Origin of the sequence: Streptomyces sp. NPDC126510 (assembly GCF_040302345.1) — a bacterium.
Lineage (GTDB): Bacteria > Actinomycetota > Actinomycetes > Streptomycetales > Streptomycetaceae > Streptomyces.
Window position 1 is genome coordinate 1 of the sequence record NZ_JBEORR010000031.1, and the last position, 102,833, is coordinate 102,833.

At 70.7% G+C, this 102,833-nt stretch carries 91 protein-coding genes and 1 pseudogene; 48 read left to right on the forward strand and 44 right to left on the reverse strand.

Annotation, left to right across the window (positions count from 1 at the left end; genetic code table 11):
- The first annotated feature begins 335 nt into the window (after positions 1–335).
- Positions 336–794 (forward strand): SRPBCC family protein, encoded by a 459-nt coding sequence (locus ABTX60_RS33420; RefSeq protein WP_352100766.1) that lies wholly within the window; start codon positions 336–338, stop codon positions 792–794.
- Between the two features lie 76 nt (positions 795–870).
- On the opposite strand, the gene ABTX60_RS33425 is transcribed toward ABTX60_RS33420, so the two are convergent.
- Positions 871–1,422 (reverse strand): helix-turn-helix domain-containing protein, encoded by a 552-nt coding sequence (locus ABTX60_RS33425; protein ID WP_352100767.1) that lies wholly within the window; start codon positions 1,420–1,422, stop codon positions 871–873.
- On the opposite strand from ABTX60_RS33425, the gene ABTX60_RS33430 reads away from it, so the two are divergent.
- The 4 genes from ABTX60_RS33430 to ABTX60_RS33445 all read left to right on the forward strand — a co-directional run bounded on the left by ABTX60_RS33430 (position 1,421) and on the right by ABTX60_RS33445 (position 6,174).
- A complete protein-coding gene (locus ABTX60_RS33430) occupies positions 1,421–2,182 on the forward strand; it encodes a class I SAM-dependent methyltransferase (RefSeq protein ID WP_352100768.1) in 762 nt (253 codons plus the stop codon). The genes ABTX60_RS33425 and ABTX60_RS33430 overlap by 2 nt on opposite strands.
- A 452-nt stretch (positions 2,183–2,634) precedes the next feature.
- Positions 2,635–4,392 (forward strand): histidinol-phosphate aminotransferase family protein, encoded by a 1,758-nt coding sequence (locus ABTX60_RS33435; RefSeq protein WP_352100769.1) that lies wholly within the window; start codon positions 2,635–2,637, stop codon positions 4,390–4,392.
- Positions 4,389–5,192: a phosphatidate cytidylyltransferase gene (locus ABTX60_RS33440; protein ID WP_352100770.1), complete on the forward strand. Its 804-nt coding sequence runs from the start codon at positions 4,389–4,391 to the stop codon at positions 5,190–5,192. The genes ABTX60_RS33435 and ABTX60_RS33440 overlap by 4 nt, the downstream gene beginning before the upstream one ends.
- A gap of 208 nt (positions 5,193–5,400) precedes the next feature.
- On the forward strand, positions 5,401–6,174 hold the full coding sequence (locus ABTX60_RS33445) for a polysaccharide deacetylase family protein (protein ID WP_352100771.1): 774 nt from the start codon (positions 5,401–5,403) through the stop codon (positions 6,172–6,174).
- Here ABTX60_RS33445 and ABTX60_RS33450 read toward each other — a convergent pair.
- On the reverse strand, positions 6,134–7,120 hold the full coding sequence (locus ABTX60_RS33450) for a helix-turn-helix domain-containing protein (RefSeq protein WP_502992445.1): 987 nt from the start codon (positions 7,118–7,120) through the stop codon (positions 6,134–6,136). The genes ABTX60_RS33445 and ABTX60_RS33450 overlap by 41 nt on opposite strands.
- A 120-nt stretch (positions 7,121–7,240) precedes the next feature.
- On the opposite strand from ABTX60_RS33450, the gene ABTX60_RS33455 reads away from it, so the two are divergent.
- From ABTX60_RS33455 to ABTX60_RS33465, 3 genes are all read left to right on the forward strand, one after another.
- Positions 7,241–8,764 (forward strand): alpha/beta hydrolase, encoded by a 1,524-nt coding sequence (locus ABTX60_RS33455; protein ID WP_352100773.1) that lies wholly within the window; start codon positions 7,241–7,243, stop codon positions 8,762–8,764.
- A gap of 155 nt (positions 8,765–8,919) precedes the next feature.
- Positions 8,920–9,984, forward strand: a complete 1,065-nt coding sequence (locus tag ABTX60_RS33460; RefSeq protein WP_352100774.1) for a fatty acid desaturase family protein — start codon at positions 8,920–8,922, stop codon at positions 9,982–9,984.
- 458 nt (positions 9,985–10,442) lie between these two features.
- Positions 10,443–11,330 (forward strand): universal stress protein, encoded by an 888-nt coding sequence (locus tag ABTX60_RS33465; RefSeq protein ID WP_352100775.1) that lies wholly within the window; start codon positions 10,443–10,445, stop codon positions 11,328–11,330.
- Positions 11,331–11,334: 4 nt separating this feature from the next.
- Here the strand turns inward: ABTX60_RS33465 and ABTX60_RS33470 are convergent, their stop codons facing one another.
- Positions 11,335–12,360, reverse strand: a complete 1,026-nt coding sequence (locus ABTX60_RS33470; protein WP_352100776.1) for a 6-phosphofructokinase — start codon at positions 12,358–12,360, stop codon at positions 11,335–11,337.
- 262 nt (positions 12,361–12,622) lie between these two features.
- Here ABTX60_RS33470 and ABTX60_RS33475 point away from each other — a divergent pair, with 262 nt between their 5' ends.
- Together ABTX60_RS33475 and ABTX60_RS33480 are read left to right on the forward strand one after the other, a co-directional pair.
- Positions 12,623–13,459 (forward strand): DUF2182 domain-containing protein, encoded by an 837-nt coding sequence (locus tag ABTX60_RS33475; protein WP_352100777.1) that lies wholly within the window; start codon positions 12,623–12,625, stop codon positions 13,457–13,459.
- Between the two features lie 112 nt (positions 13,460–13,571).
- Positions 13,572–14,228 carry a DUF1326 domain-containing protein gene (locus tag ABTX60_RS33480; RefSeq protein ID WP_352100778.1) on the forward strand — a complete coding sequence of 219 codons (657 nt, stop codon included), beginning with the start codon at positions 13,572–13,574 and terminating at the stop codon, positions 14,226–14,228.
- Between the two features lie 40 nt (positions 14,229–14,268).
- Here the strand turns inward: ABTX60_RS33480 and ABTX60_RS33485 are convergent, their stop codons facing one another.
- The 5 genes from ABTX60_RS33485 to ABTX60_RS33505 all read right to left on the reverse strand — a co-directional run bounded on the left by ABTX60_RS33485 (position 14,269) and on the right by ABTX60_RS33505 (position 17,529).
- The gene (locus ABTX60_RS33485) at positions 14,269–14,685 is read right to left on the reverse strand and encodes a hypothetical protein (RefSeq protein WP_352100779.1); all 417 of its coding nucleotides are present in this window, start codon (positions 14,683–14,685) and stop codon (positions 14,269–14,271) included.
- A gap of 17 nt (positions 14,686–14,702) precedes the next feature.
- Positions 14,703–14,996, reverse strand: coding sequence for a DUF2283 domain-containing protein (locus ABTX60_RS33490; RefSeq protein WP_352100780.1), 294 nt, complete (start codon positions 14,994–14,996; stop codon positions 14,703–14,705).
- Positions 14,997–15,085: 89 nt separating this feature from the next.
- A complete protein-coding gene (locus tag ABTX60_RS33495) occupies positions 15,086–15,637 on the reverse strand; it encodes a hypothetical protein (RefSeq protein ID WP_352100781.1) in 552 nt (183 codons plus the stop codon).
- A gap of 105 nt (positions 15,638–15,742) precedes the next feature.
- Entirely contained in the window at positions 15,743–16,405 is a 663-nt protein-coding gene (locus ABTX60_RS33500; protein WP_352100782.1) for a response regulator, read from the reverse strand.
- Positions 16,402–17,529: a sensor histidine kinase gene (locus ABTX60_RS33505; protein WP_352100783.1), complete on the reverse strand. Its 1,128-nt coding sequence runs from the start codon at positions 17,527–17,529 to the stop codon at positions 16,402–16,404. Before ABTX60_RS33505 ends, ABTX60_RS33500 begins: the two co-directional genes overlap by 4 nt.
- A 218-nt stretch (positions 17,530–17,747) precedes the next feature.
- Here ABTX60_RS33505 and ABTX60_RS33510 point away from each other — a divergent pair, with 218 nt between their 5' ends.
- Positions 17,748–18,125, forward strand: coding sequence for a DUF6223 family protein (locus tag ABTX60_RS33510; protein ID WP_352100784.1), 378 nt, complete (start codon positions 17,748–17,750; stop codon positions 18,123–18,125).
- A gap of 182 nt (positions 18,126–18,307) precedes the next feature.
- Positions 18,308–19,483, forward strand: a complete 1,176-nt coding sequence (locus tag ABTX60_RS33515; RefSeq protein WP_352100785.1) for a spore photoproduct lyase family protein — start codon at positions 18,308–18,310, stop codon at positions 19,481–19,483.
- A gap of 67 nt (positions 19,484–19,550) precedes the next feature.
- Here the strand turns inward: ABTX60_RS33515 and ABTX60_RS33520 are convergent, their stop codons facing one another.
- Complete coding sequence (locus tag ABTX60_RS33520) at positions 19,551–19,943, reverse strand: ArsR/SmtB family transcription factor (protein ID WP_352100786.1); 393 nt, start codon at positions 19,941–19,943, stop codon at positions 19,551–19,553.
- A gap of 18 nt (positions 19,944–19,961) precedes the next feature.
- On the opposite strand from ABTX60_RS33520, the gene ABTX60_RS33525 reads away from it, so the two are divergent.
- Positions 19,962–20,297: a putative quinol monooxygenase gene (locus ABTX60_RS33525; RefSeq protein ID WP_352100787.1), complete on the forward strand. Its 336-nt coding sequence runs from the start codon at positions 19,962–19,964 to the stop codon at positions 20,295–20,297.
- A gap of 10 nt (positions 20,298–20,307) precedes the next feature.
- Here the strand turns inward: ABTX60_RS33525 and ABTX60_RS33530 are convergent, their stop codons facing one another.
- The 4 genes from ABTX60_RS33530 to ABTX60_RS33545 form a co-directional block, all read right to left on the reverse strand.
- Entirely contained in the window at positions 20,308–20,703 is a 396-nt protein-coding gene (locus ABTX60_RS33530) for a DUF6281 family protein (protein ID WP_352100788.1), read from the reverse strand.
- 168 nt (positions 20,704–20,871) lie between these two features.
- Positions 20,872–21,747 carry a geranyl diphosphate 2-C-methyltransferase gene (locus tag ABTX60_RS33535; protein ID WP_352100789.1) on the reverse strand — a complete coding sequence of 292 codons (876 nt, stop codon included), beginning with the start codon at positions 21,745–21,747 and terminating at the stop codon, positions 20,872–20,874.
- Between the two features lie 15 nt (positions 21,748–21,762).
- Positions 21,763–23,133: a 2-methylisoborneol synthase gene (gene tcp, locus ABTX60_RS33540; protein ID WP_352100790.1), complete on the reverse strand. Its 1,371-nt coding sequence runs from the start codon at positions 23,131–23,133 to the stop codon at positions 21,763–21,765.
- An 80-nt stretch (positions 23,134–23,213) separates the two neighbouring features.
- A complete protein-coding gene (locus ABTX60_RS33545; protein ID WP_352100791.1) occupies positions 23,214–24,629 on the reverse strand; it encodes a family 2B encapsulin nanocompartment shell protein in 1,416 nt (471 codons plus the stop codon).
- Between the two features lie 427 nt (positions 24,630–25,056).
- On the opposite strand from ABTX60_RS33545, the gene ABTX60_RS33550 reads away from it, so the two are divergent.
- The gene (locus tag ABTX60_RS33550; RefSeq protein ID WP_352100792.1) at positions 25,057–25,590 is read left to right on the forward strand and encodes an AAA family ATPase; all 534 of its coding nucleotides are present in this window, start codon (positions 25,057–25,059) and stop codon (positions 25,588–25,590) included.
- 35 nt (positions 25,591–25,625) lie between these two features.
- Positions 25,626–26,063: a glutaredoxin domain-containing protein gene (locus ABTX60_RS33555; RefSeq protein ID WP_352100793.1), complete on the forward strand. Its 438-nt coding sequence runs from the start codon at positions 25,626–25,628 to the stop codon at positions 26,061–26,063.
- 192 nt (positions 26,064–26,255) lie between these two features.
- On the opposite strand, the gene ABTX60_RS33560 is transcribed toward ABTX60_RS33555, so the two are convergent.
- Both ABTX60_RS33560 and ABTX60_RS33565 read right to left on the reverse strand, forming a co-directional pair.
- Positions 26,256–27,104 carry a patatin-like phospholipase family protein gene (locus tag ABTX60_RS33560; RefSeq protein WP_352100794.1) on the reverse strand — a complete coding sequence of 283 codons (849 nt, stop codon included), beginning with the start codon at positions 27,102–27,104 and terminating at the stop codon, positions 26,256–26,258.
- 255 nt (positions 27,105–27,359) lie between these two features.
- Positions 27,360–27,869: pseudogene (locus ABTX60_RS33565) on the reverse strand (ATP-binding protein); the annotation flags it as partial.
- A 115-nt stretch (positions 27,870–27,984) separates the two neighbouring features.
- On the opposite strand from ABTX60_RS33565, the gene ABTX60_RS33570 reads away from it, so the two are divergent.
- Positions 27,985–28,350 carry an STAS domain-containing protein gene (locus tag ABTX60_RS33570; RefSeq protein WP_352100795.1) on the forward strand — a complete coding sequence of 122 codons (366 nt, stop codon included), beginning with the start codon at positions 27,985–27,987 and terminating at the stop codon, positions 28,348–28,350.
- An 81-nt stretch (positions 28,351–28,431) separates the two neighbouring features.
- On the opposite strand, the gene ABTX60_RS33575 is transcribed toward ABTX60_RS33570, so the two are convergent.
- Positions 28,432–29,211, reverse strand: coding sequence for a TSUP family transporter (locus ABTX60_RS33575; protein WP_352100796.1), 780 nt, complete (start codon positions 29,209–29,211; stop codon positions 28,432–28,434).
- A 255-nt stretch (positions 29,212–29,466) separates the two neighbouring features.
- On the opposite strand from ABTX60_RS33575, the gene ABTX60_RS33580 reads away from it, so the two are divergent.
- Complete coding sequence (locus ABTX60_RS33580; protein ID WP_352100797.1) at positions 29,467–30,618, forward strand: S1 family peptidase; 1,152 nt, start codon at positions 29,467–29,469, stop codon at positions 30,616–30,618.
- A gap of 89 nt (positions 30,619–30,707) precedes the next feature.
- On the opposite strand, the gene ABTX60_RS33585 is transcribed toward ABTX60_RS33580, so the two are convergent.
- The 3 genes from ABTX60_RS33585 to ABTX60_RS33595 are packed head-to-tail and all read right to left on the reverse strand — an operon-like array spanning position 30,708 to position 33,334.
- Positions 30,708–31,865: an acetyl-CoA C-acetyltransferase gene (locus ABTX60_RS33585; RefSeq protein ID WP_352100798.1), complete on the reverse strand. Its 1,158-nt coding sequence runs from the start codon at positions 31,863–31,865 to the stop codon at positions 30,708–30,710.
- Positions 31,866–31,903: 38 nt separating this feature from the next.
- Positions 31,904–32,530: a TetR/AcrR family transcriptional regulator gene (locus ABTX60_RS33590; protein WP_502992443.1), complete on the reverse strand. Its 627-nt coding sequence runs from the start codon at positions 32,528–32,530 to the stop codon at positions 31,904–31,906.
- 15 nt (positions 32,531–32,545) lie between these two features.
- A complete protein-coding gene (locus ABTX60_RS33595) occupies positions 32,546–33,334 on the reverse strand; it encodes an SDR family oxidoreductase (protein ID WP_352100799.1) in 789 nt (262 codons plus the stop codon).
- Positions 33,335–33,467: 133 nt separating this feature from the next.
- On the opposite strand from ABTX60_RS33595, the gene ABTX60_RS33600 reads away from it, so the two are divergent.
- Genes ABTX60_RS33600 through ABTX60_RS33610 form a run of 3 tightly spaced genes read left to right on the forward strand, consistent with a single transcriptional unit; the run spans position 33,468 to position 36,525 of the window.
- Positions 33,468–34,325, forward strand: coding sequence for an enoyl-CoA hydratase (locus tag ABTX60_RS33600; protein WP_352100800.1), 858 nt, complete (start codon positions 33,468–33,470; stop codon positions 34,323–34,325).
- Positions 34,325–35,524: an acyl-CoA dehydrogenase family protein gene (locus ABTX60_RS33605; RefSeq protein ID WP_352100801.1), complete on the forward strand. Its 1,200-nt coding sequence runs from the start codon at positions 34,325–34,327 to the stop codon at positions 35,522–35,524. The genes ABTX60_RS33600 and ABTX60_RS33605 overlap by 1 nt, the downstream gene beginning before the upstream one ends.
- Positions 35,524–36,525 carry an acyl-CoA dehydrogenase family protein gene (locus ABTX60_RS33610; RefSeq protein WP_352100854.1) on the forward strand — a complete coding sequence of 334 codons (1,002 nt, stop codon included), beginning with the start codon at positions 35,524–35,526 and terminating at the stop codon, positions 36,523–36,525. The genes ABTX60_RS33605 and ABTX60_RS33610 overlap by 1 nt, the downstream gene beginning before the upstream one ends.
- 18 nt (positions 36,526–36,543) lie before the next feature.
- Here ABTX60_RS33610 and ABTX60_RS33615 read toward each other — a convergent pair whose 3' ends face one another.
- Genes ABTX60_RS33615 through ABTX60_RS33630 form a run of 4 tightly spaced genes read right to left on the reverse strand, consistent with a single transcriptional unit; the run spans position 36,544 to position 40,002 of the window.
- Positions 36,544–37,608, reverse strand: coding sequence for an NAD(P)H-dependent flavin oxidoreductase (locus ABTX60_RS33615; RefSeq protein ID WP_352100802.1), 1,065 nt, complete (start codon positions 37,606–37,608; stop codon positions 36,544–36,546).
- Positions 37,605–38,375 carry a CoA-transferase subunit beta gene (locus tag ABTX60_RS33620; RefSeq protein ID WP_352100803.1) on the reverse strand — a complete coding sequence of 257 codons (771 nt, stop codon included), beginning with the start codon at positions 38,373–38,375 and terminating at the stop codon, positions 37,605–37,607. The genes ABTX60_RS33615 and ABTX60_RS33620 overlap by 4 nt, the downstream gene beginning before the upstream one ends.
- On the reverse strand, positions 38,372–39,235 hold the full coding sequence (locus ABTX60_RS33625) for a CoA transferase subunit A (RefSeq protein WP_352100804.1): 864 nt from the start codon (positions 39,233–39,235) through the stop codon (positions 38,372–38,374). The genes ABTX60_RS33620 and ABTX60_RS33625 overlap by 4 nt, the downstream gene beginning before the upstream one ends.
- Positions 39,232–40,002: an enoyl-CoA hydratase family protein gene (locus tag ABTX60_RS33630; protein WP_352100805.1), complete on the reverse strand. Its 771-nt coding sequence runs from the start codon at positions 40,000–40,002 to the stop codon at positions 39,232–39,234. The genes ABTX60_RS33625 and ABTX60_RS33630 overlap by 4 nt, the downstream gene beginning before the upstream one ends.
- 79 nt (positions 40,003–40,081) lie before the next feature.
- On the opposite strand from ABTX60_RS33630, the gene ABTX60_RS33635 reads away from it, so the two are divergent.
- Together ABTX60_RS33635 and ABTX60_RS33640 are read left to right on the forward strand one after the other, a co-directional pair.
- Positions 40,082–40,858 carry an SDR family oxidoreductase gene (locus ABTX60_RS33635; protein WP_352100806.1) on the forward strand — a complete coding sequence of 259 codons (777 nt, stop codon included), beginning with the start codon at positions 40,082–40,084 and terminating at the stop codon, positions 40,856–40,858.
- Between the two features lie 58 nt (positions 40,859–40,916).
- A complete protein-coding gene (locus ABTX60_RS33640) occupies positions 40,917–41,825 on the forward strand; it encodes an SDR family oxidoreductase (RefSeq protein WP_352100807.1) in 909 nt (302 codons plus the stop codon).
- A gap of 244 nt (positions 41,826–42,069) precedes the next feature.
- On the opposite strand, the gene ABTX60_RS33645 is transcribed toward ABTX60_RS33640, so the two are convergent.
- Together ABTX60_RS33645 and ABTX60_RS33650 are read right to left on the reverse strand one after the other, a co-directional pair.
- Positions 42,070–43,182, reverse strand: a complete 1,113-nt coding sequence (locus ABTX60_RS33645; protein ID WP_352100808.1) for an ABC-2 transporter permease — start codon at positions 43,180–43,182, stop codon at positions 42,070–42,072.
- Positions 43,183–43,319: 137 nt separating this feature from the next.
- A complete protein-coding gene (locus tag ABTX60_RS33650) occupies positions 43,320–44,123 on the reverse strand; it encodes a FadR/GntR family transcriptional regulator (protein ID WP_352100809.1) in 804 nt (267 codons plus the stop codon).
- A gap of 342 nt (positions 44,124–44,465) precedes the next feature.
- Between ABTX60_RS33650 and ABTX60_RS33655 the strand changes: the two genes are divergently transcribed.
- The 8 genes from ABTX60_RS33655 to ABTX60_RS33690 all read left to right on the forward strand — a co-directional run bounded on the left by ABTX60_RS33655 (position 44,466) and on the right by ABTX60_RS33690 (position 55,334).
- Positions 44,466–45,830, forward strand: coding sequence for an ABC transporter substrate-binding protein (locus tag ABTX60_RS33655; protein WP_352100810.1), 1,365 nt, complete (start codon positions 44,466–44,468; stop codon positions 45,828–45,830).
- Positions 45,827–46,741 carry a carbohydrate ABC transporter permease gene (locus ABTX60_RS33660; protein WP_352100811.1) on the forward strand — a complete coding sequence of 305 codons (915 nt, stop codon included), beginning with the start codon at positions 45,827–45,829 and terminating at the stop codon, positions 46,739–46,741. The genes ABTX60_RS33655 and ABTX60_RS33660 overlap by 4 nt, the downstream gene beginning before the upstream one ends.
- Before the next feature lie 133 nt (positions 46,742–46,874).
- Positions 46,875–47,729, forward strand: a complete 855-nt coding sequence (locus tag ABTX60_RS33665; protein ID WP_352100855.1) for a carbohydrate ABC transporter permease — start codon at positions 46,875–46,877, stop codon at positions 47,727–47,729.
- Positions 47,730–47,764: 35 nt separating this feature from the next.
- On the forward strand, positions 47,765–49,750 hold the full coding sequence (locus tag ABTX60_RS33670) for a DUF8034 domain-containing protein (RefSeq protein WP_352100812.1): 1,986 nt from the start codon (positions 47,765–47,767) through the stop codon (positions 49,748–49,750).
- Positions 49,750–50,091, forward strand: coding sequence for an L-rhamnose mutarotase (locus tag ABTX60_RS33675; protein WP_352100813.1), 342 nt, complete (start codon positions 49,750–49,752; stop codon positions 50,089–50,091). Before ABTX60_RS33670 ends, ABTX60_RS33675 begins: the two co-directional genes overlap by 1 nt.
- The gene (locus ABTX60_RS33680; RefSeq protein ID WP_352100814.1) at positions 50,088–51,008 is read left to right on the forward strand and encodes an amidohydrolase family protein; all 921 of its coding nucleotides are present in this window, start codon (positions 50,088–50,090) and stop codon (positions 51,006–51,008) included. Before ABTX60_RS33675 ends, ABTX60_RS33680 begins: the two co-directional genes overlap by 4 nt.
- A 38-nt stretch (positions 51,009–51,046) precedes the next feature.
- On the forward strand, positions 51,047–52,057 hold the full coding sequence (locus ABTX60_RS33685) for an aldo/keto reductase (RefSeq protein ID WP_502992446.1): 1,011 nt from the start codon (positions 51,047–51,049) through the stop codon (positions 52,055–52,057).
- Positions 52,058–52,235: 178 nt separating this feature from the next.
- Positions 52,236–55,334 (forward strand): RICIN domain-containing protein, encoded by a 3,099-nt coding sequence (locus ABTX60_RS33690; protein WP_352100816.1) that lies wholly within the window; start codon positions 52,236–52,238, stop codon positions 55,332–55,334.
- 154 nt (positions 55,335–55,488) lie between these two features.
- Here ABTX60_RS33690 and ABTX60_RS33695 read toward each other — a convergent pair whose 3' ends face one another.
- Entirely contained in the window at positions 55,489–56,766 is a 1,278-nt protein-coding gene (locus tag ABTX60_RS33695; RefSeq protein ID WP_352100817.1) for a multidrug effflux MFS transporter, read from the reverse strand.
- A gap of 65 nt (positions 56,767–56,831) precedes the next feature.
- Here ABTX60_RS33695 and ABTX60_RS33700 point away from each other — a divergent pair, with 65 nt between their 5' ends.
- Positions 56,832–57,335: a MarR family winged helix-turn-helix transcriptional regulator gene (locus tag ABTX60_RS33700; protein WP_352100818.1), complete on the forward strand. Its 504-nt coding sequence runs from the start codon at positions 56,832–56,834 to the stop codon at positions 57,333–57,335.
- A 13-nt stretch (positions 57,336–57,348) separates the two neighbouring features.
- Here ABTX60_RS33700 and ABTX60_RS33705 read toward each other — a convergent pair whose 3' ends face one another.
- Both ABTX60_RS33705 and ABTX60_RS33710 read right to left on the reverse strand, forming a co-directional pair.
- Complete coding sequence (locus ABTX60_RS33705) at positions 57,349–58,122, reverse strand: glycoside hydrolase family 31 family protein (protein WP_352100819.1); 774 nt, start codon at positions 58,120–58,122, stop codon at positions 57,349–57,351.
- Between the two features lie 129 nt (positions 58,123–58,251).
- Positions 58,252–61,107, reverse strand: a complete 2,856-nt coding sequence (locus tag ABTX60_RS33710; RefSeq protein WP_352100820.1) for a glycoside hydrolase family 3 C-terminal domain-containing protein — start codon at positions 61,105–61,107, stop codon at positions 58,252–58,254.
- A gap of 193 nt (positions 61,108–61,300) precedes the next feature.
- On the opposite strand from ABTX60_RS33710, the gene ABTX60_RS33715 reads away from it, so the two are divergent.
- The 8 genes from ABTX60_RS33715 to ABTX60_RS33750 all read left to right on the forward strand — a co-directional run bounded on the left by ABTX60_RS33715 (position 61,301) and on the right by ABTX60_RS33750 (position 73,589).
- Positions 61,301–62,974: an ABC transporter substrate-binding protein gene (locus ABTX60_RS33715; RefSeq protein ID WP_352100821.1), complete on the forward strand. Its 1,674-nt coding sequence runs from the start codon at positions 61,301–61,303 to the stop codon at positions 62,972–62,974.
- Entirely contained in the window at positions 62,971–63,918 is a 948-nt protein-coding gene (locus ABTX60_RS33720; RefSeq protein WP_352100822.1) for an ABC transporter permease, read from the forward strand. The genes ABTX60_RS33715 and ABTX60_RS33720 overlap by 4 nt, the downstream gene beginning before the upstream one ends.
- Entirely contained in the window at positions 63,915–64,892 is a 978-nt protein-coding gene (locus ABTX60_RS33725) for a carbohydrate ABC transporter permease (protein ID WP_352100823.1), read from the forward strand. The genes ABTX60_RS33720 and ABTX60_RS33725 overlap by 4 nt, the downstream gene beginning before the upstream one ends.
- A gap of 116 nt (positions 64,893–65,008) precedes the next feature.
- Positions 65,009–66,049, forward strand: coding sequence for a LacI family DNA-binding transcriptional regulator (locus tag ABTX60_RS33730; protein ID WP_352100824.1), 1,041 nt, complete (start codon positions 65,009–65,011; stop codon positions 66,047–66,049).
- A complete protein-coding gene (locus ABTX60_RS33735) occupies positions 66,046–68,031 on the forward strand; it encodes a beta-galactosidase (protein ID WP_352100825.1) in 1,986 nt (661 codons plus the stop codon). The genes ABTX60_RS33730 and ABTX60_RS33735 overlap by 4 nt, the downstream gene beginning before the upstream one ends.
- A gap of 28 nt (positions 68,032–68,059) precedes the next feature.
- Positions 68,060–70,195 carry an alpha-galactosidase gene (locus tag ABTX60_RS33740; protein ID WP_352100826.1) on the forward strand — a complete coding sequence of 712 codons (2,136 nt, stop codon included), beginning with the start codon at positions 68,060–68,062 and terminating at the stop codon, positions 70,193–70,195.
- Positions 70,196–70,213: 18 nt separating this feature from the next.
- Positions 70,214–71,725, forward strand: coding sequence for a glycoside hydrolase family 43 protein (locus ABTX60_RS33745; RefSeq protein WP_352100827.1), 1,512 nt, complete (start codon positions 70,214–70,216; stop codon positions 71,723–71,725).
- A 100-nt stretch (positions 71,726–71,825) separates the two neighbouring features.
- Positions 71,826–73,589: a cellulase family glycosylhydrolase gene (locus ABTX60_RS33750; protein WP_352100828.1), complete on the forward strand. Its 1,764-nt coding sequence runs from the start codon at positions 71,826–71,828 to the stop codon at positions 73,587–73,589.
- Positions 73,590–73,640: 51 nt separating this feature from the next.
- On the opposite strand, the gene ABTX60_RS33755 is transcribed toward ABTX60_RS33750, so the two are convergent.
- On the reverse strand, positions 73,641–74,705 hold the full coding sequence (locus tag ABTX60_RS33755) for a LacI family DNA-binding transcriptional regulator (RefSeq protein ID WP_502992444.1): 1,065 nt from the start codon (positions 74,703–74,705) through the stop codon (positions 73,641–73,643).
- 227 nt (positions 74,706–74,932) lie between these two features.
- Between ABTX60_RS33755 and ABTX60_RS33760 the strand changes: the two genes are divergently transcribed.
- A complete protein-coding gene (locus ABTX60_RS33760; protein WP_352100829.1) occupies positions 74,933–77,968 on the forward strand; it encodes a glycoside hydrolase family 2 TIM barrel-domain containing protein in 3,036 nt (1,011 codons plus the stop codon).
- A gap of 49 nt (positions 77,969–78,017) precedes the next feature.
- On the opposite strand, the gene ABTX60_RS33765 is transcribed toward ABTX60_RS33760, so the two are convergent.
- The 5 genes from ABTX60_RS33765 to ABTX60_RS33785 all read right to left on the reverse strand — a co-directional run bounded on the left by ABTX60_RS33765 (position 78,018) and on the right by ABTX60_RS33785 (position 84,564).
- On the reverse strand, positions 78,018–80,387 hold the full coding sequence (locus ABTX60_RS33765; RefSeq protein WP_352100830.1) for a glycoside hydrolase family 95 protein: 2,370 nt from the start codon (positions 80,385–80,387) through the stop codon (positions 78,018–78,020).
- Positions 80,388–80,607: 220 nt separating this feature from the next.
- Positions 80,608–81,612 carry an aldo/keto reductase gene (locus ABTX60_RS33770; protein WP_352100831.1) on the reverse strand — a complete coding sequence of 335 codons (1,005 nt, stop codon included), beginning with the start codon at positions 81,610–81,612 and terminating at the stop codon, positions 80,608–80,610.
- Positions 81,609–82,367, reverse strand: coding sequence for an SDR family NAD(P)-dependent oxidoreductase (locus ABTX60_RS33775; protein ID WP_352100832.1), 759 nt, complete (start codon positions 82,365–82,367; stop codon positions 81,609–81,611). Before ABTX60_RS33775 ends, ABTX60_RS33770 begins: the two co-directional genes overlap by 4 nt.
- Complete coding sequence (locus ABTX60_RS33780; protein WP_352100833.1) at positions 82,364–83,701, reverse strand: L-fuconate dehydratase; 1,338 nt, start codon at positions 83,699–83,701, stop codon at positions 82,364–82,366. The genes ABTX60_RS33775 and ABTX60_RS33780 overlap by 4 nt, the downstream gene beginning before the upstream one ends.
- An 11-nt stretch (positions 83,702–83,712) precedes the next feature.
- On the reverse strand, positions 83,713–84,564 hold the full coding sequence (locus tag ABTX60_RS33785; protein WP_352100834.1) for a fumarylacetoacetate hydrolase family protein: 852 nt from the start codon (positions 84,562–84,564) through the stop codon (positions 83,713–83,715).
- A 496-nt stretch (positions 84,565–85,060) separates the two neighbouring features.
- On the opposite strand from ABTX60_RS33785, the gene ABTX60_RS33790 reads away from it, so the two are divergent.
- The 4 genes from ABTX60_RS33790 (at position 85,061) to ABTX60_RS33805 (ending at position 89,696) form a co-directional block, all read left to right on the forward strand.
- Positions 85,061–86,116 (forward strand): sugar ABC transporter substrate-binding protein, encoded by a 1,056-nt coding sequence (locus ABTX60_RS33790; protein WP_352100835.1) that lies wholly within the window; start codon positions 85,061–85,063, stop codon positions 86,114–86,116.
- A gap of 131 nt (positions 86,117–86,247) precedes the next feature.
- Complete coding sequence (locus ABTX60_RS33795) at positions 86,248–87,840, forward strand: sugar ABC transporter ATP-binding protein (RefSeq protein WP_352100836.1); 1,593 nt, start codon at positions 86,248–86,250, stop codon at positions 87,838–87,840.
- Between the two features lie 2 nt (positions 87,841–87,842).
- Positions 87,843–88,886, forward strand: coding sequence for an ABC transporter permease (locus ABTX60_RS33800; protein WP_352100837.1), 1,044 nt, complete (start codon positions 87,843–87,845; stop codon positions 88,884–88,886).
- A gap of 111 nt (positions 88,887–88,997) precedes the next feature.
- Entirely contained in the window at positions 88,998–89,696 is a 699-nt protein-coding gene (locus ABTX60_RS33805; protein WP_352100838.1) for a FadR/GntR family transcriptional regulator, read from the forward strand.
- 95 nt (positions 89,697–89,791) lie between these two features.
- Here ABTX60_RS33805 and ABTX60_RS33810 read toward each other — a convergent pair whose 3' ends face one another.
- The 8 genes from ABTX60_RS33810 to ABTX60_RS33845 all read right to left on the reverse strand — a co-directional run bounded on the left by ABTX60_RS33810 (position 89,792) and on the right by ABTX60_RS33845 (position 96,889).
- Positions 89,792–90,202, reverse strand: a complete 411-nt coding sequence (locus ABTX60_RS33810) for a nuclear transport factor 2 family protein (RefSeq protein ID WP_352100839.1) — start codon at positions 90,200–90,202, stop codon at positions 89,792–89,794.
- Positions 90,203–90,204: 2 nt separating this feature from the next.
- Complete coding sequence (locus tag ABTX60_RS33815) at positions 90,205–91,011, reverse strand: MBL fold metallo-hydrolase (RefSeq protein ID WP_352100840.1); 807 nt, start codon at positions 91,009–91,011, stop codon at positions 90,205–90,207.
- 44 nt (positions 91,012–91,055) lie between these two features.
- The gene (locus ABTX60_RS33820) at positions 91,056–91,673 is read right to left on the reverse strand and encodes a DsbA family protein (protein ID WP_352100841.1); all 618 of its coding nucleotides are present in this window, start codon (positions 91,671–91,673) and stop codon (positions 91,056–91,058) included.
- A gap of 194 nt (positions 91,674–91,867) precedes the next feature.
- Complete coding sequence (locus tag ABTX60_RS33825; RefSeq protein ID WP_352100842.1) at positions 91,868–92,635, reverse strand: SDR family NAD(P)-dependent oxidoreductase; 768 nt, start codon at positions 92,633–92,635, stop codon at positions 91,868–91,870.
- A gap of 56 nt (positions 92,636–92,691) precedes the next feature.
- Positions 92,692–93,696: a transketolase family protein gene (locus ABTX60_RS33830; RefSeq protein ID WP_352100843.1), complete on the reverse strand. Its 1,005-nt coding sequence runs from the start codon at positions 93,694–93,696 to the stop codon at positions 92,692–92,694.
- On the reverse strand, positions 93,693–94,631 hold the full coding sequence (locus ABTX60_RS33835) for a transketolase (protein ID WP_352100844.1): 939 nt from the start codon (positions 94,629–94,631) through the stop codon (positions 93,693–93,695). The genes ABTX60_RS33830 and ABTX60_RS33835 overlap by 4 nt, the downstream gene beginning before the upstream one ends.
- A gap of 26 nt (positions 94,632–94,657) precedes the next feature.
- The gene (locus ABTX60_RS33840) at positions 94,658–96,016 is read right to left on the reverse strand and encodes an MFS transporter (protein ID WP_352100845.1); all 1,359 of its coding nucleotides are present in this window, start codon (positions 96,014–96,016) and stop codon (positions 94,658–94,660) included.
- Between the two features lie 174 nt (positions 96,017–96,190).
- Complete coding sequence (locus ABTX60_RS33845) at positions 96,191–96,889, reverse strand: GntR family transcriptional regulator (RefSeq protein ID WP_352100846.1); 699 nt, start codon at positions 96,887–96,889, stop codon at positions 96,191–96,193.
- Positions 96,890–97,102: 213 nt separating this feature from the next.
- Between ABTX60_RS33845 and ABTX60_RS33850 the strand changes: the two genes are divergently transcribed.
- A complete protein-coding gene (locus ABTX60_RS33850) occupies positions 97,103–98,449 on the forward strand; it encodes a jacalin-like lectin (protein WP_352100847.1) in 1,347 nt (448 codons plus the stop codon).
- A gap of 163 nt (positions 98,450–98,612) precedes the next feature.
- Here ABTX60_RS33850 and ABTX60_RS33855 read toward each other — a convergent pair whose 3' ends face one another.
- Positions 98,613–99,107 carry a MarR family winged helix-turn-helix transcriptional regulator gene (locus ABTX60_RS33855; RefSeq protein ID WP_352100848.1) on the reverse strand — a complete coding sequence of 165 codons (495 nt, stop codon included), beginning with the start codon at positions 99,105–99,107 and terminating at the stop codon, positions 98,613–98,615.
- A gap of 41 nt (positions 99,108–99,148) precedes the next feature.
- Entirely contained in the window at positions 99,149–100,081 is a 933-nt protein-coding gene (locus tag ABTX60_RS33860; RefSeq protein ID WP_352100849.1) for an AraC family transcriptional regulator, read from the reverse strand.
- A 128-nt stretch (positions 100,082–100,209) separates the two neighbouring features.
- Here ABTX60_RS33860 and ABTX60_RS33865 point away from each other — a divergent pair, with 128 nt between their 5' ends.
- The 3 genes from ABTX60_RS33865 to ABTX60_RS33875 all read left to right on the forward strand — a co-directional run bounded on the left by ABTX60_RS33865 (position 100,210) and on the right by ABTX60_RS33875 (position 102,682).
- A complete protein-coding gene (locus ABTX60_RS33865) occupies positions 100,210–100,989 on the forward strand; it encodes an MBL fold metallo-hydrolase (protein ID WP_352100850.1) in 780 nt (259 codons plus the stop codon).
- Positions 100,990–101,052: 63 nt separating this feature from the next.
- The gene (locus tag ABTX60_RS33870; protein WP_352100851.1) at positions 101,053–101,703 is read left to right on the forward strand and encodes an NADPH-dependent F420 reductase; all 651 of its coding nucleotides are present in this window, start codon (positions 101,053–101,055) and stop codon (positions 101,701–101,703) included.
- A gap of 34 nt (positions 101,704–101,737) precedes the next feature.
- Entirely contained in the window at positions 101,738–102,682 is a 945-nt protein-coding gene (locus ABTX60_RS33875) for a hypothetical protein (RefSeq protein WP_352100852.1), read from the forward strand.
- The last annotated feature ends 151 nt before the right edge of the window (positions 102,683–102,833 follow it).

Here is a 102,833-nt window from a genome sequence, read left to right on the forward strand (position 1 = left end):
ATCAGCGGCTCGATCCGGCCCCACATCGCATCAGTGATCACTAACCGGACAGGCATATCCGATCAACTGATCAGCTCTCAAAGAGACACGCTCTACGTGTTCAGGGCCAGCTACGACCCCAATTTCAGGGCCGTCAACCCGTACCTCCAAAGTGGAATCTGGTAATTCAGGCCTCTGCGCCCTCCCGAAGTGGTTCCCCCGCGTGGACTGCACCCTGGTGACCTGCCTGTCGTCTCGCGGGATGACCGGCGCTCCCGTAGGGTCTCGATGCCGTTGCGGCAGCACGCTCTGACGGCCCTTCACGACTGCGCGGACCCAGTGGCCGAGGAGCCCTCATGTCAGGACAGTTCGAAGCGACCACCGAGATCGACCGGCCCGTCGAGGCAGTGTTCGACTACCTCGCCGACGGGCGCAACGACCCGCAGTTCAGTCCTCGCGTACTGAGGATCGAGCGTTTTCCCGAAACGCCGACCGCGGTGGGAACGGTCTTCCGCAGCACGGTGAAGGACGCGGGAGTCAAGACAGCCAGGGAGTTCCGTATCACCGAGATCGTGGCCCCGGGGCGGATCCGCTGGACCGAGGTGTCCAAGAACAGCGTGGCGGTGGCTGAGGGGGGATACGATCTGGAGCCGCTGGCCGACGGCAGGACGCGGGTCCGTCTCCACAACGTTCTGGAGGGTCACGGGCTGGGCAGGCTGCTCGTCGGCCTGGCGCTCACCGCGGCCCGCAAGGACGCCCCGGCGTTCGGTGCCCGGATCAAGGCAGCGGCCGAGGCGGCGATCCAGCCACGTTGACCGCATCCTGGCCCGATCAGCGGCCCAGCTCAGGGCCGTGTGGCGTGCTGCAACCTCGCCGTTGTGGTCTCGCGGCTCAAGCAGTGCACTGAGTCGGGGCCGGACGCCGGCCCGCGAGGAACGCGGCCGGCGGGACGCCCATGAAGTGGCGGAACTCCGCCGTCATGTGGGACTGGTCGTAGTAACCCGCCCTCGCGGCGATGCCCGACCAGCGGCCGGCCTCGGCCGCAAGGACGTTGCGAACGCGGTCGATGCGTGCGAAGTGCTTCGGGGACAAGCCGGTGCCGTCGGTGAACAGGGTGTGCAGGCGACGCTCACTCATGTGCAACCGTGCCGCGGTCGTGGCGACGCCGGCCCCGGCAAGGAGTCGTGCCGCCTCGCCGAGCCGCCCCGGCGGCTCCGGGCGGTCGGCCAATGCCTTTTCGAGGGCGGCGATCGGGTCTGCCGCGAGCTGGTCGACATCCAGGCCCGGTACTTCGTGGAGCGGCAGAGCTCGATCGGCGAGACCACGCAGCGGACGGCCGAGCAGGGCCCGGGCACGACCCGGCCGCATGCGGACCCGCACGGACTCGTCAGGGCCGAGGTTTCCTGTGGGAACCTGGTTTTGACCGTCGAGGGAGCTTGCCATGCCCACCACCCCGCACATCGCATTCGATTCGCCCGCGGCCGTCGACGGGCGCCACATCCGGGCGGTGACCTTCCAGTCCGTACGGATGGAGTACGTGCGACGCGTGCTCGGGGAGCTGAGCCTCGTGGCGGCCGGCGGCCGGGCGCTCGTCGTCGGCAGCGGGCGCGGCCTTCTGGCCCGTGGTCTCGCCCGGCTCGGGTTCGAGACCGTGGCCGCCGATCCGTCGCCCGCCGCGACGGCCCTGGGCCTGGACACGGACGGCGGACTGGGCGTCACGTACCTGACGACGGCCGCCGAGGAACTCGACCTCCCGGACCGCTCTTTCGACCTCGTGTACTGCGCCGACACCCTCGAGATCACCGAACGGCCCGATGCGGTCCTCGCGGAGGCGGCACGCGTGCTGCGTCCCGGCGGCGCCTTCGTCTACGACACGGTGAACCGCACCCCCGTGTCCCGTCTCGTCTACCTCGGCGCCTTCCAAACCGTCCCGAGCACACGGATCATGCCCCGGAGCCGCTACGCCGCTCACCGGCTGCGCCGTCCCGCGGAGGTTGCCGAGTCCCTCGACCGGGCGGGGTTGTCCGCGCAGGACGTCTCGTCGTTCAAGCCGCGCGACGTACGCAGTCTGGTGCGCGCGACGCGTGGGCGCAGGCGTGGCACGCTGACCGATGATCAGCTGCCGGAGCTCGTCGACATGGTGCTCGACCCGGAGGGCAGGCCGGTCGTCACATATCTGGGATACGCGGTTCGCCGGGATTGAGTCACGCTCCCGCACCCGTCTCCGTCATCCCGGACGGCACGGCGGGGTGGGTCAGGGCTGCGTCGTCGCGACCTTCACGCCGCACCCGATGAGGACGACGCCGGTGACGCGGTCCATGGCCCGACGCACGACGGTCCTCTGGAAGAAGACACGGGTCTTGGCCAGCAGCATCGGCGTTACCGACCAGGCCCGGTCCGCCAGGGGGTTGCCGGCGGGGACGTCGGGGAGGGCGCAGCCGGGCGGTGATGCCGCCGATCGTCCGCAGCGCGTCCCGCCCTCCGCGGGAGACCGCCCGCTTCGTCACGACGGCAAGGACCGCGACGGACTGGCACACCCGTCGAGCAAAAGCGCCTGAGTACGCGTACTCAGACCGCCCGAGCTGTCCGCCCCTGCTCCCCGCAGGCCGGTCGTAGCCACACTGGAGCGCCTTGTCCCCGTACGAAGAGGTTCCGATGGCCCGTGCCCTCAGTCTGCGTTCCGCCACAGCCGGCGACATGTCCTGGATCCATGAGCTGAGGCACCGCGTCTACGCGGAGGAGTTGGGCCAGCACGTGCCCAATGCCGAGGGGCGGCTGGTCGACGGGTTGGACGGCGACAACGTCTACCTGGTCGCGGCGCGGGATGCGGGTCGTGTCGGGTTCGTGAGCGTGACGCCTCCCTGGGCCGGCCGGTACGGGCTGGACAAGTACCTGACCCGGGCGGAGCTTCCGCTCCTCGACGAGGCCGACGTCTTCGAGGTGCGGCTGCTCACCGTCGAGCCCGACGCACGGGCGGGCGCGGCTGGCGCACTGTTGATGTACGCGGCGCTGCGCTGGATCGCGTCCCGGGGCGGGCGGCGGGTGGTGGCGATGGGCCGTGCCGACCTGCTCGGCATGTATCGGGCGGCGGGTCTGCGTCCGGTGGGCCGAACGGTCCGCAGCGGGGCGGTCGACTTCGAGGTGCTGACCGGGGAGGTGGCGGAGCTGTCGCGGGGTGTCGCGGGGCGGCATGCGGCGACCGTGGCCCGGTTGGCGGCCGGTGTGGACTGGCGGCTGGACGCGCCGTTCGCGCCCCGGCCGGACGGCTGCGAGCACGGTGGCGCATCGTTCACCGCGGTCGGCGCTGACTTCCGCACGCTCGAACGGCGTCACGAGGTGGTCGCGGCCGACGTGCTCGACGCCTGGTTCCCACCGGCTCCCGGGGCGCGCGCCGCGCTCGCCGGGGACGTGGGGTGGGTCGCCCGCACCTCACCGCCGACCGGTGCGGAGGGCTTGCTCGCGGAGCTCGCCTCGGTCCGCGACCTGCCCCCGCAGACGCTCGCGGTCGGCGCCGGCTCCTCCGACCTGATCTTCCGAGCCTTCGGCCGGTGGCTGACGCCGACGAGCCGGGTCCTGCTGATGGACCCCGGATACGGCGAGTACGCCCATGTCACGGAGCGGGTGATCGGCTGCCGCGTGGACCGGTTCCGGCTGCGGCGTGACGAGGGCTGGCGGATCGATCCGGTCAGGTTGTCGGCGGCGGTGGCCGACGGTTCGTACGACCTCGTGGTCGTGGTCAACCCGAACAACCCGACCGGCCGCCACGTACCGGCCGCCGAGCTGCGCGAGGTGATCACCGCCGCCCCGGCCCGGACACGGTGGTGGATCGACGAGGCCTACCTCGGCTACGTCGATCCCGGCGAGTCGCTCGCCCCGTTCGCGGCGCGGGACCCGCGCGTGGTGGTCTGCACCTCGATGTCGAAGACGTACGCACTCTCCGGCGTGCGGGCCGCCTACCTGGTGGCCGAGAAGGGCACGGCGGCAGAGCTGAACCGGTGGACGCCGCCCTGGGCGGTCGGGCTTCCGGCCCAGCTCGCGGCCGTGGCGGCACTGCGCGACCCGGCGTACTACGCGACCACGCTGCTGCGCACGCACGAGCTGCGCGGTCGGCTCGCCGCCGACCTGGCCGTCGTGGACGCCTCGGTCACGGTCGAGGAGTCGGTGGCCAATTTCCTGACCCTGACCCTGCCACAGGACGGGCCGAGCGCCGCCTCTCTGGTCGCGGAGTGCCGGCGCCACGGTGTGTACCTGCGGGATCTGTCGCCGCTGTCGCCGGCGTACGAGGGCCGCACCGTGCGCGTCGCGGTCCGCGACACCGGCGAGAACGCGCGCATCGTCGACGCCTTCCGGGCTGCCCTCGGTGAACTGCGCGCCCACGCCCGCATTTTGCCGGGTGTCGGGGCGGCACGGTGACCTCGGTGGCCGCGCTGGCGCCGTGGCTGGGCGGCGCGCTGCTGGTGAGCGGTGTGGCGGTAGGGGCCTCGCGGCGGCAGGAGTTGATGGTCCGGTGGTGTGCGTGGGCCGTGGGTGTGCCGCTGGTGACTGCCGCTTTCTGGTGGGGGCGGCCCGGCATCGCCCTGCTCGCCGTAGTGGTGGCGGTGATCGCGGTGCTGGAGTTCGGGGTGCTGGCCCGGCTCCCCCACGTCGACCGGGCGGTGCTCGCCGCGACCGTGGCAGGGTTGATCGTCACCGCCGCGTGGGCGCCGGACCAGGTCGGGCGGGTGGGTGCCGTCGGGGTGCTCGCGCTGGTCGCCGTGCCGCTGGTGGCCGGCGATGCCGAGGACGGACTGCGACGGCTCGGCACCGGTCTGCTCGGTTTGGTCTGGCTGGGCGTGCTGGCTGTGCTGGCGCCGCTGGGGACGCTCGGGCTGGCGCTGTTCGCCGCGGTGTCGGTCGCCGATGTGGTGGCGTACTTCGCCGGCCGGCGGCTGGGCGGGCCCCGGTTGTCGCCGCTGTCCCCGGCCAAGCGGTGGAGCGGAACGCTGTGCGGCGCGGCGGCGGGCCTGGCCGTACTCGCCCTGCTCTCGGCGTGGAGCTGGCCGGCGGCGGTCGCGGTGGCCGTCGGCGGACCGGCGGGCGACTTGGTGGAGTCCCTCGTCAAGCGTGGTGCCGGGGTCAAGGACTCGGGCCGGTGGCTGGCGGGAGCGGGTGGGTTGCTGGACCGGATCGACTCACTCGTGGGTGCGTTGGCGGTGGCCGTCGTGCTGGGGTGAGCGGGGCGGAAGACCGCGGATGGGAATCCGGCCAAGTGACCAGGTCCATAAGCTGCCAGGGGGACGCGGAGCCGGTTTGTCCGTGGCCCCCTGCGAAATTGTCCGAGATCCGTAACGGACGGATCCCGCAGCCGTCGTCACTCGTCCTGTCAGTTGGTCGCAAGGTGACCGGGGATCGGGCGAGGAACTTCGAGGGAACGGGGCGGACATGGCGCGGCACGGTGGTGGGCGGGGCTGGTACGGCAAGGTCATCGGGGCGGCGCTCGGGGTGACGGTGCTCGCCACCGGCGCGTCGGTGTGGACAGCACAGGCCGGCGCCACCGGCACTCCGGCACCGAACGCGACGGCGTCCGTCTCGCCCGGCGGTGACGTCAAGTCGGTGGCCGTCAGCATCGCGCACGCCTCCGAGAAGGGGGCGCGTGGCGTCAACATCACCATCGACGACGGCCCCGACCCCGTGTGGACCCCCCAAGTGCTCGATGTGCTGCGGGAGTACGGGGTGAAGGCCACGTTCTGCATGGTGGGGACGCAGGCGCAGGTGCACCCGGGCCTGGTGAGGAAGGTCGTCGCGGCCGGGCATCGGCTGTGCGACCACTCCGTGTCGCACGACACCAGCATGGACAAGAACTCCCGGGCCTATCAGTCACAGCAGATCCTCGACGCCGAACGCATGATCACCAAGGCGTCCGGCGGTGTCCGGCCGATGTACTACCGGGCACCCGGCGGAGCCTTCACCCCGTACAGCCGCAAGCTCGCCGCGTCCCGGGGGATGCGGCCGCTGGGCTGGAACGTGGACACCAAGGACTTCGAGCGGCCCGGAACGGACGCCATCGTCGCCACCGTGCAGCGCGAACTGCCCAACGGGCCGACGCTTCTCTTCCACGACGCGGGCGGCGACCGGTCCCAGACCGTCGAGGCGCTGCGGCGGATCCTCCCCTGGCTCAAGGAGCAGGGCTACGCCTGTGGTTTCCCGGTGCGTTGAGCGGCGCCGCTGTGGCGTTGTCCAGCCGTAGTGCCGCGCACAGCCAGTCGTCCGCGGCGCCCGGGGTGGGCTGTGGGCGGGCGCCCGGCGGGGTCAGGACGATGGCCGTGAGTTCCCAGTACCGGTCCAGGCGCGCCTCGGCCGACAGACGGGCCGCCAGCGAGCGGCGGAACGCGCGGGTGTCGCGGCTGCGGTAGGCGCTCGCGTAGGCCGCGACGTAGGCGTCCAGGGCCTCGCCCGGCTGCGGGTCGTGTGCCCGGCGCAGGTGTGGGGCGGCGAGCTCGAAGGCTTCGGTGAGGCCCGCGTACAGCAGGACGGCGCCGTCGGCCCCTGTTGCTCGGTGGACGTCCGGCTGGGGCTGCCGACCGCCCGGGCAGGGAGCCGTCGTCATCGCGTGCAGCCGGGCGAAGGCGAGTACCTGGGACGGGTGTGGTTCGTCGGGCGGCAGGGGGACGGCGGCTTCCAGGAATGCGGCGGTTGCCCGGCGCGGCATCCGGGCCGGCAGCCAGGTGCGCCAGAACCTGGCCAGTGGTGCGGTACTCGGCGGGGTGTTCAGCGCGCCGAGCAGCCTCAGCCGGCCGGCGCGCTGAGCCGGCGGGCAGTCCCGCACCAGTTGGAGTGCCGCTTCCCGCCAGCGCAGTGCCTTCAGCTCACTGCCGAGCTCCCGCAGGCGGCTGTCGAGGGCGCCCTCCAGGGCTCGGCCGGCTGCCTCTTCGTCGTCGAGGATGCGGCGTACCTCGGGCAGGGGCAGGTCGAATGTGCGCAGGGAGCGGATCAGCCGCAGTCGTTCCAGGGCCGGCGGGCCGTAGCGGCGGTGTCCGCCACTGGTGCGGGCGGCTTCGGGCAGCAGGCCCCGGTCGGAATAGAAGCGGACGGTCTTCACGGTGGCACCGGCACGCTCGGCGAGCTCCCCGATGCTCCACAACGGCTCCGTTGGAGTGGACAGTTGAACCTCCCTTAGGGGGAGTTCCTACGGTACCGGGGCGCGGGCCGGCAGACGCCGTCGCCCGCGGACGATGGCGTACGCGACCGGCGCGGCGCCATGGACCGGTCCGGGGAGGACTTCGTGCAGGTGTTCATCATGGTGGCGGGTGTGTTCACCGGGGCTCATGTCTGGCAGGAGACGGCGGCGCGACTGGTCGCGGCAGGCCGTGCGGCGCACGCGGTCCCGCTGACGGGCATCGACCCGGCCCGGCCCGCCACGCCGGCGCACGTCGGTCTGGAGACGCACATCAAGGACGTGCTCGCGGCGATCGACGCGGTGGACGTGGCGTCGGGGCGGGAGATCGTGCTCGTGGGTCACGACTACGGGATCCACCCGGTGCTCGGCGCCGCCGACCGGCGGGCGGAGCGCATCGCACGCGTCGTGTACCTGGACAGCGGGATACCGCAGAACGGTGTTCCGGCGCTGGCCGCCGTGCCGGACCAGGTGCTGCGCGCGCAGCTGGCCGAGCGGGCCGAGGCCGGCGAGCGCGAGGGGGTGCTGGCGCCGCCGGCTCGTGGCGAGTGGGGGCGCTGGGGCAGTACCGATGGCGTCGGCGAGGCGGCCCTGGAGCGGCTGACCGCCCTGGCGGCGCCGCAGCCGCTGGGCACCCTGCTGCAGCCGCTGCGGCTGTCCGGGGCGGTCGCCGCGGTTCCCGTCACCGGTGTGCTGTGCGCCGGGAACGGCGCCAGTATCGGCCTGGTGCAGAGGCTCGTCGACTTCGGCGACCCTGCGCTGGCCGCCCTGACCCAGCCTCAGGTCACTTTCTTCGACCTTCCCACGGGACACTGGCCGATGCTGTCGTGCCCGGCTGAACTGGCAGATGTCCTGCTGCGCGCCGGAGCCGGTGAGGGGCGCCGCCTGCGGCCGGTCGGCGACGATGCGCCGGTGCCCGCCCACCTGCGCCCGTTCCCGCTGGACGTCCCCGAACTGCCTCGGGACCGCCAGGGTCGTGTCGATCTGTACGTGCCCCATGGCGAGGGCCCGCGACCGGCGGTGGTGATGGTGCACGGTGGACCGGTGCCCGCCGGAGCGCGGCCGCGGCCACGTGAGTGGCCGACCCTGGTGGGCTACGCACGCCTGGCCGCCGCCGAGGGCATGGTCGGCGCGACCCTCGACCACAGCCTCCACGACGTCGCGGACTACGAACGCGCCGCCGCGGACATCGCCGCGGCGGTGGACCTGGTGCGGGCCGACGCCCGGGTGGACGCCGACCGGATCGCGCTGTGGTTCCTCTCCGGCGGCGGCCTCCTCACCACGGACTGGCTGACACGGCCCCCCGCCTGGCTGCGCTGCCTGGCCGCCTCCTATCCCGTCCTGGCCCCCCTTCCCGCTTGGGGCATGTCCGGCAGCCGTTTCCACCCTGCCAGGGCGGTCGAGGAGGCGGGGTCCCTGCCTGTCGTCCTCCTCCGTGCGGGGCTGGAGACGCCCGAGATCGCCGCGACCGTCGATGCGTTCGTGGCCGCGGCCGCAAAGTGCTCGGCGCGACTCGAAGTGGTCGATGTCCCAGGCGGCCACCATGGGTTCGAAACCCTCGACGCACCTGAGGAGACGATCCCGGCCCTGCAACGCGCGATGCGTTCGGTGGTCGCGCACCTCACCGAATGACCCCCCGAGGCACGCGATGGGCTCAGGGCGGTGACGGATGACGATCGGTGGCCTTGCTGCGGTCTTTCCCCCGGAACCATGGTGGCGCTAGCTCCACCCCAGGCAGGGGGTGGACACCATTATGCCGCCGGAGAATGACTCGGATACTGAGTCCCATGACCGATCAACTGGTGCTTCCGGTAGGGCCGCCGACGCGAGGAGAACGACAGGAGAGGAAGCGGGGGAGCGACTTTTCTGAATTGTCTCGACGTATATCCGAGGCCGGGCTGCTCCGGCGGCGCCCGCTGTATTACACGGTCCGTTTCGGGCTCGTCGCCCTCGCTCTCGCGGGGTGCGTCGGAGCGTTTGCCGCACTGGGGGACAGCTGGGGCCAGGTGTTCGTCGCCGTCGCCCTGGCCGTGGTCTTCGGTCAGCTCGGGCTGGCCGCCCACGACCTCGCCCACCGACAGGTGTTCTCCGGTCGGCGGCCCAGCGAGGCGGGAGGACTGCTGGTCGCCGACTTGCTGTTGGGCATGAGCTACGGGTGGTGGATGAACAAGCACACCCGGCATCACGCCAACCCCAACCATGAGGGGAAGGATCCGGACGTCTCGCCCGACATTCTCGTCTGGTCGCGCCGACAGGCGCGCACGGCCCGGGGTTTGCCGCGTTTCGTCGGAAAGCACCAGGCCGCGCTCTTCTTCCCGCTGCTGACTCTGGAAGGGCTGAATCTGAGCTTCAGCAGTTTTCGAGCTCTGAGGAGCCCGTCGATGAAAAGGCCCGTACTCGAAGGTGCGCTCCTGGTGGCGCATTTCGTGGTGTACTTCGGCGGCCTTTTCACGGTACTCTCCCCCGCCAAGGCACTTGTCTTCCTCGCGGTGCACCAAGGCCTGTTCGGGATCTATCTCGGTTCGGTGTTCGCGCCCAACCACAAGGGGATGCCGATGATCGAGGAGGGGACCCGGCTGGACTTCCTGCGCCGCCAGGTTCTCACCTCGCGCAACGTCCGGGGCGGCGCGGTGGTCGACGCCTTCATGGGCGGGCTCAACTACCAGATCGAGCACCACCTCTTCCCCAGCATGCCGACACCCGCGCTCGCCGGGGCTCAGGTCATCACCGAGCGGTACTGCGCGGAGTTGGGCATCCCGTACCACCAGGCCGGGCTGATCGCCTCGCACCGGGAGGCGCTGCGCCATCTCAGGAGCGTCGGTGAGCCGCTGCGCGCCCCGGCGGAGGGCTGACCCGAATGGCCGCCCGGCCGTGATCGTCCACCTGCGGGCGGCGGGGTCCGCGGGCACCCGTCCTCCCTTCCGTCCGGGCGGCGTGGCCAGCGGTGAACGCCGGCAGGGGCGTGGCGGTCCACGGGGGATCTTCGAGCAGGGGCGAGTGCCCGAGACCGGGCAGCGGCACGACCTCTGCGCCCGGAACGGGGCGGTAGTCGGGGCCGAAGAGAAACGTCTTCTGCGGGCGTCCTCCCCGAAGATCAACCAGCAGCGGCTTGCCGAGGACCGTCAGCCGAGTCGGCAGCGTCCCTTGCTCCGGGTAGGAGCCGGTGGCTCGCATCGACGTGACGTACCCTCCGGCTCTCGGTCGGCCCCACGCGGCCTTCCGGCCCGGGCGCCGGAGCGGACCCGGCGTGGAACAGTGGAGACGAGGAGACACGGCGCCCTCAAGGGCGGACCGGACGAAGGAGGCCGGGATGCGTCCCTCTGTGCTGGCGGGCATCGACGGCTCCGAGTGTGCGGCGGCAGCGGCCGACTGGGCGGCGCGGGAAGCCGCTTTGCGTGGTGTTCCGCTACGGCTGCTGCAGGTGGCTCCGCGGCTCTCCGGGACCACCGTTCCGGGCACGGCGCTGGAACGCCTGCACAGCATGGGCAGCCAGCTGGTTCAGCGGACGGTCGAGGACCTCGTCGCCCGCCACCCGGACCTCGAAGTGACGGGCGAGCAGGCGGACGAGCCACCCGCCTTCGCCCTCCTCGGCGCGGCACGCGATGCCGCACTCCTCGTCGTGGGCACGCGTGGAACGGGCGGTTTCCAGGAACTGGTGGTCGGCTCGGTCGCCCTGCGGGTGGCGGCAGCGGCCCCCTGCCCCGTCGTGCTCGTCCCTCGCCCTGGCGGCACCTTCGCCGACCGAACGTCCGCGACGCACGGCACCGGCCTCGTCGTGCTGGGCTTCGACGCCCACCGCCCGGCCGGTGAAGCGGCCGACTTCGCCTTCGGGGCCGCCGACGCCCGCACGGCACGCCTGCGCGTGGTGCAGGCCTGGGCCCTTCCCGCGGACTCGGTCTCCCCGCGCTCCTTCGTGGTGACCGAGGAGGACCGCGCAACCTGGGAGGACCAGGAGGTGCTGGGGCTCTCCGACGCGCTGCGGCCGTGGCAGGAGAAGTACCCGCGCGTGGCGGTGGCCACGGATCTCATGCTGCTCCATGCCGCGGAAGCGCTCCTGAACGCCTCCCGGACAGCGGAGCTGCTCGTGGTCGGGCGCCGCACTGACCCTCGGGCGGCCGAGGGCCGACTGGGCCCGGTCGCACATGCCGTGCTGCACCATGCCCGCTGTCCGGTCGCGGTCGTACCGCACGGAGCATGACCACTCAGCCGAAGAACACTTCGAACTCTTCGTACAGCGACGGGTCCACCAGTTTGTTCTTCGCCGTGGCGTCCGCCAGGGGCACGCGGACGATGCGTGTGCTCTCGAGAGCGACCATGCGGCCGAAGTCCCCGTCCTTGACGGCCGCGATCGCGTGCAGCCCGAAGCGGGTGGCCAGCCATCGGTCGAAGGCACTCGGAGTGCCACCGCGCTGGATGTGCCCCAGCACCGTGGTGCGGGCGTCCTTCTCGGTGCGTGCCGAGATCTCCTGGGCCAGCCATTCGCCGATGCCGGAGAGCCGTACATGACCGAACTCGTCCAGCGACTGGTCCTTGAGGATCATCTGCCCTTCCTTGGGGACGGCGCCCTCGGCCACGACGACGATCGGCGCGTAGTTGATCTGGAACCGGCTCTTCACCTGTTCACAGACCTGTTCGATGTCGAAGGGCCGCTCCGGGATGAGGATCACGTTGGCGCCGCCCGCGATGCCTGCGTGCAGGGCGATCCAGCCGGAGTGCCGTCCCATCACTTCCACCACGAGGGCCCGCATGTGTGATTCGGCGGTGGTGTGGAGGCGGTCGATGGCCTCGGTGGCGATGCCGACGGCGGTGTCGAAGCCGAAGGTGTAGTCGGTGCCTGTGACGTCGTTGTCGATGGTCTTCGGCACGCCGACCAGGTTGATTCCCTGCCGGCTGAGCTCCGTGGCCGCCCCCAGCGTGTCCTCTCCGCCGATGACGACGAGCGCGTCCACATCGTGCGCGGCGAGGGTCTCCCGTACGCGTTGCAGCCCGTTCTCGTGCTTGAACGGGTTCGTGCGGGAGGATCCGAGGATGGTCCCGCCGCGGGGCAGGATCCCACGGACGCCGGCGATGTCCAGGGGGACGACATCGTTCTTGAGCAGCCCCAGCCATCCGTCGCGCACCCCGACGAAGTCGAACGAGTAGTCCTGGACGCCCTTGCGGACGACGCTGCGGATCACGGCGTTGAGGCCCGGGCAGTCCCCGCCACCGGTCAGCACTCCGACCTTCATGGGTCTTCTCCCATCCGCCGCACACGCTGCCCGTCGGCGGCCCTCGCGACGGCCGTGGCGGGCCGGGGCACAGGAACCGCCCCCTCGCTTACAGCGTCCCTCGGTTCCGTCCACGACGGCCACTCGGAGGTCACCCACCCGGAGGCCTTTCCGACGAGCCGGGGGACGGCACTTCTGGTACGTGCAGTGGGTACCAGGGCGCTTGATGTCGCGGGGTGGCGGGGGGCGTGCTGTCCTGAAGTGGTACGCAGGGAGTGCACCGATGCGGCGTTTCCGGACTTCCGTCCTCGTCTCCGCGCGGTCGCCCGCACCCACCGGGCCGGGCGGGGGGTTGCTGCCGGTTCGGGAGCTCGCGGTCGCCTGGTCTCTGGTCGTCCTGGTCACGGTGCCCGCCTGGGTGCTCACCGTCGGGCAGGCCCGGGACATGGGCGTCGAGCCCGGCACGATGGGGTTGGCCCTGCCACTGTTCCTGCTGCTCTGGGTGGCGATGACGGCGGCCATGATGCTTCCGTCCATGGCGCCGGTGGCCCTCACCTGGGTACGGGGGCTCGGGCGCCGGTCGTCCGGGTGGAGCCGGACGGGGCACATCCTGGAGTTCGTGAGCGGGTATCTGCTGGTGTGGACAACCTTCGGGCTGCTCGCCTACGCCGCTCTGGACCTCACCGGTGACTTGGTGGCAGAGCATCCGGCGGCGGGACGCTGGATCGGAGCGGTGGCCTTCCTGCTGGCGGGCCTCTACCAGCTCGGCCCTCTCAAGAACGTCTGCCTGCGGCATTGCCGCGACCCCATGAGCCAGCTGGTGCGCTACGCCGGGTTCCGGCAGCCGGCTCGCGATCTTAGGGTGGGCCTCCACCACGGCGGCTACTGCGTCGGTTGCTGCGCGGGACTGATGGTCGTCCTCGTGCCGCTGGGAGTCATGAACGTGGCTGCGATGGCCGGGCTGGCGGTGGTGGTCTTCGTGGAGAAGCTGTGGTCGCGGGGGCCCCTGCTAGCTGGAGTGGTGGGTGTGGTCTTCCTCGTCCTCGCCGTGCTGGCGCCGTTCCAGGAGTGGCTGCTGCCGGGGCTGCGGGAATCCGCGCCTTCGATGAGCGACATGTGAGCACCTGCGGCAAGCTGGAAGAGAGGCCGCCTCGCGATCCGCGTGCGGGCTCGGGACGCGCGGTCTCGCCACTCCGATGGAGCTCCTTCGGGCTCGACGGGCGGGATGCGAGATGACGGAACAGGTCAGCAACGGGACCAGCTGGCATCTGGTGGGCGACTGGTTCGACGTATGCAAGTGCGCCATACCGTGCCCCTGCACGTTCGCGCAGCCCCCGACCTACGGTGACTGCGAAGGCGTGCTGGTCTGGCACATACGTGAGGGCAACTACGGCGACGTACGCCTCGACGATCTCAACGTCCTGATGCTGGGCGTCTTCGTCGGCAACGTCTGGGCCGGCGAGCACAGCGACGCGTACGCCGCGGTCTTCCTCGACGAACGCGCCGACGACCGGCAGCGCGCCGCGCTCGGGACCGTTTTCGGTGGTGAGGCAGGTGGCTGGCCGGCACGGTTCGGGGAGATGCTCCGGCCCGAGATGCGCGGCATGGACGTCGTGCCGATCCATGTGGAGATCGACGAGGACCTCGCCACCTGGAGAGCCGAGATCCCCGGCCGGGTCACGGCCACCGCCGAAGCGCTCGCCGGCCCGACGACACCGGAGGGCGCTCGCGTCCAGGTCCACAACGCCCCGGGCGCCGAGGTGGGGCCGGGGCAGGTCGCCACCTGGGGGCGGGCCACGGCGGACCGCGCCGACGCTTTCGGCTTTTCCTGGGAACGCTCGGGAAAGTCGAGCAAGTACTTCCCCTTCGACTGGACCGGGCCGGACTGAGCGCGGGCACTTCGCCCCCCCCTCCGGCTCCCCGACCGCCTCACCATCCGGGCGGCAGCCCCAGCTCCGCGCCCTCGACGAGCCGTGGCCGCCGGTGGCGCCACCATCGCCCGCCTCCGGGTTCCGCGCGTTCGGCTCCGACTCCTCGAAGGGGCACGGTCGCACTGAGGTAACGAGCGTCCAGATCTCTCAACTCCGCATCGCGAAGGGAGCGCACGGTTTCGGTCAGCATCGGCCAGGCCTCGGCAAGCCAGTCCCGGCACCGCACGTCCTGCTGGTATTCGAAGGCACTGTCTGCGTCGAAACCGTCCTCGACGTCCTCGACGAAGGACTCCCAGCCCTCCAGCATGGCGTTGAGCGTGACAAGACCGTATCGCCCGGCCAAAGCCAGCCGCGCGTGATGGATCGATGCGTAGTCTTCCGAACTGAGCACGGGTGATTCCACACCCGTGACCATGCCAAGCTTCCCTCCCGTCACACAACCCAGAGGTCGTGCAGCGCATCAAGTAACCGACGGGTGTTACGACTTGGCCGCGAGGGTGGACGTTCCGCCGACTCGAGCAGATACTTCGGCAGCTTGGAACTGGCCGCCAGCACCTCGATGCCGATCACGCGTCCCCGCTCGTCGAAGTCGATGTTGATCATCCCGCCGACCTCGACCGGATCACAGGGGTACATGTGCGCTGCCTGCGCACGGACTTGCGGGTCCGTGAAGTACACACACGCGGCATCCACCGTGCTGTCGTAAGTGACTCTGACATCCGCCATGGTTCCTGCTCCCTCGGTGCGCTTGAGGCCGGCCCCGCCCACGATGTGCCTCCGCAGATGCGGGTTGAAGCCGCCCTGCCGTCCTCCGCCTACGCCGGATCCAGCAAGCCTGTCTTCTTCACGGCGCGGGGAGACAGAGTCATGGGTCCGGCCCAGCCCTGCTGAATCAGCGCGACCTGCGAGGGTAGGGGCTGGACCGGGGCTGCGTCCACACCTCGCGACCAGTTCGCGAGCAGTCCCTCGGTGGTGTCGACAGCCGAGACAACCATGGTGATGCGGGACTGCCCCTTGCCCCAGGTGTTCCACAGTGCCCACCCCTCCTCGCGGGGCTCCACCCCGATCCGGAGACAGGCCTGCTCGTAGGTCTCGTCCAGCGCGGCCGGCATGACTCCCGGCCGAATGAGCACGACGCCCACCAGCTCAACCAGGGGGCCGTCCTCCTCGACGCACCCGTCACCGGGGAAGTGATGGTGCTGCAGAGCCCGAGCGAGCGCGTTCACCGCCCGCTGAAGACTCGTCGCGTCCTCGGGGTCGTGGCCGTAGCAAAGCCAGCCCTCTTCCAACGCGGCAGACCGGACCTCTCGGGCGAGCCTCTCGACTTCACTCACGTATTCGCTCTGGGTCAGGGCACGTCGCGTCATGGCGTGAAGTCTCGCAGTCGGCGCCGCCCACGGTCGCCTGAGTTTCCGGCCCCGGCACCGCCGTCCTGGGCTGCAGACGGGGGAACCAGACCGCGAGAGGGGGTCTCAAGTGCTGCGCGGGGCCACCAAGCCGGACTCGTAGGCGAGGACCACGAGTTGGGCACGGTCACGGGTCCGGAGTTTGGACATGGCCCGATTGATGTGCGTCTTCGCGGTCAGCGGGCTGATCACCATACGGGCGGCGATCTCGTCATTGGACAGGCCCCTCGCCACCAAGGCCACGGCCTCGCGCTCGCGGCTCGTCAGCTCCTCCAGCCCTGTGCAGGCACCCGTAGGGACAGGCTGGGTGACGTACCGGTTGATCAATTTGCGGGTGATCGAGGGAGCGAGCAGGGCGTCGCCACGAGCGGCGACGCGTACGGCATGCAGGAAATCCTCCGGTACGACGTCCTTGACCAGGAACCCGGCGGCGCCGGCGCGCAGGGCGTCGAGGACGTACTCGTCCATGCCGTAGTTGGTCAGGATGACCACATGCACCCCGGCCAGGGCAGGGTCCGCGGCAATGCGCCGGGTTGCCTCGATGCCGTCGACGACCGGCATGCGGATGTCGATGAGCGCGACGTGGGGCAGGTGCTTCCCGGCGAGTTCGAGGGCCTCTCTGCCGTCGGCGGCCTCGGCCACCACCTCGATGCCGTCCTCGAGGTCGAGGAGCGCGCGGAATCCGCTGCGGATGAGGGGCTGGTCGTCGACCAGCAGGACACGGATCACGAGGTCCGGTCCACGGGGAGTTCGGCCTGGACGGTGAACCCGCCCCCATCACGTGGTTCGGCGCGCAGCCGGCCGCCGAGGGCGGTGACGCGTTCGCGCATGCCGAGCAGCCCCAGGCCGGGCGACGGAGCGGTGGCCGACGTCGCCTTGCCGTCGTCGTCGATGCGTATGGCGAGGGAATCCGGCAGACAGCTGATACGGACCGCCGCGGTGGTGGCGTCGGCATGCCGGGCGACGTTGGTGAGCGCCTCCTGCACGATCCGGTAGACGGTCCGGTCCACCGCGGCCGGTACGTCGTGCCGCCGCCCGTCGATCGTCAGCGTGGTGTCCACTCCCAACGTCCGCGAGCTGTCCACCAGTTCCGGGACGTCGTCGAGCCCCAGCGGCGGGGTCGTGTCGTCGTCGCGCAGCGCCTCCAACGTGGCGCGCAGTTCCCGGCTGGCCTCGCGGCCGGCCTCCTGGATGGCCAGCATCGCTTCCGGCACCTGCTCGCCGAGTCTGCGGGCCACATGGACCGCGACTTCGGACTGCACCTTGATCACCGAGATCTGATGCGTGAGCGAATCGTGCAGCTCCCGCGCGATGCGCAGCCGCTCCTCGTCGGCGCGCCGCCGCGCGGTCTCCTCCCGGGTCCGCTCGGCCTCCTCCGCGCGCCGCTCGGCCTGCCGTACCGCCTCCCCCGCTGCGAAGGCCGCGATCAGCCAGGCGATCTCGAGTACGCCACCGCCCCGCCCGAAGGCCTCGCGCACCGGCTCGTCCTGGACGATCAGCGCGGTGAGGTGGAGAGCGAGAAGCAGGATGAGGGACGCCGCCACGGTGACGGCACGGTGTCCGGCCCGCACCGCGCCGTACACGGCGACCAGATAGGAGACGGCGAGCACGTCGAACCCGGCCGCCTGATAGCCCACCGCACTCAGTCCGGTGACGGCCAGGACCAGAAGGGGAGCCCGGCGGGCGGCCGCGAGTGCCAGTCCGCCGCCCGCCAGCAGCGCGTAACCGAGCAGGTCGCTGTTCGCCGTGGAGCTCTCGGCGGACAGCCCGGTGCCGACCAGCAGCGCCGCCACACCGGTGGCGACCGCCCAGTCGCGGACAGCGGCCGGGACCCCTGATCGTGATCTGCCCATACGCGCACCCTAGTCGGACGTCGTCAGGCGCGAGTCCCTCTCGGGAAGGAGCCGCCGACTACCGCGCCCGCGGTACCGGGGGCGCTGCTGCCGCAGCCACAGCAGGCGCATGGAACTCCGGCAGCAGCGCGCATTGTCTGCGTCCGCCGGACGACCGACGGCGGGGCCGACGGACATGCTGGGCCGACATCGAACAGCAGGAGACGAGGAGGCCTCTCATGGCAGTTCCCCTTGCGCTTGCCGCTCCGGAGACCGCGCACATCGCAGTCCAGTCGGCTGCCACCACCGGCCTGACCTCCGGGCGACTGGTGGGCAGCACGGCTGCCGTCGTGGCCCTGATCGGCATGATCATCGGCGGCCTCGCCCTGGCCCGCCCCGCAGATCGTCGCGGCATCGGCAACAGGCGGAGCAGGGCCGTCACGGCCTTGGTCGCAGGACTGATCGGCCTGTCCATGGGCGTGGTGAACCTGGCCGTCGCCGACGGGGGTCCCGGCACCGGCAACGGCGTGGTCGCAGGTGCCATGGCTCTGGCGTTCGGGCTGATCGGCACGGTCCTCGGTGGCCTGGCACTCACCCGGGCCCGGCGTATCGGCTGAGGGGAACACGAGGCCGCCCTGCACGGCGTGGGGCTGGTCGAAGTGTGCCGGGAGGGCGGGCCGGCCGGGCGTGAGGAGGGGGCCGCGTCGGGAACGGTCACTTCGAGCGGGGGCGATGTGTGCCTCGTACAGTTGAGTGACGGGAAGCTTCCCCCTTCGCACCCCTCCGTACGGGAGCACTCATGCACCACCCGTCCGGCAGCCGGGACGACGACTCCGGCACATTGTTCGGGCTCGACGCCCTCTCCCCCGGTCCCGCCGCGCCCGATCGGCCCTCCGCGTTCCGTTCCTCCGCCGTGGCCGGCCGGCTGCTGCCCGTACGGGAGATCTACGCCGAGCCCGCGGCTGCCGCGTCTGCGCGCGGGAGGCAGATCAGGGCCAGGTTCCCCGGCGCCCGGGTGACCATGGTGGAGTCCCACTGGGGCATCCCCGGGCTGCACGGCAACCAGGGCAACATCGAGCACTGGGTGCGCATCAAGGGGGAAACGCTGGTCCTGGGCGAGAAGAAGAGCCTCACCACACGCCCCAACGGCCGGTCCGCGGACTGGATCGCTCCCGGCACCTCCAACGGTTGCGCCATGGCCTGCGCCTACTGCTACGTGCCCCGGCGCAAGGGGTACGCCAACCCCATCACCGTCTTCACCAACATCGACCGGATCATCGGTCACCTCGCCCGCCACGTGGCACGGCAGGGGCACAAGCCCGAGCCGAACCAGTGCGACCCCGAGGCGTGGGTGTACGACATCGGGGAGAACGGTGACTGCTCGGTCGATGCGCTGATCTGCGACAACACCGCGGACCTGGTGCACGCCTTCCGGCAGTGGCCCACGGCGAAGGCGTCCTTCGCCACCAAGTTCGTCAACCCCGACCTGCTGGCCCTCGACCCGCGTGGCCGCACCCGCATCCGGTTCTCGCTGATGCCCCCGGACGACGCCCGGCTGCTCGATGTGCGCACCTCGCCCGTCGCCGAGCGGGTCGGCGCCGCCGCGGACTTCCTGGACGCGGGCTACGAGGTGCACTTCAACCTCTCCCCCGTGGTCGTCCGCCCGGGGTGGCAGGACGCCTGGACCGAGCTGCTCCTCCACCTCGACGACGTCCTGCCCCGGCGAGTGAAGGAGCAGGCCGCCGCGGAGGTGATCATGCTGACCCACAACCAGGAGCTGCACGAGGTCAACCTCGGCTGGCATCCCCGTGCCGAGGAGGCCTTGTGGCGACCGGAACTCCAACAGGCCAAACGCTCCGAGAACGGCGCGCTGAACCTCCGCTACCGCAACAGCGTCAAGGGCGAGGCCGTGCAGACGTTGCGCACCCTGATCGACCGCCATGCGCCGTGGCTGCGGGTGCGCTACGCCTTCTGAGCCCGGGCAGGGCCCGTGAGGCGGGCGTCGGGGCCGACGACCGAGACGACGGGCGCTGCTGTTCATTTCAGTGGGGCTCCGCGGCACCACGTGCGCGGTTCGTACGGCCCTCGCTTGTGACCTCAGTGCTGCGTTCGCTCGACTGAACGAGTTCCGCCACGAGCAGCTGCAGCAAACCGGGGCAGTGCTCCTCGATGTCCGTCCTCAGCAGCCTGAGCGTGCTTCCGTTGCCGTGATCGCGCTGCGCCACCAGGCCCGCCTCCCGCAGCACTCGGAAGTGGTGGGTACGCGTGGCCTTCTTCACCGGCAGGTCGAACGACCCGCAGGCACGTTCCTGATCCTCGGGATGGCTCGCGAGTTCGGCGATCACCTTCCGTCGGGAGTCGTCCGCGAGCGCGGCGAACACTTTGCCAAGGTCCACGATCCTCCTTGAGGTACGAGTTGCATCGTACCTCGACACCTGGCTAGCCTCCTAGGTATGAACATTGTCGTACCTACAGGCAGCGGCCCCATAGGTATCTACGGATTCGCCCGGCCCCGCCCGGAACGCGCCGAGGAACTGGAGCGTCTGCTCCTTTCGTTCGTCGAGCCGACGCGCGCCGAGCCGGGCGCCTGGCAGTACCAGGTGCACCGCGACGTCTGCGACCCCACCACGCTGGTCTTCTACGAGCTGTGGCGTTCCGGGGAAGATCTGCGCAGTCACCTCGCCCGGCCCGATCTCGTCCGGTTTCAGGAGACACGCATGGAGTACCTGCGCGAGGACCTGGAGATCCACTGGCTGACTCCACTGTCCGCGAGCGCCGTGAGCCCATGAGGCGCCGAGGTCACCAGGATCTGGCGATCAATTTCTCCACCTCGGCCGGTAGTTCGTTGCCGGAGCGCACCGCGACGAACACCACGTCGTCGGGTGCGTCTCCGACGGCGATGGCCACGGTGGGAGAGATGCCGTCCACGGCGTAGGCGGTCTCCGTCGTGGACGGCTCCTCGCTCCTGTTCCGGCCGCCCGTGTCGTCACAGGGCGGCTGGGTCGCTGTGCCCAGTTCGTGGCCGACGGTGAACTCCACGTTGGCAACGTCCTGGTAGGTACGCCCTTCGTACGTCACCACGTAGACGCACGACGGCGCGGCCTCCCCGCTGTCCTCTTCCGGCTCGCAGGCGGAAACCGACGCCGCCGCGGCCGCCGTCAGCAGTGCGAGCACGGCTCGCTTGGCCCAGCTCATGATCGAACCTCCGGTCTTCGACATCCCCAACCGACGCATCCGAGTCCGAAGACTTGTCCGGACTCATCAACATCGACGGAGCGGAGGTCCCGTTCGTTCGGGCGATTTCCGGGCGCACCTCGCGGGGCCGAGGCCCACACATACGGCCCCGGCCCCGCGAGGCCGGGCTCACACGCGGTCGGCCGCGATCAGGACGTACTGGAAGGAGCCGTCCCGGTAGGACTCGATGAACGCCTTCTCGATCCCGGTGACCAGCGAGGACGTGGCCCGCAGCTCCCAGTAGGGCAGTGTGTCCGGGGTGAGGTCGACGATGGCCTGCGGCACGAGCCGGTTGTCGGCCATGGCGCGCAGATACTCGCGTCGGGAGTGGATGTTGCACTCGAAGTGGGCGTTGATCTGGGAGACCCACTTCGACGGCTGGCCGTAGCGGGGGTTCCAGCAGCCGGTGATCGTCACGTACCGGCCACCCACCTTGAGGAAGCGGGAGTGCTCGGCGAACAGGTCGTGCAGGTCGACGTACATCGTCGACTCGTTGTTCCACGAGGCGGTGACGCTGCCCTTGTCGAAGGGTGTGTCGAGCATGTTGCACACGCGGGAGCGGACGTGGTCCTCGATCCGCAGTTCTCGTGCGCGCCTGTTGCCGAAGTCCGCCTGGGTGGCGGACAGGGTGACACCCTCCACCTTGCAGCCGAAGCGGCGGTGGGCCATGACCATGGACCCGCCGCGCCCGCAGCCGGCGTCGACGAGGGTGTCGTCGGGCCCGACCGGGCCGAGGTGGTCCATGAGGAACTCTGCCTGTGCCGACTCCAGCCGGTGCAGCTCCGCGATGAGCTTCTTCTCGTACTCGCTGTGGGCCGGGTCGCCGAGCGCGGTGTGGTCCACGGCGCCGATGCCGTAGTGGTGGTGGTAGAGCCCGTCCACATCACCGAGACGGAGGTTGACCGGCCGCGCCTCGTTGTTCCAGTAGCGGGCGATGTCCCCCTGGTACGGCGTCGCCGGGGCCGGGATCTTCGCGGAGAGGGTGGAGGTCGTTTCAGTGGTCACAGAGATGTCCGTTCCTTACCAGAAGTCGGGCAGGGTGTAGCGGTAGGTGTTGGTGCGGTGCCAGTCGTGGTTGCCGTCGACCCACGCGGCCACGCCCTTGAGGAAGCGCAGCACGGGAGGCAGGGGGCAGGCCTCCGCGAGGTCGGCCGCAGCGGCCTCGAAGGCGTGCTGGAGTTCGTTGTGGACCTCGACGGCCTTGAGATAGGCGTCGCGTGCGGAGAGCTGCTCGCGTTCGGCGATCACCACGGGCAGGTTCAGGTGGCGGCCGGGGCTGTTGAGTTCCTTCGTGTACGAGTAGAGGTCGTTGACGATGGTGGTCGCGTTGCCGGCGAGGGCGATGACCCGCTGCATGTCCGGCCGGGCGTGCAGGTCCGCGGGCAGTTCGTAGCCGCCGACGGTGTCGGTGATCGTGGGGCAGGGGCGGAAGTTGTTGAACTGGCGCATCGCCAGGTACTCCCACACCTGCGGAACGTGGTCGGTCTGTGCCCAGGCGGCCTCGGCGAGGTAGCCCATGTGCAGCCGGGCCATGTCGTGCCGGTAGCGGTCGGCCTGGGAGTCCGTGGCCGCGCGGACGAAGTAGTCCATCGCGCTGTGGTACGCCCGGCGCGGGGCGTCCGAGGTGAGCGACTCCCGCCACTCCGGCGTGTACTGCGCGGTGGTGTGGAAGTGGTCGAGCGCGGTGTGCGCGAGCAGGAGGCGCCCGCCGAGTCCGACGGGTGATCCGCCGTGGTCCTCGCAGTAGCAGTCGTCCACCGCGTTCTCCGCGACCATCAGCCGCGTGGCGAGCATCAGGTGGTCGACCGTCGGCGCGTCGGGGTGGCAGGCGACCATGTACCGGCCGACGGAGAAGCCGTCGAACTGCCCCTCCCACTCCTCGGGGTAGAGCTGGACCTCCTCCTCGGCCCAGGCCTTGATCCGGCGGCTCACCTCCTCGACGCGTACGGGGTCCGGCTCCGGGACGGGGTGGTAGTACAGGCCGGGTACGGCTTGCCCCGCGGCGGGCTCGGCGGGGGTCGGGGGCGGCGGGTCCGGAAGCGTGGGCGTGAATCTGCTCGCCACGGAGAGCGAGGTCGTCCCCGGTCCGGTCGGTCCGCGCAGGATCCGCTGGAGCGCGGAGCCGGTCGCGGTCGCGTCAGGCGTGGCCGTTACGGGGGAGCCGACCGCGGCCACCTCGGATGTGTCCGGTAGGGCCGAGGCGGCCGTCTGGGGCGGTTGCGTCGGCGGGCCGGGGATCGTGACCGGAGGATGCAGTGCGGCCAGAAAGTGCCGGGCGGTCGGCGTGATCTGACGGTCGGGGGCCGCGGGGGCGGGCGCGTCCGGCAAGCCGGTGGGCGATGTCGGCCGTTGCTCAGGTGGGGATGTTCCGAGGGGCCCGGAATGGGGCATCGGCGGCTCCTTGCTGCGGTGGGGTGGGCGCTCCGTGGCGGGCGGGGGCGACAGCAGTGCTCCTGCCGCTGATCAGGGCTTCAGCGCGGCCTGGGGGCGATCTGCACGTTCTCCATCACGCCCAGGGCGTCGGGCAGGAGCACCGCGGCGGAGTAGTAGGTGCTGACGAGGTAGGAGGTGATCGCCTGTGCGTTGATGCCCATGAACCGCACGGAGAGCCCCGGTTCGTACTCGTCCGGCAGTCCGGTCTGCCACAGGCCGATGACGCCCTGGTTCTTCTCGCCGGTGCGCATGGCGATGATGGAGCTGGTCTGTTCCTTGCTGATCGGGATCTTGTTGCAGGGCAGGATGGGGACACCGCGCCAGGCGGGGACGGATTGCCCACCGACGTCGACATGGTCGGGATAGAGGCCGCAGGTGTTGAAGCCGCGTCCGATGGCGGCGATCGTCCTGGGGTGGGCGAGGAACATCTTGGTGCCGCGCCGGCGGCAGAGCAGGTCGTCCATGTCGTCCGGGGTCGGCGGGCCGGAGCGGGGCTGGATGCGCTGCTTGAAGTCGGCGTTGTGCAGGAGCCCGAAGTCGCGGTTGTTGATCAGCTCGTGTTCCTGGCGCTCGCGCAAGGCCTCTACGGTGAGTCTGAGTTGCTCCTCGCTCTGGTTCATCGGACCGTTGTAGAGGTCGGCGACCCGGGTGTGGATCCTCAGGACGGTCTGTGCGACGGAGAGCTCGTACTCGCGCGGCTGCAGGTCGTAGTCGACGAACGTGCCGGGCAGTTCGGCTTCGCCGACGTGCCCGGCCGACACGGCGATCTCGGCCTCGCCGTGCTTGTTCTGCCGCAGCCGCGTGCGGGAGGCGAACCGGTCGACGTGGGCCCGGAGGTGAGACGCGGAGGCCAGGACTGCGCTGAAGTCGGCGCGGGAAAGCGTGAGGAGGGTGCCGGACGTCTCGGCGGTGGTCGTGCAGTCGTGGCGGGCGTCGGAGTCCAGCAGGGCCATCTCACCGAAGTGGTCGCCGTCCGCGAGCACCCCGACGGCGATCTCCGCGCCGTACTTGCCCTCGGAGGTCTGACGGACCCGGCCGTGGGCGATCAGGTGGAGTCGGTCTGCGGGGCCGCCGCGCTCTGCGAGGACCTCCCCCGCCGCGAAGTCACGCTGCGTGCAGCGGTCCGCGAGGGCGGTGAGGACGTCCGTGTCCTCGAAGCCGCGCAGCAGGGCCAGTTCCCCGAGCTCCCGGGGGATCACCCGGACCGTGGCGCCTTCCTGGACGAACTCGATGTGCCCGTCGCCGAGGGTGTGGCGCAGCCGCCGGTTGACCCGGTAGGCGCCGCCGTCGGCCTCGACCCAGGGCAGCATCCGCAGCAGCCAGCGGGAGGTGATCTCCTGCATCTGCGGGGCGGACTTGGTGGTGGTGGCGAGGTTGCGGGCGGCGGCGGTACTCAGGGACTGCTGCGGCGGGTCGGACGTGGTCCGGGATTCCGGGATGCTGTCGACGGTCATCGAGGGCAGGTGCTCCTTGCACGACGGGCGTCCGGTGCACACGGGTGCGCCGACCGGGAGACAGGGAGGGGTGGGCAACGAGCGGGACGGATCACGGGAATCCGTCCACCTGCAGAAAGCTAGCCGCTGAGGGGCCCGCATCCACCGGCGAGTCGAGATGCTTACCTCGAAGCAGTGACAATCACTTGAATGCGGTTTATCGGTCCGTTACGTGTCGTTGCCCGGTACCGCTCGGGATGTTTACCGCGTCGTGGACCATGCCCACCTCGGCCGACGGCAGCCGCCCGGCGTGACGAGCACGACGCCGTTGAACGTGTCCAAGCAGCCGTGCCCGCTTTTCGATACGCGCGCGATACGACCACGACGGGGCGCGGGACATCCTCGACGGGCCCACACAGGCGCCGGCGGAGCGCTAGTGTCAAAGCCCATGATCGTATGGCTCAACGGCACTCATGGCGCGGGCAAGACGACGACCAGCGCACTCGTGCAGAAGCTGCTTCCTGATTCACGGGTGTTCGACGCCGAGAAGGTCGGCGAGACACTCATGGACATCACGCCGGCGCTGCCCGGGCCCGGCACGGAGAACTTCCAGCACTGGCCGCCGTGGCGGCCACTGGTGGTCGATACGGCGCGGCGCGTACTCGACTACGCCGGAGGCACTCTGGTGATTCCCATGACCGTCCTGGTCGAGGAGTACTGGCGGGAGATCAGCACGGGACTCGCCCAACACGATATCGAGGTACGGCACTTCGTCCTCCATGCCGACCAGGAAACCCTCCGCGGGCGCATCGAGGGGGAACACGTCGTCCCTTCCCCGTTCCGTCTCCGATACCTTGAGCCCTATGCCGAGGCGGCCCGTACGTGGCTGCACAGCGCGGGCGAGGTCGTCGACACGACACACCTCACGCCCGCCCAGGCCGCTCTGCACATCGCAGAGGCCGTCGGGGCGCAACGCCCCTGACCGGTCAGCGCTGCTCACCGGTAGCCTGCGTCAGCATGATGCGCGCTTGGATCCTGCCGATGGTGCTCGTGCTCTGCGGCTCGATCGCCGCGACCGGACTGGTCTTCGCAGGGAGCCAGGGCGCAGCAGCCGCGCTCCTGCTGGTGTTCCTGCTGCTCGCCGGCGTGAACTCGCCCCTGGTTTTTCCGAGATCGATCGGTGCGCGGGAGGCACAGCAGCGCAGCACGGTCGACGGCCGACCGGTCGTGTTCTGGCGGCCGGGCTGCACGTATTGTCTGCGCCTGCGTATCCGGTTGGGGCGGAACGCCAGTCGGCTGCACTGGGTCGACATCTGGCGTGACCCGGCCGGAGCGGCGGCGGTCAGGGAGGTCAACGACGGCAACGAGACCGTGCCGACTGTCGTCGTGGACGGCCGCTCACACACCAACCCGGATCCAGCATGGGTCCGCAGCCGGCTTTCCCGCTCTCGGTGACGCGGAGCCCGGTCATCCGTCGGCGGAGTCAGGGCGCGGATCGTGCCAGGCCCCGGCACCTGGACCGCCCTTCCGGCCGGGCGCCGGCCGAAGTACAGCCGACTGCGGTCGCCTCCCCCACTTCCGCACGCTCACCACCAGGGCATCATCTCAGGGCAGGAGCGGATGCCCGGTGGAACCGGCGTTGGACGGTCAAGCCGCGGTCCCGCTCCACTCGACGGTCAGCCCACGGCCCTGTGCGCGTCCGGCTTCGGCGGCCGGGCCGCGTGTGGATGGGTCCAGCGCGTTGGGGCCGACCGCGGCCCGCGACGCCTCGTCCGGTTCGATGACCGCGACCTGGGCCCCTCGCGCCCGCAGCTCCTCGATGGTGCGCTCCACCGGCACATCGCTGGGGAACGGCTCGGCGGCCCCCATCGGCACGATCACGAGGACGCGCGAGGCGCCGGCGGCATGGTCGGCGTTGGCGCTGGAACGCACGCCGCCGTCGACGTACCGGCGCCCGTCGATCGTCACGGGCGGCCAGACCCCCGGAACGGCGCAACTCGCCGCCACCGCGTCCACCAGACTCACGCCGGAGTCGTTGTCGAACACCCGCGGCCGCCCGCTCTCGGCATCCACCGCCACGATCCGCACGGTGCGCTCGGGCCATCCGTGTGACGGCAGCCGCGACGCGATGACCGCGCGGCGCCGAGACTCCGGCACGGTCCGGGCACGGAGGGCCAACCGCCCGACCGCGCGCCGCATCTCGAGCGCGTCGGCCGCGCCGCTCAGCACGGCGCCCATCTGCGCGGCGAACGCCTCGACATCCATCTCGGCCATGATCTCGGCAGCCTGCAGGGCGGGATCGACCTGCCGGGCGTACAGCTCCTCCAAGGGCAGTCCGCTACTCAGCTGGGCAGCGACGACCGACCCGGCGGAGGTGCCCACGATCACGTCGGTCCCGGTCACGTCCTGCCCGGCATCCGCCAGGCCCGCCAGCAGCCCCGTGATCCAGGCGATGCCCCCGACCCCGCCACCGCCCAGCACCAACGCCTCCGTCATGTCCGCCCCTTGCGTGGTGGTAGTGGTGGCTGACGACCGCAATCGTAGTGCCGCGGCAGTTCGAGGACCCCTGGCCCCGCCCAGTCCGGCTCGTCAGGCTTCTCCGGCCGGTGCAGCGCCCGGAAGGCCCCGCTGGGGCGAGCTGTCCAGAGGCATCGTGGCCAGCCGCGGAGACGCCGCTCCGTCGTGCCCCCTGCGCGAAGGCGGATCGACTCGTCCTGTGGCGGTCGTCGTCACGACAGGCTCCGAGCCGGACGCACCGGCTGGTTCGGTCAGGGCGATGCGGGCCGTGATGCGCTTGCCGACCGCCTCCCGGTCGACGGACAAGCCCTCCGATACGGCCTTGACGATCTCCAGGCCGTGCCCGCCGATCCTGCCGGGATCCGCGGCCCGGGGCGCCGGGACCTCGGGATCACTGTCCCAAACGACCACTTCCACGGCACCCGCGGTCAGACCCAGCTCCACCAGGATGGGTCCCGGAGCGTACTTGCACGCGTTGGTGACCAGCTCGCTGACCACGAGCTGGGTGAGGTCCCTCGCCCGCGCGGTCACCAGCAGGCCGTACTCTTCGCCCGCCTGGTCGAGGAAGGCGGCCGCGTGCTGGCGTGCGTCTGAGATGCAGCCGTCGTCGCCGCCCAGGGCGAAGCCGACGCGCACCAAGTGCTCGTCGCGTGCTGTACAGCCGTCACCGTCGGTATCATCTGCCACTGGCCTCGCCCTCACTCCCCCGTTTCGCGCGCGACTACCCCCCTTGCCGGCATGCATGCCGCACGGGTGATGTTGGAAACAATTCCGTGGGTGCATCCGGGCGGTCGGTGGGGCAGAATCATCCGCGCACGTCCTGAACCGGTGACAAGCCTAAATCGCAGTCGAGGAGACCGTGGCCCACATCGAACCAGCGGACCGGCCAGAACGGCTCTCCGTCGAACACCGCATGGTCGAGGGCATCCGTGTCGTGACACTGCGGGGTGAAATCGACCATGACGTCCAGGATGTGCTGCGGCAGGCCCTGCAGGCCGAGGGCGGGGCGGTGCCGCCGCGGATAGTCGCCGATCTCAACGCGGTGACGTTCATGGACTCCAGCGGCATCAACGTGTTCGTCGCGGCCTACCAGCAGCTGAGCGACGCGGACGGTTGGGTGCGCATCGCCGGGGCCCAGGACTCGGTCTTGCGCGTCCTGCAACTGGTCGGCGTCGACACGCTCATCCCCTGCCACGCCACGACCGAGCAGGCCCTGACCGCCTGACCGCCGTCCGCGGACGGGCCGCCGGGCAGACAGCGGGGCGCAGGCCGCTGGGCGACCGTGCCCCGTCGCCTGCGCCGCGGTTCAGGTGAGCGCCTGCGCTGCGTAGAGGGCGCCGATCGTGGCGGCGAGGGTGCCCAGCAGGAGGCGCAGGAACCTCTCCGGCAGGCGAGGTTGCAGGCGGGCGCCCAGGTAGCCGCCGGTCAGCCCGCCCAGTCCGCAGGCCAGTCCGAGAAGCCAGTCCGGGGCGATGTCGCCGCCGGTGAGGGCGAGCAGTCCGTAGGTGCCGGCGCCGACCAGCGAGGTCAGGAAGGTCGAGGCGAGTGCGGCCGGTGCGACATGGGCGACGGGCATGCCCCGGCCGACCAGAACGGGCCCGAGAATCGACCCGCCGCCGATGCCGTAGATGCCGCCGATCGTGCCGACGGCCAGCGCCAACGTGGTGGTCGTGCGCGGCGAGGGCGCGATCGTGGTGAAAGGGGCCGGTGTGCGGAGCGTGCGGCTGATCAGCCAGAGTCCCAGGGGGAGCAGCAGGACCGCGACCAGCAGGCGGAAGACCCCCGGGCCGGGAATGGCGAAGACGCGGATGACGGCGCCGAGGACGACGCCGGGCAGCGTACCTGCGATCAGGCGGCGGGTCAGCGGGCCGTAGAGGTTGCCGTCGCGCCGGTAGCGCAGCAGGGCGCCCGGACCGGCGACGACGTTGTAGAGCAGGTTCGTGGGGGTGACGGCGGGGCTGGGGACGCCGAGGACGCTGAGCTGGACCGGCAGCAGGAACACGGCGCCGGACACTCCGACCGGTGCGGTCACCAGCGCGATCAGGACGCCTGCGGTGAAGGCGAGGAGCGATGCCGACCAGTCCAACCGTTTCCCGCCCTTTCCGAGCCTCCGTTCAGTATCGGGTGCGGCCCGGCGGCGGTGGTCGGCGCCCCCGACGTGGTCGGCCGAGCCGGGGTGTCACGCGCCGCGGCAGGGCACGGCGCCACCTCACCGTGCGGTGGCCGAGGATAGGCCTAGACCCTTTCCTGGTCCGGGGCTAGGCTCTGCCGGGCGTACCCGAGAGCGCTCTCAAGCTCGGCTGTTCCACCCCCACCCGCTGGAACAACGAAGGGGCATCCCTTGAGACGCACCACCATCCTGCGCACCGGTCTGTCCGCACTCCTCCTGCTCGGCACCTGGGCGACCGCGAGCACCCTGCCGGCCTCGGCCGCGGACACCCCCGTGCGATCCGCCCGGGCAACGGCCTCCCCCGGGCTCCTCTCCGCCATGCAGCGCGACTTGGGGCTGACCCGGGACGAGGCCGAAGCGCGCCTGGCCGCCGAGAAGAACGCGACGGAGGTCGAACGCGAGGCGCGGAAGGCCGCGGGTTCGGCCTACGGCGGCTCCTGGTTCGACGCCCGCAGCGGCGAGCTCACCGTCGCCGTCACCCGCGCCGCGAAGACCGACGCGGTACGCGCGACCGGGGCGACCGTACGTCTCGTGCGGTACGACGCACGGCGACTCGACGCGGCGAAGGTGCGCATCGACGCGCTGTCCGCGCCCGCCGGGGTCGCGGGTTGGCACGTCGATCCGAAGGCCAACAAGGTCGTCGTCAGCATCGTCGAGGCACACCGGGACGACAACGATGTCCGGGCGTTCCTCTCCCGAGCCCGCCAGGCCGGCCCCGTGGCGGTGCGTCAGACTCCCGCCGTACCGCGTACCTTCGCCGCCGGGACCGTGGGCGGCGACCCCTATTACACCGGCAACGTCCGCTGTTCCATAGGCTTTTCGGTGCACGGCGGCTTCGTCACAGCCGGGCACTGCGGCTCGCCGGGCGCGGGGGTGTACGGCTGGGACCGGTCGTACATCGGCAACTTCCAGGGGTCGTCCTTCCCGGGCAACGACTACGCGTGGGTGAACGTGGGCAGCGGCTGGTGGACCGTGCCGGTGGTGCTGGGCTGGGGCACCATCCCCGACCGGCTCGTCCGCGGCTCCGCCGAGGCGCCGGTGGGTGCCTCCGTCTGCCGTTCCGGTTCCACCACGCACTGGCACTGCGGCACCGTGCTGGCGAAGAACGAGACGGTGAACTACCGCGAGGGCGCCGTCCACCAGATGACGAAGACGAGTGTCTGCGCCGAACCGGGTGACTCCGGTGGCTCCTTCATCAGCGGCGACCAGGCCCAGGGCGTCACCTCGGGCGGCTGGGGCAACTGCGCCGGTGGCGGCGAGACATGGCATCAGCCGGTCAACGAGATCCTCAACCGGTACGGGCTGACGCTGCACACGGCCTGACCGTCGCCGGCACGCCGAGCGGGCCCCGGTACGGAACGGCCACCGGAGCCCGCTCGGACCGCCCGGCGCCCTCCAGGCCTGCGGTTCGGTCAAAGGCGTTCGATGATGGTCACGTTGGCCTGGCCGCCGCCCTCGCACATCGTCTGCAGCCCGTAGCGGCCGCCCGTGCGTTCCAGCTCGTGCAGGAGCGTGGTCATGAGCCGGGTTCCGGTGGCTCCGAGCGGGTGGCCGAGGGCGATGGCGCCGCCGTTGGCGTTCACCTTCTCGGGGTCGGCGCCGGTCTCCTTCATCCACGCCAGCACCACGGAGGCGAAGGCCTCGTTGATCTCGACCAGGTCGATCTCGTCCAGCGTCATCCCCGACTTCTTCAGGGCGTACGCGGTGGCCGGGATCGGGGCGGTCAGCATGCGGATCGGGTCCTCGCCGCGTACCGAGAGGTGGTGGACGCGGGCCCTGGGGGTCAGACCGTGCTCCCGGACGGCCCGCTCCGACGCGATGAGCACGGCCGAGGCGCCGTCGGAGATCTGTGAGGAGAGGGCGGCCGTCAGCCGGCCGCCCTCCACCAGCGGCTGCAGACCCGCCATCTTCTCCTGACTGGTGTCGCGGCGCGGTCCCTCGTCGTGGACGACGTCGCCGTACGTGACGGTCTCCCGCTCGAAGCGGCCCTCGTCGATGGCCCGGATCGCCCGCCGGTGAGAGCGGAACGCGAACTCCTCCATCGCTTCGCGGGAGATGTCCCACTTGCGGGCGATCTCCTCGGCGCCGAGGAACTGGTTGACCGGCCGGTCACCGTAACGGGCCCGCCAGCCCGCGGAGCCGGCGAACGGGCCCTCGGTCAGGCCCAGCGGTGCGGCGGCCTGCCGGGTGGCGAAGGCGATGGGGATCTGCGACATGTTCTGCACACCGCCGGCGACGACCAGGTCCTGGGTGCCGGAGAGGACGCCCTGCGCGGCGAAGTGCAGGGCCTGCTGCGAGGAGCCGCACTGGCGGTCGACGGTCACACCGGGCACCTCTTCGGGCAGTCCGGCGGCCAGCCAGCAGGTGCGCGCTATGTCGCCGGCCTGCGGGCCGACGGTGTCGAGGCAGCCGAACACCACGTCCTCAACGGCGGCCGGGTCGGCGCCCGAGCGTTCCATCAGCGCGGTCAGCACGTGGGCGCCGAGGTCGGCGGGGTGGACGGCGGACAGTCCGCCGCCGCGTCGGCCGACCGGGGTGCGCACCGCTTCGACGATGTAGGCCTCGGCCATGACGTCTCCTTGTCTGTGTCTGCGATGGGCAGGACTGCCTAGGAGTCGTGCAGAGCGATGCCCTCCAGCACCATCGAGAGGTACTGGCGGGCGATCTCCTCGGGACTGTGCCGACCGCCCGGCCGGTACCAGGACGCGGCGACCCAGACCGTGTCGCGGACGAAGCGGTAGGTGAGCCGTACGTCCAGGTCGGGCCGGAAGACCTTGGCGGCCACTCCGCGCTCCAGCGTGCCCAGCCACGCCTTCTCGAACTTCTGCTGCGACTCGACGAGATACGCGAAGTGCGGCCGGGTCCCGAGGTGCTTGGACTCCTTCTGGTAGATGGCGACCGCGTCGAGGTGCCGGTCGATCTCCCGGAAGGACTCGGTCACCAGGGCCTCCAGGGTTTCCCTGGGGCCGAGCCCGGCGCCGAGCACGGCGTCGTACCGGGCCCAGAGCTCGTCCAGGAAGCCGGAGAGGATCTCGTCCAGCATCGACTCCTTGGAGTCGAAGTGGTAGTAGAGGCTGCCCGCCAGTATCCCCGCCGCGTCCGCGATCTTGCGGACGGTCGTGGCGTTGTAGCCCTGCGCGGCGAACACCCGAGCCGCGATGGCCAGGAGTTCCTCGCGCCGCTCGGGCGGGCTCACCGTGGACTTCTTGTGGTCGCTGTTGCTGCTTTTCGGCACGGGACCATTCTCGCCTCACGGGTGCTGGCTGCTGACCGACAGGACCTCGCCGGTCAGGTACGACGAGTAGCCGCTGGCCAGGAACACGATCACGTTGGCCACCTCCCACGGTTCGGCACAGCGTCCGAAGGCCTCCCGGCCGGTCAGTTCCTCCAGCAGTTCGGGGGTGGTGACCTTGGCGAGGTGCGGGTGCATGGCCAGGCTCGGGGAGACGGCGTTCACCCGCACTCCGTAGGCGGCGGCCTCCATCGCGGCACAGCGGGTGAGGGCCATGACACCCGCCTTCGCGGCGGCGTAGTGGGCCTGACCCTGCTGTGCGCGCCAGCCGATCACCGAGGCGTTGTTGACGACGACGCCCCCGGCGCCCGCGGCTTTCATGCGGCGCAGTGCGGCGCGGGTGCAGCGGAAGGTGCCGTCGAGGGTGACGTCGAGGACCTTGTCCCACTGCTCGTCGGTCATGTCGACGACATCGGCGGTGCCGCCGAGGCCCGCATTGTTCACGACGATGTCCAGACGTCCGTGGCGCTCCTCCGCGTGCTCGAACAGCGCGGTGACCTGGTCCTCGTCCGTGACGTCGCAGCGCAGTGCGGCGACGCGGTCGGCGCCGAACTCGGCGGCCAGTTCCGCTTCGGACTCCTTCAGGCGGCGGGCGTGCGCGTCGGAGATCACGATCCGGGCGCCCTCCTCCAGCAGCCGGCGGGCGGTCGCGCCGCCGATCCCGGCGCCCGCTGCGGCGGTGACGACGGCCGTGCGGCCGGTGAGCAGGTGGTGGCCGGGCACGTACGGCGGTGGGGCCGCGGTCATGTCCTACCTCCTTGGGCAGCGTGCCGCCGACGCCACCGACGGCCGTTCCCTCGGCGGTGGCGCTGGGGCGACTCTCGACGGCCGACGCACCGTAGGTTAACCTACCAAACACTTGTTAGGGAAGGAGGAGGCGATGTCCGCTGCCCGTCCCGGCCCCACGGAGCCCGTCCGTTACGAGCGCCGGGGAGCCGTCGCCCTGGTGACGATGGACCGGCCCGAGTACCGCAACGCCCAGAACTCCGCGATGACCTACGCACTGGACCGGGCCTTCTACCGCGCGGCGGACGACGACGAGGTGAAGGTCGTGATCCTCGCCGGAGCGGGGAAGCACTTCTCCGCCGGCCACGACATCGGCACCCCCGAGCGGGACGCGCACCTGCCGTTCGACCGCACGGCGGGACTCTGGTGGGACCACTCGCGGAAGGCGGGGGCCGAGAACCGCTTCGCCCGCGAGTCCGAGGTGTACCTGGGCATGTGCCGGCGCTGGCGTGAGCTGCCCAAGCCGGTCATCGCCTCGGTGCAGGGCGCCTGCGTGGCCGGGGGGCTGATGCTGGCCTGGGTGTGCGATCTGATCGTCGCCTCCGAGGACGCCTTCTTCGCCGACCCGGTGGTGCTCATGGGGATCCCGGGGGTCGAGTACTTCGCCCATCCGTGGGTGATGCCGCCGCGGATCGCCAAGGAGTTCCTCTACACCGGCGACCGGATGGGCGCACGGCGCGCCTACGAGGTCGGCATGGTCAACCGGGTCGTGCCCCGTGAGGAACTGGCCGGGCACACCCTGGAGTTGGCGGAGCGGATCGCGGCGATGCCCCGGATGGGGCTGGCGCTGACGAAGCGTGCCGTCAACCAGGCCGAGGACCTCCAGGGCCTGCATGCGGGGCTGGACTCGGTCTTCGGGCTGCACCATCTCGCCCACGCCCACAACGCCGAGACACGCGACGACCCGCTCGGCGGGATGGACGTGCGCGCGATGAAGGAGGGGCGCCGCTGATGGATCTCGACTTCACCGCCGCCGAGGACGCGTTCCGGGCCGAGGCGCGGGCCTGGCTCTCCGCCCGTGTGCCGTCCGTCCCTCTTCCGTCGCTGGAGACCTCGGAGGGGTTCGCCGCCCACCGGGAGTGGGAGGGCACGCTCTTCGCCGACCGCTGGTCGGTGGTCTCCTGGCCCGAGCAGTTCGGCGGCCGGGGCTCCTCCCTGCTGGAGTGGCTGATCTTCGAGGAGGAGTACTACCGGGCCGGCGCGCCCGGCCGCGTCTCCCAGAACGGCATCAGCCTCCTGGCCCCCACCCTCTTCGAGCACGGCAGCGAAGAGCAGCGTGCGCGGGTCCTGCCGTCCATGGCGAGCGGTGAGGTGATCTGGGCACAGGCCTGGTCCGAGCCGGAGGCGGGGTCCGATCTGGTCGCGCTGCGGTCCACCGCCGTGCGAACCGAGGGCGGCTGGCGCATCGGCGGCCAGAAGACGTGGTCCTCCCGGGCGGCCTTCGCCGACCGCGCGTTCGGCCTGTTCCGCAGCGATCCGGACGCGGACCGACCGCACCGGGGTCTGACGTATCTGATGTTCCCGCTGGACGCGGACGGGGTGACCGTGCGGCCCATCGGGCGGCTGGACGGCAAGCCCGCCTTCGCGGAGCTGTTCCTCGACGACGTCTTCGTGCCCGACGAGGACGTCGTCGGGGAGCCGGGGCAGGGCTGGCGGGTCGCGATGAGCACCAGCGGCAACGAGCGCGGGCTGACCCTGCGCAGCCCCGGCCGCTTCACCGCCGCGGCCGACCGGCTGACCGACCTGTGGCGGTCCACCGCCGAGCCCCCACACGGCCCCCGTTCCGGCCCCGGCTCCCACGACCCCGCGTTGCGCGACCGGGTCGCCGACGCGGTCATCGGCGCGCGTGCCTACCAGTTGTTCACCTACGCGCACGCCTCACGCATCGCCGCCGGTGGGTCGATCGGCGCCGAGTCCAGCCTCAACAAGGTCTTCTGGTCCGAGCTGGACATCGCCCTGCACGAGACCGCCCTCGACCTGCTCGGCCCCCGCGGCGAGCTGTCCGACGGGGCCACCGAGGCGCCGGCGCACGGCAGTTGGGCTGAGGGTTACACGTTCTCCCTGGCCGGGCCGATCTACGCCGGCACCAACGAGATCCAGCGCGACATCATCGCCGAACGGCTGCTCGGCCTGCCGAAAGGGCGCCGGTGATGCGGTTCGTCCTCGACGACGAGCAGCGGGAGTTCGCCCGCACGCTGGACCTCATGCTGAGATCCGCCGGCACGCCCGCCGTCGTACGGTCCTGGGCCTCCGGCGACCATGGCCCCGGACGTGCCGTGTGGGCCAGGCTCGCGGAGGCCGGCGTCTTCGCCCTCGCTGTTCCGGAGGAGCACGAGGGTCTGGGCCTGCTCCCCGTCGAACTGGCCGTCGCGTTCGGCGAACTGGGGCGTCATGCCGTGCCCGGACCGCTGGCCGAGACGGTCGCCGCGGGTGCCCTGCTGGGCCGGCTCGGGGGCGACGCGGCGCATGCCCGGCTGCCGCGGCTCGCGTCCGGCAAAGCGGTGGCGTCGCTGTGCGTCCTGTCGCCCGGGGGCAGCCCGTATGCCCTGGACGCCGACGCCGCGGACGCGGTGTTCGTCGTGGACGGTGACACCGTACGGCTCGCGGCCTCGCACGGCCCGGTGCAGCCGTCGGCCGACCCGGCGCGGCGGCTGGCCCGGCCGCTGGGTGGAGCCGTGCTCGCGCAGGGGCCCGCGGTGACAGCGGCCGTCGCGTACGCCGTCGACGTCGCGGCGTTGGCCACGGCCGCGCAGGCCCTCGGACTGGGGCGGGCGCTGCTGGAACGCACGGTGGAGTATGTGCGGCAGCGTACCCAGTTCGGGGTGGCCGTCGGTTCCTTCCAGGCGGTGAAGCACCGTCTGGCGGACACCCTGATCGCCCTGGAGTTCGCTCAACCACTCGTGCACAGCGCCGCCTTGGCCCTGGCCGCGGACGATCATGCGGCGGGCCGGGAGGTCGCCGCGGCGAAGGTGTCGGCGTGCGAAGCGGCGTACGGGGCGGCGCGAACGGCACTGCAACTCCACGGCGCCGTCGGCTACACCGAGGAACTCGACCTGTCCCTGTGGGTCCGCAAGGCCCGCCCGTTGCGCAGCGCTTGGGGTACGCCGGCCGCCTGCCGCGCACGCGTCCTGGCGGCACACGGTCGGCGATGAGCGGCATGTGTACCACCCTCACGCGACCGTCGACAGCCGACCCAGAATGGCGTGCGCCTCCGCCATGATCCTGTCGACGAGTTCGGCGCAGGACGGCAGGTCCTCGATCAGTCCTCCGACCTGGCCGCAGGCCATCACGCCGAGGTCGGTGCGGCCGTCGACCATGGCGGCCTTGAGGAGCATCGGGGTGCTGGCGGCCAGAAGGACCTGACTCCAGGTCAGTTCCCTGCCCTGCTTCATGGCCAGGCCGTCGCGCACCAGGCCGGCCCAGGTCGTGCCGGAGTCCCGTTTGAAGGCGGAGGCGTGCCGCAGGGCGCGCAGCAGGGAGGCCGCACGGCCGGAGCGTTCCAGCGCGTCCACCAGGTCGGTGCGCAGCATCCGGTGGGGCAGGCCGTCGACCTTGGCGGTGACGGTGATGTCCTGGACGCCCGCGGCGAGGTAGCGCGCCTTGACCGCGTCGGGGACGGTGCTGTCGGAGGTGAGCAGGAAGCGGGTGCCCATGGCCACGCCGGCGGCGCCGTAGGCCAGGGCCGCGACGAGTCCGCGTCCGTCCCGGAAGCCGCCGGCGGCGATCACGGGGATGTCCACGGCGTCCACGACCTGCGGCAGCAGCACGGTGGTGGCGACGCCGCCGGTGTGGCCGCCGCCCTCGCCGCCCTGCACGAGCACGGCGTCGGCACCCCAGGCCGCGACCTTCTCGGCATGCCGCCGGGCGCCCACGGAGGGGATGACGACCACCCCGGCATCCTTCAGACGAGCGATCAGTTCCGGCCGGGGCGCGAGCGCGAACGAGGCGACCTTCACGCCCTCGTCGACGATGATCCGTACCCTCTCCCCCGCGTCCGAGGCATCGGCCCGCAGGTTGACTCCGAAGGGCGCCTCGGTGCGGGACTTGACCTCGCGCACAGCTGAACGGAGCTGTTCCGGGCTCATGGTGGCGGAGGCGAGGATCCCCAGGGCTCCTGCGCCGGCGGCGGCGGAGACCAGGCGGGGGCCCGCCACCCACCCCATGCCGGTCTGCACGACGGGGGTGCGCACTCCGACGAGTTCGGTGAGGGCCGTGGCGATCGCGGTGTCGCTCATGCGGGCACCTCACGGTCGCGGGCGCCCTCCGGGTCGATGACCTCCCGGATGAGGCGCAGCTCCTCGGTGGTGGGCTCGCGGGTGTACGGAACAATGTCGGGGACGGCGAGGGGGAAGCCGGTGGCCTCCAGGACCTGCTCGACCGTGCCACCCGGGTGCAGCGAGCGCAGCCGCATCGAGTGGTCCGGGGTGGCGAAGTCGAAGACGCCGAGGTTGCTGATCACCTCCGGGACGTGGTGGAAGCGGGTTGCCGACGGGCCGGCCTCGGCCGCGCGGTCGTAGCCGACTCCGCACACCATGTCGACCTGCTCGACGAAGACCCGCGGGGAGTGCTTGGGTACCCAGTAACTGGTCGGGTTGTTCAGGGTGTTGACGGGGGCGCCCCGGACACCCAGGAGTTGCCGGGCGGGACGGGCCCAGTCGCCGATGCAGGAGATGTTCTGATTGCCGTGGCGGTCGATCTGACTGGCTCCCATCATCACGTGCCGCCGTCCCGTGGCCACGAGGGCCAGGTGCTGGCGGTAGGGCAGCCAGCCCTCCACCACCCGGGCCCGGGCACCGAGCGCCGGGACGTCGCCGATCAGCAGTGCCTCGCCGTCGGTGAGCAGCAGGTCGGGCGCGAACGTCAACCTCGCCAGGCGGGCGCCGATGATGGGGATGGTGCCCATCGGGGCGGCCAGGACCTCCCCGGCGTGGCGCCAGGCTTCCGCGCAGGCCACCACGCAGTACTCGGCGCGCGTCGCCCTGTTCGTCGCAGGTCTGCTCACGCCCGCTCCTCGTGGAATGCCGCGACCGCGGCCTGGTACGTCTCTTCGTCTGCGGACAGACAGCGATCCGTGAACGCCTGCCAGGCCTGCGGGTCGCGGGCCGCAACGGCGTAGGCACGCTGGAAGGACTCGTCGCGTTCGTAGTCCGGGGCGCAGGAGGTGAAGTGCGCGCCGTTGGGTGCCCGGACGACACCTGTCACGAATGCGCGCTTGACGAGCAGGGTCTGCGGGGCCGCTTCCTTGAGCAGGTCCGCTGTGTCGACGAGCTGCTCGCAGGAGATGTACGCGGCGTCGGCTGCCTGGCAGAACAGGTCGTCGAAGTACGGGTCGGGCCCCAGGTACTGGGCGTTGCCCTGTGCGTCCGCCCGGTTGAGGTGTACCAGCGCCGCGTCCAGGCGCAACGCCGGGACCGCGACGAATTCCTCGCCGTCCGCATACGGCGAGACCACCGTGCGCAGGTGCGGGTTGACCTTCATCACGTCGGAGCCCAGACCGGCACGGACCGGCAGGAAGGGCAGTCGCTGCGCGGCGGCGGTCAGGCCCCACATGAACATCCCCTCGTCCAGCTCCACCAGGTCGAAGGCTCCGCGCTGCCGGGCCGCGGTGAAGTGCGGTTCCAGCGGGATGGAGTCCAGGGTGGCGAACGGGGTCACCAGGGTGCGGATCCGGCCCGCCGCGGCGAGCAGGCCGACGTCGGGGCCGCCGTAGGACACCACTGTCAGGTCGGTGATGTCGGTGCGCAGCAGCGCGCGGACCAGGGCCATCGGCTTGCGGCGCGAGCCCCAGCCGCCGATGCCCACAGTCATGCCGGTTCGGAGCCGGCCGACCACCTGCTCGGCGGTCATCGTCTTGTCGCTCACCGTGCTTCCCCCTCGGACGACGTGGACGCCTTCGACACGAAGGCCTCGCGGTACCTGTCCGACACGCCCCTGAGGTTGGCCTCGAAGGTGAAGCCCTGCTCGAAGCGGTAGCTGCGGCGGACGTCCACCGGATCGATGCCGTTGATCGACGCCTTGGCGAGACGGATGAGGAGCCCGTCCTTGGCCGCGATCTCCCTGGCCAGCTCCATGGCCGCGGTGTGCAGCTCCTCGCGCGGGACGACCCGCCACACCGAGCCGTGGCGGTGGAGCTCCTCGGCCGTCACGGTGCGCGAGGTGTAGTAGAGCGTCCGCATCAGGTGCTGGGGGACCAGCCGGGCCAGGTGGGTGGCCGCGCCGAGCGCGCCCCGGTCCAGCTCGGGCAGCCCGAAGGTGGCATCGTCGCTCGCCACGATCGAGTCGGCGTTGCCGACCAGGCCGATTCCGCCACCCACGCAGAAGCCCCGCACAGCGGCGACCACGGGGACTTCGCAGTCGTAGACCGCAGCGAACGCCTCGTAGCAGCCGCGGTTGGTGCCGACGAGTGCCGTGTACCCCTCGGTGCGCTGCATCTCCTTGATGTCGGCGCCGGCGTTGAACCCGCGCCCCGTGGCGGTGAGGACGACGCAGCGCACGGCGGGATCTGAACCGGCCGCGCGCACCGCGGCGGCCAGGTCGTACCAGCCCTGGACGGGGACGGCGTTGACCGGTGGGAAGTCCACGGTGATGACGGTGATGCCCTCTTCGGGGCTTGCGGTGGAGACACCCATGGGCGGATCAGCTACCTTTCCACCAAACGTTTGTTAGGTGCGAAGGTAGCAGCGCGGTACACGTCGCGGGAGGCCCCCCATGGCAACGATCACCGATCTGAGCGGGCGGGTGGCTGTGGTCACCGGCGGAACGAGGGGCGTGGGCGCGGGTATCGCCCGGTCCCTGCTGGAGGCGGGGGCCGAGGTGGTGACCTGCGCGCGGCGCCCCGCCGACCGGCCTGTCGAAGCGGCCGGGCGCACCGCCCGGTTCCTCCCGGTAGACCTGCGTGACGCGGACGCCGTCGGTGCCTTCTTCACTCGCCTGAGGGGCGAGTACGGCGGGCTGGACGTCCTCGTCAACAACGCCGGGGGCACGCCGTACCGGATGCTGAAGGAGGGCGGCGCCGAACGGCACTCCCGGGTCGTCGAGTTGAACCTGCTCGCTCCCCTGACCGCCTCCCTCGCCGCCTACGAGCAGATGCGCGCCCGGCCCGGCGGCGGGTCGATCGTCATGATCGGCAGTGTCAGCGGCAGTCGTCCCTCACCGGGCTCGGCGGCCTACGGCGCGGCCAAGGCGGGGCTGGAGCAGCTGGCCCGCAGCATGGCCGTGGAGTGGGCCCCGCGGGTCAGGGTCAACACCGTGGTCCTCGGCATGGTGCGCACCGAGCTGTCGCATCTGCACTACGGCGACGAGGACGGCGTCGCGGCCGTCGGCCGCACCGTTCCGCTCGGCCGGCTCGCCGACCCGGTGGAGGTGGGCGACGCCTGTGTCTTCCTCGCCTCCGAACGCGCGGCCTACATCAGCGGCGCGAGTCTGCTCGTCCACGGCGGCGGCGAACGCCCGGCCTTCCTCGACGCCGCCACCGCCGGCACCTGACCCACTGAGCTCAACCGTTCCCCGATCTTTCAGACCTCCCGGCGAAGGGACCCAGAGCATGTCCGGACTGTGCAGCGAACGTGTCGCGATCGTCACCGGGGCGGGGCGCGGACTCGGCCGGGCGCATGCCCTCGCTCTCGCCGCCGAGGGCGCGAAGGTCGTCGTGAACGACCTCGGTGCGGGTCTCGACGGAACCGGTACCGAGGCGGGGCCCGCCCGGCTCGTCGTCGACGAGATCGTCGCCCGCGGCGGGCAGGCGGTCGCCCACGGCGGGGACATCGCCACGACGGAGGGCGCGGCCTCGTTGATCCGCACCGCTGTCGAGACCTACGGCCGCCTCGACACCCTGGTCAACAACGCCGGATTCCTGCGTGACCGCATGCTGGTGAACCTCGACGAGGACGACTGGGACGCCGTCACGCGCGTCCACCTCAAGGGGCACTTCCTGCCGCTGAAGCACGCGGCGGCGCACTGGCGCGCGGAGGCCAAGGCGGGTCGTGTTCCCACGGCCCGGGTCGTGAACACCAGCAGCGGGGCAGGGCTGTCGGGCAGCGTCGGCCAAGGCAACTACTCCGCGGCCAAGGCCGGGATCATCGGACTGACCCTGGTCGCCGCCGCCGAGATGGGCCGCTACGGCGTCCTGGTCAACGCCATCGCGCCGGCGGCCCGCACCCGGATGACCGAGGCGACGTTCGCCGAGACCATGGCGGCCCCCCAAACCGGTTTCGACGTCATGGCCCCGGAGAACGTGTCCCCGCTGGTCGTGTGGCTCGGCTCCGCGGCCTCGGCCGGTGTGACGGGGCGGGTCTTCGAGGCGGCGGGCGGTCGCATCACGGTCATGGAGGGGTGGCGCCCCGGCCCCACGGCGGACAAGGGCGCCCGTTGGTCCCCGTCCGAGGCCGGGGAGGCCACACGGAAACTCCTTGCGGAGGCTGCGAATCCGGAACCGGTGTACGGGGCGCGGTGAACATCGGGCGGGTGTACGGACTCCGGCGATCGCGACAAGCGGCGGCCTGGCCGCAGTCGCCCCCCCCGGAGCCCTCGCCAGTGGTGTGGTAGTTGGCCGCAGCCTGTGCCAGCCGGCCTGCCAGGGCGCGAGGCGAAGCTGTCCATCAGCGCGTGACGGCTTGGCGTGGCGGCTCGTCGAGGCCGTACGCACCCTCCCGTACGCGCCGTTCGTCGCAGACGGGAGGGTATCGGCGGACGGCGCGTCAGCCGGCGGGGGACGGCTCCGGCAGCGTCTCGGGTTCTGTGGCGCCGGCGTCCGGGTGCCGGCGTTCGTTTCGCCACGACGCCACCCAGGCGAGCAGCGCGCCGCCCACGGCGTAGGCACCGAGCACCCAGAGTGCCGAGGTGACGGCATGGCCCGAGAAGTAGACGGTGTTGCGGACCAGCGTGGTACCGGCCCCCGGTGGCAGGGCCTGTCCGATCGCGCTCCAGAACGCGGGGAGCAGCGGCGCCGGGTAGACGCCGCCGGAGCTCGGATTGCCCAGCACCACGAAAAGCAGGATGACCACGCCGGTGCCCAGCAGGCCCAGCAGGGTCTGCAGGGCGAGCGCGGTCGCCGCCGAGGCGAGGACGACCAGGGCACCGATGCCGCTCAGGGCCCAGAAATGACCGTCGAGCGCGCCGAACACCGGCCCCACTACGGCCGCTCCGGCGATTCCGGACACGACCGCGTACAACGCGAGAACGGCGAGGCGGATCAGGGTGCGCTGCCGGTTGGCGGGGCGGGAACCCGCCGCCATCCCCATGATCGTGGCCGTCAGATATCCGCCGATCACCCAGCCCACCACGAGGTAGAAGGACGTCATCCCTCGTCCGTCCCCGGCGTTCGGGGGCCTGATGTCGGAGACGGTGATCTGCCGTTTCTGCGCCGTCTCGATCTTCTGGGCGATCTGCGTGGCGGTCTGCGACACGGACGGGCCACCCGCCGAAGCGACCAGGAGGGTGTCCTCGGTGCCGGAGGCGTCGAAGAGGAAGGCGGCGTCCGTCTTCCTCGTGAGCACCCATTGCCGGGCCGTCTCGGTGCTCGGCGCCGCGATCGCCTTGACCGGATTGCCGGACAGGGCGTTGAGCTGGGCGACGATCTTGGCGGAAGCCTGTTGTGGAGCGGCGACCGCCACGGCTATCCGGTGGGGTGTGGGCGAGTGGAAGGCCCCGACGTAGGAGACGATGAAGGCGAGCTGGACGAGCAGACCCCCGAGCACGAGCCCGAAGGCCCGGAGCGTGACGGCGTCTTTGAACTCGGATGCGAAAACAGGCGACTTGGCGTCGCGCTCGGTCGGCGATTCGCCCGAAGGCGGGGTGGAGGGTGCTTTCACGGGCGAATGATCGCACAGGGACGTGAATACCTTGTTCCGCTTACTCCGGTTCACCGGCGACGTGACGCGCCGGCACCGCACAACCCCTTGGCTGGCCCCGCCTCTGCCCGTCGCTACGGCCCCGCCTTCGCCCGTCGCTACCCGAACAGGCGCCGCTGGATCTCCCGCCGGTAGTCCTCCAGCGTCCTGTCGAGGTGCACCGCCGTGGCCTCGGCCGCCTCGTCCGGCCGGCCGTCGCGGATGGCCCGGTAGATCGCCTCGTGCTCTTCCACCGCGGCCGCGGTGCCGTCACCGAACGTGTCGTGGATTCCGATGGCACTGGACTGCCGCTGCAGACGTCGCGCGTCGCGCACCGCGCTGACCAGGAAGGTGTTGTGCGAGGCCGCTGCCACACCGGTGTGAAAGTCGTCGTCCGCCTGGTTGAAGACATCGACCTGGCCGTGCACGAACCCGTGCCGGCACTGCTGCATCGCGACTTCGATGGTCCGTAGCTCGGCGGGCGTGGCCCGGGTGGCCGCAAGACTGCTGGCGGCCATCTCCTGCACCCTGCGGAACTCGAACAGCATCAGGACGTGATCGATGTCGACGGGTCGGAAGAAACCGCCCCAGCGGCTGGTGATGAGCATGCCCTCGTCGTCCGCGACGAACAGTCCGCGCCCCTTGTGGGCCCGGACCCGGCCGAGGGCCGAAAGGATCTTCACGGCCTCCCGCACGACCGCCCTGCTGGTGTTCAGCGTCTGGGCGAGGTCGTTCTCCGTCGGCAGCCGGTCGCCCGGCGTCAGGCGCGCCTCGGCGATGTACTCGAGGATTCGCTCGGCGACCACCTCGTAACCGGGCCGGTAGTCACGCCGCTCCTCGTCCGAGCCGTTCACCGCCGCGGCAGCAGTGGTGGCGGAGGCCTGCGCGGGCAGAGCCAGTTCGGTCGCGGGCGTGTCGTTCATCTGTGATGCCTCCGGGTGACTGCGACGACAGCGACTGATCGCTGTTGAGCCGCGCTCATCGTACCCTCAGCCAACAATGAGTCGTACTCATTTTGCAAGAACCTAGCCGGTAAAGGGTGATGCATAAATGGGGCATAGAGGTCGTAACTGGCGTTAATCGCCCTCAGATCTTCAAGGTAACGCTTTGAGATTGGGCAAATGGAGCTGCACACACTCTTGACTGCCTGCTCGATAGGGCGCCTAATTTCTTCCGCGACGGCAGTGACAGAGCAGTCGTCGCCCCATCCCCGCGCCACCTTCCCGATCTGCTTCGGGGCGCCCGCACACCAAGTGGAGTCGTTCATGACCCTCAACGAGTCTTCGGCCGGCCAGGCAAGAGTGTCCAGCAAGAGACGTTCTGCGTTGCTGGCCGGCTGCGCGGCCACCGTGCTCCTGACCGTGGCCGCCTGCGGTGGCGGCGGCACTGCGAGCACGACCGAGAAGGACGGCTTCGCCCAGGCGCCCCAGAAGGACGGCGCGTTGACCGTCTGGGTGGACGCGACCCGCCTGGCCGCCGCGAAGCAGTACCAGCAGCTGCACCCGGACGTGAAGCTGAGCATCGTCAGCTACGACGGCAACGCCAACGGCTCCAACTACCTCCAGACGAAGGTCCAGCTCTTCAACCGCACGAAGAAGGGCTGGCCGGACGTCGTCTTCAGCTCCCAGAACAACGAGGTCACCTGGGCGGTCGACGCGGGCTTCGCCGCGCCGCTCAACAAAGGACTGATCCCGGAGGCGACCCTGGGGAACTTCGCCAAGGGCGCGAACGACGTCTGCACGGTCAACGGCACGCTCTACTGCCTGCGCAACGACCTCTCCCAGGCGGTGCTCTGGTACAACGCGCCGCTCATGAAGAAGTTCGGCTACACGCTGCCGACGACCTGGGAGGAGTACCAGAAGCTCGGCGAGAAGGTCGCCAAGGACCACCCCGGCTACCTGGTGGGTGACGCGGGCGACTCCTTCACCCCCGAGATCTACCTGTGGGCGAGCAAGTGCGGCGCCAACCACATCACCGGCCCCAAGGCCGTGTCGGTGAACACCACCAGCGAGGCCTGTACCAAGATGGCCAAGCTCATGGACGTACTCATCAAGAACAAGTCCATGTCCATCAGCGGCGTGTTCAGCACCGACTTCACCAAGAACAAGGCCGACAAGGTCCTGCTCATGCCCGGTCCGGCCTGGTTCGGCGGCGCGGTGTTCAAGGACGGCCTCAAGACCCCGGCGAAGCAGATCGGGGTGGCCCCCATACCGCAGTGGAAGGGGGACACCGAGACGTCCACCGGCAATGTCGGCGGCGGCACCTGGCTGCTCTCCCAGCACTCCGCTCACCTCAAGGCGGCCACCGACTTCCTGAAGTGGGTCACCACCGACAACGCCTACCAGGGCGAGAAGGCGCCCGGCTTCCCGGCCTACGCGCCCGCGGCCGAGAACTGGCTGAAGGCCCAGGACGCCTCCGGCTACTTCCGCGGTGACCTCGGCGCGCTCAAGGACGCCTCCGGACAGGTCTGGCCGGGCTGGGGCTCGGGACAGTTCAGCCAGGAGGCGATCTGGGCCGCGACCGTGAAGCCCGGCCTGACCCAGGGCAAGAGCATCGTCTCGATGCTGCCGGCCTGGCAGGACTCCATCGTCAAGTACGCCAAGTCCGACGGATACAAGGTCTCCCAGTGACCCTGACCCTCTCTTCGACCGGCTCTGCCCGTCGGCGCCGTCGCGGCCCCGTACGGCAGAGCCGGGCGGGCGCGGCGTTCGTCGCCGCCTACGTGATCCTGCTGATCGCCTTCGGCATCCTTCCGACCGGCTACGCCATCTACTTCGCCTTCACCGACGCCGGGGGCACCTTCACCGGCTTCGCCAACTTCGTCACCACGGCCCAGGACTTCCGCTTCCTGGACGCCGTGAGCCATGTGGCGGTCTACCTCGTCCTCTGGCTCTTCTCGCTGGTGGTGTTCGTCGTCGGCCTGGCGCTGCTGCTGCACCGCCTGGCCTCCGGCAAGGCCGGACAGGCGCTCCGGTTCCTCTACTACATCCCCGGGGCGCTCGCCGGCGCCGCCAGCGTGCTGGTCTGGCTGTTCATGCTCGATCCGACGGTGAGCCCGGTCAGTTCCCTGCTGGGGACGCTGGGGTTCCACACCTTCGGCGAGGTGATCGCACCCGGCAACCTGGCGTTGCTGTTCACGATCATCGCGTTCTGGACCGGTGCCGGCGGCTGGATCGTCGTCATGTACGGGGCGCTCAACAACATTCCCAAGGACGTCATGGAAGCCGCGCGCATCGACGGCGCGAACGGCTGGCAGATCGCCTGGCGGGTGCAGATCCCGATGCTTCGCAAGTGGATCGTCTACATGGTGATCCTGGCGTTCGCGGGCGGCGCTCAGCTGTTCGTCGAGCCGCAGTTGCTCTCCCTCGCCAGCGTGGGCGTGGCCGGACGTGACTACTCGCTCAACCAGCTCACGTACGACTTCGCCTTCCAGATGAACAACATCAACGGCGCCGCCGCCGTGTCGGTGGAGCTCCTGGTCGTCAGTGTGTCGGCCGCCGCCCTCTTCGTCGCACGGTCGGGATTCTTCGATGCCGATTAAGACCTCCCCCAGTCCGGTCGCCGCACCCCGCACGGAGCGGGGACCCGAGGCCGTGAGCCGGTCCCGGCACCGGACCTCGCGGCAGCGCCGACGGTCCGCACGGCACCTGCCGTGCCGACGGTCCGCACGGCACCTGCCGTCCCGGCTGCTGGCCGCCTCCGTACTCGCCGTGTTCGTCGTGTTCTTCGTGCTGCCGGTGCTGTGGCTCGTCCTCGCGTCGACCAAGACCGACCAGCAGCTGGTACACGACAGCCCGCTCTCCATCGGCTCCTGGCACACCCTCAAGACCAACTGGGACGCGCTCACCGCCTACCAGGACAACGCCATCCTGCTGTGGCTGCGCAACTCGGCGGTTTATGCGGTGATCTCGCTGGCCATCACGCTGTGCGTGGCCGTGCCCGCGGGTTACGCCCTGGCGATGACCGAGTTCCGGGGCCGGCGCGCGCTGCTGATCTCGACGCTGGTCGTGATGCTCATGCCGAACGCCACGCTGGTGGTGCCGCTGTTCCTGGAGATCAACGCGGTGGGCCTCATCGGCACGATGTGGTCGATCATCCTGCCGTACTCCTTCTATCCGTTCGGCGTCTATCTGACCTACATCTACTTCACCACCGCCGTGCCGAAGGACCTTCTGGCGGCGGCGCGGATGGACGGCTGCTCCGAGTTCGGTGTCTTCCGCCTCGTGGCACTGCCGCTGGCGACACCGGTCATCGCGCTCGTGGGCTTCTTCAGCTTCGTCGCCAACTGGACCAACTACTTCCTGCCGTACGTGATGCTCCCCGAGAGCGATCAGATGCCCGTCCAGGTGGGCGTCGGCAACCTGCTCAGCAGTGTGCCGTCGTTCAACCCGACGGTCGGCTCGCTCGCCATCGAACGCCCGCAGCTGGCTCTGGCGACCTTGGTGGCCATCACACCGGTGCTCGTCGTCTTCCTCTTCGCCCAGCGCTTCCTGGTGAGCGGCATGCTCGCCGGAGCCACCAAGGAATGACGTCCGCGCCGCCACCCCGAACGGAGAACCCCCGCATGCCACTCAGCTCTGCCGACCACGATTCGGGGGAGGACGCCCAGGCCTCCGGCCACCCGGCTCCCCCGCCCGAAGTCCAGGCCGGGGTGCCGCTGCTCGAACCACCCGGCTGGGCCACGGCACAGCGTGCCCTGTTCGACCTGCTCGACCACGCCTGGCGCCGTTTCGCCCGTGACTTCACCGGTCCGGACGGACGGCTGAACTACAACGACCGGCTGACCACCCGTGACGGTGTGGACGACTTCTACGAGGTGTTCTTCAACTGGCCCCAGCTCTACCTCCTCGGCGGCGCGGACGATCTGCTGCCCGCGAGTGAGAAGCACTGGGAGGGCGTGACCCGGCAGCTCACCGAACTGGACATGCTGCGCGACGAGTACGAGCGCGGCTACGACTGGTTCCACCAGGGCGAGAGCCTGCTGCTGCTCTACTTCCTGTGCATGGCCGCGCCCGACCGCTGGTCCGAGCGCGCCCTGCGCTTCGCCGAGCTGTACGTCGACGCGTCCAAGGGCAACTACGACCCCGAGCACCGCGTCATCACCCGTCCCCACAACGGCAGCGACCCGGACCGGTCGGGCCTGTTCGACGGTGACGTCTACCCCTGGCTGCTGAAGGAGGCCGAGACCTACGGCTACCCCCTGGAGTGGCTCCCCGAGGCGAAGGACGGCCCGTTCCACCTCTCGGAGGATCCGCGTCTGGGCGCGCAGATGCGCGAGCGGATGGGCGTCGGCGACACGGCGGTCAACCTCGCCGCGGCCGGACTGGTCCTCAACGCCTGGATCCTGTCGGGTGAGGAGCGCTACCGCGACTGGATCGTCGAGTACGTGGGCGCGTGGCGGGAGCGGACGCGGGCGAACGAGGGACTCATCCCGGACAACGCCGGCCCGGACGGCGAGGTCGGCGGTCTGCTGGAGGGGCGCTGGTACGGCGGCCACTACGGCTGGTCCTGGCCGCACGGCTGGCACAGCGTGGGTCACGCGGCCTGTGTGGCGGCGCTGGCGGCGGCGACGGTCACCGGGGACGACGACTACCTCTCCATGGTCGCGACCTCGCTCGACACCCTCATCGGCCACGGCAAGGTGATGCCCCACACCGAGGCGGACTCGAGTCTGCCCTCCAAGTGGGCGGTCGAGCTCGGTCCGGACATCAATACGCCCACGATCCACCTCCCCTTCCGTCACAACGACTCGGGCTGGTTCGACTACAACCCGGTCACCCCGCCCGTGCCGGTCGCCCTGTGGCACCACACGGCCTCCGACACCGACCGCGCCCGGCTGGAGGGGCTGCGTGAGGCCGACGGCATCGACTGGCGTACGGTCCGGCCGTTCCGTGCCAAGGAGGAGTCCGGGCACGAGAAGGCGTGGTTCGCGTTCCTCGCCGGCGACGACCCCGACTACCCGGAGCGCATCCTCGCCACCGCCCAGGCCCAGATCCGACACCGCCTGCGGCGCATCGACCGCTACCGCGACCTGGACGTGCCCGAGGCCGACATCCACGTGTGGCAGCTGTGCAACCCCGTCGCCACCGAGGCCCTCGTCCAGCTGACCTGGGGCGGCCCCCAGGTGCTGTACCAAGGCGGCCTCCAGCAGGCCCGGCTGCGCTACCACGACGCCGACGCCCGCCGCGCCGGCCTGCCGCCGGACGTGGCCGCGCTGGTCACCTCCATCGAGCCCGAGGCGACGACCGTCGAACTGGTCAACCTCGCCCCCGAAGCGGACCGCACGGTCATCGTCCAGGCCGGCGCCTTCGCCGAGCACACCATCACCGCCGTGCGGTACACGACCTGCACGGACGACGGCTGGATCGGCGACATGTACGACTACGGGCACTCGGAGCCGGTGGTCACCGAGGCGGAGCAGCCCTGCGACAGTGCCTTCCTGACGGTGCGCCTGCCCGCCTCCACCCGCATCCGGCTCACTCTCCGGCTCCGGCTGCGCACCAACACCCCCAGCTACCGGACGCCCTTCACCCCCCAGGAGGGTGCGTGATGAAACGCATCGCCCAGACCATCAGGCTCCGGCCCGAACACCGGCAGGAGTACCTCGAGCTGCACTCCGCCGTCTGGCCCGGAGTCGAGGCCGCCCTGCGCCGGGCGCAGATCCGCAACTACAGCATCTTCCTCCACGGTGACGCGCTGTTCGCCTACTTCGAGTACCACGGCGAGGACTTCGAGGCCGACATGGCGGAACTCGAGGCCGACCCCGAGACCCAGAAGTGGTGGAAGCTCACCGACCCCTGCCAGGAGCCCTGGCCGGACCGGGGCGACTCACGCCAGTGGACGGTGTTGCCGGAAATCTGGCATCTGAGCCCGGAGGGGGAGCCGCAGTGACCGCAGCCCCCGCACTCGTCGATGCCCACCACCACCTGTGGGACCTCGACCGGCGCCCGCAGCCCTGGCTCGACGACCCCGCCGTGACGTCGATCCGCCGTACCTTCACCCCCGGCGATCTGCGCGCCACCGCCACTCACCCGATCGCGGGCCGGCGGCTGCACAGCACGGTCGTGGTGCAGTGCATCGCGGACGTGCCCGAGACCGAGGACCTGCTCGCGCTGGCCGCACAGGAGCCGCTGATCGGGGCCGTGGTCGGCTGGGCGGATCTGACGTCGCCGGCGATCGGTGACGTGCTCGACCGCCTGAGCGCCGGACCCGGCGGCACGTATCTGCGCTCGCTGCGCCACCTCGTCCAGGGCGAGACGGACCCCGGATGGCTGCAACGGCCCGATGTGGAGCGGGGCCTTGCGGCTCTGCGGGACCGCGGGCTCTGCTACGACGTGCTCGTCCGCAGCCACCAGCTCGACCAGGCGATCCGGCTGGCCGAACGATTCCCGGACCTGCCCCAGGTGCTCGATCACGCGGGAAAGCCGCCCATCGCCGCGCGCGACCTCGCCGACTGGGAACGCGGGGTGCGCCGGCTGGCCGGTCATCCCCACGTGGTGTGCAAGGTGTCGGGGCTGATCACCGAAGCCGACCACGACAGCTGGACGACCGCCGACATCCGGCCCGTCTGGGACGTCCTGCTCGACTCCTTCGGCCCCGACCGGCTGATGTTCGGCTCGGACTGGCCGGTCGCGAACCTCGCAGGCGGCTGGAACCGCTGGGCCGCCACCGTCGACAAACTGCTCGACGGCTGTACCGAGAACGAGATCCAGTCCGTCCTGTCCGGCACCGCGACCGCCTTCTACCGCCTTGTGCCCGCCCCTGAAGGGGGCGACGCCACGGCCCGCACCACGAGGGAGGACGGTTGACCCCTTCCCACCGTCCGCCTTCCTCCCCCGAGGAGCACCTGGTACGCCGGCGGACCATAGGAAACACCTCGGTCGTCGTGACCGCACTGGGCTTCGGGGCCTCGGTGATCGGCAACCTCTACCGGGTGACTCCCGCCCAGGACGCGTCGGCCGCCGTCGACACGGCCTGGGACGCGGGCATCCGGTACTTCGACACCGCGCCGCACTACGGCCTCGGCCTCTCCGAGCGCCGTCTGGGCGCCGCCCTGCGTGCCCGGCCGCGCGGGGCCTACGTCGTCTCCTCCAAGGTGGGCCGACTCCTCGTCCCCAACCACCGGCCCCGAGGCGTCGATGGCGAGGGCTTCGTCGTCCGCGACGACCTGCGCCGGCAGTGGGACTTCAGCCGCGACGGCGTCCTGCGATCCATCGACGACACCCTGGAGCGCACCGGCCTGGACCGGCTCGACGTCGTCTACCTCCACGACCCCGACGACCACTGGCGGCAGGCCGCCGACGAGGCCATGCCCGCCCTCGCCGACCTGCGCGACCAGGGCGTGATCGGGGCCATCGGGGCCGGCATGAACCAGACCGCCATGCTCGCCCGGTTCCTGCGGGAGACCGCCGCCGACGTCGTCATGCTCGCCGGGCGCTACACCCTGCTCGACCAGTCCGCGCTGGACGACGTGCTGCCGGCCGCGCGGGAGCACGGCAAGAGTGTCGTCGCGGTCGGCGTGTTCAACTCAGGGCTGCTCTCCCTCGAACGGCCCGCCGAAGGCATGAAGTACGACTACCAGGACGCGCCGCCGGACCTGGTCCGCCGGGCGCTGGCCATCGCCGAGGTGTGTGAGCGGCACGGCACCACCCTGCCCGCCGCCGCCATCGCCTTCCCGTACACGCACCCCGACGTCGTCAACGTCACGCTGGGCATGCGGACTCCGGAGCAGGTCCGCCGGAACGCCGCACTCCACCGCGGTGCGGTTCCCGCGGCACTCTGGGACGACCTCCGGTGCCAGGGTCTCATCAGGCCCGACGTCCCCCTCGCAGCGGACGAGCCGTTACTCCGGCCCTGACCCCGTCGCTCCGCCTCCGTCGTGAGGTGAGCCCACAGTCGTGCCCCGGCCTCCGAGGCACTCAGAGCCGAACCCGCTGAAGACCCGAGTCAACCGCACCGAGGACCCACCGAGGACATACAGGGAGCCGCCGTATGTACGCCCACCCGCTCGTTCGCACCAGAGGGAGTGACAGACGATGAAGCACGTCATCCCCTCCGTCCGCATGTTGTCAGCAGGCGCCGCGGTGGCGGTCTCCGCCACACTGCTGACGTCCCTCACCATGCCGACCCCGGCCTCGGCCGCCACCCAGGCGACGTACTACGTCGCTCCTGACGGCAGCGACTCCAACGCCGGGACGGTCTCGGCGCCGTTCAAGACCCTGCAGCACGCACGGGACGTCGTGCGCACGGTCAACGACAACATGACCGGAGACATCAACGTCTATCTCCGCGGCGGCACCTACCCGGTGAGCAGCACCATCGACTTCACCTCGGCCGACTCCGGAACGAACGGGCACCGTATCGCGTACACCGCCTACCCGGGCGAGAAGCCGGTCCTGGAGGGAGGCGTTCAGGTGTCCGGCTGGACCCAGCACAGCGGGAACATCTGGAAGGCCACCCTCAACCGGGACAACAAGCTCCGCGCTCTCTACGTCAACGGCAAGCGCGCCGAGATGGCCTCGAAGACGATCAACTCGGCCGGGTGCTACTCGCGCTACAAGGTCGATTCCCCCCTGCCTTCCTGGGCCTGGGAGTCGGTCGACGAGTGCGACGGATCCAAGTACAGCCTCTCCGACCTGCCCGCCATCGCGTCCAACCAGGACGACGTGGAGATCAAGACGACGTGGACCTGGACCACGGCGATCATCGGCGTCAGGCAGATCACCACGAGCTCGGACGGCGCCAACCGCGTGGCCATGTACCAGCAGCCGGGCGCGGCCATCGCCCAGGGGCCGCCGAACGGCAACTTCAACCCCAGCGGCAGCCACACGTTCATGAACGCGTACGAGTTCCTGAACCAGCCGGGTGAGTTCTACTTCGACAAGACCGCCCACGAGCTGTACTACTACAAGTCCAGCTCCGAGGACATGACCACGGCGAAGGTCTTCGCTCCGAACAACGTGTCCACCATCCTCAAGATCGCCGGCACGTCCAGGACCGATCACGCGAAGAACATCACGTTCTCCGGTCTCACGGTCGAGCACTCCGACTGGAACCTGACCAAGGTGGGGGACTCCGTCTTCCGGCAGGGCCAGCAGGGCAACGCCAGCGCGAACGTGTTCACGACGGGCAACTTCCACGTCTACACCTACCGCAACGTCGACCTGCCGCCGGCGATGATCCAGATCGAGAACGCCGACGGGATCGTCCTGCAGCGGAACACGGTGCAGCACACCGGTGCGGACGGCATCACGATGGCCAACGACGTGACGGACTCGCAGGTGACCGGCAACTTCACCAATGACATCGCCGGATCCGCCATCACCGTGGGACACCCCCAGCACGTGTACATCGGGGACTACACCTCGACCAACCACGAGAAGTACCCGGTGGCCGTCGAGGGCGTCTGCAAGAACATCACCGTGACCAACAACTACCTCTACGACAGCGCGGTCCTGTTCGAGGGCTCCAGCCCCGTGTCGGCCTACTTCGCCGACACCCTGTCCTTGCAGCACAACCGCATCGAGAAGGCGCCGTGGGCGGGCATCACGCTCGGCTGGGGATGGTGGAACTTCGATGGTTCGCAGGGCTCCATCAATGAGGGGAACCCGACCACCACGGCGAAGAACAACAGCGTCAAGTACAACGAGCTCATCGACACCATGCAGACGCTCAGCGACTCGGCTCCCATCTACACGCTGGGCAACCAGCCGGGCACCGAGATCAGCAACAACTACATCCAGGGCGTGCCGGCCGGGCACAAGTACGGAATCCACCCTGATGAAGGCTCGGCCAACATCAACGAGCACGACAACGTCCTGGACATCGACCCGGACGTCAAGTACGCCATCAACTCGGGCACCTGGGGCAAGCAGCACGACCTGACGATCACCAACACCTACGGCCCCGTCAACACGATCTTCAGCAAGAACGTCCCGGGCAGCACCATCGAGAACGTGCGCGTCCACGCGGACCGCGTGTGGCCGTCGCAGGCGTACAGCATCGCGGTGAACGCGGGTCTGGACGACCTCTACAAGGACATCATCCCGTCCGCCAATGTGACGCTTCAGGACTACGCGCTGCCCGCCAGCACGTTCACCGGCAAGGGTGTGACGACCATTCCGGTACGGAGTCCCGGAGACGGGACCAAGACCCTCTGGCTGGCTCCCGCGGGCACGACGACGTTCACCGCCGGTCCCACCAAGACCAGCGCGAGCGGTACCGCGACGTCCATCAGGGTCCCGCAGACGGCAGGTGACTACCGCCTCTACGTCGTGGACGCCCAGGGGAACGCGTCCGCCGCGTCGAAGGCGCTCGTGCGGCAGCGCTGGAATCACATCGACGACAAGGCGGCCGGCGTGACCTACTCCGGCACCTGGTCGAACTGGAACGACACCCAGGACATGAACGGGTCCGAGAAGTTCACCAGCACCGCGGGCAACTACGCCGAGTACTCGTTCACCGGTTCGGGCGTCCGGTACCTCAGCATGACGCAGCCGAACATGGGCAAGGTGGACGTCTACATCGACGGCGCCCTCGCCCAGTCGGGCATCGACGCGTATGCCTCGACGGTGACGAAGCAGGTGCCGCTGTTCGAGAAGACGGACCTCGCGGCGGGCCCCCACACGATCAAGGTGGTATGTACGGGTACAAAGAATGCCGCGTCGTCCGGCACCGTCTGCGCAGTGGACGCGTTCGCCTCCATCGCGTTCCCCACCACGAACGCCAACTACAAGGTGCTCAACAAGGGCAGCGGTAAGGCGGTCGATGTCTCGGGTGCTTCCCAGACCGACGGAGCCAACGTCATCCAGTGGACCGACCTCGGAGGCGCGAACCAGAACTGGCGCTTCGTCCCGGTCGGTGACGGCAGCTACGAGATCGTCAGCCGGAACAGTGCCCTGCTCATGAGCGTCAGCGGTGGCGTCACCACCGAGGGCGCGTCCGTCGTCCAGTCGGCCGACACCAACGCCGCGAGCCAGCGCTGGACACTGGTCGCCAACGGAAACGGCTACTACGAGATCAAGAACGTGAACAGCAACAAGCTGCTCACCGTGTCCTCGGGAGGCACTCAGCTCGTCCAGTCGACGGACACGAACGCCGACAGCCAGCTGTGGAAGGTCGTGAACGTGGACTGACCGCTCACCGACGCAGGTGAGTCGGAAGACTGAAGGAGGCGAACAACCCTGCGGGGCGGTGCCGGCGGAGAAGCCGGCACCGCCCCGCAGGCATGCCCCGTGGACATCCGCGGTGGGCGGCGGCACACCTCGGCCGCTGCTGAACGCAAGCCGGTCAGCCGTCCGAGGGTTCGCCCTCACCGCGCCAGGGCCGTGCCAGCGCGCACAGGGAGACTCCGGCCGCCGCCACGGCGAGCAGCATGATGAGGGCCATCGGCAGGGAGCTGTCCTCCCCGAAGAGGCCGACCAGGGGCGAGACGAGGGCGCCGCACAGGAACTGCAGGCCCCCGAGGACCGCCGAAGCGGCGCCGGGGGCTTCGCGGCCGAGGGTCTGGCCGATGCTCATGACCGCCGGGAAGACGAGGCCGATCCCGGCGACGGTGACGAACAGGGTGATCCAGGTGCCCGCGAGAGTTTCGCCGACGGTGACGACGAGGAGGGCCTGTGCCACTGCGCCGAGCGCGGCGATGCCGACGCCGGCCGCGAGCAGGGTGTTCAGCCGCACGCCCCGCTGCACCAGGCGGGAGAACACCGCCCCGCTGACGAGCATGCCGATCGCGTTGGTGGCGAAGATGAGCGAGTACGTCGTCGAGGAGACTCCGTGCAGGTTCTCGAAGACGAAGCTGGAACCGCTGATGTAGGTGAACAGCGCCGCTGAGACGAAGGCGAGGACGAGGACGTATCCCATGAAGGCCCGGTTGCCGAGCAGTGCGCCCATGGCGCGGAAGGTGCTCGCGATCCCGCCGTGCTGTCGGCGCTCCGGCGGCAGGGACTCCGGTACGGACCGCACGACGGCCAGGAGGAGCAGGGCCCCGAGCACTGTCAGCACGACGAACACCGCGCGCCAGGTGGAGACGGCCAGGACGGCCCCGCCGAGCACCGGCGCGGCGATGGGTGCCACGCCCATGATCTGGGACAGCACGGCGAAGTAGCGGGGCAGTTCGGTGCCCCGGAAGCGGTCCGTCAGGACGGCCCGGGCCAGCACGGCACCCGCCGCACCGGTCACACCCTGCAGGAAGCGGGCGGTGGTCAGCACACCGATGTTCGGGGCCACCGCGCACGCGAGGGAGAAGAAGGCGAAACCGGCGACCCCGGAGATGAGCAGCCCTCGTCGCCCGAGCCGGTCGCTGAGGGGGCCGAGCACCAACTGACCGATGACGAGCCCGGCCAGGAAGGCGGTCATCGTGAGCTGAACCGCGGAGCTGCTCGCGCCGAGCGTGTCGCCCATGGAGGGGAAGCCGGGCACGTACATGTCGATGGCCAGCGGCGTCATGGCGGTGAGGGCGCCGAGGACGGCGACCAGGGCGAGGGCCGAGCGTTTGGCAGCGTGGGGGGCGGTGTCCGGATCGGTGACTCGTTCAGCGGTGGAGGGGGCGGGGGACGGGGATATCATGGCAACAACGTTAGCTAATGATTCACTAGTTAACAAATTTCGCCGTACAGCTGGAGACGAGCCGCATGCCCTCCTCCCTTCCCTCCCCCGACGGGATCCGCGCGCAGTGGGCGGAGCACAACCCCGACCTGGACACCTCCCCCATGGAGCTGGTCGGCCTGCTCAAACGGGTCACAGGGCTCCTCGACCATGCCGTCGAGCCGCTCTACGCGGGTGCCCCCCTCACCGCTCCCGAGGTCGATGTCCTGGTCCCCCTGCGGCACGCCACCGACCCGGTCATCGCCAGCGGTCTCGCCCAGCGCATGGGGATGTCACGCGCCGGAATGAGCAAGACCCTCGCGAAACTGGAGCGCCGCGGCTTCATCGCCCGCACCCCCAACCCCGCCGACCGGCGTGCCGCCCTGGTCGTCGTCACCGAAGCGGGCGCGCAGGCGATCGACACCTTCTTCCCCCGCCAGCTGGCCGCGGAGGTCGAGCTGCTGAGGGACCTGGGCGAGGATCGTCAGCAGGTCATCCGGACGTTGTGGCGGCTCGTGGAGGTCATGGAGAGAGGGGCCGGCCGGGACTGACCGCGCGGCACGGTCATCGCGCCCGCGTGCCCGGACCGAGGCCGTCGAATTCGCCACGCACGCGCGCACCGGCCCGGACGAGGACCGGAACGCGTTCCAGCGGTGCCGCCGCGGACACGCTCGCGCCCCCTTCGTGCTCGGTCCCGGTCGCGGCGTCGCACCAGCGGCTGCCGGACGGCAGGTACACGGTCCGCTCCCGGACGCCTGCCTCGGTGATCGGGGCCACGAGCACGTCGGGGCCGAGCATGTACTGGTCGTCGACGTCCCAGGCGGTCTCGTCGCCGGGGAAGTCGAAGAACAGCGGACGCATCGGCGGGGCGCCGGTGCGGTGTGCGGTCTCGGCGAGTTCGTTCAGGTAGGGGCGCAGGCGCTCACGCAGAAGGAGGTGGTCGCGCAGGATCGGGTACGCCTGCTCGCCGTAGGACCAGACCTCAGTGCCGTCACCGCGCGAGGTGTGGGCGCGTGGGCCCGGGCAGCCGTGGTGCGGGCGCTTCTCGGCGAGCAGTTCGCGAAGGCCGTCCGTCTCTCCGCTGCGCAGGAAGCGCAGTCGTCCGTCGGGGTCGGCCTCGACGGTGATGCGTCCGTTGACCAGGCGGGCCGTGCCGTCGTCGCGGACGAGGACCGTCACCGCCCCCTCCACAGGGGGAAGATCGAGGGCCCAGTTCGCCTCGTCGTCTACGGTGTCGGCCGCGGCGCGTACCCGGACCGCGTGCGGACCCCAGGGTTCGACGCGCAGGATCTCGCCCTGGGCCCGTCGCTCGAGGGCGCGTTCGGCTTGCTGGCACATGGTGTCGGCCTCGGTTCTCGTGGCGAAGGGCGCTCGTCGGGGCTCCCGCGGTGGCAGGGTGCGTGGCCGGCTCACGGGTCGGGAGCCGGCCGGGGGTCACCGTCGGCGGCCGGTGATACCCCGCACCGTTCAAGCGGGTCCGGCCTCGGACGCGGAAAAGGAGAAGGAGGAGAGGCGGAAGTCGCCGTGCAGGATCAGTCGCAGGTCGTGGGCACCGTCGACGGGTGCCGTGACGTCGGCCGTCACCGTGGTCCAGATGTAAGGACCCCCGGTGACCGGTACGGCGAGCTGGGCCAACGGCCGGTCCCCGGCGCGGACCTCCAGCCGTGCCTCTCCCCCGCCGGCGTCCACGCGCGCGACCCGCGCCTCGACGCGGGTCGCGCCGGCCAGATCGGCGCGGCGGAACAGCAGGGTGGCGGTGCGTGCGGAGTCGGCCGGGGCGACGGCGTCGCCGGCGGCGCGGTCGGCGTCGACCAGGGTGGCGGCCGTGTGGTCGTCGAAGGCGACGGCCAGGGTGCGGCGGCCGACGACCGCGCGAGGCTCGGGAGGTGCCCCGGTCACCGTCAACGGTGCGGTCAGGACCACGTTTTCGGCCGACCGCGCTACGAGGACCTCGTAGGCGCCGGGGTCCACGGTGAAGGCGCCGGCGGCGACGTCCCAGTGTGCCAACCGGTCGGCGGGCAGCCGGAAGACCATCTCCCGGCTCGCCCCGGGTTCGAGCCGTACCTTGCGGAAGTCGGCGAGCCGCAGCCTGGGCGCCTCGTAACGGGCGTTCAGCGCCCGGACGTAGAGCTGCACCACCTCGCTTCCGGTGCGGCCGCCGGTGTTCGACAGGGTCACCGACACGTCGAGCGCACCGTCCCCCGCCAACTCCGCCGTGGACAGCCGCAGGTCGCTGTAGGTGAAGTCCGTGTAGGACAGACCGTGCCCGAAGGCGTAGCGGGGTGCGGCCCGGTGGTACTGGTAGGTCCAGCCCGCCTTGATGACGTCGTAGTCGAGGGGGTGCGGCAGCTCGTCGTCGCCGCGGTACCAGGTCTGCGGCAGGCGCCCGGCGGGGTCGGCGTCACCCAGCAGGACGGCGGCCAGTGCCGTGCCTGTTTCCTGCCCGCCGTGAGACGTCCACATCACGGCGGGCAGGTGCTCGTCGGCCCAGTCGAGGGCGTAGGGGTAGCTGCTCATGACGACCAGGGCGGTCTCCGGGCGGACCGCGGCGACCGCGCGCAGCAGGGCCTCTTGGGCCGCGGGCAGCGCGATGCCCGAACGGTCCTCGGTCTCGCGGCCGTCGATGAGCGGGTGGTTGCCGAGGACGACGATCGCGACATCGGCCGCCTCGGCGGCGGCGCGGGCCTCGGCCGTGCCGTCCCGCAGCAGCTCGTGCTGCCAGCGTTCGGCCTCCTGCGGTGTCTCGGCGGTGGTGGCGACCCGGCCGTCCGTGGGGTCGACCGCGGCGTAGCGGCCGCTGTGGATGTTGCGCAGGAGGACGGTGCCGGGGTCGCCGAGGGGGTCGGGCTCCAGTTGGAAAGTTTCGTTGACGAACCAGCTCTTGATGACGGTGCGGTCCGGGAGGAGCGCGTCGTCGTCCCTGCGGGTGAGGTAGCGGCCGGTGTCGGCGTCGCGCAGCGTCAGCGCGCCGCCTCCCCACTCCTGGACGTCGAACGCGGTCCCGCAGAGGGGTGCGCTCGTGGTGTGCGAACGCAGGACGATCCGGTCGGCGCCCTCGACGGTGACGACCTCCGCCGAGGCGGCACGCAGCCCGGACGCGATGCCGACCTCGTACGGCAGGGTGCCGCTGTACCAGTCTTCGTACACGCTGTCGGCGTGCGGGCCGATGACCGCGATGCGGGGGGACCGCTCCGCCCGAAGAGGCAGCAGGTCGTCGTTCTTGAGCAGGACCACCGACTCGGTGGCGGCGCGTCGGGCGAGGGCGCGGTGGCCGGGGCAGTCGATCACGTCCGCGCCGATTCCGGCGTACAGGTCCAGGTCGGGATCGAACTCGCCGAGCCGGAAGCGGAGTTGCAGGTGACGGCGGGCCGCGCGGTCGATGTCCGCCTCGTCGATCAGGCCACGCTCCAGGGCCTCCCGCAAGCGGCCGGTGACTGTGGAGCTGTCCTCGTTCTGGTCGGTGAAGCTGTCGATGCCGGCCTTCAGTGCCGCCGCGTGTCCCTCGGGATGGTCGGCGAAGTAGTGCTCCGGGTCGACCAGGTTGGACGGCGCCTCGGCGTCGCTGACCACGAAGAGTTCGTGCCCGGTCGGCGCGGCCCAGGCGCGCAGTTCTGTCGCGATGAGGGGACTGACGTGGCAGGGGCGGCCGTTCACGAGGTTGTACGCGGCCATCGCGCCGGTGGCCGCGCCGGAGGCGACGACGGGCCTGAAGGCTGCCAGGTCGTACTCCTGGAGCACGCGGGGGCGCAGGCCGGAGGAGGTGACGCAGCGGTCGTCCTCGTTGTTGTAGGCGAGGAAGTGCTTGAGCACCGGAGCGGCCCGCAGGTAGGTGGGGTGGTCGCCGGCCAGCCCTCGGCAGTAGGCCGTGCCGAGCCGGGCGGTGTGCTCCGGGTCCTCGGAGTAGCCCTCCTCGTTGCGGCCCCAGCGCGGATCGCGCAGCAGGTTCAGCACGGGCGCCCACGCCTGGAGGCTGTTGGTGCCGACGCCGTTCGCCGTCGGGCGGTGGCGGTGGAAGGCGCGCAGTTCGACCGAGACGGCCTGGGCGACCTCCCGCACCAGGTCCTCGTCCCAGGTCGCGCCGAGCCCCACGGCCTGCGGGAAGACGGTCGCTTCGCCGAGCCAGGACACACCGTGCAGTGCTTCCGTGCCAGTGCGGAACGCGGCGAGGCCGAGTCGCTCGACGGCCGGCGTGTACTGGTGCAGGAGGGCGATCCGCTCGTCGAGCGTCAGCCGCCCGAGCAGGTCGTCGACGCGCTTCGCCATGGGCAGCGCGGGATCGCGGAACGGGAACCGAGCGGCGGCGGTCAGAGACGGGGAACCCACGAGACAAACCCCTAGAAGCAGGCCGGTTTCGGATTGTTGAAGCGCTTCGACGCTCCCACCGACCTGGCAGGCTGTCAATGTGCGGAAGGAAAGAAAGTTTCTTAGGTATCTCCCTCTTGTTTCGCGAGAAACATGTCATTAACGTTCGCCGCCAAGTGAAGCGCTTCGACGCTCCGAGGGAGAAGGGCCGCTCATGAGCAACGAGTTGAACCGCAGAAGCTTCGTCGGCAAGGCCACGGCGGTGGCAGGGGCCGCGGCGATGGCTCCCCTGCTCTCCGCCTGCGGTAGCGGCGGAGGAGGACAGACCGGTTCGAACACCGCGTCGGGCCTGAAGAAGGCACTGCCCGCCTACGTGCCCATCACGGCCGTCAAGCCGGACATCCCCTCGGTGTCGAACGGCCCGGACGCGGTCACCGACCCGGGCTTCCTTAGCTACCCCACCGAACACCCGACCACCGTCTCCGGCGTCCCCGGCAAGGGCGGCAAGTACACCGCGGTCACCGCGCTGTGGGGCACCGTGCCGCCGCCCGGCAACTCCTTCTACCAGGCCATGAACAAGGCCCTGGGCGTCGACCTCACCATCAAGCCCGCGGACGGCAACAACTACGCGACCATCATCCCGACCATGACGGCCGCCAAACGCCTGCCCGACTGGATCCAGCTGCCGTCCTGGTGGAACGCCAACTTCAGCGTCGGCCAGCTGGCGGGCTCCCAGCTCGCGGACCTGACGCCCTATCTGGCCGGCGACAAGATCAAGAAGTATCCCAACCTCGCCGCGATCCCCACCGGCGCCTGGCGGACGGGCGCCTGGGGCAACAAGCTGTACGGCATACCCTGCGGGCCCACCCGGTTCTCCATCGCCGGCACCACCTTCTACCGACGCGACATCCTGGAGGCCAAGGGCATCACGCCGGACGACGTGAAGTCCGCCGACGATCTGATGAACCTCGGCAAGGAGCTCACCGACGCCAAGCGCGGCGTGTGGGCCTTCGACCAGGTGTGGACTTACACCTTCCCCTTCTGGGGCCTGCCGGACACCTGGAGGGTCGTGGACGGCAAGCTCGTCCACAAGTACGAGATGCCGGAGTTCCTGGAGGCGCTCGACTGGCACTACAAGCTGGCCAAGAACGGCTACATGCACCCGGACGCGCTCGCGAACACCCCCTCGGGCCCCCGCTTCTACTCCGGGAAGGTGCTGATCGTGGGCGGCGGCACCGGCACCTGGAACCTCGCCGACTACCAGTCGGGGGTCGCCGCGGACAAGAACTACCGGCGCGGCTCGTTCAACTTCTTCGCCGCCGACGGCAAGAGCAAGCCCAGCACCTTCATGGGCAGCTTCACCAGCATCGTCAGCTACCTCAACGCCAGGCTGAAGCCCAGCCAGATCGAGGAGCTGCTCGCGGTCGCCGACTACCTGGCCGCCCCGTACGGGTCACGCGAGTTCACCATGGTCAACTACGGTGTCGAAGGCATCCATTACACGATGAAGGACGGTGTGCCCACGGCCACGGCCGCGGGCCAGAAGTACGTCCAGCAGCAGACCTACCCGTTCCTGGCCAAAGCCTCGTCAGTGATCAGCAACCAGGGTGCCGACATGGTCACCAAGGACTTCGCAGCCTTCCAGGCGGCCAATGTGAAGGCCCTGTACAAGCCGGTCTTCTGGGGCATGAACATCAGCATGCCGCAGTCCATCGCCACGGCTGCGGCGGCGCAGTCGGTCGACGACACGGTCCAGGACTGCACCCGCGGCAAGAAGAAGGTCTCGGACGTGCAGGCCGCCATCGCCAGCTGGAAGTCGAGCAGCGGCAACCGGCTGAAGCACTGGATGACCGAGAACGTGCTCGACAAGTACGGGACCGGCCAGTGAGCACGGCGGAGGCTCGGCATGCTCAACAGCCCGAGCGGCTGAACTGGCGCATCAGACTGCGCCGCGACCGGACGCTCATCATCATGACGCTGCCCACGGTCGTCCTGCTGCTGGTCTTCAACTACGTGCCGCTCTTCGGGATCGTCACGGCCTTCCAGTACTACGACCCCCTGATCGGGGTCTGGCACAGCGACTGGGCCGGCCTCGACCAGTTCAAGCGGCTGCTCACCGACCCGATATTCTGGGGGGCTCTGAAGAACACGCTCTACCTGAGCTTCGTCCAGCTGATCCTGTTCTTCCCGATCCCGATCGCGCTGGCCCTGCTGCTGAACACCGTGATCAGCGAACGGATCCGCAACTTCTTCCAGTCGATCGTCTACCTGCCCCACTTCTTCTCGTGGGTGCTCACCATCACGATCTTCCAGCAGATGCTGGGCGGCGCGGGCATCCTGAACCATTTCCTGCGCACGCACGACATCGGTACCTGGGACATCATGACCGACCCGAACACCTTCGCGCTGCTGGTCACCTCCCAGGCGATCTGGAAGGAGGCCGGCTGGGGCATCATCGTCTTCCTCGCCGCGCTGGCCGCGATCAACACCGAGATGTACGAGGCTGCGGCGGTGGACGGCGCGGGGCGCTGGCGGCGCATGTGGCACATCACGCTGCCCGGCCTGCGCGGGGTCATCGTCCTGATGCTGGTGCTGCGGCTCGGCAACGCCCTGTCGGTGGGCTTCGAGCAGTTCCTGATCCAGCGCGCGTCGGTCGGCCACGACGCTGCCGACGTCCTGGACACCTTCTCCTTCTACTACGGCATCGCGACCAACGACTACAGCTACGGCGCGGCGGCCGGCCTCTTCAAGAGCGTCATCTCGCTGTTGCTGATCTGGGGTGCCAACAAGCTGGCGCACGCCTTCGGGGAGGACGGGTTGTACCGGAAATGACCAACACATCCACGATCGAACGCAGGCATGTGGTCTCACGGAGCCCCGCGGCCCCGGCCGTCCGGCGCAGATCACGCAGCGGGCGCCCTGCCTGGGAGGAACCGCCGACCCCCGTCGGCCAGGCGGCGAAGGGGCTGACGCTGGGTGGAGTGCTGGCGGTGATCGTTGTCCCGTTGTGGATCATCGTTCTCACCAGCGTCTCCTCCCCCGGCGCCGTCAACCGCGCCGGTGGCCTGGTCATCTGGCCGGACGGACTGAGTCTCCAGGCCTACCGGGAGATGCTCGGTGACTCGACCGTACGCACCGCGCTGCTGGTGAGCCTCGGCATCACCGTGGTCGGCACCGGGCTGTCGATGGTGGTCTCGGTCCTGTGCGCCTACGGCCTGTCCAGGTCCCGCTCGCTCGGGCACCGCTTCATCCTGCTTCTGCTCATCATCACGATGTTCGTAGGCGGCGGCATGATCCCCACCTTCCTGGTGGTCACCGGGCTCGGCGGCTACAACCAGTACTGGGCGCTGATCCTGCCGAGCGTCGTCTCCGTCTTCAACATCCTGGTGCTGCGCTCCTTCTACTCCTCGACCTCCGGCGAGCTGATCGACGCGGCCCGGGCGGACGGCGCCGGCGACTGGCGCATCCTCTGGTCGGTCGTCCTGCCCACCTCACGGGCGGTGACCGCGGTGATCGCCCTCTTCTACGGCGTCGGCTACTGGAACTCCTTCTTCAACGTCATGTTGTACATGCCGACGGAGAGCGAGAAGTGGCCCCTTCAGTACGTGCTGCTGACCTACGTCAACCGAGGCGTGGGCCTGCCCGGCTCGGTCAACTCCGGCTTCGGCAGCGCCGGCGCGCAGACCGCTCCGCTCTCGCTGCAGATGGCGGTGGTCGTGCTGACGCTCGTACCGCTGCTGATCGTCTATCCGTTCGTCCAGAAGCACTTCCGCACCGGTGTGCTCACGGGCGCGATCAAGGGGTGAACCGGCCACTCGCCGGCACCCCCGCCCCCCTCGGACCGGGAGCGGCTCCCCCTGCCCAACCCCGCTGCCGGAGCGGAGCCGCTCCCCCACACACCCAGGAAGGACCCGCGGACAGCATGGTGACCATCGCCGATGTGGCACGACACGCGGGCGTCTCGTCCAGCACCGTCAGTTACGCGCTCAACGGCAAGCGTCCGATCTCCGACGCGACCCGGCTGCGCGTCCAGCGTTCCGTGGCCGCGCTCGGCTACCACCCCAACGCCGGCGCCCGTGCCCTGGCGGGCCGCCGCTCGCACATCATCGCCCTCGCGGTGCCGCTGCGCACCGACGTGTACGTCCCGATCATGATGGAGATCGCCGTCTCGGTCACCACGGCGGCCCGCCTGCACGGCTACGACGTCCTGCTGGTCACCAGTGACGAGGGCCCCGAGGGAGTGCGCCGGGTCGCGGCGAGCGGCCTCGCGGACGGTGTGATCCTCATGGACGTCGTACTGGACGACAGGCGCCTGCCCGCGCTGCGGGCCGAGGGCACGCAGGCCGTGCTCATCGGCCTGCCCGACGATCCGCGCGGACTGTCCTGCGTCGACCACGACTTCGCCTCCGCCGGGGCACTGTGCGCTGACCACCTCGCGGACCTCGGTCACCGGCACGTCGCCTTCGTCGGCTACGCGGCGGGTGTCTACGAGCGCCACGCCGGATACGCGGAACGCACCCTGGCGGGGTTCCGCGACCGCGCGGAGAGCCGCGGCCTGCGGTTTCTGCACCGTCCGTGCGACGGCACCTACGAAGGCACCGCCGGAACCCTCGCCCGCGTCCTGGCCGACCGGCCCGACACCACGGGTTTCGTGGTGCAGAACGAGGGGGCGATCGGCCCGCTTCTGGGCCTGTTGCGCATCAGTGGGCGTGCGGTCCCCGAGGACGCCTCGGTGGTCGCGCTGTGCCCTGAGCAGTTGGCCGAACAGCACGCGCCCCTGCTCACCGCCGTCTCCGGACCGGCGCCCGAACTCGGCCGGGTGGCGGTCGAGCAGCTGATGCGCCGGCTCGACGCCGCGGCGCGCGGCGAGCCGCCGAAGGACGAACGGTTGCTGCTTTCGCCGCTTCTGACCGTGCGCCAGAGCACCACTCTCGCCAAGTCGATCCACCGGGAGGGCCCATGACCTCGTTCAGTCTCACCGACCGTCTGGGCGGACTCGCCTTCGGCGGCGACTACAACCCGGAGCAGTGGGACGAACCGGTCTGGAAGGAGGACGACGAGCTGATGCGCCGGGCCAGGGTCAACCTGGCCACCGTCGGTGTCTTCTCCTGGGCCCTGCTGGAACCCGAGGAGGGGCGCTACGACTTCGCCTGGCTCGACGCCCACATCGACCGCCTGCACGCGAACGGCGTGGCCGTCGACCTGGCCACCCCCACCGCCTCCCCGCCGCCCTGGTTCACCCTGGCCCACCCGGACGCGCTGACCGTACGGCCTGACGGCACCCGCCTCACCCACGGCAGCCGGGACACCTACTGCCTGACCGCTCCCGCGTACCGGAACGCGGCCCGCCGGATCGCCGGGGCCCTCGCGGAGCGCTACGGCGACCACCCCGCCCTCGCGCTGTGGCACGTGCACAACGAGTACGCCACGCTGTGCTACTGCGACCACACGGCGGCAGCGTTCCGGGTGTGGCTGCGCGCCCGACACGGATCGCTGGACGCCCTCAACGAGGCGTGGGGGACGGCCTTCTGGAGCCAGCGCTACGGCTCCTGGGAGCAGGTGCTGCCGCCGCGCGCGACCAACTGGCACGGGAACCCCGGCCAGCACCTCGACTTCCGCCGCTTCTGGTCCGACGAGGTGATCGCCGCCTACCGCGAGCAGCGCGAGGCGATCCGCGCGCACAGCGACCGCCCGGTGACGACCAACCTCATGCTGCCCGCCTACCAGAACATGGATCTGTGGGCCCTCGCCCGCGAGCTCGATGTGGTCAGCTCCGACCAGTACCCGAGCGCTCCGGGTCTGGGTGCCGCCGCCGACGCCGCCTTCCACGCCGACCGCGCCCGCTCACTGGGCGGCGGACGGCCGTGGCTGCTGATGGAGCAGGGCACCAGCACGGTGTACGACCGGGACCGGGTCCTCGCCAAGGACCCCGGGGACGTCCTGCGCCACACTCTCGGCCACATCGCGCGCGGTTCGGAGGGCGCCCTCTTCTTCCAGTGGCGGCAGTCCCGGGCCGGCGCCGAGACATGGCACTCGGCGATGGTGCCGCACGCGGGGCCCGACAGCCGCATCTTCCGCGAGGTCGTACAGACCGGCGAGGCGGTCGCCCGGCTCGGCGAGCTGGCGGGGTCGACGGTCGCCGGGTCGGTGGCCGTCCTGCACGACGCGGACGCGTGGTGGGCACTCGGCGTGGACGGCCTGCCCTCGGCGGGCCTCGACTACCACGCGGCACTCGGGCGGGCCCACCGCGCTCTGTGGGACGCCGGCGTCACGGTCGACTTCGCCCACCCCGAACACGATCTGGGTCGCTACCCGCTCGTCATCGCACCGGCACTCTTCCTCCTCTCCGATGACGCAGCCGAGAACCTGCGCCGCTACGTCGCCGACGGCGGAACGCTTCTGGTGCAGCACGCGAGCGGATACGTCGACGACCGCCTGCACGCCCGTCTCGGCGGGTATCCGGCCCCTCCGCTGCGCGAGGCCCTGGGCATCCGCGTCGAGGAGTACCGGCCGCTGCGGCAAGACGAGCGGGTCACCCTGTCGGACGGGTCGCACGGCACCGTGTGGAGCGAGTCCCTGCGCAGCGCCGGTGCGCAGCCGCTCGCCGCCTACACCCACGGCATGCTCGCCGGCAGCCCGGCGCTCACCCGTCGCCGCTTCGGCGCCGGACAGGGCTGGTACCTCTCGACCCGTCTCGACGACGCCGACTACACGGCCCTGGTCGCCCGGCTCCTCGACGAGGCGGGCGTGGGCCCCGAGATGCAGGGCCTGCCTCCCCGGGTCGAGGCCGTGACCCGGCACGCCCCGGACGGCCGCCGCTGGCGCTTCCTGATCAACCACCGAACCGAAGCCGTGCCCCTGCCCGAGCCCGCCCACGACCTGCTCACGGCAGCCCCGGTGTCCGAACTGCCGCCCGGCGGCTGCGTCGTGCTCCGCATCGCCTGAACCCCGCCGACCGACCGGAAAGGCAACCATGACCAGCGCACCGCAGATCCTCCGATGGGGCCACCGGGCCCTGGAGGTCGAGATCGGCGTCGCCGAGGACGGCATCGCCCGCCTCACGCGGATCGGCCGCCCCGGCGGCACGCCTCCCGAGCGGCGCACCTGGCCTCCGCTGCCACTGGTGGAGGTGACGGCCGCGGGCCACGGCCGCGCCTGGTCGGGCGGGCGCCTCATCGACACCTCCCTCGGCGCGCGTCTGCGGTACCGCGAGCACCGAGTGACGGGCGACGGCGAGTGGCACGTGCTCACGGTCCGGCTTCACGACCCCGAGACCGGTCTCGCCGCGGAGGTCACCTACCGCTCACCGGACGGCGTGCCCGTGCTGCGCGCCGAAGTGGCCCTGCGCAACGACGGGGAGACCATGCTCCACCTGGAGTCGGTCTCCTCTCTCGTCGTGGGCGCTCTCGCCGACGGGCCGGAGGCCATCGAGGCGGCGGACCTGCTGTGGGCCGAGAACGACTGGGTCGCCGAATGCCGGTGGCAGCGACGGCCGATGCGGGTGACCTCACCGGTCCTGGACGACCGCGTCGTCTACGACAACGGCAAGGGCGAGTTCACGCGGACCGGGCGGGGCGTGTGGTCCAGCTGCGGCCGACTACCCATGGGCGGCCTGACCGACCGGGGCACGGGCCGTACCTGGCTGTGGCAGATCGAGCACAACGGCGGCGGCTGGCACTGGGCGTGCGGCGAACGCGACACGCTGGCCTACCTGGCCCTGTTCGGCCCGAACGACACCCACCACGGCTGGCGGCATCCGCTGGAGCCCGGCGCGGAGTTCGCCGCCGTACCGGTCGCGCTCGCCTGCGGCGACGACGGCGGCCCGGACGAGGCGTTCGCCGCGCTCACCCGCTACCGGCGCGTCCTCCGCCGCCCGCACCAGGACCACCAGAGGCTTCCCGTCATCTTCAACGACTACATGAACTGCCTGATGGGCGACCCCACGACCGAGAAGCTGCTGCCGCTGATCGACGCGGCCGCCGACGCGGGGGCGGAGTACTTCGTCATCGACGCCGGCTGGTACGACGGCGAGAACGGCGGCTGGTGGGACAGCGTGGGCGCCTGGGAGCCCGCCGCCTCGCGTTTCCCCGGCGAGCGCGGGATCCACGAGGTGCTGGACCGCATCCGGGAGCGCGGCATGGTCCCCGGTCTGTGGCTGGAGCCTGAGGTGATCGGCGTCCGCAGCCCCATGGCCAAGTCCCTCCCGGACGAGGCGTTCTTCCGCCGGGACGGTGTCCGCGTCACGGAGACCGGCCGGCACCACCTCGACCTGCGCCACCCCGCCGCCCGCGCCCACTTGGACCAGGTCGTGGACCGACTGGTCGGCGAGTGGGGCGTCGGCTACCTCAAACTCGACCACAACATCGACCCGGGCTCCGGTACCAGTGCCCACCCCGGGGAAACACCGGGCGCCGGCCTGCTCGGTCACAACCGGGCGCACCTCGACTGGCTCGACGCCATCCTGGACCGCTTTCCGCAGCTGGTGGTGGAGAACTGCTCGTCCGGCGGCATGCGCTGGGACTACGCGCTGCTGTCCCGGCTGCAACTGCAGTCCACCAGTGATCAGCAGAATCTTCAGCTGTACGCGCCCATCGCCGCCTCCGCCCCGACCGCGGTCACCCCCGAGCAGGGCGCCGTCTGGGCCTACCCGCTGCCGCAGGACTCCTTGGACGAAGTGGCCTTCACCATGGCCAACGCCCTCCTCGGCCGCATCCATCTGTCGGGTCTGCTGCCGGACCTGCGGCCCGAGGCCCTCGCCCTCGTGCACGAGGCCGTCAGCGTGTACAAGGCCATCCGCGCCGACCTGGCCCGGGCCGTCCCCACCTGGCCACTCGGACTGCCGGCCTGGGACGACCCGTGGCTCGCCCTCGCACTGCACACCCCCGAAACCACCTACCTCACGGTCTGGCGCCGCCCCGGCGCCGAAGCCACCACCCGTCTCGCCCTGCCGCACCTCCGGGGCTCCGCGGCCCACCCGGACGTGCTCTACCCCACCGCGAGCCGGGCCGACGTCGCCTGGGACCCCGACACCGCCGACCTCACGCTGACGCTGCCCACGACTCCCTCCGCAGTACTGCTCCGCCTCGACAGCACGTCGACCAACCGCTGAACAGAAGGATTTGACCGAGTGTCAGAGAAGCAGCTCCCCCAGACCGTCGTGGCCAACCCCGTCATCCCCGGACTCCATCCGGACCCCAGCGTGTGCCGTGTGGGTGACGACTACTACCTGGTGTGCTCCAGCTTCGAGTACTTCCCCGGCATCCCCGTCTTCCACAGTCGCGATCTGGTGCACTGGAAACAGATCGGCAACGCCCTGGACCGGCCCAGCCAGCTCCGCCTGACCACGGACACGGCGTCCTCCGGTGGCATCTACGCCCCCACGCTGCGCCACCACGACGGCCGTTTCTGGCTGATCGTCACCAACGTGGCCAAGGGTGAGGGGAACCTGCTGTTCTCCGCCACCGATCCGGCCGGGCCCTGGTCCGAGCCGGTGCGGCTGTCGGGGATCGGGGGCATCGACCCGGACCTCGCCTGGGACGAGGACGGCACCTGCTGGTGCACGACCGCCGGGGTCTCGCAGGTGCGCATCGACCCGTCCACCGGAGAGACGCTCGGCGAGCCGCAACCGCTCTGGTCCGGCGGCGTCGACGCGATGGCCCCGGAGGCACCGCACCTGTACCGCATCGGCGCGTACTGGTACCTGCTCATCGCCGAGGGCGGCACCGAGCGCGGTCACGCCGTCTCGATCGCCCGCGGGACGTCTCCCTCCGGCCCGTTCGAGCCGTGCCCGCACAACCCGTTCCTGACCCACCGCGGCACCAACCGGCCTGTTCAGAACACCGGACACGCGGATCTGCTCCAGGCGCCCGACGGCTCGTGGTGGATGGTGCTGCTCGCCGTCCGGCCTCGGGGCGGCACGCCGGGCTGGCACGTGCTGGGCCGTGAGACGTTCCTGGCGCCGGTGGAGTGGGTGGACGGATGGCCGGTCGTCGGCGAGGTGCCGTCCGAACTGCCCGCGCCGGCCTGGCCGCTCGTCCCCGTGCCCGCCGAGCCCGTCCGTGACGACTTCGACCTCAGTGAGCTACGACCGCAGTGGATCTCCGTGCGGGACCGTCTCGTGGAGCACTGCACCACCAAGGAACGCTCCGGCTGGCTGACCCTGCGCGCCCGCGGCGCCTCGCTCGACGAACGGGACGTCGTGTTCGTCGGTCGCCGTCAGCAACACCTGGCGTGCGGCGCGCGGACCCGTGTCGACCCGGCGGAGGGCCGCGGCGGCCTCGCGGTCCGCCTGGACGAGGAGCACCACTACGAGATCGAGGCGTCCGCAGGAGAGGTGCGGGTGCTCGCCCGGGTGGGACCCCTGCGCACCGTCGTGGCGTCACGGTCCGTGCCCGCCGGGCCCGTGGTCCTCGGCCTTCGCGTCTCCCCCACGACTCCGCGGGACGCCCGCACCGGGCCGGACACCCTCACGTTCGGCGTCGAGGAGCCGGACGGCACGTTCACCGAGCTCGGCGCCCTCGACGGCCGCTACCTGTCGACCGAGGTGGCAGGCGGCTTCACCGGCCGGGTCATCGGCCTGTACGCCGCGGCCGGCACGGTCCACTTCGACTGGTTCGACTACGAGCCCCTCGGCTCCTGACCCGGCGCCCGGACTCCGCCGGAACCGCTCTTCCTCGACCACCTGAACGCACCATCCCCCCACGGGCGGGCCTCGCCCGGCTGACAGAGAAGGGTCACACATGAAGAGATCGCACCACCTCACCGACCGCCGCAGTCGCGGCCCGGGCCGTGTGCTCGGCCTCCTGCTGGCGCTGGTCACCATGATCGGGGTGACCAGCACCGCGGCCTTCGCCGCACCCGACCGTCAGGGCTCGCTCCCGATACGGCTCCCGAAGCTCGCCGCCACGCCGATGGAGACGGTGGCCGCGATGCAGCCCAGCTGGAACCTGGGCAACACCCTGGACGCCATTCCCGACGAGACGTCCTGGGGCAACCCGAAGGCCACCAAGGCCGTGTTCGACACCATCAAAGCGCAGGGCTTCCGCAGCGTCCGTATCCCCGTCACCTGGACCGACCACCAGTCCTCCACGGCCCCGTACACGATCGACGCGACGTGGATGAACCGCGTCAAGGAAGTCGTCGACATGGCCCTGGCCGACGGTCTGTACGTCGTGATCAACGTGCATCACGACTCGTGGCAGTGGATCGCCGACATGCCCACCGACCATGACGGCGTCCTGGCCCGCTTCAAGGCCAGCTGGACCCAGATCGCCGCGAAGTTCAGAAACTACCCGCCGAGCCTGCTGTTCGAGAGCAACAACGAGCCGCAGTTCAACAACACGACCGACGCCCAGGGCATCCAGTACAACAGCGAGCTGAACACCGCGTTCCACACCGTGGTACGCCAGTCCGGGGGCAACAACGCGACCCGGCTGCTCGTCCTGCCCACCCTGCACACCAATTCCGGCCAGGCGTTCCTGGACGCCCTGGCCGGCGAGATGAAGGCGCTGAACGACAAGAATCTCGTGGCCACCGTGCACTACTACGGCTACTACCCCTTCAGCGTGAACGTCGCGGGCGGCACCACGTTCGACGCCACCTCGCAGAAGGACATGAGCGACAACTTCTCCAGGATCCGTGCCACCCTCACGTCCAAGGGCATCCCCGTCTACCTCGGTGAGTACGGCCTGCTGCAGTTCCCCGACTCCAACCACCCCACCCGCATCGAGCGGGGCGAGGCGCTGAAGTTCTACGAGCAGCTCGGCTACAACGCCCGCACCGCCGGTGTGACCACGGCCCTGTGGGACGCGGGAAGCTGGAACTACCTGAACCGCACCACCCTCCAGTGGTCCGACCCCGCGCTGTTCGCCGCGATCAAGTCCAGCTGGACCACCCGCTCGGGAACCGCGTCCTCGGACCGGATCTACCTGGCGAAGTCGAGCGCCATCGCGGCCAGGACGCTCACGCTGAACCCGAACGGCACCACCTTCCGGGGCCTCTGGCAGGGCAACACCCCACTCGTCCGGGGCCGGGACTACACCGTCTCCGGCAACCAGCTGACCCTCACGGCCTCCGCCCTCACCAGACTGGCCGGCAACCGCGCCTACGGGATCAACGCGACGATCCAGGCCCGTTTCTCCGCCGGCGTTCCCTGGAACATCTACGTGACCACGTACGACAGGCCGGTGCTCTCGGGCGCGAGCGGCAACACCTCCGACGGGCTCGGCATCCCCACCCAGTTCCGCGGTGACCAGCTGGCGACCATGGAGTCCAAGTACGCCGACGGCAGTGCCGCCGGTAACACCGACTGGACCCCGTATCAGGAGTTCAACGGCGCCTTCTCCCCCAACTACTCAGGCAACACCCTCACCCTGACCCCCGCCTACCTCAACGCCCTGCGTGACGGTACGCAGGTCACGCTCACCTTCCACTTCTGGAGCGGCGCGACCGTGACGTACCGCGTGACCAAGAGCGGAGGCTCGGTGACGGGAACCGTCGCCTGACCGTGTCCCCCTCGCCCCGGGTGCCGTCCTGGCACCCGGGGTTCGGTTCCCTCAGCTCTTGGGCGGCGCCGTGCTCTCCCGGACGGTGAGCGTGGTCGCGATCTCCAGTCCGACCTGGGGCACGTCCTCCCCACGTCCCAGGGCCAGCGCCAGTTCGGTGGCGGCCACGGCCATGTCGGCGAGGGGCTGGTGGACCGTGGTCAGGGGCGGGTCGACCCAGGCCACGGCCGGTACGTCGTCGAAACCCACCACGCTCAGGTCCTCCGGGATGCTCAGTCCCAGCTCGCGCGCCGCCTGGTAGACGCCGAGGGCCTGCATGTCGTTGGCGGTGAAGACGGCGGTCGGGCGATCGTCCCGGGAGAGCAGGTCGCGGGCCGCGATGCAGCCGTCCTCGCGGGTGAGCAGGGTCTTGACCATCAGATTCGGGTCCACCGGCAGACCGGCCTCGGCGAGTGCCGAGACATAGCCGGAGGACCGCGCCAGACAGAAAGGATGGTCAGGCCCGGTGATCATGGCGATGCGCCGGTGCCCCAGATCGATCAGGTGCCGGGTCGCGGCCTGGCCTCCCCGCCAGTTGGTCGCACCCACGAACGGCACGTCGTCGGGGAGTTCCCCGTTCGGATCGAACACGACGAACGGGATGCCCTTCGCCTTCAGCTGGTCCCGCTCGTCCTCCGCCAGCCACGCCACCGACAGGACACACTGCGGGCGCCGCCCTACGGTCTCGTCGATGGTCCGGGCCGGTGTGTCGTGAAGACCGAACTCCGAGACCAGGACACCGACCTTGTTCCTGCGGGCCGCCCGTTCCACCCCCCGGATGATCTCCACGGCCCACATGCTCTCCAGCTCGCGGAACACGAGCTCCACGAGGTTGCTGCGGTTCTTCGGCGGCTTGCGGTAGCCGTACCGCTGGATCAGTTCCTCGATGCGGGACCGGGTCTCGTCGGACACACCGGACCGGCCGTTGAGCACCTTCGACACGGTGGGGACGGAGACGCCGGCGGACTCGGCGATGTACGCGATGGTGACGGCCGCCGGCCCACCACCGCCCGTGCGCTGTTCTTCCGACTCTTCCGTCTCTTCCGTGGAAGGCGCTTCTGATCGGTTGTCCGGCACGTTGCCTTTCCCATCCCTCGCCCAGTGAGGCCGTCATTCCGGCACCCCCCGCGAGACCCCGGGGAGTCACGAAAGCATACCCGGGACTTTCGCAATCGGCAGGAGTCCGGGAACACACCACTGAGACTCGCTTGACCAGGCACGAAGCCGATCACAACGCCTCCCGCACGGCACCTTCGACACCACGGCCGCTCGCGATACTTTCGCGACGCGTAAAAAGGAGCGTTATGCCCCCGCGTTACTTCGAGGCACTCTCCCCCGGCTACGGCAGGACGAGCCCCCGATCCGCCTTCTCCTCGAACGCCCCGAGGATCGACCTGAACGGCCAATGGGCCTTCCGGTTCTCGCCCACCGGACTCGACGAGACGGACGGCTTCGAACTTCCCGCTTTCCACGACGGGGATTGGGACCGGCTGCCCGTCCCCGCCCACTGGCAGTTGCACGGCTACGGCAAGCCCGTGTACCTGAACATCCCCCACCCCATCCCCCTGGACCCCCCGTACGTCCCCGACGAGAACCCGACCGGTGATTACCGCCGTGTCTTCGACCTGCCCGAGACGTGGACCGGAACGCCCGCCGTGGTGCGTTTCGAGGGCGTGGAGTCCTGCGCGCGGGTCTGGCTCAACGGCGTGGAGCTCGGCGTGACCCTGGGCAGCCGCCTGGCCGCCGAGTTCGACGTGACCGACGCGCTGCGGCCCGGACGCAACGTGCTGGCCGTGCGGGTTCACCAGTACTCGTCGGGCACGTACCTGGAGGACCAGGACACCTGGCGGCTGGCGGGGATCATCCGGGACGTGTCCCTGCTGGCCCGCCCGGCCGACGGCATCCGGGACGTGTTCGTGCACGCCGACTACGACGTGGCGACCGGCGCGGGCCGGCTGCGGATCGACGTGGACACGGACGCGGAAGCCACGGTCAGCATCCCCGCGTTCGGGGTCACGGACGCCTCCGTCACCGACACGTTCACGTTCGACGGGGTACGGCCGTGGAGCGCGGAGGACCCCCACCTCTACGACGCCGTGGTCACGACGCGCGGCGAGGTGGCCGGCCTGCGCATCGGCTTCCGCACGGTCGCCGTCACCGACTCCGGCATCCTGACCGTCAACGGCCGCCGGGTGGTCCTGCGCGGTGTCAACCGGCACGAGTTCCATCCCGACCGCGGCCGCTGCGTCACCGTCGACGACATGCGTGACGACGTGCTGTCGATGAAGCGGCACAACATCAACGCCGTACGCACCTCGCACTATCCGCCCCACCCGGCGTTCCTCGATCTGTGCGACGAGTACGGCCTGTGGGTGATGCTCGAATGCGACCTGGAGACCCACGGGTTCGAGATGACGAAGCCGGAACCCTGGCTGGGCAACCCGTCCGACGACCCCCCTTGGCGTGAGGCGTATCTGGACCGTGCCGAGCGGACCGTGGAACGCGACAAGAACCACGCCAGCGTCATCTCCTGGTCGCTGGGCAACGAGGCCGGCGACGGCCGCAACCTCGAAGCGATGGCTGTCTGGATCCGCGAGCGGGACCCGTCCCGGCCCATCCACTACGAGGGCGACCGCTTGGCCCGCTACGTCGACCTCTACGGCGAGATGTACCGCACGCCGGCCGACGTCAGCCGCATCGGCCGGGGTCTGCTGCGGCCGGGCGAGAAGTTCTACCCCGCCACCGACGGCGAAGGCGACCCGGCGGACGAGCCGCGCAACCGTATGCCGTTCCTCTACACGGAGTTCGCCCACGCGATGGGCAACGGCCCCGGCGCACTGGCCGAGTACATGCGGCTGTGCGACCGGTACCCGCGGGTCCAGGGCGGGTTCGTGTGGGAGTGGAAGGACCAGGGCCTGCGCACCACCGACGACCAGGGCCGTGCGTTCTTCGCCTACGGGGGTGACTTCGGGGAGGAGGTGCACGACGGCAACTTCATCTGCGACGGACTTGCCTTCCCGGACGGCACCCCGTCGCCGGGCCTGCTGGAGTACCAAAAGGTCGTCGAGCCCGTCGCCATCGGCCCCGGCAGCACCCCCGGCCGGCTCCGCGTGCACAACCGCTACGACATCGTCGACCTGTCGCATCTGCGGTTCACCTGGTCACTCGCCCGGGACGGCGTCCTGGTCGACGAGGGCACGCTTACGACGCCGGACCTCGGCGCCGGGGAGGAGACCGAGATCCCCCTCCCGTCCACGGCCACGAACGGCTACGGCGACGGCGAGTGCTGGCTGACCGTCCAGGCGGAGCTGGCCAAGCCCGCCGTATGGGCTCCCGAGGGGCACGTGGTGGCCTGGGGCCAGGTCCCGTTGCCGCCCTCCGGCGGCGAGGCGGTCCGCGCGGTACTGGGCACCGGGCTGCAGGCCGCCGAGTGCGAGGGCGCGCAGATCCTTCTCGGCCCGGCCCGTTTCGACCGGCGCACCGGACGTCTGCTCGGCCTCGGGGACCACGCGTTCGACGGGCCGCGGCTGTCCCTGTGGCGGGCGCCGACCGACAACGACCGCGCCTGGGCCCAGCGCGACGCCATGTACTGGGAGGCACGCGGCCTCCAGCGGCTGCGCCATCGGACGGTGTCCGCCGACCCGGACGCGGAGGGTCTGACCGTCGTGGTGCGCAGTGCCGCCTCCGCTTCGGACTGCGGTTACCTCACCACGTACCGCTGGGAGACGGACGGGCAGCGCCTGCGGGTGCGCGTCCACACCGAGCCGGTCGGCCACTGGCCCGAGAGGGACGACCACTTCCGGGAGTCGATGGTGGAAGCGGACCTGCCGCCGGATCAGTACGCGGAACTCGTCCGCCGGAACAAGGCGCCCTCCCTCGCCCGCATCGGCCTGCACTGGGAACTGCCCGGGGAGTGGTCCCGGGTCGGCTGGTTCGGAGCGGGACCGGGTGAGGCCTACCCCGACTCCCGGCAGGCGGCCCGGGTCGGCCGCTTCCGGGCGAGTGTCGACGAGCTGCAGACCCCGTACGTGCGCCCACAGGACAACGGCAACCGGGCCGATGTGCGCTGGGCCGAGATCGTCGACGAGCGGGGCACGGGCCTGCGCGTCGAGGGGGCCGAGCTGTTCAACCTGGCGGCTCGCAGGTGGAGCGACCGGCACCTGGCCGAAGCGCGGCATCAGACCGACCTGACTCCCGGGCCGACCGTGCACCTGCACACCGACCACGTCGTGCAGGGCCTGGGTTCCGGCGCCGTCGGACCGGGTGTCCTGCCCGGGTACCGGCTCGAAGTCGGCCCCGCCGATTTCACGTTCGTGCTCACCGCGCTGTCGGCCGAGTGAGAGACGGCCGGCTCCTGGCGTCCGTGAACGCGGGGAGCCGGCCGCCCCTTCAGTAACGCAGGTGGTGCACGGCTGCGCGCACCGCCGTGAACTCGGCGAGGACGAAGCCTCCCTCCAGCACGGTCCACCGCGTCTCGACACTGTCGAAACGGTCGTCGGTGACATCCGGGGGTGGGACGGACGCGGGCAGACGGACGCGGTACTCGCCGGGGCGCGGGAGATGCAGACGAGCGCGCGTGAGCCGGCCCTGCTGCCAGTCGAGGTCGACGGTGACGCCACCGCGGGCACGCAGGCCGCGGACGGTGCCGCTGGGCCAGGCGTCCGGCAGCGCGGGCAGCAACCGCAGTTCGCCGGTATGGCTCTGCAGCAGCATCTCGGCGACGGCGGCCGTGGCGCCGAAGTTGCCGTCGATCTGGAAGAGCTCCGGTGGGTGCAGGTCGAAGAGGTTGTCGGAGGTGGAGTCGGCCAGGAGCCCGCGCAGGCTCCGGTGGGCGAGGGCGCCGTCGCCCAGGCGGGCGGCGAGCGCTACCACCCAGGCGAGGCTCCAGCCGGTGCCCCCTCCCCCGTGCGCCAGCCTGAGGTCGAGTGCTGCCCGGGCGGCGTCGAGCAGCTCCGGGGTGCGCTCCGCGTCGATCCGGTCACCGGGGTACAGGCCGTAGAGGTGGGAGAGGTGTCGGTGGCCCGGGTCCTCGGGCACGGCGTCGTGACGCCACTCGGCGAGGGGCTGTCCGGGACGGAACGGCAGCGGGGGCAGCCGTCGCCGGGCGCTGTCCAGGGCGTCGGCGAGCGGGTCGGCGAGGCCCAGCTCCTCGATCGCGCCGAGGCAGTTGCCGAACAGCTCCTCGATGAGCCACAGGTCCATGGTGACGGCGGCGGTGGTCGCGACGAGCGCCGGTCCGTCCGGTGTCTCCACCTGGAAGCGGTGCTCGGGCGAGGTGGAGGGGCAGGTGACCAGGTGACCATCGGCGTCCTCGACGAGGAAGTCGAGCAGGAAGACGGCGGCCTCGCGCATCACCGGCCAGGCCCGGTCGGCGAGGAAGGCGCGGTCCCCGGTGAAGCGGTAGTGCTCCCACAGGTGGGCGCACAGCCAGGCGCCCGCCAGCGGCCAGTTGGCCCACTGGGGGCCGCCCTGGACCGGGTTGGTGCCGCGCCAGATGTCGACGTTGTGGTGCGCGGTCCAGCCGCCGCAGCGGTAGTAGGCCCGGGCGGTGCGGCGCCCTGCTGTGGCGAGGTCGGTGATCAGGTCGAACAGCGGCTCGTGGCATTCGGGCAGACCGGTGGTCTCGGCGTGCCAGTAGTTCATCTGGAGGTTGATGTTGGTGGTCCAGTCGGACTGCCAGGGCGGTTGGACCTCGGTGTTCCAGATGCCCTGGAGGTTCGCCGGCTGGGTGCCGGGGCGGGAGGAGGCGATGAGCAGGTAGCGGCCGTAGGCGAAGAACAGGGCGGTCAGGCCCGGGTCGTCCGCGCCGGAACGGACGGCGGCGAGGCGTTCGTCGGTGGGCAGGGCTTCGAGCGCCGGGTCGTGGCCGAGGCTGAGGACGGTCCGGTCGTGCAGGGTGCGGTGGTCCGCGATGTGCTCGGCCCGCAGACGGTCGTACGGAACCTCGGCGGCGGCGTCGAGCAGCCCGGCCACCTGGGCCTCGGGGCCCGAGTCCGGACCCACGGGCACGCGGTCCCAGCCCCGGAAGCCGGTGGCGGCGGCGACCAGGACGGTGGCCCTGGTGGCACCGGTCAGTCGCAGACCGCCGGTCTCCGGGTCGGGGGTGAGGGTGCCGTCGTCGGGGACGATGTGCAGGGCCGCCGCGAATCCGGTTCCGGCGTCGCCGGCGTAACGGACGGCGTCGGAACCGGTGGCCTGGAACGCCACGTCGGTGGGGGCCCGTCCTGAGACCACCGCGCCCGGTTCCGCGCCGGGGTGAGCGGATTCCAGGCGGGCGGTGAAGGAGAGCGCGCCGGGTGTGTCACACGTCAGCCGGACGACGAGAACGCCGGCCGTGGCGGAGACGAACAGCTCGCGGGTGTGGCGTACGCCGTCGGCGTTGTAGGTCACCGAGCAGACCGCCTCCGCGAGGTCCAAATCCCTTTGGTACTCGGTGACTTCGCTGCCGTGTCCGAAGTCGAGGAGCAGTGCGCCGAGGGGCTGGTACGCCTGGGTGTCGGGGCCCTGCATGAGCTCGGCGAGTTCCTCGGCGCGCACATGGTCGTGGTCGTCGAGCACCGCCCGGCGCAGTGCGTCGAGGTGCTGCGCGGCGCCTCGGTCGTTGCGGTCGGCCGGGCCGCCCGACCACAGCGTGTCGACGTTGAGGTCGACGCGCTCATGGGCGGCGCCGCCGGGCACCAAGGCTCCGAGGGAGCCGTTTCCCAGAGGCAGCGATTGCGGGAAGCCGTCGGCGGGGCGTCGGTACCAGAGTTTCAGCATGCGCGGAATCCGAGAGTGAGGCTGACAGGGCGGGCGTGGAGCTCGTAGCGGGACTGTACGCGGGGACCGCAGGAGTGGCTGCCGGTGCCATGCCAGTCCCGCGGGCGCGGTGCGGGTGGCACGAGGAGCAGGTGTGCATGCCCTCGCCCCGGTCCGGGGTACACGGAACCGTAGGGTGCCCGCCGGTGCGCTCGTGCGCCGGGCGGGGCGCCCCTGATGACTACTTCTCCGACGGCGTGGCGGCGGGAGTCGGCGTGTCCGGCGCCAGCAGACCCTCGGCGCGCAGCTCGTCCCAGAGGGCGGCCGGGACCGGGTGCCGCAGCTGGTCCACGGTGTCGCGCACCTCCTCGGCGGAGCGGGCCCCGGTCAGGACGCTCGCGACCGCGGGGTGGCCGTGGGGGAAGTGCAGGGCGGCACTGCGCAGGGGCACGCCGTGGCGTTCGGCGACGGCCTTCAGCCGCAGCGCGCGGTCGAGCACCGGTTGCGGGGCGGGCGCGTAGTCGTACATCGCGCCGGGCTCCGGGGCGATCAACAGCCCCGAGTTGAACACCCCGCCGATGATGACGCTCCTGCCGCGAGCGGCGGCCTCCGGCAGCATCTCGGCGAGCGCCTCCTGTTCGAGGAGGGTGTAACGGCCGGCGAGCAGGACGACGTCGATGCCGGTCTCCCGCAGGAAGCGGGCGGGCAGCGCGCACTGGTTCATCCCGACGCCGATCGCCCCGATCACCCCTTCGTCGCGCAGCCGCTCCAGCGCCGGGTACGCCTCGCGCAACGCCTGGTCGGCGTGGTCGTCGGGGTCGTGCAGCAGGGCCACGTCGACGCGGTCGAGGCCGAGGCGTTGCAGGCTCGCTTCCAGGGATCGCAGCACCCCGTCGGCGCTGAAGTCCCAGACGCGCCGGTGGGTGTCGGACACGGCGAAGCCGTTCGCCAGGTCGTCGCCCCTGCCGCCCTGCGGGTTGGGCTCCAGCAGTCGCCCGACCTTGGTGGAAACGGTGTACGTGTCCCGGGGGCGGTCGCGCAGTGCCGCGCCCAGGCGGCGCTCGGACAGGCCCAGCCCGTAGTGGGGTGCGGTGTCGAAGGTGCGGATGCCCGCGTCCCAGGCGGCGTCCACGGCGGCGCAGGCCGCCTCGTCGGCGATGGGGCGGAAGAGGTTGCCGATGCCCGCGGCCCCGAACGACAGCTCGGTGACCCGGACACCGGTGCTGCCCAGTGTCGCCGTCTTCATGAGCCGGCCGCCGGGCGGAGCCTGAGCCCCTGCATGCCGCCGTCGACGGCGAGGGAGGTCCCGGTCACGGAAGCGGCGGCCGGTGACGCCAGGTAGACGATGGCCGCGGCGACCTCCTCCGGGGTGACCAGGCGGCCCATCGGCTGACGGGCGTTCAGCGCGGCGCGTTCCGCCTGGGGGTCGTCGGCGGCGTCCAGGAGCCGCGCCACCCAGGGCGTGTCGGCAGTCCCTGGGTTGACGCAGTTGACGCGGATGCCTTCGCGGACGTGGTCGGCGGCCATGGCGAGGGTCAGCGACAGGACCGCGCCCTTGCTGGCGCAATAGAGGGCGCGCTGCGGCAGGCCCGCCGTGGCGCCGATCGAGCAGGTGTTGACGATCGCCGCGTGCGTCGAGCGCCGCAGATGCGGCAGGGCGGCGCGGCTGGTGCGCACGATGCCGAGGACGTTGACGTCCATGACGCGGTGCCAGTCTTCGTCGGTGTTGTCCTCGATGGTGCCGACGGCTCCGATGCCGGCGTTGTTGACGAGGATGTCGAGACCGCCCAGGTGTGAGGCCGCTTCCTCCACGGCGAGGCGGACCGAGGGGTCGTCGCGGACGTCGGCCTTGACGGGGTACAGCGGTTCGGGCACGCCGGACGGTTCGAGGTCGAGCACGGCCACCGTCGCGCCCCGTCCGGCCAGCGCGCGTGCGGTGGCGAGCCCGATGCCGGACGCCCCGCCGGTGACGAGGGCCCTGAGTCCTGACAGTTCGGTCATGTGTCACTCTCCTGCCGGGCGCGGTCGGCGACCCAGAAAGTTCCGTCCGGGAAGTGGTAGGCGGCGATGGACTGCTCGCGCATGGTGGCGGAGAAGCCCGGAGCGAGGGGGGCTGTGTAGTGCCCGTCCCGCATGACCACAGGCGCGTCGAAGTGCTGGTGGAGGTGGTCGACGTACTCGATGGCCCGGTCCTCGGTGGTTCCGGACAGGGCGAGGTAGTCGAACATGGACAGGTGCTGTACGAGCTCGCACAGTCCCACGCCGCCGGCGTGCGGGCACACCGGCACCCCGAACTTCGCGGCGAGCAGCAGGATCGCCAGGTTCTCGTTCACCCCGCCGACCCGGGCCGCGTCGATCTGCAGCACGTCGATGGCACCGGCCTGGAGGAGCTGCTTGAACACGACGCGGTTCTGCACGTGTTCGCCGGTGGCGACCTTGACGGGGCCGACGGCCCGGCGTACGGCGGCGTGTCCGAGGATGTCGTCGGGGCTGGTGGGCTCCTCGATCCAGTACGGCTTGAACTCGGCGAGCGCGTTGATCCATTCGATCGCCTCGTCCACGCCCCACCGCTGGTTGGCGTCGACGGCGATGCGGATGCCGTCGCCCACGGCCGCGCGGGCGGTGCGCAGGCGCCGGATGTCGTCACCGAGGTCGGCCCCGACCTTGAGCTTGATCTGCGTGAACCCGTCGTCGACCGCCTGCTCGGCCAGCCGGGTGAGCTTGTCGTCCGGGTACCCGAGCCAGCCCGGGGACGTGGTGTAGCCCGGGTAGCCGCGCTCCAGCAGGGTCGCCTCGCGGTCGGCGAGCCCCGCACGGCCCTTGTGCAGGAGGGCGAGGGCCTCGTCGGGGGTGAGAGCGTCGGTGAGGTACCGGAAGTCGACCTGCGAGACGAGCCACTCGGGTTCGGCGTGGGCGAGCAGGTGCCACAGCGGCCGGCCGGCGCGCTTGGCGGCCAGGTCCCACACGGCGTTGACCACGGCGCCGATGGCCATGTGCATCACGCCCTTCTCGGGGCCGAGCCAGCGGAGCTGGCTGTCGCCGATCAGATCGCGGCTGAGCGAGCCCGGGTCGTCGCAGAGCTCCGCGACGGAACGTCCCACGACATGGTGCCGCAGGGCGTCGATCGCGGCGACCTGCACGTCGTTGCCGCGGCCGATGGTGAAGGTGAAACCGTGGCCTTCCGGGCCCTCCGCGGCATCGGTGCGCAGCACCACGTAGGCGGCGGAGTAGTCGGGGTCCGGGTTCATCGCGTCGGAGCCGTCCAGTTCCCGCGAGGTGGGGAAGCGCACGTCGTACGTGTCGAGCGCGGTGATCCGGGCTGCGGTGGCGGTCACGGGCGGGCCTTTCACGCTTGGCCGAAGGTCTGGCCCTGGCTGCCGAGGCCGTCGACGGAGAGTTCGACGGTGTCGCCCGGGCGGAGGTAGGGGGTGCCGGGCAGACCGAGGGCCACGCCGGCGGGCGTACCCGTGTTGATCACGTCGCCCGGTTCCAGGACCATGTACCGGCTCAGGTAGGCCACGATGTGGTCGACCGGGAAGATCATGTCCCGGGTGTGTCCGTTCTGCCGCTTCACGCCGTTGACGCTGAGGTGCAGCCCGAGGTTCTGCGGGTCGCCGACCTCGTCCGCGGTGACCAGCCACGGGCCGAGCGGGTTGAAGGTCTCGCAGGACTTGCCGAGGTCCCATTGCGAGGAGTACTCCAGCTGGAACTCCCGCTCCGAGACGTCATGGCTGATCGCGTACCCGGCGATGACGGCCCGGGCGGCTTCCGGGTCGTCGAGGTAGCGGGCCCGGCGGCCGATGACGACCGCGAGTTCGACCTCCCAGTCGGTCTTCACCGAGCCACGCGGGACGAGCACCCGGTCGTAGGGACCGACGACGGTCCCCGGGTCCTTCATGAACACCACCGGCCGCTCGGGGATCGCGGCACCGGTCTCGGCAGCGTGGTCCCGGTAGTTCAGGCCGACGCAGACGATCTTGCCGGGGCGTGCGACGGGCGGGCCGATCCGCAGCCCGTCGGCGTCCAGTGCGGGGAGGCTTCCCGCCGCGATCGCGGCGCGGGCACGGTCGATACCGTCCGAGGCGAGGAACGCGCCGTCGATGTCGGAGGTCACGGAGGACAGGTCCAGCAGCCGGCCCTCGTCGGTGCGGACAGCTGGACGCTCTTCGCCGGTGGTGCCGACTCTCAGCAGTTTCACTCGCAGTCTTCCTTTGCTCCAGGCGGTTCACGCAGGGAGGCGACGGCCGGTTTCCGCGCCCTCTCAGTCATCGGATGTATGACGACATCGCGACTGTAGACGCAACGGAAACCGGCTGGCAACGGATACCTCGGATGTATTTCCCTACTCACAGGTGATCCCCTTGTCCGACTGGCCCTATGCCGGTCGAGTGAGTGGCTACAGAGTCTTGTCAACGTCGGCAACGCCGTCGTAACGTCCTCGGCGTCCGAGATACATCGGAGGAATGACTCCCAGCTCCCCGCTGCACTTCCACCGGCCGTACCGGTCGGTGGCCCTCCCCCCTCTTCGGCACCGGCTGTCCCTCACGTCCGTCCCCATCGGTCACGGACCAGCACTGCCCTGCGCCGGGCCTCCTTCTGCCCGGCCTGCGTACTCCCGTCGTCCGGCAGGCCAGTACGCACCTCCTCACCGACGCCCCGCGGTCCGCCGCCCTGCCACAGGAGACAACACGGCCATGAAGCTCACGCGCACCCGCTCCACCGCCGCAGCCGCCACCGCTGTCCTCGCCGTGCTCGCCCTCGCCACCGCGTGCAACCGCGAGAGCACGGCCACGGCCGCCTCGGGCGGCGGCGGCAAGCCCTCCATCGGCATCGACCTGCCGCGCTCCGACTCCGACTTCTGGAACTCCTACGCCCAGTACGTGAAGAAGGGCATCAAGACCGACGGCATCAAGGCCCTGCCGGTCAGCAACTCCCAGAACGACGTCACCAAGCTCGTCGCCAACGTCCAGGTCTTCGAGAACACCGGCGCCAAGGCCGTCGTCATGGCACCTCAGGACACCGGTGCCATCGCCTCCACCCTCGACGCGCTCGCGTCCAAGAAGATTCCCGTGGTCAGCGTCGACACCAGACCCGACAAGGGCGACGTCTACATGGTGGTACGCGCCGACAACCGGGCGTACGGCACCAAGGCCTGTGAGTTCCTCGGCAAGCAGCTCGGCGGCAAGGGCAAGGTCGCCGAGTTCCAGGGCGCCCTGGACTCCATCAACGGACGCGACCGCTCCGAGGCGTTCGCGGAGTGCATGAAGACCGAGTTCCCGAAGATCAAGGTCTTCGAGCTGCCCACCGACTGGAAGGGCGACGTCGCCTCCGCCAAGCTCCAGTCCCTGCTCGCCCAGCACCCGGACCTGAACGGCATCTACATGCAGGCCGGCGGTGTCTTCCTGCAGCCCACACTCGCCCTGCTGGAGCAGAAGGGCCTGCTCAAGCCCGCCGGGCAGAAGGGCCACATCAGCATCGTCTCCAACGACGGCATCCCGCAGGAGTTCGACGCCATCCGCAAGGGCCAGATCGACGCCACGATCTCCCAGCCCGCCGACCTCTACGCCAAGTACGCCCTCTACTACGCCAAGGCCGCGGCGGAGGGCAAGACCTTCCAGCCGGGTGCGACCGACCACGACTCCACCATCATCAAGCTGCCCAACGGCCTGGAGGACCAGCTGCCCGCCCCGCTGGTGACCAAGGACAACGTGGACGACAAGTCCCTGTGGGGCAACAACGTCGGGCACTGACCGGCAGGCGGCGACGTCGGCGCCGGGGGGCCTCGCCATCCCGTTCCCCCGGCCACGACCCCCACCCCGGATCCGGGCACACCCCCCGCTCCGCGGTCCCCACCCTCCGTACCCGAAGGACGGTACCCACCATGGCGGACACCGCCACCACCCCGGCGGCCGGCTCCGGAACCCGGTCCCCGGTCGCCGAGGCGACCGGCATCGGCAAACGGTTCGGCGCCACCGTCGCGCTGCGCGACGCCCGCATCAGCATCGCCGAGGGCGAGTCGCACGCCCTGGTGGGGCGCAACGGCGCCGGCAAGTCGACGCTCGTGTCCATCCTCACCGGTCTCCAGCAGCCCGACACCGGTTCCCTTCGCTTCTCGGGCGAACCGGCCCCCGCCCTCGGCGACATCGATGCCTGGCGCTCCAGGGTCGCCTGCGTCTACCAGCGGTCCACGATCATCGGTGACCTGACCGTTGCCGAGAACCTCTACCTGAACCGGCAGAGCCCCGCAGCGGCGCGCCCCATCCGCTGGAAACGGCTCAGAGAGCGGGCGGAGGAACTCCTCGCCGAGTACGGCGTGGCCGTCGACCCCGCCGCGCGGGCCAGGGATCTGACCGTCGAGCAGCGGCAGTTCGTGGAGATCGCCCGCGCGCTGTCCTTCGGAGCCCGTTTCATCATCCTGGACGAGCCGACCGCCAAGCTCGACGCCCGCGGCATCGGCCGGCTCTTCGGCAAACTCCGGGACCTTCAGGAGCAGGGCGTCGCCTTCCTCTTCATCTCCCACCACCTGCAAGAGGTGTACGACCTCTGCACCACCGTCACGGTCTACCGCGACGCGGCCCACATCCTGACCGCACCCGTGGCCGAACTCGATCACCACTCCCTCGTGGAGGCCATGACCGGCGAGGCCGCGGCGGCCCAAACCCTCGTGAGCGGGCCCCCGGTGGCACCGGCCGATGGTGCTGAACTGCTGCGCATCGACGCACTGACCGTGCCCGGCGCCTGCGCGGACCTCTCCCTGTCGGTGCGCTCCGGCGAGGTGGTCGGCCTCGCCGGGGCGGCGGCCAGCGGCAACGTCCAGGTGGGTGAGACCGTCGCCGGTCTGCACCGTGCCGAGGCCGGCCGTATCTCGGTCGGCGGCAGGACGGTACGCACCGGCAGCGTGCCGTCCGCCCTCGCCGCAGGTGTGGGGTTCGTTCCCGAGGACCGGCATCTGCAAGGTCTGGTCAACGGCCGCAGTGTGGCGGAGAACGCCACCCTCACCGTCACCGACCAGCTCGGCCCGTTCGGAGTCGTGCTGCCCGCCCGAACCCGCGCCTTCGCCCGGCACATGATCCGCGACCTCGACATCAAGACCCCGGCGGCGGCCACCCCGGTCTCCGCCCTCTCCGGCGGCAACCAGCAGAAGGTCGTGGTCGCCCGCGCCCTGGCCACCGACCCGCACGTGCTGGTGGCCATCCGTCCCACGAACGGCGTCGACGTCAAGTCCAAGGAGTTCCTGCTCGGCAGGATCCGGCGGGCCGCCGACGAGGGCAGGGCCGCGCTGATCGTCTCCGACGAACTGGACGACCTCAGGGCCTGCGACCGGGTCGTGGTGATGTTCCACGGACGGGTGGCCGGCGAGTTCACCCGCGGCTGGAAGGACGAGCACCTCGTCGCCGCCATCGAGGGCGTCACCGGCACCACCACCCCACCCGCCGCGTCCACGGCGTCCGGCACCCACCAGCACGGAAGGTAGACATGTCCGCCACCACAGATGTCACGGAGCCCGCACCGAGCACGACGGCGCCGGCCGCGGTGGACACCACCCGGCGCCGGCTCGATCTCGGCCGTTTCCGTGAACTGTCCCTGATCCCGGCCATCCTGGTGCTGGGCCTGATCGGTTTCATCGTCTCGCCGGCCTTCCTCACCGCCGACAACCTCATCGGTGTGCTGCAGCAGTCCACCGAACTGAGCCTGCTCGTCCTCGCCGCCGCCCTCATCCTCATCTGCGGACGGATGGACCTCTCGCTGGAGTCCACCATCGGCGTGGCCCCGGTCATCGCCGTGTGGCTCGTTCTGCCCTCCACCGGCGGGCGGTTCAACGGACTCGGCCTCTTCCCCGAGTGGACGGCCATCCCGTTGTGTCTCCTGGTCGGCGTGGCGATCGGCGCCCTGAACGGCTTTCTCATCCTCAAGCTGCGGCTCAACGGCTTCATCGTCACCCTGGGCGGGCTGACGATGTTGCGCGGTCTCCAGGTCGCCCTCTCCGAGGGCCAGTCGATCGTGGATCTGCCGTCCTCGTTCACCTACCTGGGCAAGGCGTCCTGGCTGGGCGTCCCGGCAGCCATCTGGATCTGCGCGCTGCTGTTCGCGGCCGGTGGCAGCGCACTGGCCTGGCTGCGGCACGGCCGGGCACTGTACGCGATCGGCGGCAACGCCGAGGCGGCGCGCACCGCCGGCATCCGTGTCGACCGGATCGTGTGGGTCGTCCTCATCCTCGGCAGCCTGCTCGCGGCGTTCGCCGGCATCCTCTACAGCGGCCACTACGGCTCGATCTCGGCGACGCAGGGCAGCGGCTGGATCTTCCAGGTCTTCGCGGCGACCGTCATCGGCGGGGTGAGCCTCAACGGGGGCACGGGCTCGGTGTTCGGCGCCCTCACGGGCGTACTGACCCTGCAGCTCGTCGTCAACGTCATGACACTGGCGGGGGTACCAGCCCTGTGGAACCAGTTCCTCAACGGCGCCATCATCATCGTCGCCCTGATCATCTCCCGCTTCGCCTCCGGCGAGAAGCAGGACTAGTGCCGCGGCAGGCGACGTTCGCCCCGGGGCGGCGCCCGGGAGCCGCTCCGGCTCGGCCCCGGCGACGCCGGGCGGTGCTCGCGCCGGCCCCCGGCACAGGAAGGCACGCGCGTGGCACTCACCGACGAGGCGATGGACAAGATCAAGGCGATGATCGTCGCCGGCGAGCTGGCACCCGGTTCGCGCCTGCCGAAGGAGGAGCTCCTCGCCTCGCAGCTGGGTCTGTCCCGCAACTCGTTGCGCGAGGCCGTCCGCGCGCTCACCGCGATGCGCATCCTCGTGGCGCGGCAGGGCGACGGCACCTACGTGTCCAGCCTTGAGCCCCAGCTCCTCCTCGAGTCGCTCTCCTTCGCCTCGGACGTCTCCCATGGGCACACCGCTCTGCAGCTGTTCCAGATACGGAGGCTCCTGGAACCGGCGGCGACCGGGCTGGCCGCCACGCTGCTGACGCCCGATGACCTGCGGGACCTCGGTGACATCCTGGAGAGGTCCACGTCATCGGCCACGGTCGAGGATTTCGTGGCGCACGACATCGCCTTCCACGCGAGGATCGTGGAAGCGGTCGGCAACCCGGTGCTGTCCATGCTGCTGCGCGTGCTGTCCACCAGCACCCAGCGGGTACGCATCGTCCGGGCCGGCCAGGCCCGCCGTGCGGTGGCCCACGCGCACCGGGACCACCAGCGGATCCTCGGCGCGCTCCGGTCCCGCGACGCCCTGCTGGCCGCCTCGGCCGCGACGGTGCACATCACCGCCGTCGAGCAGTGGCTGGCGGCTTTGACCGAGGCACCGGAAGCACCCCTGGCCGGCTGACCGCTCCCGCCGCCGCCCGGCGGTCGGGCGGCGGCGGGCCATGAAGGACGGCGGGCTCCCGGCAGCCGTGAACGCCGAGAGCCCGCCGCCGCGCCTCACGAGGTCATCGCAACGCGGACGAGCGCGGTGTCGGTGAACTGCTCGAAGCGGACGATCAGGCCGCCGCGCACCACGAAGTGATGAGCCACCCGGACGTCGATCGGCTTGCCGGTGCCCTTGTGGGTCGCGGTGTAGCGGGCGAGGACGACTACGTTCTCCCCTTCGACGACATAGGTGTCGTCGTGGGCCGCCCAGCCGTCCCAGTCCTGGCCGAGTTTCTCCATCACGTTGGACGTGACGCCCTCCGGGGTGCGGTAGGTGCCGGCGAGGGGGAAGCCGGCCATCTCCGTCCACTCCACGTCGGGGGCGAGCGTGGCGCGCAGGGCGGCCAGGTCACCGGCCGCGGAGGCCAGGTACTGGCGGCGTACGACGTCGGCGGGGGCGGTGGAGGTGGCGAACTCGCTCATCGTCAGCCCCACTGCATTTCGCCCTTGGCGACCTTCGCGCCGATCTGGGCGGCGATGAGCATGCCGTTGTCCGGATAGCGCTTGACGAGGGCGTCGGTCAGCGCGGCTCCGTCGGCCGCCTTGCCGAGCTCGTCCTCGAAGGCGACGAGATACTCGCGGGTGGCGGTGATGGCGGAGGCGTCGGCGGGAGTGCCGGGCAGACGGTGTCCGGGGACGACGAGCTCCGGGTGCAGGGCGGCCATCTCGTCGAGCAGGCCGATCCACGCGGAACGGTCACCGGGGGTGGGGGTGTCGGCGACCCAGACGTGCTCCTGCTGGAAGAGCAGCACGCCGCCCAGGATCGCGCGGTGCTCGGCCTGCCACAGGTAGTGCCGGTCGGGGAGATCGGCCGGGCCTCCCTTGAGCTCGAAACGGTTTCCTTCGAGGGTGAGGTCGCCCGTCAGGGGCTCCAGGTCGACGAGGCGGGTCGGCAGGTTCTCGCCCACGGCCGCCCAGGCCTTGAGCTTGCCCTCGTAGGAGTGCCGGATGTGATCGATGACGATCGGGGTGGCGACGAACTTCGCCTCGGGGAAGGCGTCGGCGAGGACCTCGGCGCCGAAGTAGAAGTCGGGGTCGCCGTGGCTGACGAAGACGGTGGTCAGCTTCTTGCCGGAGTCGAGGACCTCGGCGGCCAGGCGGTGACCGTCGGCGCGGGTGAAGGCGGCGTCCACGAGGAGCGCCTCGTTCTCGCCGGTGACGAGGGTGGCGGTCTTGTTCTTGCTGCCTGCGGGGAAGTCGAGGTCGAGGACCTTGAAGGAGAGAGCGCTCATCACTGGTTCCTTGCGGTGTGGTTGCTGGGGACGGACGGGAAGGCTCAGTGGGCGGTGAGGGACGAGAGCCGCTGCTCGACCTCGGTGGCGGTGGCGTTTCCGTAGGCCAGCGGGGTGACCCGGTCGCCGTCGACGGCCAGCAGCGTGGGGAAGCCGGTGACGCCCAGGGCGGCCGCCCGGCGGAAGTCGGCCTCGGCCGCCTCCTGGGCCCGGGGTGCCTCGAAGGCGCCGATCACGGCATCGGCGTCCAGTCCGGCCTGCTCGGCGACCTTCCGGTACGTCGCCGGGTCGGAGAGGCTGCGGCCGTCGACGTAGAAGGCCCGCTGGAGTGCGGTGGCCAGCTCGACTTCTCGCGTGGGTGCGACCTGCCGCAGGGCGGCGACGCCGCGTGCGGCGTCTTCGGAGTCCATCACGAACGAACCGTCGGCGATCAGTCGGTCGTACGCCTCGCCGAACTCGGCGCCGGTCAGCTCGGCGATCTTGGCGTTGGCACCCTGGACGTATCCGAACTCGCGGATCGGCACCCGGCGGGGCCCGGTGAAGAGGCCGCCGGAGACCACGTCGACGTCGAGCTCCGGATGCCGCGAAGCCACCTCACGCAGGGTCGGGGAGAACCCGTGAGACCAGCCGCAGTAGGCGTCGAAAACGTAGATGAGCTTCATCGGGAACCTCGGCAGAACGGGGGGGCACCCGCCTGGTGCGGGCGATTCGCCTGACTCAACAGTACCTGACACGTCAGATATTTCCAGCGGTATGTCCCCCGGCAGCCGGGAGTGGGACCGCCCGCACGTTCTCGACCACGAGAAAGGGCCCGCCGACGCAGCGGGCCCCTCATCTCAGCTCAACTCAGTTCACCTCAGTGGATGTGGGAACCGCCGTTGACGTCGTACGTGGCACCGGTGACGTACCCGGAGCCGGGCCGCGCCAGAAACGCGACGACCTCGGCGACGTCGTCGACGCCCCCGATCCGGCGCACGGGGATGTCCGCCACCATGGCCGCCTTGCGGGCCTCGTCCAGCCTGCCCTGTGTGATGTCGGTGTCGATGAGGCCGGGTGCCACGCAGTTGACCGTCACGCCCGACGGGCCCAGCTCGCGGGCCAGCGCCCGGGCGAAGCCGAGGAGCCCGGCCTTGGCCGCGGAGTAGGCCACCCCGCCGAAGACCCCTCCTCCGCGTTCGGCGGAGACGGAGGAGAGGAAGACGATGCGACCGAATCCGCGTTCCGCCATGCCTGCGGCGACCCGCTGGGTGATCAGGAAGCCGCCGCGCACATTGACGTCGAAGATCCTGTCCCATTCGGCGGGCGTGACCTCCAGGAACGGCACGGGCGAGGTGATGCCCGCGTTGTTGACCAGCGCGCCGATGGGCGGCAGAGCCGCTTCCGCCTGCGCGACGGCGGCGTCGACGGCGTCGGCGTCGGTGACGTCCGCCACGAGGGCGAGGGTCTCGACGCCGTGGCGGGCGGCCACTTCACGGGCCGCTTCCTCGGCGGCTTCCTTGTCGAGGTCGAGTACGGCGACGGCGTAGCCGTCGGCCGCGAGCGCGTGCGCGGTGGCGCGGCCGATGCCGCGGCGGGACCCGGCTCCGGTGACGAGGGCGGTGCGCGGGCTGTTACGGGTGGTCATGCGGGCTCCTGACGGGGGCGGTGAGGTCACGGTGGTCGGTTCGGCGGCTGCCGGATTCACAGTTCACGGCGGACTAGGTCCTTGATCGCCGCCACCGACAGGCCGTACCGGTCATGCAGCGTCGGCAGGGCGCCCGCCGCGAGGAACTCGTCCGGCAGACCCACGGGGACGAGGTGTGCCGTCACCCGGGCGAAGGCCAGACTGGAGGCGACGGACTCCGCCAGGCCCCCGATCACACTGTGGTTCTCGAGGGTGACGACGAGCCGGTCCTTCGCCGCTTCCCGGACGACGGCCTCGCGGTCGAACGGCTTGATGGTCGGCACGTGCAGGACCGCGGCGTCGACGTGGTCGCGTTCGAGTTCCCGGGCCGCCGAGAGGGCGCGTACCGTCATCAGGCCGGTGGAGATGAACAACACGTCGCGCCCGCCGCGCAGTTCGGCGGCGCGTCCCAGCCGGAAGGTGTAGTCGTACTCGTCGAGCACGGTGGGGACCGCGCCGCGCAGCAGCCGCAGATAGGTGGGGCCGGGGTGCGCGGCCAGGGCGGGTACGGCCTGCTGGATGTCGACCGAGTCCGCCGGATCCACGATGGTCAGACCGGGCATGGCACGCAGGATCGCGAGGTCCTCGGTGGCCTGGTGGCTGGGGCCGTAGCCGGTGGTCAGTCCCGGCAGGGCGCCGACGACGTTGACGTTCAGTCCCGGCTCGGCGATGTCCAGGCACAGGAAGTCGTAGGCACGGCGGGTGGCGAAGACGGAGTAGGTGGAGGCGAACGGGGTCAGGCCCGACTCGGCGAGCCCCGCGGCCGCGCCGAGCATCGCCTGTTCCGCCATGCCCATCTGGAAGAAGCGTTCGGGGTGCGCCTCGCGGAAGACGTGCATGTCGGTGTACTTGGCGAGGTCCGCCGACAGGCCGACGATGTCCGGCCGTTCGTCGGCGAGCCGGGCGAGGGCGTGCCCGAAGGGTGCCTTGGTGGTGCGCTGGCCCTCCTCGGCGATGGAGGCGATCATGGCGGAGGTGGTGAGCCTGCGCGCGCCGGTTGCGGGGGCGCCGACGGAGTTCATGCGGTGTGCTCCTCATCTGCTGTCGCTGCGTTTCGGCCGGCGCACTCGGCGTGGAATCGCTCGGTCAGCTGGTCGCGGGCGATCTGCCACTCGTGCTCCTCGACCCGCAGGAAGTGCGCCTTCTCCCGCGTCTCGAGCATCGGCACGCCGCGGCCGACGCGGGTGTCGCAGATGAGCACGGACGGCGAGCCCCGGTGGGCGCGCAGGCTGTCGAAGGCCGCGACGAGGGCGTCGACGTCGTTGCCGTCGACCCGGACCGCGTGCCAGCCGAACGCCTCCCACTTGTCGGTGACGGGCTCGGTGCGCAGCACGCCGTTCGTCGGCCCGTCGGCCTGCAGGGCGTTGACGTCGACGATGGCGGTGACGTTGTCGAGGCCGTGGTGGGCGCACGCCAGGGCGGCCTCCCAGGTGGAACCCTCGTCCAGTTCGCCGTCCGAGAGGAGGTTGTACACGTGTGCGCGGCTGCCCTGGTGGCGCAGGCCGAGCCCCAGTCCGGCGGCGATGCCCAGGCCGTGCCCGAGCGAGCCGCCGGAGATCTCCATGCCGGGGGTGTAGGAGGCCATGCCCGACATGGGCAGGCGGGAGTCGTCGCTTCCGTACGTGTCCAGTTCCGCGGTGTCGAGCACCCCTGCCTCCGCGAGCGCCGCGTACAGGGCGATGGCGTAGTGCCCGATCGAGAGCAGCAACCTGTCCCGCCCGGGCCACTCCGGGTCCTCGGGACGGTGGTTGAGCACGTCCTTGTAGACGACGGCGAGGATGTCGGCCACACCGAGTGCCTGCCCGACGTAGCCCTGGCCCTGGACCTCGGCCATGTTCAGGGCGTGGGTGCGGATGCGGTAGGCGGACTCGCGCAGAGCGCGCAGTCGCTCCGCGTGCGACGCGGGTGGGGTGGTACGCGGAACGGCGGCCGGCGTGGTGGTGGCGGTGGAGGCCACGTCAACTCCTTCTGCTGGGGTGCGAGTCAGTGGGACAGGGCGGCGGGAGCGGTGGTGTCGCGCGCTGTCCGGGCGGCCAGGTCGGCCTGCCGCCGCTCGGGTGCTCCCCATGTCTCGCGGGTCAGCACCGTGGCGACGAGGCCGAGCAGCCCGTAGAAGCTGAAGAGGACGGCCGGGCCGGTCCATCCGACGGCGGAGTACAGCGCGGTCGCGATCATGGGCGTGAACCCGGAGACGACGGCGGAGAGCTGGTAGGCGAGCGAGGTGCCCGCGGTACGGGTCCGGGTGGCGAACAGCTCGCAGAACCAGGCCCCTTGGACGCCCGCCAGGGAGTTCTGGCAGATCGTGTAACTGATGACGAAGGCGACCAGGACGAGCGCGGCGGTGCCCGTGTTGACCAGCAGGAACAGCGGAAAGCCCCACAGCAGGGTCACGGCACAGCCCAGCAGGTACACCGGTCGGCGTCCGATCCGGTCGGACAGCAGCCCCCATGCCGTCGTGGTGGCGATGCCCAGGGCCGCGGCGGTCACCAGCGCGGTGAGGCTGACGCCGCTGGAGACGTCGGGGGCACGGTCGTCGTTCAGGTAGGACAGGACGAAGGTGACCGACACCGCGTATCCGGCCGTTTCCGTGGTCCTGAGGCAGAAGGCCCGCAGCAGACCCCTCCAGTCCTGGCGGAGCACCTCCCCCAGGGGGTTCTTGGCCACGTCGCCGGACTCCTTCAGCTCCTCGAACTGCGGGGATTCGTCGATCTTGAGCCGGATGAAGATGCCGACCGCGATCAGTACGGCGCTCAGGAGGAACGGAACTCGCCAGGCCCAGGTGTCGTCCAGGGTGTGCCGGCTGAGGAGGAAGGCCAGGTTGGCCAGGAGCAGACCGACGGGGAAGCCCGCCTGGGTGATCCCCGTGTAGAGACCGCGTCGTCGCCACGGCGCGTGCTCGAAGGTCATCAGGATGGCGCCACCCCACTCCGCGCCGAAGGCGAGTCCCTGGACGACGCGGACGGCCACCAGCAGCACCGGGGCCCAGACGCCGACCATCTGATAGGTCGGCAGACAGCCGATCAGAACGGTCGCCACGCCCATCAGCAGCAGGGATCCGACCAGCACCGGCTTCCGCCCGATGCGGTCTCCCAGGTGGCCGGCGATCACACCGCCGAGGGGGCGGGCGGCGAAGCCGATGCCCAGCGTGGCGAAGGACAGCAGGGTGGCGGACAGCGGGTCGGAGTCCGGGAAGAACACGTCTCCGAAGTAGAGCGCCGCGGCCGTGCCGAAGCCGATGAAGTCGTAGGTCTCGATGGTCGCGCCGACACCGCAGCCGATGGCGACTCTCATGCGCTCGGGCGAGCCCTCGGCCGACGGTCCGGGGGGCGGGGAAGCAGCCATGCCGATCCTCCTTGATCGCTGACGGAACGGTCCGTCCCTGAACCGCCCCTGTTGGCTGTTGACTGTTAACAGTCGAGAGTCGACTCTGGGGAGTGCATCCGCACGTGTCAACCCCTGGCCGCGAAAAAGGCCCACCGGCGGTCGCCGGCGGGCCTGTCGAAAGGGACGAAGGGATCAGCGAACGGCCTGGCCGCCCTCGGTGTGCACGTCCGCGGCGCCGAGTTGCTCGACGGCGGCGGCCATGTGGGCGCGCAGAACATCTTGCGCCGCGGCGGCGTCACCGCGTTCGATCGCCTCCACGAGCGGCAGATGGGCCGACGCCGCCATGGCCACCTCACGTCGCTCGGCCGCCGCACTCATGACGACCACCCGGATCGGCCCCTCGAGCCCGCGCCAGGTCTTCAGGAGGACGGAGTTGCCCGACAGCTCACACAGCAGCAGGTGGAAAGCGAGGTCGGCCTCCACCTTGGTGCTCAGGTCCGCACCCGACTCGACGGCGGTGTGGAGCCGCGCCACGGCGTCCCGCAGAGCTCCAAGCGCCTCGGGGCCTGGCGACGACTCGATGATCTGCGTGATCGCGAGACCTTCGAGCGCCTCCCGGACCTGGAACAACTCCCGCACCTCGGCCGGCGACAGCCGGGACACCCGCAACATGCCCCGGGCACCGGCGGTGACGAGCCCCTCCTGCTGGAGGTGACGCAGCGCCTCCCGCACGGTCCCGCGGCTCACGGCCAGCCGCTCCGCGATCTCCACCTCACCCAGATGGTCACCGGGCCGGTACCGGCCACTGGTGATCGCCGCGCGCAGCGTCAGGAGCGCCTGCTCCCGCAGGGTCGTCGAGCGGGCCAGACTGGAAAACGTCGGACCGGTCACGGACCAGGCCTCCTTCAGGCTCCGGGGAGACTCATCGTAACCGAAGGGCTGTCATCTGTTGACAGTCGGCAGTGACGTCCGACGCGGCCGCCCTCCTGGTCCGGACCCGTCGGTCAAGATTCGGTCTCGCTTAACCGAGTAGTCGGCAACACGGCCTGTTACCAACGGTAAGTTCCGCCTCCCCACTCCCCGTTGTCAGGAGCCCCGGTTCTCATGCGCCGACTTCCAGCTTCCATCGCGGTGGTGTCCGTGGCCATCGGCGGGTTCATCACGAACACGTCTCCCGCCGCTGCCGTAGACCCCGCGTCCGGTTCCTTCAGCGTCCTCGCCTACAACGTCGCGGGCCTGCCGGAGAGCATCTCCAGCGCTCCCACCCCGCGCGAGCCCGCCACCACGGAGATCGGCCGGCGGATCGCGCCGTACGACATCGTCAACGTCCAGGAGGACTTCAACTACCACGCCTTTCTCTACGCCGGCGACACCGCGCACGCCTACCGCACCCCCACCAGCGGCGGTGCGGGGATAGGCAGCGGCCTCAACACCCTGGCGAAGCTCCCCTACGACAGCGACGACTTCGAGCGGGTGCGCTGGAACTCCTGCCAGTTCGACTCCGGTGACTGCCTCACGCCCAAGGGGTTCACCTTCATCCGCCAGCGTCTCGCCGAGGGCGTGTACGTGGACTTCTACAACCTGCACACCAACGCCGGGACGAACCCCGGCGATCTGACGGCGCGGGCGGACAACCTCAACCAGCTGACGGCCTTCATCAAGAGCCACTCGGCAGGGAACGCCGTCGTCGTCATGGGCGACACCAACACCCGCTACACGCGCTCCGGCGACACCATCGCCGAGTTCGCCGCCACGAACGGCCTGACGGATCCCTGGGTCAAGCTCATCCGCGGCGGCACCCCGCCCGCCAAGGGCAGCGACGCCCTGGTCTGCGACCAGACCGGCCCCACCGTGCCCAACACGTGCGAGGTCGTGGACAAGATCCTTTACCGCGACAGCAAACTCGTCTCGCTCAACGCCACCTCGTACAACAACGAGCACTCCAAGTTCCTCACCGACGGCGGGCTCATGCTGTCCGACCACGACCCGATCAAGGTGGACTTCTCCTGGTCGCGCGCCGCGGACTTCCAGCTCAGCGACCAGTTCGGCGGGCCGCACGGCGACTACTACAACGACATCGACGCCGTGCCGGCGGACGCGCGCCCGGTCAGCCTCTCGCTGCGCAGCGGTACCCGCGTCGACGGCGTCGGCCTGACACTCGGCAACGGCAAGACCGTCGGCCACGGCGGGACCGGCGGCACGGTGTCGGCCCTGAACCTGGGCAGCGGGGAGTTCCTCAGCTCCGCCCAGCTGTGCCGGGGCGAGAAGGACGGCCGCACACGGATCTTCTCCGCCAAGTTCACCACGAACCTCGGCAGGAGTCTGTCCGGTGGAACCACCACGTCCGACTGCGTGACGCGCACTGCGCCGTCGGGATGGCAGATCGCCGGGTTCCACGGCCGCGCCGGTGCCGAGGTCGACAAGCTGGGCTTCATCTACACCAAGCGCTGACGCGCTCCTCCGCCGGTCGCCCCCTCGCCGGCACGCAATGGTGGCGACGACCTCACCCCGGCCGTCGCCGCCGTCCGGCATGGCGGAGCCGTCCGCATGTGCTGCCGCCCGGCCGCGCGGGCCGCCGGCCGGGGTGCGCTCGCCGCCTGCCCTGACGGCGCCGTCAGGGCAGGCGAGGCAGCATGTCCCGCGCCGTGTGGCTGAGCACGCGGAGGTTCTCGGCGAACCGCTCCCGGTCCTCGACCGGCAGGGGCGTCAGAAAGTAGCGCTTGATGTTCTCCACGTGCGTCCGGGCAGCGGCGACCGTGGTCTCCTCCCCCTGCGCGGTCAGGCGCACCAGGCGCGCCCGCCGGTCACCGGGGTCCTCGACCCGCTCGACCAGACCGGCCGCCACCATGCGGTCCACCAGGCGGGTGGCCCCTCCCGTCGTCAGCACCTGCTCCTGGGCGATGGCGCCCATCGACAGCCCGGGCTCCCCCGCCCGCCCCAGGATCAGCAGCACCTCGAACATCAAGTGGCTGATGCCGCACTCCGCCTCCAGCGCCCGGCCCAGGATGTACTCCAGCCGGTTCGCAGCCCCCTGCAACCGGCCGAAGGCCAGCACCAGGGCGTCGTTCGCCGCTTCCCCCGGCGTCGAGATCTCCGTCTGCTCGTTCACGGCTCCGACACCCCTTTCCTCCTCGCACCCGTCTCTCCCGATCATGCCGCACCCTCGCCTGGCGTCACCTGCCGGCTTTGATGCGCCCGCCGGAACGTGCCCGGCGGCATACCCGTGTGACGGGTGAAGAACTTGCCGAAGTTGGTGGGTTCGGGAAAGCCGAGGCGGCGTGCGATGGTCGCCACCGGTTCGTCGGTGTGGGCGAGCAGACGCCGGGCCTCCAGGGCGACCCGGCCGTCGATGACGTGCTTGACGGGCTGTCCGGTGGCGGCCGCGCAGGCACGGGTGAGGGTCTTGACGGTGTAGCCGAGGCGGTGGGCGTAGTCGGCGGCGCGCCGGGTGGTGGCGTAGGAGCGTTCCAGCTCGGCGCGGAAGCGGGCGTAGACCTCCCCGCCCGCGTGCGGGTCGCCGCCGCCCTCGGGGTGGGGCAGCCGGTCGACCTGCAACAGCACGGTGGCCAGCAGGAGTTGCAGGATCTCCGAGGACACGTCCTGCACCGGCCGGCCGTACTCGGCCCGCAACTGGCCCAGCAGGGTGGACAGCACGGCGTACTCGGGGCTTGCGCCCAGCTGTCTGCACGTGGCCCCGTACCAGTCGCCGACCAGCCGGTCGGCGCTGCTGGCGTGCGGGGGGAAGGCCGAAGTGAACAGCAGGTGCGTGCCGTTCGCGGTGCCCGGCCGCACGAAGCTCTGCACCTGTCCGGGACGGACCCACAGCAGGGTGCCGGGGCGGATGGGGTAGGTCACGAAGTCGACGGCGTGCTCGCCGCTGCCCTCGGTGATGAGGGTGAGGGTGTGGAAGTCGACCCGGTGCACCGCGTCCGGCCGACTGCGCCGGCGCCGGCGTCGCTCGTGCAGGGTGGACAGGTCGATGATCTCGAAGCCGGGGATCCGTTCCTCGGGCGGGTTGAAGTCGAACCGGGGAATGGCACCGCCCCGGGAAGGGTCGTCCGCGTCACGATCCGGGGCGATCATCGCACTCTCCGAATGTCCTCGATTTACCATGCCGGGTCTCCAGCGTATCTCGCCTGCCTGCGCTTTCGCGGCGAGAGTGGAGGACATCAAGGGCGACGCAAGGCCGCCCTCACCTTCAGGGAGCACCCATGAACGGCACGGTGACGGTCCTCGACAACGGCGCGGTCCGCATCCACAGCTACATGTCCCCGGCGGACACCTTCCACACCACCACCCAGCTGATCGAGACCCCGGCGCGGATCATCGCGATCGACGCCCAGCTGCTTCCCGCCTACGCGGACGAGGCGATCGCCTACGCCAAGGGGCTGGGCAAGCCGCTGGACCGGCTCATCGTCACCCACGCCCACCCCGACCACTACAACGGTGCCGCCCGGTTCGGCGTCCCCGTCCACGCCCTGGCCGTGGTGCGCGAGCAGATCGTCGCGCGCGGCGACAGTACGCTGCCGACCGGGCTGGTCATCCCTGTCGGCGACTTCACCCCGACCGTGGATCTCACCCCCGGCACCGAGGTCATCGACGGCGTCCCGTTCGTCTTCGAGGCCGTCTCCGGCGGCGAGGCCGCCGACGAACTGCTCATCAAGCTGCCCGAGCAGGGCGTCCTGGTCGCACAGGACCTCGTGTACAACGACGTCCACCTCTACCTGGGCAACAACGACATCACCGGCTGGCAGCAGGCGGTCGACGCGCTGGCCGCCGAGTCCGGCTACGACACCGTCCTCGCCGGACACGGCCTGCCCACCGGGCCCGAGGTCTACGCGGACGTGCACCGCTACCTCGCCGACGCCCGCGAGCTGCTCGGTGACGACGGCGACGCGTACAAGAAGGCGATCGTGGACCGCTACCCCGCCCACGTCGGCCCGTTCATCATCGACATCGCCAACCGGTCGCTGTTCGGCGCCGGTCACTGAGCGCGCCCACTGATCGCACACCCACTGATCACGCACCACTGATCGCGAAGGGAACCAGCCATCATGCAGATCACCATCATCGGCGCCGGCAGCATGGCCCGCGGCATCGCGACCCGCGCCCTGGCGGGCGGGCACACGGTGATCCTCACCGCCAAGAACCCGGCCAAGGCCACCCGGCTCGCCGAAGAGCTGACCACACAGGCAGCGGGCGACGCCGCCGTGCGCGCGGGTGACGACTCCGCGGTGGACACCGCCGAACTCGTCGTCCTGGCCGTGCCCTTCACCGCAGCCAGGGAACTCACGACCGCCCTCGGGGCCCGGCTGAGCGGCAAGGTCCTCGTGGACATCAGCAACCCCGTCGACGCCTCGCTGGAGGCGCTCGTCGTCGCCCCGGGGACATCGGCCGCCGAGGAGATCGCCGGGGCCGCCGCTCCCGGCACCCGGGTCGTCAAGGCCTTCAACACCACGTTCGCCACGACGCTGGTGTCCGGCCAGGTGGGCGGCACTCCACTGGACGTCTTCATCGCAGGTGACGACGAGGCGGCCCGCAACCAGGTCGCGGAGCTGGTGACGTCCGGCGGACTCCACGCGGTCGACGTCGGGGCGCTCAGGCACGCACGCGAGCTGGAGGGCTTCCAACTGCTGCACATGGCATTGCAGATCAGCGAGGGCGGCTACGGCTGGGCGAGTGCCGTCAAGCTCATCGCGCCCTGATCCCTGCTCCTCCCCTCTCCTGGAGAACCACCCCATGCACCCCCGCTCCGCCCTCACAGCGCTGGCGGCAGCCGCCCTGCTCGCCTCCGCGGCGACCACGACCGCCTCCGCCGCCACCGCTCCCGTCTCGCGGCCCCACGTCACCGCCCACTTCGACCTGGCCGCCGCACAGCAGCCCGAGAACATCGCCCTGGGCGCCGACGGATCCGCCTACCTGACCTTCTCCTTCGCACGGCAGATCGCCAGGGTCGGCCCCTTTGGCCGGACGCAGGTCCTCGCCGCCCTCCCGGCCCCCGCGAAGGCCGACACACCCAACCTCGGGAAGGCGTTCGTCGGCGGCATCGCCCACGCGCACGACGGCACCGTCTACGTCACCTACGCGACGGGCACAGCCGATCTGACCGGCATCTGGGCCGTGCGGCCCGGCGCCCTCCCGCACCGCATCGCCGCCCTCCCCGCCGACGGTCTCCCCAACGGTCTCGCCCTGGACGACAGGACCGGTCACCTCTACGTCACCGACTCCGTGCACGGCGTCGTCTACCGCGCCTCCGTGTGCGGCGGCACCGCCACGGTGTGGGCGGAAGGCGACGCCCTGCAGCCCAGCACGTTCGCCGGCGCCAACGGAGTGAGACTGCACGACGGAGCCGTGTGGACCACCAACGCCGACAAGGGCACCGTCCTGCGCATCCCCGTCACCGCGCGGGGCACCGCCGGGAGCGTTCAAGTCCGGGCCACCGGCATGCCCTCCATCGACGACTTCGCCTTCACCGGCCGCGGCGACACGCTCCTCGCCGCTCGCAACGACAACGAGGTCGACCTCGTCCGTCCCGACGGCCGCCACACCGCCGTGCTCACCGCGGCCGACGGCCTGCGGACCCCGACCTCGGTCGCCGTCCGCCACGGCACCGTCTACGTCCCCAGCGCCTCCTACCTGACGAACGAGGACCCCAACCTCCTCGAGGCCCACCTCGGCCGCTGAGGCGGAACAGAGCCTCCTCCGGGCCGTGGGGGGGGGGGGGGGGGCCCGGGGGGGCCCCCCCCCCCCCCCCCCCCCCGGGGGCGCGCCCGCCCCCCCCCCCCCCCCCCCCCCCCGCCCCCCGCCCCCCCCCCCCGCCGCCGACCCCCCGACC

Coding starts and splice junctions, on each gene's coding strand:
- ABTX60_RS33420 (WP_352100766.1), top strand. CDS start 336: ATGTCAGGACAGTTCGAAGCGACCACCGAGATCGACCGGCCCGTCGAG.
- ABTX60_RS33430 (WP_352100768.1), top strand. CDS start 1,421: ATGCCCACCACCCCGCACATCGCATTCGATTCGCCCGCGGCCGTCGAC.
- ABTX60_RS33425 (WP_352100767.1), bottom strand. CDS start 1,422: ATGGCAAGCTCCCTCGACGGTCAAAACCAGGTTCCCACAGGAAACCTC.
- ABTX60_RS33435 (WP_352100769.1), top strand. CDS start 2,635: ATGGCCCGTGCCCTCAGTCTGCGTTCCGCCACAGCCGGCGACATGTCC.
- ABTX60_RS33445 (WP_352100771.1), top strand. CDS start 5,401: ATGGCGCGGCACGGTGGTGGGCGGGGCTGGTACGGCAAGGTCATCGGG.
- ABTX60_RS33460 (WP_352100774.1), top strand. CDS start 8,920: ATGACCGATCAACTGGTGCTTCCGGTAGGGCCGCCGACGCGAGGAGAA.
- ABTX60_RS33465 (WP_352100775.1), top strand. CDS start 10,443: ATGCGTCCCTCTGTGCTGGCGGGCATCGACGGCTCCGAGTGTGCGGCG.
- ABTX60_RS33470 (WP_352100776.1), bottom strand. CDS start 12,360: ATGAAGGTCGGAGTGCTGACCGGTGGCGGGGACTGCCCGGGCCTCAAC.
- ABTX60_RS33475 (WP_352100777.1), top strand. CDS start 12,623: ATGCGGCGTTTCCGGACTTCCGTCCTCGTCTCCGCGCGGTCGCCCGCA.
- ABTX60_RS33480 (WP_352100778.1), top strand. CDS start 13,572: ATGACGGAACAGGTCAGCAACGGGACCAGCTGGCATCTGGTGGGCGAC.
- ABTX60_RS33485 (WP_352100779.1), bottom strand. CDS start 14,685: ATGGTCACGGGTGTGGAATCACCCGTGCTCAGTTCGGAAGACTACGCA.
- ABTX60_RS33490 (WP_352100780.1), bottom strand. CDS start 14,996: ATGGCGGATGTCAGAGTCACTTACGACAGCACGGTGGATGCCGCGTGT.
- ABTX60_RS33495 (WP_352100781.1), bottom strand. CDS start 15,637: ATGACGCGACGTGCCCTGACCCAGAGCGAATACGTGAGTGAAGTCGAG.
- ABTX60_RS33505 (WP_352100783.1), bottom strand. CDS start 17,529: ATGGGCAGATCACGATCAGGGGTCCCGGCCGCTGTCCGCGACTGGGCG.
- ABTX60_RS33510 (WP_352100784.1), top strand. CDS start 17,748: ATGGCAGTTCCCCTTGCGCTTGCCGCTCCGGAGACCGCGCACATCGCA.
- ABTX60_RS33515 (WP_352100785.1), top strand. CDS start 18,308: ATGCACCACCCGTCCGGCAGCCGGGACGACGACTCCGGCACATTGTTC.
- ABTX60_RS33525 (WP_352100787.1), top strand. CDS start 19,962: ATGAACATTGTCGTACCTACAGGCAGCGGCCCCATAGGTATCTACGGA.
- ABTX60_RS33530 (WP_352100788.1), bottom strand. CDS start 20,703: ATGAGCTGGGCCAAGCGAGCCGTGCTCGCACTGCTGACGGCGGCCGCG.
- tcp (WP_352100790.1), bottom strand. CDS start 23,133: ATGCCCCATTCCGGGCCCCTCGGAACATCCCCACCTGAGCAACGGCCG.
- ABTX60_RS33545 (WP_352100791.1), bottom strand. CDS start 24,629: ATGACCGTCGACAGCATCCCGGAATCCCGGACCACGTCCGACCCGCCG.
- ABTX60_RS33550 (WP_352100792.1), top strand. CDS start 25,057: ATGATCGTATGGCTCAACGGCACTCATGGCGCGGGCAAGACGACGACC.
- ABTX60_RS33555 (WP_352100793.1), top strand. CDS start 25,626: ATGATGCGCGCTTGGATCCTGCCGATGGTGCTCGTGCTCTGCGGCTCG.
- ABTX60_RS33560 (WP_352100794.1), bottom strand. CDS start 27,104: ATGACGGAGGCGTTGGTGCTGGGCGGTGGCGGGGTCGGGGGCATCGCC.
- ABTX60_RS33585 (WP_352100798.1), bottom strand. CDS start 31,865: ATGGCCGAGGCCTACATCGTCGAAGCGGTGCGCACCCCGGTCGGCCGA.
- ABTX60_RS33595 (WP_352100799.1), bottom strand. CDS start 33,334: ATGACCGCGGCCCCACCGCCGTACGTGCCCGGCCACCACCTGCTCACC.
- ABTX60_RS33600 (WP_352100800.1), top strand. CDS start 33,468: ATGTCCGCTGCCCGTCCCGGCCCCACGGAGCCCGTCCGTTACGAGCGC.
- ABTX60_RS33605 (WP_352100801.1), top strand. CDS start 34,325: ATGGATCTCGACTTCACCGCCGCCGAGGACGCGTTCCGGGCCGAGGCG.
- ABTX60_RS33610 (WP_352100854.1), top strand. CDS start 35,524: ATGCGGTTCGTCCTCGACGACGAGCAGCGGGAGTTCGCCCGCACGCTG.
- ABTX60_RS33615 (WP_352100802.1), bottom strand. CDS start 37,608: ATGAGCGACACCGCGATCGCCACGGCCCTCACCGAACTCGTCGGAGTG.
- ABTX60_RS33630 (WP_352100805.1), bottom strand. CDS start 40,002: ATGGGTGTCTCCACCGCAAGCCCCGAAGAGGGCATCACCGTCATCACC.
- ABTX60_RS33635 (WP_352100806.1), top strand. CDS start 40,082: ATGGCAACGATCACCGATCTGAGCGGGCGGGTGGCTGTGGTCACCGGC.
- ABTX60_RS33640 (WP_352100807.1), top strand. CDS start 40,917: ATGTCCGGACTGTGCAGCGAACGTGTCGCGATCGTCACCGGGGCGGGG.
- ABTX60_RS33650 (WP_352100809.1), bottom strand. CDS start 44,123: ATGAACGACACGCCCGCGACCGAACTGGCTCTGCCCGCGCAGGCCTCC.
- ABTX60_RS33655 (WP_352100810.1), top strand. CDS start 44,466: ATGACCCTCAACGAGTCTTCGGCCGGCCAGGCAAGAGTGTCCAGCAAG.
- ABTX60_RS33670 (WP_352100812.1), top strand. CDS start 47,765: ATGCCACTCAGCTCTGCCGACCACGATTCGGGGGAGGACGCCCAGGCC.
- ABTX60_RS33675 (WP_352100813.1), top strand. CDS start 49,750: ATGAAACGCATCGCCCAGACCATCAGGCTCCGGCCCGAACACCGGCAG.
- ABTX60_RS33690 (WP_352100816.1), top strand. CDS start 52,236: ATGAAGCACGTCATCCCCTCCGTCCGCATGTTGTCAGCAGGCGCCGCG.
- ABTX60_RS33695 (WP_352100817.1), bottom strand. CDS start 56,766: ATGATATCCCCGTCCCCCGCCCCCTCCACCGCTGAACGAGTCACCGAT.
- ABTX60_RS33700 (WP_352100818.1), top strand. CDS start 56,832: ATGCCCTCCTCCCTTCCCTCCCCCGACGGGATCCGCGCGCAGTGGGCG.
- ABTX60_RS33705 (WP_352100819.1), bottom strand. CDS start 58,122: ATGTGCCAGCAAGCCGAACGCGCCCTCGAGCGACGGGCCCAGGGCGAG.
- ABTX60_RS33715 (WP_352100821.1), top strand. CDS start 61,301: ATGAGCAACGAGTTGAACCGCAGAAGCTTCGTCGGCAAGGCCACGGCG.
- ABTX60_RS33725 (WP_352100823.1), top strand. CDS start 63,915: ATGACCAACACATCCACGATCGAACGCAGGCATGTGGTCTCACGGAGC.
- ABTX60_RS33730 (WP_352100824.1), top strand. CDS start 65,009: ATGGTGACCATCGCCGATGTGGCACGACACGCGGGCGTCTCGTCCAGC.
- ABTX60_RS33735 (WP_352100825.1), top strand. CDS start 66,046: ATGACCTCGTTCAGTCTCACCGACCGTCTGGGCGGACTCGCCTTCGGC.
- ABTX60_RS33740 (WP_352100826.1), top strand. CDS start 68,060: ATGACCAGCGCACCGCAGATCCTCCGATGGGGCCACCGGGCCCTGGAG.
- ABTX60_RS33750 (WP_352100828.1), top strand. CDS start 71,826: ATGAAGAGATCGCACCACCTCACCGACCGCCGCAGTCGCGGCCCGGGC.
- ABTX60_RS33760 (WP_352100829.1), top strand. CDS start 74,933: ATGCCCCCGCGTTACTTCGAGGCACTCTCCCCCGGCTACGGCAGGACG.
- ABTX60_RS33765 (WP_352100830.1), bottom strand. CDS start 80,387: ATGCTGAAACTCTGGTACCGACGCCCCGCCGACGGCTTCCCGCAATCG.
- ABTX60_RS33770 (WP_352100831.1), bottom strand. CDS start 81,612: ATGAAGACGGCGACACTGGGCAGCACCGGTGTCCGGGTCACCGAGCTG.
- ABTX60_RS33775 (WP_352100832.1), bottom strand. CDS start 82,367: ATGACCGAACTGTCAGGACTCAGGGCCCTCGTCACCGGCGGGGCGTCC.
- ABTX60_RS33790 (WP_352100835.1), top strand. CDS start 85,061: ATGAAGCTCACGCGCACCCGCTCCACCGCCGCAGCCGCCACCGCTGTC.
- ABTX60_RS33795 (WP_352100836.1), top strand. CDS start 86,248: ATGGCGGACACCGCCACCACCCCGGCGGCCGGCTCCGGAACCCGGTCC.
- ABTX60_RS33800 (WP_352100837.1), top strand. CDS start 87,843: ATGTCCGCCACCACAGATGTCACGGAGCCCGCACCGAGCACGACGGCG.
- ABTX60_RS33810 (WP_352100839.1), bottom strand. CDS start 90,202: ATGAGCGAGTTCGCCACCTCCACCGCCCCCGCCGACGTCGTACGCCGC.
- ABTX60_RS33815 (WP_352100840.1), bottom strand. CDS start 91,011: ATGAGCGCTCTCTCCTTCAAGGTCCTCGACCTCGACTTCCCCGCAGGC.
- ABTX60_RS33820 (WP_352100841.1), bottom strand. CDS start 91,673: ATGAAGCTCATCTACGTTTTCGACGCCTACTGCGGCTGGTCTCACGGG.
- ABTX60_RS33825 (WP_352100842.1), bottom strand. CDS start 92,635: ATGACCACCCGTAACAGCCCGCGCACCGCCCTCGTCACCGGAGCCGGG.
- ABTX60_RS33830 (WP_352100843.1), bottom strand. CDS start 93,696: ATGAACTCCGTCGGCGCCCCCGCAACCGGCGCGCGCAGGCTCACCACC.
- ABTX60_RS33840 (WP_352100845.1), bottom strand. CDS start 96,016: ATGGCTGCTTCCCCGCCCCCCGGACCGTCGGCCGAGGGCTCGCCCGAG.
- ABTX60_RS33850 (WP_352100847.1), top strand. CDS start 97,103: ATGCGCCGACTTCCAGCTTCCATCGCGGTGGTGTCCGTGGCCATCGGC.
- ABTX60_RS33860 (WP_352100849.1), bottom strand. CDS start 100,081: ATGATCGCCCCGGATCGTGACGCGGACGACCCTTCCCGGGGCGGTGCC.
- ABTX60_RS33865 (WP_352100850.1), top strand. CDS start 100,210: ATGAACGGCACGGTGACGGTCCTCGACAACGGCGCGGTCCGCATCCAC.
- ABTX60_RS33870 (WP_352100851.1), top strand. CDS start 101,053: ATGCAGATCACCATCATCGGCGCCGGCAGCATGGCCCGCGGCATCGCG.
- ABTX60_RS33875 (WP_352100852.1), top strand. CDS start 101,738: ATGCACCCCCGCTCCGCCCTCACAGCGCTGGCGGCAGCCGCCCTGCTC.